Raw genomic sequence first — 113,987 nt, forward strand, 5'->3', positions numbered from 1 at the left:
TCGTGGGCTTCCGACTCCACGTACGTCCGTAAGCCCCCGTACTTCGAGGGCATGGCCGCCTCACCCTCCGATGTCTCCGACATCTCGGGTGCGCGCGTGCTGGCCAAGCTCGGCGACTCCGTCACGACCGACCACATCTCGCCCGCCAGCTCGATCAAACCCGACTCCCCCGCCGGTAAGTACCTGGCCGAGCACGGTGTCGAGCGGCGTGACTTCAACAGCTACGGCTCGCGGCGCGGCAACCACGAGGTGATGATCCGCGGCACCTTCGCCAACATCCGGCTCCGCAACCAGCTGGTGCCCGGCGTCGAGGGCGGCTTCACGATCAACCACCTGACCGGCGACCAGACCACCATCTACGACGCGTCGGTGGCCTACCAGGAAGCCGGGGTGCCGCTGGTCATCCTGGCCGGCAAGGAGTACGGCTCCGGCTCGTCCCGCGACTGGGCGGCCAAGGGCACCATGCTCCTCGGGGTGCGCGCGGTGATCGCCGAGTCGTACGAGCGCATCCACCGCTCCAACCTGATCGGCATGGGCGTCCTGCCGCTGCAGTTCCCGCCCAAGACCAGCGCCGAGACGCTCGGCTTGACCGGCACCGAGACCTTCACCATCACCGGCGTGACGGCCCTCAACGACGGCGACATCCCGTCCACGGTCACCGTCCGCACCGACACGGGCGTGGAGTTCGACGCCGACGTCCGCATCGACACTCCGGGCGAGGCCGACTACTACCGCCACGGCGGCATCCTCCAGTACGTCCTCCGCAAGATGCTCACCAGCTGAGCGCGGCCCCGACGGCCCGTCGCCCCTCGCGGGACGGCGGGCCGTCGCCGTTCCCGGCCCGAATCACATCTCCTCGCCCGCCTCACATCTCCCGGCGCGCCACCGTCGGGCTCGCTCGGCTTCGACTCCCCGGTCTGCGCCTTCGCCTCCCGCCCGCCTTCGCCTCCCGGCGGCCTAACGTCCCGCGGCGCGCCTTACATCTCGACGCGCCTTACGTCTCTCCACGGTCTTGCTTCTCCCGGCGCGCCTTTCGTCTGCCGCAGCCCGGGTCTCACGACGCCATGATCGAGCTCACGATGGCTACGATCACGATGTTGACGTGCGCCCAGCCCGCCCGCGACCGGCTACCGAACATCCGCGGCAGGCCATGACCGGTGTAACCCAGCGGCGACACCGTGCCGACGCCGAACACATAGCCGTCCACTCGATCGGGCGGCTCCGGCCCCCGCCGCGAGTTCATGACCTCCTCGATGGCGCCGCTCGCTGCCGCAGCGCGTCCAGCCGGATCAGACAGTCGGCCTCGATCAGAAACAGCATGACCGGTCGAATCCGTTCAGCGGACCTCCACCGTGACCGGCCCGGACCGCAGGACGCCGTCGTTGACCGGGACGCAGCGGATGCCACCCCGCCCGCGGAGCTCGCGCCACGCACCGGGCGCGATGGTCACGTCCATCCAGGCGCAGGGGTTGGCGCGCCGGCGGACCTCCAGGCACACCGGGCCATCGCCCGAGTCCAGGCACAGTGTGCGACCGACCAGGTCGTCCACGGCGATGCCGCTGGTCAGGATGTTGCGGCGAACGTGGGTGAGGTCGATGCCGGGCGGCAGGGATTCGCGGGCGATCAGGGTGACGCTCGCGTCGCGGTGGGCCGGCCGGTTGAAGTAGCGGTCACCGACGATGCCCAGGCCGGCCCGGACGTGGATCTCGGTGACGACCTCGCCGGGCGGGGCGGGTGCGGGGCCGTCGATGGGCCGGCCCTCGAAGCGGTGCGCCGGCGACGCGAGCAACTGCACGATCTCAGCGGCCATGGTCACGCCCCAGCGACACGGTCATGGCCACACCTCGACGGCCGCCGGCGAGCGACAGGTCATGGCCGCGCCTCGGCGCCGCAGCGGAGCGACGGCGAGCGACACGGTCATGCCCGCACCTCGGCGCCGAAGCGGAGCGACGGCGGCCGACACGGTCATGCCCGCACCTCGGCGGAGGAACGGAGCGACGGCGAGCGACACGGTCATGCCCGCACCTCGGCGGAGGAACGGAGCGACGGCGAGCGGCACGGTCACGGCCGCGCCTCGGCGGCGGAACGGAGGCGGGCGAACTCGGTCGCCAGGTCGTCGATCTGGTAGTGGGCGTTCAGGCCACTCGGGTTGGGCAGGATCCACAGCCGGGTGTCGCCGAACGTCTCGGCCTGCGGGCCGACCGCCGCGCCCCGGCGGGCGAAGGCTGTGCGGTAGGCGGTCACCCCGAGCACCGCCAGATATCGGGGGCGCCACCGCGCGACCAGCCCCGACAGGATCTCGCCGCCCGCGACGAGTTCGGCCGGCGCGAGTTCGTCGGCCCGGGCGGTGGCCCGCGCGACCACGTTGGTGATGCCCAGCCCGAGCGCCGGCAGTTCCCCCTGTTCGGACGGATGCAGGAGCCGGCCGGTGAAGCCGGACCGGTGCAGCGCCGGCCAGAACCGGTTGCCCGGCCGGGCGAAGTGGTGCCCGGTGGCGGCCGAGTAGAGGCTGGGGTTGATGCCCGAGAACAGCACGCGCAGGCCGGGGCCGGCCAGATCGGGGATGGTCCGGCCGGCCGCGGCGGCCAGGTCGGCGCGGGTGGGTTTCACAGGCCGCGGAGGGCGCCGCCGTCGACCGGCACGGTGATGCCGGTCAGGTAGCTCGCCGCCGGGGACAGGCAGAACGCCGCCACCCGGCCGAACTCGGCCGGCTCGCCGAGGCGCCGGAGCGGGACCTCGGCGACCGCGTCGGCGGACGCCCGCTCGGCGTCGCCGGTCGCCTCGAATCGCTGGCGGTTGCGGTCGGTGAGGATGGAGCCGGGCAGCAGGCCGACGAAGCGGACGTCGCTGGGCCCGTACTCGTCGGACAGGTCTTTGGCGACGCCGGCGAGACCGGGCCGGAAGCCGTTGGAGATGCCCAGCCCGCGCACCGGCTCGCGGGTCGAGCGGGACAGCACCAGGCCGACCGCACCGCCGCCGCGCGTGGCCAGCGCGGCGGCGAAGACCCGGGCGGCGCGGACCGTCCCGAGGAAGACGGTCTCGAACGCCGCCCGCCAGTCCGCGTCGTCGATCGAGGCGGCCGAGCCGAGCCGGGGGCCGCCGACCGAGATCAGCGCCCCGTCGAAGCGCCCGAACTGTTCCGTCGCCGCGCCGACCAGCAACTCCGGCGTGGCGGGAGCGGCCAGGTCGGCGGCGACACCGTGGGCGAGCGGCCCGAGCCGGGTGACAGCGGCCGAGACCTGCTCGGCCGAACGGGACGAGACGACCACCCGCGCGCCGTCGGCGACCAGCGCCTCGGCCGTGGCATACCCCAGGCCCTTGGACGCCCCGGTGAGGACGAAGACGCGGTCACGCAGCCCGAGATCCATGCTCCCAGCCTAGGCTGTGGTTCGCAGTCCGGCCGGGGCCGCGGCGTGGCCCAGAGCGCCCCCCGGGTTCGGGCCGTTATCGGCGCAGGATCCGGACCCGGCCGGCGACCTGGATGATCACGCTGCCGTCGCCGCGGCGCAGGGCCGGCAGCCGGCGCGGGCGCGGCGGGGCGCTCCCGTCGTACACATAGGCCGCCTCCCGTGCCGCCAGTTCCTCGGCCGCGTCCGGTCGCAGGGTGAGCGACCGCGCGAGGTCCCAGCCGTCCCGGAACGACCCCTGCGTCGGCCGCCCGGACGCCCACGCCGCGAAGGCCCGGTGCCACCGGAGGCCGTGCGACGCCGCCAGCGCCGGCCACGATTTCGCGACCTCACCGGCACGCTTGCGGAGCAGCGCGACTCGCGCGGTCTCGATCAGACGAGGATCAAAGCCATCGGGTACGGGCGCACCAGAGGTGAGCGTGGCAACAAGCTGAGCTTGGCGTTCGGCCAGGCCCGGTGCCGCCCCACCGGGTTGTCCCGGGTGGTCACCCTCCCCCTCCAGTGGTAGCCCCGAGCGGTGTCCGGGATCCGGATGCCGCTCCCGGCTACCACTGTCACCGCCGCCGCTCACGTGACGGCCGGGCAGCCGGTCGCGGTCGGCTGAGGCGACGCGACGGCCGTGCTCGCGGTCGGTGGCGGTCATGTGACGGCCGGGTAGCCGGACGCCTTGGCGATGGCGTCGAGTTCCTGGCGCAGGGCGTCGGCCGGCGGGTACTGGCCGTCGCGTTCGAGCATCAGGGCCGGCGGCCGGTGCCGGGCGCACAGCTCGGCCACCAGGTCGAACACCACCGGCGGGACCGCGTCGGTGTGCGTGTCGTGGTAGACGCCGTCGTGTTCGGCGCCGCCGGCCACGTGCACGTAGGCGACGCGCTCCAGCGGGATCCGGTCGAACAGCGCGGCCGGCTCGGTGCCCCGGTTGATCGCGTTGGCGTAGACGTTGGCCACGTCCAGCAGGAGCAGGGCGCCGGTCCGCTCCAGGATCTCGGTGAGGAAGTCGCCCTCGTCGAGGTGGTTGTCCGGCCAGTCGAAGATCGCGGCGATCGGTTCCAGCGCGATCGGCACGCTCAGCTCGGCCTGGGTGCGCTTCACGTTGGCGACGACCGCGTCCACCGACTCGCGGCTGCGCGGGATCGGCAGCAGGTGGCCGGCCTCGACACCGCCGGCCCGGACGAACGCGATGTGCTCGCTGACCAGGGGCGCGCCCAGCCGTTCGGCGACCTGGGCGAGGTGGGTGACCCGGGCCGGCTCGACCGGTTCGGCGCCGCCGAGCGACAGCCGTACGCCGTGCGGCACGACCGCCACCCCGTGGGCCAGCAGCTCGCCCAGCCCGGCCGGCAGGTCGTCGTGGTCGTGCACGGACTCGGCCACGACCTCGGCGAACCGCAGACCGGGCAGCCCGGCGACGAAGCCGGCGATCTCCGGCCGCCAGCCGATGCCCACCCCGTACTCACCGATCGTGCTCATCCGCCGCACCTTCCGCCGCCGTGACCACCGCCGAGGATGCGCACGCCGCCGACCCCGCACCCGCTGGCTGTGCTCATCCGCCGCACCCGCCGCCACCGCAACCACCGCCGCCGCCCCCGCACGAGCTGCCGCCGCTGCACGAGCTGCCACTGGAGCAGGAGGAACCGCCTCCCGACGCGTCGGTGCCGATGTTGCGCCGGATCTCCGCGTCGGCCGCGAACGCCGGGTCCATCGCGTAGAGCGACGCCGCGCCGAACAGCCCGACGCCCATGGCCGCGGTCGACGCGCCGTAGGTGGTCAGCGACGGCGACATCCGCGGCGCCAGGTGCTGGTTGTCCTTGCGCAACTGGCGCAGTGCCTTGCCGGTGGCGTAGGTGGCGCCGCGGTTGGCCCGGACCAGCGCCAGGATGGCCGCGATCACGGCGACCACCAAGAGCAGGGTGAGGTTGCCGACCGCCTTGCCGTTCTGCACGCCGGCGATCATGCGGGCCACGCCGAGCAGCACCACCGCGACCGGCAGGCACGCCCACAGCCGGGCCATCGACCGCTGGCTCGCCGTGGTGGCGTAGCCGGTCCGTTCCACGCTCTCGCGGAGCTGGTCGAGGGCCGACCGGACGTGCTGGTCCTGGTTGAGGTCACGGGTGCGGACGCCACGCCCGGCCGCGTTGTAGACGGCCACGTCGAGCGGGGTCAGACCGGCCGGCATCGACCCGGCGACCTGCAGGAAGCCGCCCGCCCCGCTGGTCAGCACACCGGCCGCGCGGAGTCCGGTGAGGGAGGCGTAGACGGCCAGGTTGTCGCGGCCGTTGAGGTAGGCGACCTGCTGCGGCGCCAGGGTCAGGCGGGTGTCGCCGGACGGCCCGGCGAAGAGGATGCGCCGGGCGACCCAGGCGATCAGCGCCGCGGCGATGACGGCCACCACGTAGTAGCCGACGAAGGTGGGTCCGGGGATACCCCAGGTGTCCGTGGGTGCTGCGTAGTACTGCATCTGAAACCCCCCTCTCAGTTGCCTGCTGGCCTCATTGTGCAGTAGCTCGCAAATGGCCGGTGAGCAGGGCGGATGTCAGCCGACACAGCCACCGCCGCAGCCGCCGCCCCCGCAGGAGCCGCCACCGCCGCACGAACCGCTGCTGCCGCCGCCGCTGAGCGGGCCCGCCCGCACCGACCCGCTGGATCTCGGCCTCGGCCGCGGGCAGCAGCGCCCACCTCCGGGCCAGGGTCCGCTGCTCGTTCGTGGTTCCGTACCCGGAGCGCTCGACCTCCCCGCCCCATTGTGCGGTTCAGAGTCACGGGAGGGGTCCACCGTACGGTGTGCCTGGTCAGCGCTTGCGGACGGCTTCCTCGACCAGATCGAGCACCCGGCTCAGCTCGCCCGGCGGCCGGCCGGTGGCCAGGTGCAGGACCATGCCGTCGTACGCCAGCTCCAGGAACTGGGTCAGCACCTCGAGCGGGACGTCGTCGCGGAGCACGCCGGCCTCCCGCTGCCGGGCCAGGCGCTCGCGGGTGGCCTCGGCGATCGCGGCCGACCGCTCGGCCCAGCGTTTGGCGAACGCCGGGTCGGTCCGCAGCCGCCGGGACACCTCGAGCTGACTGCCTAGCCACCCGGCGGTGTCGCCACTACCCGCCCGTTCGAGCAGATCGCGCATCACCTGGACCAGGCCGTCGGCCGCGACGGTCTGGGCCATGGCCACCGCGTCGTCCTCGGCGACGGCCAGGAACAGCGAGTCCTTGTCGCGGAAGTGGTGGAAGATCGCGCCGCGGGACAGGCCGGTGGCGTCCTCCAGGCGGCGGACTGTGGCACCCTCGTACCCGAAGCGCGCGAAACAGCCACGCGCCGCGGCGAGGATCTCGTGGCGGCGGGCGTCGAGCTGATCCTGGCTCACCCTGGGCACGGCGTCGATCGTGTCACGCGCGTCCGGCCCGTTGCAATCCGTACGTACGGCTTGCCGGTGACCGTGTCGCGCCCGGGCCGGCTGCCCGGATGGTGCGAATTCCACCATCTGGACCCTGGTTTGTTAACACACTCGGGCTGTCGGCCGCAGTACTCACTCACGTAAAGTGCGCGGGTGCCCCTCGTCTTCCTGGCTCTGGACGACACCCTGCTCGACCGCAGCGGTGCCTTCCGGTTGTGGGCGAAGGGATTCCTGGACGAGATCGGCGCACCGGCCGACGAGCTCGACTGGCTACTCTCCGTCGACGCCGATGGTCTGACTTCTCGCTGGGACGTGGCCGACGCCATCCGCGACCGGTATGAGCTCGACGTCCCGTCGATCGACCTGCTCGAGGAGCTGCACGAGGGCCCGCTGGCCTACGAGAAGCTCGACCCGCTGGTCGCCTGCGCGCTGCAGATCTCCGGCGACGCGGGCTGGGTGCCGGTGGTCGTCACCAACGGGCCGGCCGAGGCGCAGGAGAGCCGGATCCGGCGTACCGGGCTGGACCGCTACGTCGCCGGATGGGTGATCTCCGAGCAGGCCGGGGTGAGCAAGCCCAACCCGCGGATCTTCGCGATGGCGGCTCAGCGGGTCCGCATGCGACTGGGCGGCGCCTGGGTGGTCGGCGACAGCCCCGAGGCCGACATCGGCGGGGCGGCGGCGATGGGCCTGCCCAGTGTCTGGCTGCACCGCGGCCGCGAGTGGGTGGACAACCGTTACGCCCCCACCCGCGTGGTCGGCAACATCATCCAGGGCCTGTCCGCCGTCATGGCCACCAGATAACAGTTTCGATCTCATACATTCTTTCGGTGTACGGGCCGGAGCCCAGCAGGTCCCGCAGGTCCCGCTCGAAGGCGGGCAGATCGTCGCCGAACAGGTGCGGTGCCGCCCAGGACAGTGAGAACACCGCCGACACCACCTCGTCGACCGACCTCGACACCTCCTCGCCCCACGGCAGCACGATGCGCTCCGGGCCGTGGTAGCCGGCCGCACGCATCACGTCCTCCTCGCCGCTCTTCGAGGCGCCGGGCTGGATCGTGTCGCCGGCGTACCCCTCGACGAGATCTTCGACGCGGTCCCACGGAACGTCACTCTCGTGGCCGCGATGCGTCTGCGCGGCGACGTGCACCCAGCGGCCGCCCGGCTCGATCATGTCGCGCACCCGCGCGGCCACCAGCGGCTGATCCATCCAGTGGAACGACTGCGCGAACGTCACGCACCGGAACGTGCCCAGCCCGGCCGGCAGATCCTCGGCGTTCACCCGGTGCCAGCTGATCCGCGGGTGGTTGGCCGCGGCCACCTCGATCATGCCCGGGTCGGCGTCCACCCCCACCGCCTCGGCGAAGTGCGGCGCCAGCAGGGTGGTCAGCTTGCCCGGCCCGCACCCGACGTCGAGCAGCCGCCCGGTCCCGTCCAGCCCGAGCGCGTCCCGGATCGCCTCGCCCAGAAAGGCCGGATAGTCCCGCCGTCCCCGCACGTAGTGCTCGGCGGCACCCTGGTACAGCGTCATGCCGGTGATTCTCCCGGATGAAGGCGTGTTTCCTGACCCGGCCACGAGCGAGGCGTGGCCGGGTCCGGAAACACGCCATACTCTCTGGTCATGGATGACAAAACTGTGCTCGGCCGGATCCATGAGCTGGTCGACGAGGAGCACAAGCTGCGCCAGGCGGTGGGTCGCGGCGAGATCGGCACCGACGAGGAACACACCCGGCTCAAGGAGCTCGAGGAGGGCCTCGACCAGTGCTGGGACCTGCTGCGCCGGCGCCGGGCCGCCCGCGAGGTGGGAAACGACCCGAACGCCGAGCAGGCGCACAGTGTGTCGGAGGTGGAGGGCTACCTCCAGTGACGTGGTCGCGGCCGGGGCCACCTCGGACTGGGTGGCCGCGGCCGCACACGCTTCCGGCGGGTCACCGCAACCCCGCCTCGTAGAGCAGGCGTTCGATCAAGCCTTCGGTGTCGGTCGCCACGCCGCGGCTGGTGAACCAGGCCGCCACGTTCTTCACGTCCCGGGCGATGAAGTCGGCGCCCTGCGGGTTGGCGACCACGTCGATGATCTGCGGCAGGTCGATCAGCACCAGCCGCCCGTCGTGGACCAGGGTGTTGTACGGCGACAGGTCACCGTGCGCCACCTGCACCCGGGCCAGCACCGACAGCGCCTCCACCATCTGCAGCCACAGATCCTCGAGCTCGGCCTTATCCGCGCGGACCTGTGCCAGGCGCGGAGCCGCCTCGCCGGTGTCCCAGTCGCCGATGAACTCCAGCAGCAGCTCGGTGCCGATCAGCTGGACCGGGTACGGCACCCGGATCAGCCCGCTCTCCTGGCCCACCTCCCACAGGTGGGACAGCGCCCCGAACTCGGCGGCGGCCCACTGCCCGGCGATCAGCTCCTTGCCGAACGACGACCGGTTCGACATGGCCCGGTTCTCGCGCGAGCGGCGCATCCGCCGCCCTTCGAGGTAGCCGGCGTCGCGGTGGAAGAGCCGGTGCTCGCCGTCCCGGTAGCGCTTGGCCGCCAGCACGCTGACCCTGTCGGTGCCCGGAATGTAGCGCCGGACCAGGTAGACGTCGGCTTCCTTGCCGGTCTTGAGAATGCCGAGTTCGGCGTCGACGGCGGCGTGCTCGGTGCGTACCCAGTCGGGCCGTGGCTCCGGACCGTGCAACGCGCCGTCCCAGGTCGACCAGCGGTCGCCCTCGTCGGGCCGGTCAGGATCTTCTTTGAGCTGCGGTTCGCCCGCGCTCCACTTCAGGAATTGCGACTCGTTGTCGTCGTCGAACTTACGCTTGCCATGGCGCATGGTGTGCTCGCGCACTTCAGGGTCTCCTCGGAGAAAGAGTTCAGGGGAATCAGGGCACGGCAAAGGACAAAGACGGCCATGTCTTCCACACCCCCTCTTTCTCACGGTCGGACTTCCCGCAGCAGCCACCCTGCCCGGGCCCGGCCGGGCGGCGCAACTGATTTAAGGCGCGTCTCACGACCCGGTCAGGCCGCAGCCCTTGGCCTGGGTCGGGAAAGCGCGCGCCTTCCCTGCGGTCAGGGCAACCGCAGGTAGAGCCGCCGGCCGGCGGGCCGGTAGCCGACGCGTTCGTACACCCGCCACGACTCCTCGCCCGAAGCCTCCAGCCAGGCGACCCCTACATCCGCGGCGAACAGGCGGGCGGTGACGGCAGCGGTGATCGCACCGGCGAGACCACGGCGACGGTACGGCCGCCGGACGGCGATACCGGTCACCTCGCTGACCGCGTCCCGCGGCGGGACCGCCTGCCCACCACCGACGCAGGCGCCCCGCCCCTGGCCGTCCGGCCCGGGCGCCACGTCGCCGGCGCTGACGGCCAGGACCGCGACCCCGCCCTCGGCTTGCCGGCGCCGGAGCCGGTCGACGTCGGCCGGGCTCGCCACCGGCTCCCCGCCGAAGGCTTCGTTCTGCGCGCTGATCAGGGCGGCCACGTCCTCGTCGGAGACCGGTTGGCGCAGCTCGAACCCGTCCGGCACGTCCGGTGTGGTCAGCGTCCGAGCCGAACAGACCAGGTATTCGTGCCGGGCCTCGACCTCGAACCCGGCCGCCGTCAGCAGGGCTTCCAGCTCTGGCGCGCAGGTGGTGACGTACTCCAGGCGCGGACGGCGACCGGCGTCCCGGAACGCCGCCACCATCCTGGTGACGTCGGCGCCGGTGACGGCCGCGCCGGGCCGCGGGGTGGCGTAGTTGGCGTGCGGGCTGTCGGTGCCCGGATCGAGTCCGAGGACGAAGGGCCCGATCTCGGTGGCCGCCGGACGGGCGGACAGGCTGGCGACGACCGACTGCTGAATACGAGAGTCCATGAGCACGATGACCTCTGGGCATGCTGGAAACGGCCGGGACGAAGACACGTCGGGCCACCGCGGAACTGGTCGAACCTCAGGCGGCCGCTGGGCGCACCGAGATCACAGGCGTCATTCCCTCATGCACAGAACCCACGCTGACCGCGCGGGACTTCGAGGACCTTGACACGGTCGCACCGCTGGTCAACCAGCGGGGTTTGTCGCGTAGCGACGAAGGGTGACCACGCACGCCGGTGGAGCGAAGCGACCCTCGGCGTGAGCGACGGTCCGCACCCACCACCCAGCCACGACATCAGGCCCTTGACCTTGAATCCATGCGACCCGGCCCATCACCGGCCGTCCCCGGTGCCGACGCCGGCCCGCGACCCGGGCAACCAGCCCGACCCGCAACCCGAGCAACGAGCCCGACCCGCAACCCGAGCAACCAGCCCGACCCACAACCCGAGCAACCAGCCTCGTCCGCACCCGAACAGCCAGCCCGCCCGCAACCCGAGCAACCAGCCCGACCCGCAACCCGGGCAACCAGCCCGACCCGCGACCCGATCAGCCGGCCCGCCCGCACCCGGGCAACCAGCCCGACCCGCAGCCCGGGCAACCGGCCCGGCCGGTGACGGGAGGCGGCGGTCGGCCGAGGGCCGGATCGGGAGCGGTCAAACAGGCCCGTCAGGCCGACCGGCGCAGGATGTCCAGGACGAACCAGTCGTCGTCGTGGTGGACCAGGTGCTCGAGGCCGGGACGGGCCAGCAGCGACGCGTGCACGTTGAAGCCGTCGTAGCCGCCCACGCCGTCGCGATCGCGGAAGTGGACGGCCGCGATGTCGCCGCCGGGCTCGAGCCGGGTCAGCAGGCCGTCGAGCAGGGCCGTGAGGTCGTCGGCCGAGAGGTAGTAGAGCAGGTCGCCGAGGACGATCAGGTCGAAGGTGGCGGCCGGCAGGTCGGCCGGCAGCAGGGCCTTTTCGACGACCACGTGCGGAAGACTCTCGACCGCGGCGGCGGCCTGGGTGACCGCCGCGTCGACGCAGTCGACCGCGAGCAGGGCGGAACAGCGCGGGGCGAGCAGCCGGGTCAGCTCACCGACGGCACAACCCGGCTCGTACGCCCGGCGGTAGTGCTCGCGCGGCAGCGAGGCGGCGGTGATCGCGTACTTGCGGCGATCGCTCCACTTCGTCACGTTGTCCCACGGGTCGTCCTTGGCCAGGTAGAGGTTGACGAAGTGCTCTTGGCTGAACGACGACTCCGGCGCGGCGGCGTCGCCCTGAACTCTGGTCACGGCGCAATCTTGTCAGGCACCGTGATGATCACCGGCTCGACGTCCTCGGTGCGGGACGGGCTGCCGGCCACCGCGAACTGGGTGCGGTAGAGCTCGGCGTAGAGCCCGCCGGCGGCGACCAGCTCGTCGTGGCGGCCACGCTCGACGATCCGCCCGTCGTCCATCACCAGGATGAGGTCGGCGTCCCGGACGGTGCTCAACCGGTGGGCGATGACCAACGCCGTGCGGCCGGCGAGGGCGACCGACAACGCCCGTTGCACAGCGGCCTCGGACTCGCTGTCGAGGTGGGCCGTGGCCTCGTCCAGAATCACGATCGACGGGTGTTTGAGCAGCAGCCGGGCGATCGCGATGCGCTGTTTCTCGCCGCCGGAGAAGCGGTAGCCCCGCTCCCCCACGACCGTGTCGAGTCCGTCGGGCAGGCGGCGGACGAGCTCTTCGACCTGGGCGCCACGCAGCGCCGCCCACATGTCGTCCTCGGTCGCGCCGGGTGCGGCGTACGACAGATTCTCTTTGATCGTCTCGTGGAAGAGGTGTGAATCCTGGGTGACCACGCCGATCGCGTCGCGCAGGGAGGCGAGCGTCGCGTCGCGCACGTCGACCCCGCCGACCAGCACCGCGCCGCCGGTCACGTCGTAGACCCGGGACGCCAGCATGGACGTGGTCGACTTGCCCGCGCCGGACGGGCCGACCAGCGCGACCATCTGCCCGGGTTCGACGGTGAAGTCGACGCCCCGCAGCACCGGCGCGTTCTCGCGGCGGTCGAGGGTGGCCACGTCCTCCAGGGTCGCCAGCGAGACCTCGTCGGCCGCCGGGTAGCGGAAGTGCACGTCGCGGAACTCGAGGCGGCCCTCGCCGACCGGCACCGCATCGGCCTTCTCAGCGATGCCGGGCGCCAGGTCGAGCACCTCGAAGACCCGGTCGAAGGAGACCAGCGCGCTCATCACGTCGACCCGCACGTTGCTCAGCGCGGTCAGCGGGCCGTAGAGCCGGGTCAGCAGCAACGCCAGCGTGACCACGGTGCCGGCGGTGACGCTGCCGGTGACCGCGAGCCAGCCGCCCAGACCGTAGGTCAGCGCCTGGGCCAGCGAGGCCACCAGCAGCATCGCGACGAAGAAGGTCCGCGAGAACATCGCCTGCTGGACCCCGATGTCGCGGACCCGGGCCGCACGCTCGCCGAACCGGCGCGCCTCGGTCTCGGGCCGGCCGAACAGCTTGACCAGCAGCGCGCCGGACACGTTGAACCGCTCGGTCATCGTCGCGTTCATCTTGGCGTCCAGGTTGTACGACTCCCGGGTGATCTCGGCCAGCCGCTTGCCGACCCGGCGCGCCGGGATGATGAACAGCGGCAGCATGGCCACCGACAGCAGGGTGATCGGCCAGGACAGGCTGATCATCACGGCGGCGGTGAGGACCAGCTGGATGACGTTGCTGACCACACCGGACAGGGTCGAGGTGAACGCCCGCTGGGCGCCGGTGACGTCGTTGTTGAGCCGGCTGACCAGGGCGCCGGTCTGGGTGCGGGTGAAGAACTGCAGCGGCATGCGCTGGACGTGGTCGTAGACCCGGGTACGCAGGTCGAGGATGATGCCCTCGCCGATGCGGGCCGAGTACCACCGCTGGGCCAGGGACAGGAAGGCGTCGACCACGGCCAGGCCGGCGATGAACAGGGCCAGCCGGATGACCGTGCCGGCCGCGTCCGGGCCGCCGCCACCGGTGATGGCGTTGACGACGTGGCCGGCGAGCACCGGGGTGGCGACCCCGATGCCCGCGCCGAGCACGACGGTGAACAGGAAGACGCTGATGTCGGCGCGGTACGGCCGCGCGAACGTCACGATGCGGCGGAACGTGCCGGCGCTGAGCTGGTGCTTCTTGACACCGTCGGCGTTCTGCATCGAGCGCAGCATCATCCAGCTGCTCATCGGGCTCGTCATCGGTCACCTCCCGGGGGTCAGATCCGAGTCTGCCCGCCGGGTACGACAACTTTGCGTCCGATGCGGCTATTCCAGCAGATCGGCCAGCCGCCGGGTCTGCGCTTCCCGCTCCGCGCGATCCTGCTCCGCGTACGACCGCGGCCCGGCGCCCGAGATCAGTGCCTTGATCTCGGCCACCGCCCCGCGATCGGCCGACACGATCGCCGCCGCCAGGTCGGTCACCGCCGTGTCCAGGTCGGCCCGGGGCACGACCGCCGTGGCCAGCCCGATCCGGTCGGCCTCGTCGGCGGTGATCCGCCGGCCGGTGACGCAGATCTCCAGCGCGCGGGACGGGCCGACGAGCTCGGTGAGGCGTTTGGTGCCGCCCAGATCGGGAACCAGTCCCAGGCTCACCTCGGCCATGCAGAATCGAGCATCGTCGGCCAGCACCCGCATGTCGCAGTTGAGCGCGAGTTGAAATCCCGCGCCGATGGCGTGGCCTTGCACGGCTGCGATCGTCACCACGGACGGTTCACGCAACCACGTGAACGCTGCTTGGAACCCGGCAATCCGATCCGCGCACTCGTCCGCCGGTAAGCGCGCCAGATCGGCGAACGAAGAATCGCCCTGGCTACGCGCGACCGACAGATCGAGGCCGGCGGAAAATGCGCGTCCCGCGGCCCGCACAATGACGACTCGCACGTCTCCCGGCAATTTCCGGGAAATGTTGCCGAGCTCCGCCCACAGGGCCGGTGTCTGCGCATTGAGCACGTCGGGCCGCGACAGGGTCACGGTCGCTATCGGCCCGTCCTGCACATAGCTGACGCCGGCGTCGTTGCTGCTGGTCGTCACGCCTTCTTGCGGCGACGCGCGCCGCCACGCTGGCGCAGCTGAACACCCGACTCGGTGAGCACCCGATGCACGAATCCGTACGACCGTCCGGTCGATGCGGCCAGTGCGCGAATGCTCTCGCCGGATGTGTAACGCTTGACCAGGTCCTTGGCGAGCGTCTGACGCTCGCTTCCGACGATTCGACGACCCTTCTCAGTACTGGTGGCTGCGCCCGTCGCTGGCATCTTGAATCCTCACGTCCCTGACTGCGGTTTCATACCGGTCTCACCTATTAGAACGCCTCGGACGATCATGCGCTAGGCATCTCGCCCTCCCCAACGTGCCCAATTATCACTGTCAGGAACTTGACGACGAGCACGCGCATCAATGTCAGACAGTTACCTCAGAGGCGCTTGACCACGGGAATACACAACGGTCCCGACTCCGCAGCGTGATCATGCTCGACCCGCAAGACCCACGATCACCAGCGCAAACATCGACCAAGACCCACTTCGAAAAACGTTACCGTCCGTCGATGTCTTGCTCACCGAGCGCCGTGATCGACTGACCGTTCGGGCAGCGGGCCGATGATGTTAACGCTCACCACGATGACCGATGTCATGTCGGTTCTGACTGCTGACGGTCAGAAGTCGCACACCCTGTGCGACGCCCGGTTGACAAATCGACGCACGCAATGATGTGGATCAAATAGGACAGATCACGCCAACTCGACCAGCTCGAGCAGGTCGTCGCTCCACGCGTCCTCGTCGCCGTCCGGCAACAGGATCGCCCGATCGGGCTTCAACGCCTGCACAGCGCCCGGGTCGTGGGTCACCAGGACGATGGCGCCGGGGTAGTTGGCGATGGCGTCCAGCACCTGTTCCCGGCTGACCGGGTCCAAGTTGTTCGTCGGTTCGTCCAGCAGCAGCACGTTGGCGCCGGAACAGACCAGCGTGGCCAGGGCCAGCCGGGTCTTCTCGCCGCCGGAGAGCACCCCGGCCGGCTTTTCCACGTCGTCGCCGGAGAAGAGGAACGCGCCCAGGATCTTGCGCAGCTCGGTGTCGGTCTGCTCGGACGCGGCGCTGCGCATGTGGTCGAGCACGGACCGGTCGACATCCAGCGTCTCGTGCTCCTGCGCGTAGTAGCCCATCCGCAGGCCGTGGCCCGGGCGCACCTCACCGGTGTCGCTGTCCAGCAGACCGCCGAGAATGCGCAGCAGGGTGGTCTTGCCGGCACCGTTCAGGCCCAGGATGGCCACCCGGGAACCCCGGTCGACGGCCACGTTCACGTCGGTGAAGATCTCCAGCGAGCCGTACGACTTGGACAGCCCGGAGGCGGTCAATGGCGTCTTGCCACAGGGCGCCGGCTGCGGGAACCGGACCTTGGCCACCCGGTCGGAGGCGCGCACCTCTTCCAGGCCGCTGAGCAACCGCTCGGCCCGGCGGGCCATGTTCTGCGCGGCCACCGTCTTGGTCGCCTTGGCCCGCATCTTGTCGGCCTGCGCCATCAGCGCGCCGGCCTTCTTCTCGGCGTTCGCGCGCTCGCGGCGGCGCCGGCGCTCATCGGTCTCGCGCTGGTCCAGATACGTCTTCCAGCCGACGTTGTAGATGTCGACGATCGAGCGGTTGGCATCCAGATACCACACCTTGTTGACCGCCGCCTCCAGCAGCGACACGTCGTGGCTGATCACCACCAGCCCGCCCTTGTGCGCCGCCATGTAGCCGCGCAGCCAGGTGATCGAGTCGGCGTCGAGGTGGTTGGTCGGCTCGTCCAGCAGCAGGATGCCCTTGCCGTTCTGGCCCGAGTTCTGGAACAGGATGCGAGCGAGCTCGATGCGCCGCCGCTGACCACCGGACAGGGTGCCGATGGTCTGGGCCAGGGCCCGGTCGGGCAGGCCGAGGTTGGAACAGATCCGGGCCGCCTCGGCCTCGGCGGCGTACCCGCCCAGGCTGGCGAACTGGTCTTCCAGACTGCCGTAACGCCGGATCAGCTTCTCGTCGTCGCTCTCCTCGAGCTGCACTTCGAGCTTCTGCATCTCGGCCAGCAGGACATCGAGACCGCGGGCGGAGAGTACGCGGTCGCGGGCGGTCACGTTCAGATCGCCGGTACGTGGGTCCTGTGGCAGGTAACCGACCTCGCTGGTGCGGGTCACCTCGCCGGCGAAGGGCTGCCCCTCGCCGGCCAGCACCTTGAGCGTCGTGGTCTTGCCGGCGCCGTTGCGGCCGACCAGGCCGATCCGGTCGCCCGGCTGCACGCGCAGGGTCGTCGGGTTGATCAGGATGCGGGCGCCCGCGCGGAGTTCCAGCCCGGTGGCGGTGATCATGGTTGCAGACTCTCGCTCTCAGAGGTCGAAGGCTGAATCAGAAGGCTCCCTGAACCAGAAGGCACAGAGCGGTCAGCCTTGACAGAGCTTCACGGCCGATAGTCTACCGGGCACCCGGTAGCACCTCCCAACCGATTAGTCGGGAAGATCATCGGGTACACCGCAGCCACCTGCGGCAGCGCGAGTGAGGGTGAGATGGAGCTCAACGAGAACGCCCGGATCGACACCAGCCAGATCGACGACCAGCGCGGCTCCGGCGGTGGCGGCGGCGGTGGTATCGGCGGCCTGCCCATCGGGGGCGGCGGCATCACCGGCATCATCATCAGCCTGGTACTCGCCGTGGTCGGCGGCTACTTCGGCATCAACCAGATCAGCGGCGGGGGGAGCGAGCCGCAGACCGGCGACAACACCAGCCTGTCCCAGGAGTGTTCGCAGTCCGACGCCTCCAAGCAGCTCGACTGCCGCAACGTGCTCTACGTCAACTCGATCCAGGACTACTGGAAAGACGCGATGCCGCAGAACTTCGGCGACCCGTACCAGCCGGCCAAGACGGTGCTCTTCAGCCGCCAGGTGAACACCGCCTGCGGCGCCGCCGACTCCGGGGTCGGGCCGTTCTACTGCCCCGGCGACGACCGGGTGTACATCGACCTCACCTTCTACCAGCAGCTGGCCGACCAGCTCGGCGCGCCCGGCGAGTTCGCCCAGCCGTACGTGCTGGCCCACGAGTACGGACACCACATCCAGGACCTCACCGGCACCGAGGCCACCATGCGCCGCCAGCAGCAACGCGACCCCGGCCAGCAGAACGCGCTCAGCGTCAAGCTCGAGCTGCAGGCCGACTGCTACGCCGGGGTGTGGGCCAAGAACGCCACCGGCACCGACGACGGCAGCGGCCAGAAGATCTTCACCAGCATCACCGACCAGGACATCCAGGAAGGCCTGGACACCGCCAAACAGATCGGTGACGACACCCTCCAGCAGCGCGGCGGCGGCCAGGTCAACCCGGCCGAGTTCACCCACGGCACGTCGGCGCAGCGCCAGCAGTGGTTCCGCACCGGCTTCGAGTCCGGCTCCCCCAAGTCCTGCGACACCTTCAAGCAGGGTGCTGTCTCCTAAGGGTCCTTCACCAGCACGCGTACGGCCCGGGCCGCGGCGATCGCCTCCACCAGGACGGCGTGCCGCGGCTCGGGCACGTCCAGGAACCGGTCGGCCCGCAGGCCGGCCAGCGGCTCGAGGGTGCGCGCGGCGAGGATCGCGTCCACCGCCGACCGGTCGCCGCCGGTGACAAGTGCGGCGAAGTCGCGTACCCGGGGAAGAAGAACGCGCTCCGCGATGCCGGTGCCGTCCGCGGTGGCCGCCCTGGCCTGATTGGCCCGGCGGCGCGCGAAGCGTTGCTGCGACCACCCACCCGCCGCCGTCCGCCCCTGCACGTAGTGCGTGTCGACCTTGGAGACGGCGAGCTCGGCGCCCTCGGCGACACCCACCGCGATCGCGCCCTTGCGCGCCAGGAGCAGGCCCAGCGTGCGCGGGGCGGTCGCCGTCGCGGCCAGAGCATCCAGATCGGGTACGCCGGCAGCGCCCGGTGGCGGCTCGAAGACGGCGACAGCCCCGTCCGCCGCGGTCACGGTCAGCCCGTCCGCGGTGTACGGCCCGTGCCGCGTCGCGAAGTTCGCCAGCCAGCGCGACAACCGCTCCGGCGCGACATCAACGAAACGCCCGCCACCCGCCGCCGGTCGTGCACCCATGCCCGCCACATTACGGTGAGCGGCATGAGTGATCTCGCTGACCAGGTGGTGGCCCGGGTGGTGCCGATGTTCACGGCCGAGGCGGATCCGGCGCGGGCCGAGGGGCAGCGGGCGTACATGCGGGACCAGTTCCCGTACCTCGGCCTGACCCTCCCCCAGGTCCGCAAGATGTCGAAGACCCTGATGAAGTCGGTCCCGCCGGCCGGCCCGGACGACCTGCGCGAGATCGCGCTGCGATGCTGGGAGATGCCCGCGCGCGAATACCAGTACTTCGCCTGCGAGATCCTGCGGGCCGACGCGCTGGGCCCGTCGTTCCTGGTCACCTTGCGCACGCTGATCACGACCAAGTCGTGGTGGGACACGGTCGATCCGCTGGCCACGCGGATCGTCGGCGACCTGGTCCGGGCCCATCGGTCACTCGCGGCGACGATGGACGAGTGGTCGGGCGACGACAACGTCTGGCTGGCGCGTACGGCGGTCCTGCACCAACTGCACTGGGGCGTCGAGACGGACACGCGCCGGCTGTTCTCGTACTGCACCGCGCAGGCCGGCCACCGTGACTTCTTCATCCGCAAGGCCATCGGCTGGGCCCTGAGGCATTACGCCCGCACCGACCCGTCGGCGGTGCGGGCGTACGTCGACGCCCATCGCGACGCCCTGTCCCCGCTGTCCGTCCGCGAGGCGACCAAGCATCTCTAGCGATTACAGCACCATCGCCACGGCGAGGGCGGCGACGACCGTGCTCGACGTCAGGGCGGTGACGAGCCGGCCGCGGGTGCCCGTCAGCAGCCGGCCGATCAGCGACCCACCGCCGGCGATCAGCAGCTGCCAGCTGGCCGAGGCCAGGAACGCCCCGGCCACGAACCACAGGCCGCCGCCCGCGCCACCCAGCACCAGCGCCGCGAAATAGACCACCGTGGCCGGGTTCAACAAGGTCAGACCCAGGATGCCCAGGTACGCCCTCAGCACGCCGGTGGGCCGTCCGCGCTCCGCCGGCGGTGTCGCCCGCCTCCGGATCGCACCGACCGCAGTGGCGGCGGCGAACACCAGCAGAGCCGTCGCACCCACCCACCTCAGCGGGGTGGCGATCGGCGCGACGAGGCCGGCGACGGCCGCGCCGCCGGCGACCGCGAGCATGGCGTAGAGACCGTCGGCGGTGGCCGCGCCCAGCCCGGCGGCCGCTCCGACCCGCAACGACTCCCGGGCACTGAGCGTCGCGATCAACGCCCCGATGGCTCCGACGGGCACAGCGATCCCGTAGCCGGCGACGACGCCGGCCAGAAACGCCCCGCTCATGACCGCTGGCTGAGAACCGCCGATCCGCCGGCGGGCGTCTGCTGTCGCGCGGCGACGAGGCCGGCGCGTACAGAGACCCGGGTCATGAGATAAGCGGTCACGGCCACATGATGCGGAACCGGCGCGCCTCCCCGCCACCGATTTCCGTCAGAACCGCTGCCCCAGCCAGTGATCTCTGTACTCCTCCCGCCGGTTCCAGTTGACGGCGCGCAGACACTGCTCCGCGATGTCCTCGGACAGGTGGGAGAGAATGCGGCGAACCGCGTCCGTATTCCGTTCAAGATCGCTGGCTCGCAGCCGGTTGAAGATATCGGGCAGATCGCCCGGAAGGATTGCCGTTCCGTAGTCGCTGAGTCTGCTGATCAACAGATCCCGTTGCCGTGGCAGGTCGGTCATCGCGAGCGCCAGCTGGAATTGGTCCGAACGCGTCGCCATGGACCGTTCGTCCTCATCCACCGGCGAGAGCATGAGATCGAGGAAAAGGGACGTTTCGGAGAAGGGCTCCGTCTCGTCGGCGTCGTACAGATCCGCATGCCCGGCGGCTCGCCAGTACGGCATCAGGTCGTAGAGGCTCTCGCGTACCTCGTGGGCGGTCTGCACGAACGCGGACAGCCGCAACGAGCGTCCGAGCCGGCTGTCCGGGACGATGGCCAGGTCCGGGGCTATGCGGTAGGCGTCCGGGTCACGTGGCGCCGGGCGGACGTCCGGCGGCCACGGCAGCGACCGGTAGACCCAGACGTCCGACCCGTCCTCGAGCCGCACCTCGAGCCGGGTCGGATCGGCGTCCAGCCGCCACGCCACCCGGAGCGACAGGGCCAGCCGCTTGCGGTCCTCGTCGTCGAGCTGGCTCTGCCACAGCAGCGCCTGCTTGCGCCAGTTGCCGACGACCGGCTCACCCACCAGCTCGACCGCGTCGACCGGCTCCGGGCTGAGGATCACCACGAAGCACGCCAGGTTGGCCGAGAAGGCGGAGTGCCTGCGGGCGAAGGGCAGGCGGCGCGGTTCGTAGTCTCCCCGGCTCCAGGTCGGGTGGGCGTACCCGGCCTCGGGCAGCAGTTCCAGGGCCAGCTCGCGGGCGATCCGCCGCTGCTCCGCGTCCAGTTTGGACAACAAGCCACGGCAGAACTCCCAGAGCGGCGCCCGGCGGGTCACCGTCACGAACGAGGTTGCCGCATGGAGATCGCCGGCGTCGTAGGCGCCTCGCCGCCGACGCTGGTAGACACGCTCCTCGGCCAGGTCCGCGAACGTGGTCACGATGTGCCGGGCGGCCAGGAAGTCGCCGAAGGTGGCGTGCAGGAACTCGAAGCTGCGCTCCGCGCCGAAGGTGCCGCGCGCGGTCCGGGACTCGTGGATGAAGAAGAAGCGGCCCACCATGATCTGGCTCGCGCTGAGCGCGCGGTGGGCCGACTCGGACCGGACCAGGCCCAGATCGGCGGCCGACAGCAACAGCGGAATGTCGGCGTTCAGTTCGTCGTCCAGGATCACGTCACCACCGCGGTTCAGGATCGCGACGGCCACCGCACCGAGCCGCCGCCACTCCGCGTCGATCTCGGCCGCGCGCTCCTCGGGGCTCCAGTCCCGGGCCTGCTTGTCGATCTCGCGCTCGACGAAATCGGCGAACAGGCGCTCGTACAGGTCGACCTGCCGGATGTCGCTGCCCGCGGGCTGGAGCGCGTTGGCGCCCGCGTCGTAGAGCGCCAGGAGCAGCAACAGCAGCGGCTGACGGGCCAGCTCGCCCTGCGCCAGAGCCGCGTCGGCGCTCAGCGGAAGCAGACCCCGCCTCGCGAGGCCGGCCGCGTTGTGCCCGTTCCACACGTCCAGCCATGCGCGGACCTGGCCGTCGTCGAACGGCTCCAACCGGAGCACCACCGAGCCGGGTGGGAACCTCGTCCGGTCGGCGACCACCGTACGGCTGGTGACCAGCACCGCCACCGGCCGGTCGAGCTCCCGCTCACGCTGCTGGAACTGCCGGATCTGATCGAGGTAGTCGGCCCGGTTGAGACCCGACACCTGGAGCAGTTCGTCGAACCCGTCCAGCACGACGACGGGCAGCGCGGGCCCGGCCCGGCGAACCAGATCGGGCCACGACACGTGCTCGCCCAGCGTCTGGAGGAGAGCCTGTTCGACCTGCGACTGAATCGTGGCGTCGGCGCGGACGTTGCGCAGCTCGACCCGGATCACCAGGAAGTCGGAGGGCAGCCGCGCGGCGAACACCTTGGTCATCGCCGACTTGCCCGAACCGGGGTGACCGAGGACCGTCAGCGGGCTGCGTACGGCTTCCGGGCTGCTCAGGTACGCGAGCAGATAGCCCTGTACGTCGGCCAGGCCGCGAGCCGTCTCCCACCACGACTCGGTGGCCGGAAGATCAGTCGGACCGGCGACCGCGACACGGCCGTGCGGATTGACGTACGCCTCGTCGAGCGACGGCAACGCCACGTGCGCGGGCGCGTCGGCCGACTCCAGGATCGGCCCGGTGACCGCCGCCCGGTACCGCTTGCCCAGTCCGGACAGGACCGCGTCGACGGCGGCGTGCAGGTCGTGGAGTTGGGTGGACAGGTCCCCGAACCCGGTCTTCAACAACGCGCGGGTGGCCTGCGCCTCGACCATGCCGGCCCACGCACCGAACTCCGGCGCCCGCGCGATCAGGGATCGGTACGCCTCGGTGTAACGCTGGACGGCCAACCGGTCCAGGCCGTCCCCGAGGGTGATCTGCACGGCTCTGTTCTCGAAGGGCTCGAGCCCGGCGAAGAAACCGCCCAGAGCGCCGGCCATCGTGGCGAAATAGGCCGCCAGCTCGTCGAGCGTCGCCTCGAAGGGACGATGCGGCGCGGGCATCGGAGGCGGCTCGTCGATCAGGGTACGGAGGACGTCGGCGTACCGCTGGGCGACCGCGGTCGACGTGGCCAGCGCGACCTGTTCGGCCGCGGAGATCTGGGCGACCGCGCGGGCCAACGGCGACCCGTCGGTCAGCACCACGTCGAGCGCCTCGTAGAAGGACGTCACCACGACGACGGCGTGCGCCGCGGCCAGCCGCTCGGTGCGGTCGAAGCGGCTGACCCCGGTGATCCGCTCGCGCAGCCCGTCCACGGCCGCGTTGCCCCAGTTGATGACCTCGGCCCGCAACGCGAAGAAGTCGTTGGCCCCGAGGGTGGCCAGCGTCACCGCTGCGGCACCGGCCCCGGTCACCGCGCCGACGATCTTGACCAGCGGATTGTCCGGCACACCGAGGAGTCGTGCTGCGTCCCGGTAGCTCAGAGGGCGCGTACCCATCCCAGTGACCGTAGTGCAGTGCGGGCTAGAGTTCGGGCGTGCCTGTCGTTTCGGAACTGATTCTTCTGCGGCACGGGCAGAGTGCCGCCAACGTGGCCTTCCCCGCCGCCGACGCCGAGGGGCTGATCGACAGCGGCCTCAGTGGTCGCGACCGGGATGTCGAGCTCACCGAACTGGGGGTGACGCAGGCCCGGGCCGTCGGCGCGTGGCTGGCCCGGTTGCCGGCCGACCGCGTGCCCGAGGTGCCGATCACGTCGCCCTACCTCCGCGCGCGAGAGACCTGGCGGATCGCCGCCGAGGCGTCCGGCCTGAGCTTCCCGCCCGCCACGACCGACGAGCGCCTGGTCGACCGCCTGCTCGGCGACCTCGAGATGATGACCCGCGCGGCGGTCGCCCGCGACTACCCCGACGAGGCCCGCTACCACGGGGTGACCGACTACCGCTGGCGGCCGCCCAACGGCGAGTCGTTCGGCGACATTCGCATCCGGCTCAAGGCGTTCCTCGACGACATCAACACCGACCACGCCGGCCACCGCGTCGTCGTCACCGCCCACGACGCGGTGGTCCTGATGATGCGCGCGGTCGTCGAGGACCTCGACTGGGACGGGGTCGACCGCGTCTCGGCCGGCAACACCGTCCGCAACGCCTCGATCACGGTGTTCGACGGCCGCTCGGGTGCTCTGCTCCTCGACCGCTACAACACGGTCGACCACCTGACCGACCCGGCGCCGCCGGCCGCGCCCGCCCCCGACCAGGCCACGCCGCCCGCCTGACCGGGTCATTCGACAGGAAGCGAGCGACGATGCCGATCGACCTGCTCCCACACACCCGGCACGTCCGCTACGCCGAGCGGCTGGTCACCTGGCCGAGGGCGTGACGACAAACGGCAAAGCCGCTCAGACGTTGAAGCCGAGCGCGCGGAGCTGGTCGCGGCCCTCGTCGGTGATCTTGTCGGGGCCCCACGGCGGCAGCCAGACCCAGTTGATGCGGAAGTCCTTGACCAGGCCGCCGCCGGGGCCGGTGGTCAGGGCGGCGCGGGTCTGGTCCTCGATGACGTCGGTCAGCGGGCACGCGGCCGAGGTCAGCGTCATGTCCAGGGTCGCGACGTTCTCGTCGTCGACGTGCGTGCCGTAGACGAGGCCGAGGTCGACGACGTTGATCCCGAGCTCGGGGTCGACGACGTCCTTCATCGCCTCTTCGATGTCCGCGATGGAAGCCTTCGAGAGTTCGGCGGGAGCCGTCGAGACGGCAGTCTCCGCGGCGGGAACCTCTTCCGAAGACGAAGGAGAAGAAGAAGGGGCAGTCATACCGTTACCTCCACACCGGCACGTGCCGCGGCGTCCTTGAACGCCATCCACGGCAGCAGCGCACATTTGACCCGGGCCGGATAACGCGCCACCCCGGCGAACGCGATCCCGTCACCCAGCACCTCTTCGTCCGGCACGATCTGGCCGCGACCCTGCATCAGCTCGACGAAGGCGTCGTGGATCCGCGCCGCCTCCTCGGTCGATTTTCCGCGCAGCAGCTCGTAGAGCACCGACGCGGACGCCTGGCTGATCGAGCAGCCCATCCCGTCGTACGAGATGTCGGCGAAATCGTCGGTCACCCGAATGGTGATCTCGTCGCCGCACGTCGGGTTCACGTGGTGCGCCTCGCCGGAGTACGGCTCGCGCAGGCCACGCCCGTGCGGGTGCTTGTAGTGGTCCAGGATGATCTCCTGGTAAAGCGCGTCGGTCATGCGCTGCTCCCGTCGTTGTCGGGGACGCAGGTCTTTGGGCGGGCGCTCTTTCCCGGCCGAAAACCGGTGGCGCCGACAACGGCTTCCCGGGGAGCAGCGCCCGCCGAGCGAAGCGAGGCCATCAACTCGAGAACACCTTCTTCACCTGCTCCACCCCTGAGGCCAAGGCGTCGATCTCGGCGGTGGTGTTGTAAAGGTAGAACGACGCACGGGTCATCGACGAGACGCCGAAACGCGCGCACACCGGACGAGCGCAATGATGCCCCACGCGGACCTCGACGCCCAGGCCGTCGAGGATCTGCCCGACGTCGTGCGGGTGTACGCCGGCCACGTCGAAGGAGACCGTGCCGCCACGGCCGTCGGGGGTGCCCGGGCCGAAGACCCGGACGCCGTCGATGCCCGCGAGCGTCTTCAGCGCGTAGCCGGTGAGCTCCATCTCGTGCTCGTGGATCGCGGTCATGCCGATCCCGGAGAGATAGTCCACCGCGGCGCCCAGGCCGATCGCCTCGGCGATGGGCGGCGTGCCGGCCTCGAACCGGGCCGGCGGCGCCGCGTAGGTGGTGTGTTCCATGGTGACTGTCTCGATCATCGAGCCGCCGCCGAGGAACGGCGGCATCTCGGCCAGCAGGGTGCCGCGCCCCCAGAGGACGCCGATGCCGGTCGGGCCGAGCATCTTGTGGCCGGTGAAGGCGATCAGGTCGGCGCCGAGTTCAACGACATTCAGCGGCAGATGGGGTACGGACTGAGAACAGTCCAGCAGCACCACCGCGCCGACCTCGTGGGCACGGGCGACGATCCGTGAGACGTCGTTGATCGTGCCCAGGATGTTCGACATGTGCACCAGGGACACGATCTTGGTCTGCTCGGTGATCAACGCGGAGATGCCCGACTCGTCGAGCAGCCCGTCGTCGGTGATACCGAACCATCGCAGCCGTGCGCCCGTACGCTCGCACAGCAGCTGCCAAGGCACGATGTTCGAGTGATGCTCCATCTCGGAGATCACCACTTCGTCACCGGCGACGAGGGACGCGCCGAGGGAGTGGGCGGCCAGGTTGATCGCCTCGGACGAGTTCTTGGTGAACACGACCTCGTCGGCCGAGCGGGCGCCGATGAACGCCGCCACCTTGGCCCGGGCGTCCTCGTACGCGGTGGTCGACTCGGTGCCGAGTGTGTGCACCGAGCGCGACACGTTGGCGTTGGACCGTTCCCAGTAGGAACGCATGACGTCGAGCACCTGCACCGGCTTGTGCGAGGTGTTGGCGCTGTCCAGGTAGACGAGCGGATGCCCGTTGATCTCCCGGCCCAGGATCGGGAAGTCCTCCCGGACCTTGGCGACGTCGAAGGTGCTCATGCTGTGGCGCCCGCCTTCTCGACGAACTCGGCGTAACCGGAGGCCTCGAGCTCCTCGGCCAGCTCGGGGCCACCCTCCTTGACGATCTTGCCGGCCACGAAGACGTGGACGAAGTCCGGCTTGATGTAGCGCAGGATCCGCGTGTAGTGGGTGATCAGCAGCAGGCCGGTCTCGCCGGTCGCGCGGACCCGGTTGACGCCCTCCGACACGATCTTGAGCGCGTCGATGTCGAGGCCCGAGTCGGTCTCGTCGAGGATCGCCACCTTGGGCTTGAGCAGCTCGAGCTGCATGATCTCGTGGCGCTTCTTCTCGCCGCCGGAGAAGCCCTCGTTGACGTTGCGCTGGGCGAACGCCGGGTCCATGTGCAGCTTCTCCATGGCGCCGCGCAGTTCGCCGGCCCAGGTGCGGAGCTTGGGCGCCTCGCCGTCGATGGCGGTCTTGGCGGTACGCAGGAAGTTGGCCACCGACACGCCGGGAACCTCGACGGGGTACTGCATGGCCAGGAAGAGACCGGCCCGGGCCCGCTCGTCGACGGTCAGCGCCAGCACGTCGTCGCCGTCCAGCGTCACCGTGCCGCCGGTGATCTGGTACTTGGGGTGGCCCGCGATGGAGTAGGCCAGCGTGGACTTGCCGGATCCGTTGGGACCCATGATGGCGTGCGTCTCACCGGACTTCACGGTCAGGTCGACCCCCGCGAGGATCGGCTTCAGGTCGCCTTCCGGCAGCTTGACCGAGACCTGCAGGTCGCGGATCTCCAGGGTGCTCACGGGTTAACTCCATTGCTCGGTGTCGTCGATACGTAGATGTCGCCGTCGCGGATCTCGACGGGGAAGGTCGCCACCGGCTCGGTGGCGGGCAGGCCGGTGGGCTCGCCGGTCCGCACGTCGAAGCGCGAGCCGTGCAGCCAGCACTCGAGCGTGCAGCCGTCGACCTCACCCTCGGAGAGCTGGATCGAGGCGTGGCTGCACTCGTCGCGGACGGCGTAGAACTTGTCGTCGTCGGCGTGCACGACCGCGACCTCGACGCCGTCGACCTCGGTGGCGAGCACGGAACCCTTCGCCACCACGTCCACCGGACCCACGAACTGGAAGGTCATGCCCCCGCCTTCGCGAGACGGCTCTCGATGGCGTCACCGAGCCGCGACCGCAGTTCCTCGGACGGGATCTTGTTGATCAGCTCGGCGAAGAAGCCGCGGACGACCAGCTTGCGGGCCTCGCCCTCGGGGATACCGCGGGCCATCAGGTAGAACAGCTGCTCGTCGTCGAAGCGGCCGGTCGCGCTCGCGTGCCCGGCGCCGGCGACCTCGCCGGTCTCGATCTCCAGGTTGGGTACGGAGTGAGCCACCGCCCCGTCGGTCAGGACGAGGTTCCGGTTGATCTCGTACGTGTCCGTGCCCGTGGCCGTCTTGCGGATCAGCACGTCGCCGACCCAGACCGTCTGTGCCGACTCGCCCTGCAGGGCGCCGCGGTAACCCACGTAGCTGCGGCAGTCCGGAACGGCGTGGTCGACCAGCTGGCGGTGTTCCAGGTGCTGACCGGCGTCGGCGAAGTAGAGGCCCCACAGCTCGGCGTCGCCGCCGCGCCCGGCGTACTCGACGCTGGTGAACTGCCGGACCACGTCACCACCGAGCGAGACCTGCACGTGCTGGACCCGCGCGTCCTTGCCGACCCGGAACTTGACGTGCTGGGCCTGCACCGCGCCCGCGTTCCACTCGGCCAGCGTGACGAAGGTCAGGTGGGCGCTGTCGCCCAGGACGACCTCGATGTTGTCGGCGAGGATCGCGTCGCCCGTCTGCTCGAGGATGAGCGTGACGTTCGCGAAGTTCCCGACCTTGACGTACGTGCGGGCGCCGGCCGCCGCGCCACCGGTGCCCACGCGGCGCAGCAGCACCGGGGCGTCGGGCGTGGTCTCGGCGTCCACGTTGATCAGCGTGACGCCGGTGGCCGAACCGTAGGCCAGCGCGCTGATCCGGTCGAACGGCGTGAGGATGTCCTCGGCCGACTCGACCTCCTTGACCGAGACGCCGGGCGGCAGCGTGTCGTGCTGCCACTCCGGCGCGACGCCGGTCAGCGCGGTCGCGGTGATCAGGTCACCGAGCCGCTTGATCGGAGTGAAGCGCCACTCCTCCTCGAGCCCGCCGACCTTGGGAAAGTCGGTCACGGCGAAGGACCGGAGCACCTGCGATTTGGTGCTCGGCGGCGGCGCGGTTGTCTCGGTGGACACGGTTAGCCCACTGCCCCTTCCATCTGGAGTTCGATCAGGCGGTTCAGCTCCAACGCGTACTCCATGGGGAGTTCCTTCGCGATGGGCTCGATAAAGCCACGGACGATCATCGCCATCGCCTCGTCCTCGGTCAGGCCCCGGCTCATCAGGTAGAAGAGCTGGTCCTCGCTGACCTTGGAGACGGTCGCCTCGTGGCCCATGTTCACGTCGTCCTCGCGGATGTCCACGTACGGGTACGTGTCCGATCGCGAGATCGTGTCGACCAGCAGCGCGTCGCACTTGACCGTGCTCTTGCTGTGGTGCGACCCGTCCAGCACCTGCACCAGACCGCGGTACGAGGTGCGGCCACCGCCCCGGGCGATCGACTTCGAGATGATCGTCGACGACGTGTGGGGCGCGGCGTGCACCATCTTGGCGCCGGCGTCCTGGTGCTGGCCCTCGCCGGCCATCGCGACCGAGAGCACCTCACCCTTGGCGTGTGCGCCGGTCATGTAGACGGCGGGGTACTTCATCGTCACCTTGGAGCCGATGTTGCCGTCGACCCACTCCATGGTCGCGCCCTCCTCGCAGGTGGCGCGCTTGGTGACCAGGTTGTAGACGTTGTTGGACCAGTTCTGGATGGTCGTGTACCGGCAGCGGGCGTTCTTCTTGACGATGATCTCGACGACCGCGGAGTGCAGCGAGTCGGACGAGTAGATCGGCGCGGTGCAGCCCTCGACGTAGTGCACGTAGGCGCCCTCGTCGACGATGATCAGCGTCCGCTCGAACTGGCCCATGTTCTCCGTGTTGATCCGGAAGTAGGCCTGCAGCGGGATGTCGACGTGCACGCCCTTCGGCACGTAGATGAACGAGCCGCCGGACCAGACGGAGGTGTTCAGAGCGGCGAACTTGTTGTCGCCGACCGGGATCACCGTGCCGAAGTACTCCTTGAAGATGTCCTCGTGCTCCCGCAGGGCCGTGTCGGTGTCGAGGAACAGGACGCCCTGCTCCTCGAGGTCCTCACGGATCTTGTGGTAGACGACCTCGGACTCGTACTGCGCCGCCACCCCGGACACGAGGCGCTGCTTCTCCGCCTCGGGGATGCCCAGCTTGTCGTACGTGCTCTTGATGTCGGCGGGCAGGTCGTCCCAGCTGGCGGCCTGCTTCTCGGTGGAGCGCACGAAGTACTTGATGTTCTGGAAGTCGATGCCGGTGAGGTCGGCGCCCCAGTTGGGCATCGGCTTGCGGTCGAACAGGCGCAGGCCCTTGAGCCGCAGGTCGAGCATCCACTGCGGTTCGTTCTTGAGCCCGGAGATGTTGCGCACCACGGCCTCGGACAGACCCCGCTGCGCCGTGGCGCCCGCGGTGTCGGCGTCGGCCCAGCCGTATTCGTACTTGCCCAGGGCGGCGAGGTGCTCTTCCTGAGTGACGATCTGGTCGGTCATCTATCCGTCCTAACCGTGGTTGGTACTTGCTCACGCGAAGGGCCCGGGATGTGCGTGGTGCACACTCCGTCACCGTGCGCGATGGTGGCGAGACGCTGCACGTGGGAGCCGACGAGCCGCTGGATGACCGCGGTCTCGGCGTCGCACAGCTGGGGAAACTCGGCGGCCACGTGCGCCACCGGGCAGTGGTGCTGGCACAGCTGGCCGCCGGTCGCGATCGTGGTCGCGTTGGCAGCGTAGCCCTCCGCGGTCAGCGCCTCGGCGAGCGCCTCGGCCCGCGCGATGGGATCGTCCCCGGCCTCGGCGAGAGCCGTCCGGCAGCGGTCCTCGAGCGCGGCGACCTGGGTGGCGGCGAAGGCGGTGACCGCTTCCGGTCCGCATTGGTCGGCGATCCAGCGCAGGGCGGCCGTGGCCAGACCGTCGTAGAAGTGCGGGAACGCCTCGCGGGCGGCGGCGGTGAGCACGAACGTCTTGGCCGGGCGGCCCCGGCCCCGGGGGGCCAGGCTGCGGCTCTCGCGGGCCTCGACCAGCTGGTCGGCCAGCATCGCGTCGAGGTGTTTGCGGATCGCCGCCGAGCTCAGCCCGAGCTGGGCGCCGAGCTCGGCCGCGGTGGCCGCGCCCCGCTCCAGCAGCAGCTGGGCGACCCGGTCACGGGTGCGTCCGTCCGGCGCGGCGGCGCTCGCCACCGCGTTGCTCCGGATCAGCACCTCGTTTTTCACTACGCCAACGTTACGTATTTCGGCGGGCCGCCGCAAACCGCGTCGCCGGTGATCCAGAACACCCGCGTACGATCCGGCTGGTGACCGTTCGTCTCCCCTTGCGTCCCCTGGCACTCGCGTCGCTGATCCTGAACGCGCAGCTGGTGGTGACCGGCGGCGCCGTCCGGCTGACCGGGTCCGGTCTCGGCTGCCCCACCTGGCCCAAGTGCACCGACGGGTCCTACACGACGACGTCCGCGATGGGGGTGCACGGCGCGATCGAGTTCGGCAACCGGCTGCTCGGCGTGCTGATCGGGCTGGTCGCCCTGGCCACGTTCATCGCTGCCCTGCTGGAGAAGCCGCGCCGCCGCGCGCAGGCTCGGCTGAGTTTCGTGCTCGGGCTCGGCGTGGTGGCTCAGGGGGTGGTCGGCGGCATCACGGTGCTGACCGGGCTCAACCCGTGGATCGTGGGCGCGCACTTCGTGATCTCGATGGCGATGACGGCCGGGGCGTACGTGTTGTGGAAGCGCACCACCGAGCCGGACGCCGCCCGCGTGCCGGTCGTGCCCGCTCCGCTGCTCACCCTGGCCCGGGTTCTGGCCGTGGTGAGCGCGGCGGTGATCCTGGCCGGCGTGGTCGTCACCGGCAGTGGCCCGCACGCCGGCGACGCCGAGACCCCGCGCAACGGCTTCGACCCGACGAACATCTCGCAGGCCCACGCCGATCTGGTCTTCCTGCTGATCGGCCTGTCGGTGGCCCTGTGGTTCGCCCTGCGCGCGGCCGACGCACCGGCGACCGCGGCCCGGGCGGCCGGCGTGCTCGTCCTGGTCGAGCTGGGCCAGGGGCTGATCGGCTTCGTGCAGTACTTCACGCACCTGCCGGTGCTGCTGGTCGGCGCGCACATGTTCGGCGCGGTGCTGGTGTGGCTGGCCACGCTGGCCGTGGTCCGCTCGCTCAGCGCGAGCCCGGCCCCGGCGCCGGCCGCGCCGGCCGCCGAGCCGGTCCGGGCCACCAGCGCGGCCTAGGCACGGCCGAACCCGGCCAGCCCGCCGTGCTGGCGCAGCTGGGTGACGTCCGGGTAATCGACCGGCCGCCCGGGCAGCGCCGCCGGGGAGCCGACCCGGAACGCGTCCATCACCAGGGCGAACAGCCGGTCGAAGACCATCGCGCCGAGCTCGTCGCCGGGGGCCGGGATCAGGCGTGAAATCGCCGCCACGGCCAGGATCAGGTCGCCGGGAGCGACGTCCGGCCGTACCGTGCCCTGCTCCTGACAGCGACGCAACAGCCGGCCGACCACGACGAGCAGCTCGTCGCGGTCCTCGATCACGGCCGGGGTGTCCTTGAGCGTCTCGAACGCGTGGGCCGACACCGCGGTCATGACGATGACCAGGTAGCGGTCGCGAAAGGTACGCAACAGATCGCGCAGGGCGACCGTCGGGTCCGGTTCGTCCCGTTCCAGCCCCCGGGCGACCTCGGCCATCTCGTGCAGGCTGTCCCGGCTGACCGCCTTGATCAGCTCGGCCCGGTCGGGGAAGCGCCGGTACAGCGTGCCGATGCCCACCCCGGCGGCCCGGGCGATCTCGTCCATCGGCACGTCGACGCCCATCCGCAGGAACATCGTGCGCGCGGCGTCGATGATCTGCTCCCGGTTGCGCCGGGCGTCGGCGCGGAGCGAGGCCGACGTCGGTTGTTCCACGGGCCGGAGTATGGCATGACCGACTTCCGTCGTGTGTGGACGAATGTCCTCCGGTTGGCTACCCTCGACCGCAAGCGGAAGAAATTCATCCGGATAATCCATGGGGTGATCATCGTGACGGAAACCGAGTCCTTCCCGGTCGCGCGGCGCTGCCCGTTCGCCGAACCCGCCGAGTACAGCGAGCTCCGCGAGCAGGCGCCGATCAGCAAGGTCGCGCTCCAGGGCGGGGACGAGGCCTGGTGGGTGACCCGGCACGCCGAGGGCCGGGCGGTGCTCGTCGACGGCCGGTTCTCCTCCGACCGCCGCCGGGCCGGCTTTCCGTTCCCCGGCATCGACCGGTCGATCCGTGAGCGTTTCCGGGACCAGGCGCCGTCCATGATCGGCATGGACGGCGCCGAGCACGCGGCCGAGCGCCGCGCCCTGATCAGCGAGTTCACGGTCAAGCGGCTGGCCGCTCTGCAACCCCGCATCCAGCAGATCGTCGACGGCTTCCTCGACGACATGCTGGCCGCCCCGGAACGACCGGTCGACCTGGTCCAGGCGCTCTCCCTGCCGGTGCCGTCGCTGGTGATCTGCGAGATGCTCGGCGTGCCGTACGACGACCACGACTTCTTCCAGAGCCGCACCTCGAAGATCGTCCAGCGCAGTACCCCGCCCGAGGAACGCGCCCAGGCCCAGGCCGAGCTGCGCGGCTACCTGGGCGAGCTGATCGCGCGGAAGGAGGCCGAGCCCGGCGACGACCTGTTCAGCCGCCAGATCGCGCTGCGCCGGCAGGACGGCCCGCTCGACCGCCCGAGCCTCGTCAGCATGGCGTTCCTGCTGCTGGCGGCCGGCCACGAGACGACCGCGAACATGATCTCGCTGGGCGTCGTGGCGATGCTCGACAATCCCGATCAGCTGGCCCGGATCAAGGCCGACCCGGGGCTGACCCCGCTGGCCGTCGAGGAACTGCTGCGCTACTTCAGCATCGTCGAGACGGCGACCTCCCGGGTGGCGACCGAGGATGTCGAGATCGGCGGCGTACGCATCCGGGCCGACGAGGGTGTCATCGTCTCCGGGCTGTCGGCCAACTGGGACCCGGAGGTCTTCCCGGCCCCGGGCGAGCTCGACATCGACCGCCGTGCCCGCAACCACATAGCCTTCGGGTACGGGCCACATCAGTGCCTCGGCCAGAACCTGGCCCGTCTCGAGCTGCAGATCGTGTTCGACACGCTGTTCCGGCGGATCCCGGGACTCCGGCTGGCCGAACCGGCCGACCAGGTCCGGTACAAGACCGACGCGTCGATCTACGGCGTGCACGAGCTGCCGGTCATCTGGTGAGAGGAGCCACCATGCGGATAAAGGCGGACACCGATGTCTGCGTAGGCGCCGGTCAGTGCGTGCTGACCGACCCGGCGGTCTTCGACCAGGACGACGACGGCATCGTCACCCTGCTCACCGACCGGCCCGAGGGCGAGGCGGCCGAGCACGCCCGGGACGCGGTCCTGATCTGCCCGTCCCAGGCGTTGTCGATCATCGAGGAGTGAGCTTCAGACGGGCGACGATGGCGTCGGCCATCCGCTCGGCCGAGCCGTCGGCGTGGGTCCAGAACAGCGACGGCTCGGTCAGCTCGACCTCGACCAGCAGCGGCGCGCCGTCCGGCCCCGGGATCAGATCGACCCGGGCGTAGAGCAGGCCGGCCGGCAGCGCCGCCACCACCCGCTCCCCCACGGCCAGTTCGGCCTCGCCGGGCGTACGCGGGCTGATCTCCTCGTTGTACTCGGCCTGCTTGTCGCCCCGGTCGGGTCCGCTGAGCAGCGGGCCCTTGCGGATGGCGTGGCTGAAGCCGAGGGCGCCGCCGTCCGGGCCCGGGGTGTAGAGCAGGGCCGTCTCGCCGACCCCGTCCACCGCGGCCAGGAAGGGCTGGACCATCGCCGTACGCCCGGCCTCGTGCAGCCGCGCGACATGCTCGACGGCCAGCCCGGCCTCGGCCGGGAACGAGTATCGCCCGGTGTCCCGGCTGCCGGCGCTGATCGTGGGCTTGACCACCCACTCGCCGGTGGATACCGGCGTCCAGCTCTCCCCGGGCTCGACGAACGTCGTGGGCGTCACCGGCACCCCGGCCGCGGCGAGCTCGCGCAGGTAGTGCTTGTCGGTGTTCCACTCGACCACGCCGGCCGGGTTGGCCAGGGCGGGCACGGTGTGCGCCCAGGCCACGAACTCCTCCCGGCGGGCCGGGTAGTCCCAGGTGCTGCGCAGGACGGCCAGGTCGTACGCGGCCCAGTCGGTGGCCGGGTCGTCCCAGAGCGGGGACTCCACGGTCACCCCGCGGGCGCGGAGCGCGTCCCGCAGCGGGAATTCGTCTTCGTACAGGTCGGGAAAGATCGCACAGGTGACGAGAGCGACCCGGGACCCGTCCCGGGCCGCTCCGTGAATGTCTTCTCGGGTCATGCCTGGTATCAGATCAGCGAGCCATGCTCCGCCGCGACATCGAACGCCACAGGTCGTTGCTGGGGCGCATCTGCTCCATCAGCTCGCGCTCCCACTCGTTCTCCACCTCGACGCCCGCCGCGTCACACGCCTTGCGAGCCACGTCGGTGCTGCCGGCGAACTGGTCGGACCACTCGCCGTCGTCGCCGACCAGGACGATGCGCGCGCCCTTCTTGCCGACGTACTCGATGACCGCCTTCGCCCCACCGTGCTCGCCGGCGAACGACTTGATGCCGGCGGTCAGACTCGTATCGGAACCTTCTGCCATGAACCGAAGAGTAGGCAGACTTCTGACCGGGGCAAGCAGACATGCCCGGTAATTGTGATGCCAATTACCTGCGGGTTTGAACGTTCAGCGCATTGTTTCATACCGATTTTGTCCGAATTGCACCCCGACACAGTTCCACCGAAGGACGTACCCGCATTGTCGGGCAAATCAGACATCACACCAGGGCGTCGACGGCGACCGCGATGAACAGAATGGTCAGGTAAGTGGTGGACCAGTGGAACAGGCGCATGGGGCGTAGCGGCTGCCCGGCCCGCGAGCGGCGCACCAGGAGCACCGCCTCGGCGAGGAACAGCCCGCCGGTGACCAGAGCCGCGGCGCCGTAGATCGGGCCCAGTCCGATCGCCGCGCCCAACGGCCAGGCGGCCACCGAGGCGGCCACGGTCAGCACCGTGAACAGCAGGATCTCGCGGTTGACGCGGGCCGCCGACCGGACCACGGGCAGCATCGGAATGCCCGCCCGGGCATAGTCGTCCTTGTACTTGATGGCCAACGCGTAGAAATGCGGCATCTGCCAGAAGAAGACAACTGCGAACAGGGCCCAGCCCATCGGGGCGACACCGCCGGTCACCGCGGCCCAGCCGATGATCACCGGTGCGGCGCCGCAGACACCGCCCCAGAAGGTGTTCTGCGAGGTCCGGCGCTTGAGCCACAGCGTGTAGACAACGTCGTAGTAGAAGATGGCCGCGGCCGTCAGCACCGTCGCCAGCCAGTTGGTGAACACCGCCATCAGGGCGACCGAGATCACCGCGAGGGTGAACCCGAAAATCAGCACCGCCCGCGGTGTCACGCTGTGGGCCGGCAGCGGGCGCCGCTTGGTCCGGCGCATCAGCTGGTCGATGTCCCGGTCGATGTAGCAGTTGAGGGCGCTGGCCGCACCGGCGGCCAAGGCCCCGCCGACCAGCACGATCGCCATCACGCCAAGGTCGGGCAGCCCACCGGCGGCGAGCATCATGGCCGGGATGGTGGTGATCAGCAGCAGTTCGACGATGCGCGGCTTGGTCAGAGCCACGTACGCACCGATGACGGCCCGGAAGTCGCGCTTGGCCGCCGCCCCCTCCCCGACGTCGGCCGAGCCGGCTCTCAAGCCGGTCGGCCGCCCCTGGACGGGACGCTCGGTGATCATGCTCACGGACAGCCACCTTCCGGCATCGGCACAAGAGATTCACGGCCGTGGCCGGGGTCGATCCGGCGGCACGCTCGGACAGACTACGCGCAGCCTGGAGCGCTCCTCCGACGACCCGTCGTAGATGCAAGGCATCACATGTTTGAACCCCTCTGTCCGCTCTCAGCGTATGGGCCTGTGGCGTTCCCCGGGCGGGGGTTTACCGGTAATGGATAGGGTCAACTTCATAGAGTTCTGATAAGAGATGCATCCGCTCACCATGTTCAGGAGCACACCGACGTGGCTGCCAAGTCCCCAGAGCTGAATTGGTCCGACCTCGACAAGCGCGCGGTGGACACCGTGCGGGTCCTGGCCATGGACGCCGTCGAGAAGTCCGGCAACGGCCACCCCGGCACCGCCATGAGCCTTGCCCCGGTCGCCTACCTGCTGTTCAACCGCGTCCTGCGGCACGATCCGAGTGACCCGACGTGGGCCGGCCGCGACCGGTTCGTGCTCTCCTGTGGTCACTCCAGCCTCACCCTCTACATTCAGCTCTACCTCTCCGGCTACGGCCTCGAACTTGACGACCTGGCCGCGCTGCGGCAGTGGGACTCGCTGACCCCGGGCCACCCGGAGTACGGGCACACCCCCGGCGTCGAGGTCACCACCGGCCCGCTCGGTCAGGGCATCGGCAACGCGGTCGGGATGGCGATGGCCACCCGGCGCGAGCGCGGCCTGTACGACCCCACCGGCGAGCCCGGCGAGTCGCCGTTCGACCACAACATCTTCGCGATCTGCTCGGACGGCGACATCGAGGAGGGCGTGAGCCACGAGGCCAGCGCCATCGCCGCGGTGCAGAAGCTGGGCAACCTCACGGTGATCTACGACGACAACGAGATCTCCATCGAGGACGACACCCGGATCGCCAAGAACGAGGACGTGGCGGCCCGCTACGAGGCGTACGGCTGGCACGTCCAGACCGTCGACTGGCGCACCGGCGACCCCGGCAAGGGCGACTACCACGAGGACGTCGAGGCGCTCTGGGCGGCGATCCAGGCGGCCAAGGCGGTTACCGACCGGCCGTCGTTCATCGCGCTGCGCACCATCATCGGCTGGCCCGCGCCGAACAAGCAGAACACCGGCAAGATCCACGGCTCGGCCCTGGGCGCCGACGAGGTGGCCGCGACCAAGCGGGTGCTGGGCTTCGACCCGGAAAAGACGTTCGCCGTGGCCGCCGAGGTCATCGAGCACGCCCGCCAGGTCAAGACCCGTGGCCAGGAGGCGCACGCCGAGTGGCAGAAGGCGTTCGACAGCTGGTCCTCGGCCAACGACGACGCGAGCAAGCTGTTCGCCCGGCTCGACGCGCGCAAGCTGCCCGAGGGCTGGGAGAAGTCGCTTCCCGAGTTCCCGGCCGACGAGAAGGGCCTGGCCACCCGGGCCGCGTCCGGCAAGGTGCTGGAGGCGCTGGCCCCGGTGCTGCCCGAGCTGTGGGGCGGTTCGGCCGACCTGGCCGAGTCCAACAACACCACGATGAAGGGCGAGCCGTCGTTCATCCCGGCCGAGTACGCGACCAAGGCCTTCCCGGGTAATGAATACGGCCGCACGCTGCACTTCGGCATCCGCGAGCACGGCATGGGCGCGGTGCTGAACGGCATCGCGGTGCACGGCGGCACCCGCCCGTACGGCGGCACCTTCCTGGTCTTCAGTGACTACATGCGCGGCGCCGTCCGGCTGTCGGCGCTGATGAAGGTCGGCGTCGTGTACGTGTGGACGCACGACTCGATCGGCCTCGGCGAGGACGGCCCGACCCACCAGCCGATCGAGCACCTGACCGCGCTGCGCGCCATCCACGGGCTCGACGTGGTCCGCCCGGCCGACGCCAACGAGACCGCCTGGGCCTGGCGCGGTGCGCTGGAGCACAACGACCGGCCGACCGCGCTGGCGCTGAGCCGGCAAAACCTGCCGACCGTCGACCGTTCGAAGTACGCCAGCGCCGAGGGCACCCTCAAGGGCGGGTACGTCCTGTCCGAGGCGTCCGGCGGCTCGCCCCAGGTGATCCTGATCGCCACCGGCTCCGAGGTCGCCATCGCGCTGACCGCGCAGGAACGCCTGGAGGCGGCCGGCACACCCACCCGGGTCGTGTCGATGCCCTGCCAGGAGTGGTTCTTCGAGCAGGACACGGCCTACCAGCAGCAGGTCCTGCCCCGCGGCGTCAAGGCTCGCGTAACCGTGGAGGCCGGGATCCGGATGAGCTGGGACCGCATCCTGGGCGAAGCCGGCGAGGCGGTCAGCATCGAGCACTACGGCGCCAGCGCGCCCGCCAAGATCCTGTTCGAGCAGTTCGGTTTCACCGCGGACAACGTGGTGGCCAAGGCCAACGCCGCCCTCGCCAAGGTCGGCGAGATCACCGGTCACACGACCGGTAACTGAGGAGTCGCGAGATGACCGACAGACTGGCTGAGCTCTCCGCCGCGGGTGTCGCGGTGTGGCTCGACGATCTCTCCCGGGTACGCCTGCAGTCCGGCTCGCTGGACAAGATGCGGACCGAGCAGCACGTGGTCGGTGTGACCACGAACCCGACGATCTTCGCCAAGGCGCTGTCCGACGCCGACGCGTACGACGAGCAGCTGCGTGATCTGCGCAAGCAGAAGGTCACCGTCGAGGAGGCGGTGCGGCTGCTGACCTCGTACGACGTGCGCTGGGCGTGCGACGTCATGCGGCCGGCGTACGACGCCTCGGACGGCGTCGACGGCCGGGTCTCGATCGAGGTCGACCCGCGCTCGGCCCACGACACGGAAAAGACCAACGCCGAGGCCAAGACGCTGTGGTGGCTGGTCGACCGGCCCAACCTGTACATCAAGATCCCGGCCACCCAGGCCGGTCTGCCCGCGATCACGGCCACCCTGGCCCAGGGCATCAGCGTCAACGTCACGCTGATCTTCTCGATCGAGCGCTACAGGCTGGTCATGGACGCGTTCCTGGCCGGCATCGAGCAGGCCAAGGCCAACGGCCACGACCTGAGCAAGATCGGCTCGGTGGCGTCGTTCTTCGTGTCCCGGGTGGACACCGAGATCGACAAGCGTCTCGACAAGATCGGCAGCGACGAGGCCAAGGCGCTGCGGGGCAAGGCCGCGGTGGCCAACGCCCAGCTCGCCTACCAGGCGTACGCCGAGGTCTTCGGCAGCGACCGCTGGCAGGCCCTGGCCGACGCCGGCGCCAAGCCGCAACGCCCGCTGTGGGCGTCCACCGGCACCAAGAACCCGGATTACAAGGACACCATCTACGTCGAGGAGCTCGTCGCCCCCGGCGTGGTCAACACCATGCCCGAGTCGGTCATCAAGGCCTACGAGGACCACGGCGAGACTCGCGGCGACACCGTCACCGGCGTGTACGCCCAGGCCCAGAAGGTGATGGACGACGTGGCCGCGGCCGGCGTCGACATGACCGACGTCTTCCTCACGCTCGAGAACGAGGGCGTGGAGAAGTTCGAGGCGAGCTGGGCCGAGCTGGCCGAGAACATGAAGAAGTCGCTCGAGAGCGCCTGACGTTCGACGGAAGCCGCCGCGGGTACCTGACCCGCGGCGGCTTCCCCCCGCGTAACCCAGCGACTTTTGGCAGGATGATCCCGTGGGCAATCCGCTGCGTACCGCACAGGACCGTCGGCTTCCCCGGATCCCGGAGCCCTGCGCTCTGGTGATCTTCGGAGTCACCGGTGACCTTTCCCGTAAGAAGCTCATCCCGGCCGTCTACGACCTCGCCAACCGCGGCCTCCTGCCGCCCGGCTTCGTGGTCCTGGGCTTCGCCCGGCGCGACTGGGGTGAGGGCGAGTTCGAATCCCTGGCCTACGAGGCGGCCAAGAAGGGCGCCCGGACCACCTGGCGCGAGGACGTCTGGACGCGCCTGGCCAGCCAGTTCCAGTTCGTACCGGGCTCGTTCGACGACGACGCGGCCTTCGACCACCTCGCGGCCACCCTGGACGACCTGCGCGAACGCAACGGCATCCCGGGCAACGCCGCCTTCTACTTCTCCATCCCGCCGGCCGCGTTCCCGCTGGTGCTCAACCAGCTCAACCGCACCGGGATGGCCGACAACGCGAAGTCCGGCGGCTGGCGCCGGGTCGTCGTCGAGAAGCCGTTCGGCAACGACCTGCAGAGCGCGCTCTCGCTGAACCAGCTGGTCGACGAGGTCTTCACCCCCGAGGACGTCTACCGCATCGACCACTACCTGGGCAAAGAGACAGTCCAGAACATCATGGCCCTGCGCTTCGCCAACAGCCTGTTCGAGCCGGTGTGGAACTCCAAGTACGTCGACTCGGTGCAGATCACGATGGCCGAGGACGTCGGCATCGGCACGCGGGCCGCCTTCTACGACGCCTCCGGGGCCGCCCGTGACGTGCTGCAAAATCACCTGCTGCAGCTGCTCGCGCTGGTCGGCATGGAAGAACCGACGAGCTTCGACCCCAATGAGGTACGCGCGGAAAAGCTCAAGGTCCTCAAGGCGATCAGCCTGCCCGAGGACATCGAGCAGGGCTCGGTGCGCGGGCAATACCTCCAGGGCTGGGTGGCCGGCGAGCGCGCGGTCGGCTACCTGGAGGAAAAGAACATCCCGGCCGACTCGACCACGGAGACCTACGTGGCGGTGCGGCTGGGCATCCAGAACCGGCGGTGGGCGGGCGTCCCGTTCTACGTACGCGTGGGCAAGCGCATGCCGCGCCGGGTGACCGAGATCGCGATCCTCTTCAAGCGCGCCCCGCACCTGCCCTTCGACCCGGCCGACGTCGAGATGCTGGGCCACAACCAGCTGGTCGTGCGGGTGCAGCCGGACGAGGGAGTGGTGCTCAAGTTCGGCTCCAAGGTGCCGGGCACCACGATGGAGGTCCGCGACATCGCGATGGACTTCCAGTACGGCGCGGCGTTCACCGAGTCGAGCCCGGAGGCGTACGAACGCCTGGTCCTCGACGTGCTGGTCGGCGACCGGACCCTGTTCCCGGACGCGGCCGAGGTCGAGCAGTCCTGGCGGGTCATCGACCCGCTCGAGGAGGGGTGGGCGACCACCAAGCCGGAACCGTACCGGGCCGGCGAGTGGGGACCGCGTGCGGCGGACGAGTTGCTGGCCCGCGAGGGTCGTTCTTGGAGGCGGGCATGATCGGGCTGTGGGACACCACCGGTAACGAGGTCGTCAAGGCGCTCGCGGCCGAACGCCGCAGCGCGGGCGGTGTCGCGTCCGGCCTGGCGCTGACGCTGATCGCGGTGGTCGAGGAGAAGCAGGTACGCGAGGCCGAGGCGGCCGCCACCATCGCCGCCGCCGCGCACCCCTGCCGCCTGCTCATCGTCGTCCGCTCCGACCTGGAGGGCCGCAGCCGCCTGGACGCCGAGATCGTCGTCGGTGGCCGGCTCGGCCCGGCCGAGGCGGTCGTGATGCGCATGTACGGCCGGCTCGCGCTGCACGCCGAGTCGGTGGTCATGCCGCTGCTGGCCCCGGACGTGCCGGTGGTGACCTGGTGGCACGAGACGCCGCCGGAACTCATCGCCAACGACTTCCTCGGGGTGGTGGCCGACCGCCGGATCACCGACGCCGCGCTGGCCACCGACCCGGTCGCGGCCCTGCGCCAGCGGGCGGTCGACTACGCGCCGGGCGACACCGACCTGACCTGGACCAGGATCACGCTCTGGCGGACCCTGGTGGCGGGCGCGTTCGACACCACCGAGGAGCGGGTCACCGGCGCGACCATCGTGGCGCCACCCAGCGACCCGACGGCCGCGCTGATGAAGGGCTGGCTCCAGTCCCGCCTCGGCATCGAGCCGGTGTGGGAGCCGACCGACCGCGCGCCGCGCATGCACTCGGTGCAGCTGGAGTGCGCCAACGGCGACAAGGTGTCGGTCACCCGTGAGGAGGGGACGGCGCTGTTCAGCCGGACCGGCCAGGAGGACCGCTACATGCCGCTGCCGAAGCGGCCGGTCGGTGACGAGCTCGCCGAGGAGCTACGCCGGCTCGACCCGGACCAGATCTACGGCGAGGCGCTGGGGGCGATGGCCGGGCTGACCGGGCTCGACCACAAGCAGCCGTCGCGCGTACACGTCTGGAAGGACCCGGCCCTGGCCGCACGGGCCGGCGACACCACCGGCGCGATGGCCGGGCCGGGCGGCACCGCGGCATGAGCGAAACCGTGGTGGTGGTCGTACCCGACGCCGACATCCTGGCGTCGGCCGTGGCGGCCCGGCTGGTCGTGAAGATCATCGACGCGCAGGCCGAGCGCGGCTGGGCGAGCGTGGTGCTCACCGGCGGCCGCATCGCCAAGAAGGTCCTGCAGTCGGTCAAGGAGCTGCCGGCCTCGGACGCGATCGACTGGTCGCACGTCGACCTGTGGTGGGGTGACGAGCGGTTCCTGCCGTCCGGCGACCCCGACCGCAACGAGACGCAGGCCCGGGCGGCGCTGCTCGACGCGTTGCCGCTGGAACCGGCCCGGATTCACGCGATGCCGCCGTCGGACGGTCCCGACGGCGACGACGCGGAGGCGGCCGCCGACCGGTACGCGCGGGAGCTGGCCGCCGCGGCCAAGCCCGGGAGTTCCGAGCTGCCGCACATCGACGTGCTGATGCTCGGCGTCGGCGAGGACGGTCACGTGGCGTCGATCTTCCCCGAGCACCCGGTGGGGTACGAGACGGGTACGACGGCGGCCGTACACAACAGCCCCAAGCCCCCGCCCACCCGCATCACCCTCACCATGCCCACGATCAACACGGCCGAGGAGGTCTGGCTGATCGCCTCCGGACCGGACAAGGCCGCACCGGTCGGCATGGCCGTCGAGGGCGCCGGCCCCCGGCAGGTGCCGGCGGCGGGTGTGTCGGGCACCGAACGGACCCTGTGGCTGCTCGACCGGGCCGCCGCCGCGAACGTCCCGGCCACGGCCCGCAGCCTGCGGTGACATCGTGAGCGACTCCGGTGCCGCGGCGCCGGAGTCGTTTCTCATTTCGGAGAAGTGCCGGGCCGCCGCGTCCTGATCGTGCTCCGAGCGCAGGATGAGGTCCAGGCCCGAGGCGTGCGGCGAGGCCGAGGACATGCCCTGGCCGTAGATCGGGTGGCCCGGCGAGGCCATCGTGCCGTTGGGGCGAAAGTGAGTGGATGATCTCCACTCGGCCGGAAGCGGGCTCCTAGCCCAGCAGCGCCGGAATCCGCTCGAACAGCTGCTGGGTGTACGTGATCATCTCGTGCAGCATCCAGTTGCCCGAGAACAGAATGGCCACGCCCACGCCGATCGCCTTGGGCACGAACGACAGCGTCGCTTCCTGGATCTGCGTCACCGACTGGAACAGCGAGATCGCGAACCCGATGAGCAGCGCGGTCAGCAGGATCGGCGCGCACATCTTGGCGGCGACGGTCATCGCGTGCAGGCCCAGCTCAACGATCTGCGTGTCGGTCATGCCGATCAGTTCGCCGGACTTGAGGATTCCGGGAGTGCGAACCGGGGGCGTGCCGGTTGCCGGTCAGTTGCCGGCCCGCGAGCTGATCTGCTGCACGCCCCAGCTGTTGCCGTCCGGATCGCTGAAGAACACGAACCCCACGTTGTCCAGCTCGTCCGGGACCGGGCCCGGGTTCGTGCCGAGCACCTGCACGTCGGTGACGTCGACCCCGCGTTCGACCAGTTCGGCGTGCGCCTGCCGGATGTCCGGCACGACCAGCTGCAGGCCCTTGAGCGACCCCGGTGGCATCTCCGGCACCGCGCCCCGGCCGATCACCACCGAGCACCCCGAGCCGGGCGGTGTCAGCTGCACGATCCGCTGCCCCTCGCCGAACGACACGTCGTGATCGAGGTGGAAGCCGAGCTTCCCGGCGTAGAACTCCTTGGCCCGGTCGATATCCGTCACGGGCACCACAACAACCTCGAGCGTCCACTTCACGGGGTCATCGTGCCAGGTGAAGCCCGGTCAGGGGGTCGGGGGCGGCGAATCCGCGGGAGCGGCCCGTGGACCGGCCGGGGTGGCCGCGGGGTCTCCGGGGCGCGGGGTGCGGCCGGGTGCCGCCGGCCCCTCCCCCTTGGGCGCGCGGGGGCTCCGGCCGGGCGCCGGGCTGTCCGCGCCCGGGCGCGCCGAGGGCTTCGCCGGGGCCGGGGGTGGGGCCGTGGGTAAGGGCGCGATCGAGGCGGGGCCGGTCGGCGGGACCGCGGGTTGCGACGGTGGCCGGTCCGGCTGCCGGATCAGGAGTACGGCGAAAAGCACCGCCATCGCCGCGGCGCCCGCCACCGCCGGGATGGCCCAGGCCCGTACCCGCTTCACGCCCCGCGGAACCTCGGCCGGCCGCAACCGGTCGGCCGTGATCTGACCGGCCCGCGCGCCGAGCGCCTGCCGCAGCCGCACCTCCAGGTCGTCGCTCATCGCCGTCCCTCCAGCGCCCCACGCAGAATGGTCAGCGCCCGGCTGGCCGTCGATTTCACCGTGCCCCGGGACACCCGCAGGGCGTCCGCGATCTCCTGTTCGGACAGCTCGGACCAGTAGCGCAGCACCACCACCTGCCGCTGCCGGGTGGTCAGCCGCCCGAGCGCCGCCAGCACCTCGCGATCGGCCTGGCCCAGCAGCGCCAGGTCCTCGGCCGCGGGTTCCACGCCGGCCCGGGGCAGCACGTAGGCCCGGGCCACCTTCCGCCGCCGCAACGCCGACCGGGCGCCGTTGAGCACGGCCGTGGTCAGGTAGGCGTTCGGATCGTCGAGGTCCCGCAGTTCCGCCCCGTGCCGCCGCCACAGCTTCGTGAACGCCTCCTGTACGAGGTCTTCGGCCGTGCTCAGGTCGTCGACCATGAGCACGGCCAGGCGCACCAGGGCGAGCCGCCGGGTGCGATACAGCTCGTCGATCCCGCCCGCGCCCACGGCGACCGGCGGCCCGGCGGCCGGCCAGCGCTCGTCGGCGACGCGACGCCCCGGCCCGGCCGCGGCGCCCCCGCCGGTCAGCGACCTGAACATGCGCAGCAACCGCCCGCCCCACCAGGGGACGGGCGGCACCGAGGAAAGCAGAGTCATCGCGTCCAGACCGGCGACGTTATCCGACCAGCGCCAGGTCAGCGCTTGTGCGACGGCCGCGGCGTCGCCTCGTGTTTCGGGCTGACCGGTGCCGGCCGGGCCCCCGGGGAAACGGCCGGTCCGGCACCGGGGGACGCCGCCGGACGGGCCGGACGGGCACCCGGGGACGCCGCCGGGGCGGCGCCGGGCGAGGCAGCCGGTCGGGCGCCGGGAGACGTCGCCGGACGAGGCGCCGGGGCCGCGGCCGGCCGGCCCTTCCGGTCATGGGGTGCCGGGCGCGCCGCCGGTGACTCGGCCGGTGCCGCGGCGGGAGAGGCGGCCGCCGGCGATGCGGCCGGGTGAGCCGGCGATTGGGCGGGAACCGGTCGCGGCGCGTCGTCGGCGTTCGCCGCGAGCGCGACCGCGGTCGCGCCGCCCAGCCCGGCCACCACAGCCGCCGAAACCAGCACCACCGTACGCATGCGTCCCATCAAGCCACTCCAAGCGATAGAGGAAAGTTCCTTACGCCTGGACGGACGCTTCACCGGAAAATCGGTTGGCTCCCAGACTGTGATCCACACCACCCTGAGAGCGCTCTCTAAACTAGCCACGTGCAGCCGATGATCCGCTCCTACCGCCCGTCCGACCTCGACGCCGTCTACGACATCTGCGTCCGCACCGCGAACAGCGGCGGCGACGCACGTGGCACCACGATCGACGACCGTCTGGTCGGTGACATCTTTGCGGCGCCGTACGTGACGTTCGAACCGGAGCACGCCCACATCCTGGACGACGGGGAGGGCAACGCGGTCGGCTACGTCCTCGGCACCGCCGACACGCCGGCGTTCGTCCGCCGGTTCCGCGAGGAGTGGGTGCCACTGATCAGGACGCGCTATCCGGCCCCGAACGACCCGCCGGTCAACCGCAGCGACTTCTGGCTGGTCCTGGCCCTCGACCCGGAGCGCATGCTCACGCCCGAGCTCGCCGGCTACCCCGCCCATCTGCACATCGACCTGCTGCCGGAGTGGCAGGGGCGGGGTTTCGGACGCGGCCTGATGGAGGCGTTCCTGCGCGGGCTGCGGGACGCCGGCGTGGAACGGGTCCACCTCGGCATGGCGCACGACAACAAGGGTGCCCGTGCCTTTTACGACCGGCTCGGCTTCACCGAGATGCCGGTCGCCGACACGGGCGCCCTGTTCCTCGTACGCGGAACCGAGATCTGAAGCCCGCCCCCGGGCGAAGCGGACACCCGGCAGACGGCACGCGGAAGGCACGGCACGCGGAAAGCGGTCCCGCATGGCACGCGGAAGGCACGGCACGCGGAAAGCGGTCCCGCATGGCACGCGGAAAGCATGGCACGCGGAAAACGCGGCACGCGGAAAGCGATCCCGCATGGCACGCGGAAGGCGCGGCACGGACCACGCGGAAGGCGGTCCGCGCGGCGCGCGAAAGCGGAACGGTCCGCGCGACAGGCGGACCGCGGAAACGGTCTAGAACTCGCCCCGGCGCTGACGCACCTTGGCCAGCGCCTCGGCCAGGATCGCCTCACCGTCGGCGTCCGAGCGGCGCTCCTTCACATACGCCAGGTGGGACTTGTACGGTTCGTTGCGCATGCGCCCGGGCGGGTTCTGGCGGTCGAGGCCGGCCGGCTGTCCACAGCGCGGGCAGTCCCACACCTCGGGTTCCACGGCCTCGGCCGCGAACTTGATGATCGAGTCGTGCCCGGCGGCGCAGAAGTAGGTCACGTCCCGGCGCGGGGCTGGCTCACTGCGCTCGTCGGGGCGCATCGGGCTGGACCCGACGCGGCTGCCACGGATGGCGCTGCCACTGGACACGGAAGAACTCCTGTCAGGAGCTGGAAAGGGCGCGAAACGAACCGCGCGACCCGGTGTGACCGGACCGCGCGGCAGAGTCTACGACTCCGAGACCTTGATATGAAGGACTGGACTCAGCCCGCCTGGTGGACCTTGAGCCACAGGCCGAGGCCGACGATGCAGGCAAACCAGATGACGCCGACCAGCACCGTGTAGCGGTCCAGGTTTTTCTCGGCTACCGAGGAACCGGCCAGGCTCGAGGTGACACCGCCGCCGAACATGCTGGACATGCCGCCGCCCTTGCCACGGTGCAACAGGATCAGCAGGGTCAGCAGGACGCTCGTCAGGACGAGCAACCCGATCATCGTGTACGCGAACCAGGTTGGCATGGCCGGGGTCAGTCCTCTCAAAGGGCACGACAGCGCCACAACAATAGCGGAACGCCCGGCCGCCACGGTGGGCGGCCGGGTGTACTCAGCGAGCCACGTGCTCCTTGAAGCGGCAGATCGACGCGAACTCCTCCGCGTCCAGGCTGGCGCCACCGACGAGAGCACCGTCGACGTCCGGCTTGGCCATGATCGCGGCGATGTTCTGCGCCTTGACCGAGCCGCCGTACTGGATGCGGACCGCGTCGCCGATCTCCGCGCCGTGCGCCTCGGTGATGCGGCCCCGGATGGCGCCACACACCTCCTGCGCGTCCTCGGGGGTCGCCGTCTTGCCGGTGCCGATCGCCCACACCGGCTCGTACGCGATCACGGTCTGTTTGATCTGCTCGGCCTTGAGCCCGTCGAGGCCGGCGTCGACCTGGCCGAGCACGTGCGCGACCTGGTCGCCGGCCTCGCGGATGTCCAGGCCCTCGCCGACACAGAAGATCGGCGTGAGCCCGGCCGCGAAGGCCGCCTTGATCTTGGCGTTGACCAGGGCGTCGTCCTCGTTGTGGTACTGCCGGCGCTCGCTGTGCCCGACCACCACGTACGTGCAGCCGAGCTTGGCCAGCATCGCGCCCGAGATGTCCCCGGTGTACGCGCCCTTGGCGTGCGGCGACAGGTCCTGCGCGCCGTACACGATCTGGACCTTGTCCCCGTCCACCGAGGTCTGCACGCTGCGCAAGTCGGTGAACGGCGGCAGCACCGCGACCTCGACCTCGGCCAGCTGCTCCTCGTTCAGGCTGAACGCGAGCTTCTGGACCAGGGCGATGGCCTCGAAGTGGTTGAGGTTCATCTTCCAGTTACCGGCCATGATCGGCCGGCGGGTCTCAGCCATTTCAGTTCTCCAGAGCGGCGACGCCGGGGAGGGTCTTGCCCTCGAGGTACTCCAGCGACGCGCCGCCGCCGGTCGAGATGTGCCCGAAGCCGGACTCGTCGATGCCGAGGGTGCGGACGGCCGCGGCCGAGTCGCCGCCACCGACCACCGAGAAGCCGTCGATCTTGGTGATCGCCTCGGCCACGCCCCGGGTGCCGGCCGCGAACGGCGCCAGCTCGAACACACCCATCGGCCCGTTCCAGAACACCGTCTTCGCGCCACCGATCGCCGCGGCGAACGCGGCCACCGACGCCGGACCGATGTCGAGACCCAGGCGATCGGCGGGAATCTCGGAAATGTCGACCACGTCGTACGACGCGTCGGCGCTGAATTCCGTGGCGGCGACGACATCAGTGGGAAGCACGATGCGGCCGTCGGCCTGAGCCAGCAGATCACGGCAGGTGTCGATCATCTCGGCCTCGAGCAGCGACTTGCCGACCTCGTGGCCCTGGGCCTTGAGGAACGTGAAGCACATGCCGCCGCCCACGAGCAGCTTGTCCACCTTGGGCAGCAGCGCCTGGATCACGGCCAGCTTGTCGGACACCTTCGAACCACCGAGCACCACCACGTACGGTTGCTCCGGGCTCTCGGTGACCTTCTTCAGCACCTCGAGCTCACGCAGGACCAGGCCACCGGCGTAGTGCGGCAGGAGCGCCGGCACGTCGTACACGGAGGCGTGCTTGCGGTGAACCGCCCCGAACGCGTCATCGACGTAGGCGTCACCGAGCACCGCCAGCTGGCCCGCGAAGGAGATCCGCGTCCCGGCGTCCTTGCTGGTCTCCCCCTCGTTGAAACGGAGGTTCTCGAGGAGGAGCACCTGGCCGTCCCGCAGGGCGACGGCAGCGGCCCCGGCGGACTCGCCGACGGTGTCCTCGGCGAAGACCACCGGGCTGCCGAGCAACTCGCCCATCCGGGTCGCCACCGGGGCGAGCGAGAACTTGGGGTCCGGCGCGCCCTTCGGACGGCCCAGGTGCGAGAAGACGATCACGCGAGCGCCGGCGTCACGCAGAGCGACGATGGTCGGCAGTACCGCGCGGATACGGCCGTCGTCGGTGATGACACCGGCCTCTTTCTTGTCGAACGGGACGTTCAGGTCGGCGCGCACGAGCACACGCCGACCCGAGACACCCTCGCCGAGCAGGTCGTCGAGAGTCTTCAAGGTCAGCCGACCAGCTTCACCAGGTCGACCAGGCGGTTCGAGTAGCCCCACTCGTTGTCGTACCAGCCGACGACCTTGACCTGGTTGCCGATGACCTTGGTCAGGCCGGCGTCGAAGATGCAGGAGGCCGGGTCGGTGACGATGTCCGAGGAGACGATGTCGTCCTCGGTGTAGGTCAGGATGCCCTTGAGCGCACCCTCGGAGGCGGCCTTGATGGCGGCGTTGACCTCGTCGACCGAGGTCTCCTTCTTGGCCTGGAAGGTCAGGTCGGTGGCCGAGCCGGTCGGGATCGGCACGCGCATCGCGAAGCCGTCGAGCTTGCCCTTGAGCTCGGGCAGCACCAGGCTGACGGCCTTGGCCGCACCGGTCGAGGTCGGCACCACGTTGAGGGCGGCGGCGCGGGCGCGACGCAGGTCCTTGTGCGGGCCGTCCTGCAGGTTCTGGTCCTGGGTGTAGGCGTGGATCGTGGTCATCAGGCCGCGCTCGATGCCGATCGTGTCGTTCAGCACCTTGGCCATCGGCGCCAGGCAGTTGGTGGTGCAGGAGGCGTTCGAGATCACGGTGTGCTTGGCCGGGTCGTACAGGTTGTCGTTGACGCCGATGACGACCGTGATGTCCTCGTTCTTGGCCGGAGCCGAGATGATGACCTTCTTGGCGCCGTTGTCGGCGTGCACCTTGGCCTTGGTGGCGTCGGTGAAGAAGCCGGTCGACTCGATGACCACGTCCGCGCCCAGGTCGCCCCACTTGAGGTTGGCCGGGTCACGGTCGGCGAACGCCTTGAACGTCTTGCCACCCACGGTGATCTCGTCCGCGGTCGCCTTGACCTCCTGCGGGAGGCGGCCCAGGATCGAGTCGTACTTGAGCAGGTGCGCCAAGGTCGCGTTGTCGGTCAGGTCGTTCACGCCGACAATCTCGATGTCCGCGCCGGACGCCTGCACGGCCCGGAAGAAGTTCCGACCGATACGGCCGAAGCCGTTGATGCCAACCCGGATGGTCACAGGGTCTCCTCGTGCTAGGCCGACCTGTTCTTTTCTGGGCCGGCGAGTCTGGGTGAGGCCGTCGCAGCCGCATCCATGCAGCGCGGTCGGGCCAATCATGAAGCGGCTCCGTCGCCGTCAACCCGCACCCTATCCGAGGTGCCGCTCCAGCTTGCTGCCGGGGCGCGACCTGATCGTTACTTAAAACCTATTAGGGGTACGCGCACAGTAGGTGCTCGTTATCGACCACGGCGTGGCTGCCACGCAAGCTCCGTGCTGCGCTGCGGCTGGTTCGCCGCAACCCGGACGTGGGCGCCCCCTCAGCCCATCCCTCACGCCCCATACGGCCGCGACCAAGCCGGCATTTCGGAGGAGCTAAGCGTCGCCGGTGTCGTGGACCAGCCCGGCGGCGGTCAGGGCGACGACCAGCAAGCTCAGCAGGCCATCATCTCGGGCGTCACGGCCGCTTCGGTGTCCGGGATGCCCAGGTCGCGGGCACGCTTGTCGGCCAGGGCCAGGAGGCGGCGGATGCGGCCGGCGATGGCGTCCTTGGTCAGCGGCGGGTCGGCCAGGGCGCCCAGCTCCTCCAGGGACGCCTGGCGGTGTTCCAGGCGCAGGCGGCCGGCGCTGGTCAGATGATTCGGCGCCTCTTCCGAGAGGATCTCCAGCGCGCGCGTCACCCGTGCGGCGGCGGCCACGGCGGCTCGGGCCGAGCGGCGCAGGTTGGCGTCGTCGAAGTTGGCCAGGCGGTTGGCCGTGGCGCGGACCTCACGGCGTACCCGGCGCTCCTCCCAGGCCAGCACCGAGCCGTGCGCGCCGATCCGGGTGAGCAGCGCGGCGATCGCGTCACCGTCCTTGATCACCACGCGGTCGACGCCGCGTACCTCGCGCTCCTTGGCGGTGATGCCGAGGCGGCGGGCGGCGCCACGCAGGGCGAGAGCCGCTTCCGGGCCCGGGCAGGTGATCTCCAGGGCGGACGACCGGCCCGGCTCGGTGAGCGAGCCGTGGGCCATGAAGGCGCCCCGCCAGGCCGCGACCGCGCAGCACACGTTGGCCGAGACGACGTGCGGCGGCAGGCCACGGACCGGGCGGCCGCGGACGTCGAGCAGGCCGGTCTGGCGGGCCAGGGCCTCGCCGTCCTTGACGATCCGGACGATGTAGTGGCTGCCCTTGCGCAGGCCGCCGGAGGCGAGCACGTGCACCTCGGACTGGTAGCCGTACACGTCGGCGATCTCTCGGCGGAGCCGTCGCGCGACCGCGCCGGTGTCCAGCTCGGCCTCGACCACGACCCGGCCGGAGACGATGTGCAGGCCGCCGGCGAAGCGCAGCAGCGCCGCCATCTCGGCCCGGCGACAGCAAGGCTTGGGTACGTCGACCCGGCTCAGCTCGTCCTTGACCGCCGCTGTCATCGCCATCGTCTTCGTCACCTCGTGTGCCGGATCTTCAACAGTGTGTGCCGTGTTGTGCCTGCTGCTTAACGAGCGGCACCCAGGACAGGCACCAGTGCAACACCCAACGACTCAGGATCATGCCTGGCGCTGCCGTCCGCAACGGCCAGTGGTGCCAGAACCAGCCTGGCACCGAGCGCCTCGGCGGCATGATGCACCGGTTCGGGCTCGCCCACCCATTTCGCGTCGGCCAGAACCACGTCGGTTCGCAGCGAGGGAAGGTACCAGTGCAGGGCCCGCAGGTGATCGGCGACCGACATGCCGAACGTCTCGTTGTCCGCCGCCAGGTTGAGCGTGACCAGCCGGCGGGCCGGGCTGGCGACGATCGCCTCGGCCAGCTCGGGCACCAGCAGGTGCGGAAGGACACTCGTGTACCAGCTGCCCGGGCCGAAGATCAGCCAGTCCGCCTGGGCGATCGCGGCCAGCGCGTCCGGGCAGGCCGGCGGGGACGCGGGCACCAGGCGTACCGCCTCGACGTGACCGGTGGTGATCGCCACCTGGTGCTGACCGCGGACGGTGACCGTCTCTTTCGGCCGTTCCGGATCCCCGCCGCGCACGTCGGCCTCGATGCCGACCGCGTGCGACGCCATCGGCAGGACCCGGCCGTGCGCGCCGACCATCCGCTCGGCGTGCTGCAGGGCCACCACCGGGTCGCCGAGCAGTTCCATCAGGCCGAGCAGCAGCAGGTTGCCGACGGCGTGGCCGCTGAGCGGGTCGGGTTCACCGTCGCCGACCGCGGCGAACCGGTGTTGCAGCAGCTGGGCGGTGCGCTGGGCGGTGGCGTCGTCGTCGGCCAGGGCGGCGAGCGCCTGCCGCAGGTCACCGGGCGGCAGTTGCGCGTCCCGTTCGGCGCGGAGCCGCCCGCTGGAGCCGCCGTCGTCGGCCACCGTGACTACGGCGGTGATGTCCAGGTCGAGCCGGGACAGCCGTAACGCGCGCAGCGAGGCGCTCAGTCCGTGCCCACCACCGAAAGCGACGACCCGCGCCCGCTTTCCCGTCACTCGCGCCCCAGATCGCGGTGCGAGGCGTGGGCGGAGAGTCTGATGTCTCGCAACTTGCTGGTCAACTCCTCGGCGATCGCGACGCTGCGATGCTTGCCACCGGTGCAGCCGATGGCCACGGTCAGGTAACGCTTGCCCTCACGCTCGAACCCCGGGGCGGTGGTCGCGATGAGCGAGGCGTACGTGGACACGAAGTCCTCGGCACCCTCCTGGCCCAGCACGTACCCGCTGACCCCTTCCTCGAGTCCGGTGTGGTCGCGTAGCTCAGGTACCCAGAACGGGTTGGGCAGGAACCGCGCGTCCATCACGTAGTCGGCGTCCGGCGGCAGACCGTACTTGAAGCCGAACGACAGCACGGTGATCCGCAGCTTGCGGGCATCTTCCCCGCCGAACAGCTCCTCAACCCGGCGACGCAGCTGGTTCACGTTGAGGTGGCTGGTGTCGATGATCACATCGGCCTGTTCGCGGGCCTCCTCGAGCAGCTTTCGCTCGGCGGCGATGCCGTCGGCCAGCCGCCCGTCACCCTGCAGCGGATGCGACCGGCGCACCGACTCGAACCGCCGGATCAGCACCTCGTCGTCGGCGTCCACGAACACCACCCGCGGCGAGAAGCCCCGCTCCTCGAGAGCCCGGACCGCGCCGGCCAGGTCGGTGGAGAAGGCCCGGCTGCGCACGTCGAGCACCATCGCCGTCCGCCGGGCGGCGCCGCCCGCCTTGAACGCCAGCTGAGCCATGTCGAGCATCAGCGCCTGCGGCAGATTGTCGACGACGTAGTAGCCGACGTTCTCCAGCGCCCGCGCCACCGTGCTGCGGCCGCCGCCGGAGAGCCCGGTGACAACCACCAGGTCGGTCTCCTCCTCGGTCAGCGTCTCGTCCGCCATATCCGCCACCAACGCCTCCCTCGTCCCATCCCGCCCCCGGCGGGCGACACTGCATCCTAGGCCGACCGCGCTGTCCACATCCCAGGGACGCCCGATCCACCACCCGATGGATCAGCCGCCGCCACCCAGTGTTCACCCCTCAGGTCCGGCCGGCGGGCCGAGCGCCGAGCATCACGTAGGTACCGAGCCCCACCACAGCGAGGACCCCCGCCACGGCGGCTGCGGTGGCGCTACCGTCCGGTTGCCCCGCCCAGGTGAGCACCCGGATCAGGACCGGTTCGGGCATCGCCGGCATCACCGCGGAGACAGCGGCGACGGCGAGCGGCGCGGCCCAGGCGAACTGCCGCCCGAACAGCGCCGCGGCAACCGCGGCCACACCGGCGAACGCCGCAGCATCCCGCCACACGACACCGATGGGGACGGGCGCATCGTGCCCGGCCGTGCCCGCCGCGGCGGCCGAATCGTGGCCGGCCACGGCGAAGAGGATGGTTGTCAGGACGGACACCAGCCCCGATACAGCCACCACCATCGCGACAACGTGTCCGAGCCGCCGCGGCACCCATCGGATCGCGGCGGTCCGGTCCAGGGCGCCGTCGTGGCCGCCCAGCCCGTGGCCCAGGACCGCCACGCCCAGCCCGACGGCCAGAACCACCGCCGCCACGGCCCGCCGCGGGTCGGCGTGGCCGGTGCCGGCCCAGGTGATGCCAAGCGTCCCGGGAAGGATGACAACGAGCGCGGCCGGGACACCGCGCGACCGCAGGTACAGCGCCAACGCTCTCATCGGCTGCTCCCGGCGGCCGCCGCGGCTTGGTCCCCACAGGTGAGACCGGCCGCCCGCACGGCCGCGACGCGTCGCTCCTGCTCGTTCGCGGGAAGTTCGCTCAGCTGCTGCCATGCCGTGGTGCGTGCCTTCTCCTCGGCGGGTACCGCAGCGACGAGCCCAGGGGCCGGATAGGTGCCATACAGCCACGCGGCGACGACGACGCGGGCCCGGCGCACGGCCAGATAGGTGCCGTCCTCCTGGGATCGGGCGCACTGCCGGGTTCCGCCGCCGAGCAGGATCCGGACGGTCAACTCGTCGGGTGTTCGCGTACCCCAGCCTCCGGAAGCTTGGTGATTGTCGCTGTCGAACCACACCTGCGAGGCGGGTTGGGGATAGCCCCGATCAGCGGTCACCTCATGCACCGAGGTGGGCGAGTCTGGCAGGGTGGCGAGCCGCCGCAGCGCCTGCCGGGCCGGCCCGACCAGACCGGACAAGTCGCCGGCGTGGATGCGGATCACGCAGACCCGTGGTCCGCCGTCGTGGGTGCACACCTCGGTGAGAGCACGTGGGTCGGCCACCGCGGCGGGAACGACCAGCATCGGCGCCGCAACCGCCAGGCCGAGCAGGGGCGGGATCAGCGCCAGCGGCCGGGTGAGCCGGCCGGTGGCGAGGGCGAGTATCAGCCCACCGCACGCGAGCCCACCGAACCAGACCGCCTGGCCGATGCTGACCGGGGAGGCGACGGTGTCGTACTCGGTGAACTGACCGGCGAAGACCGGAAGGAAGAGATTGTCGTCGCCTGATTTCGCCGCCTCGAAGGCGGTGCTGAGCCCCAGAGCGCTGCCCACTCCGGCCACCGCCGGGGTGAAGACGAACGGGCAGACCCGGCCGATCCCGAAGCCGAGCCAGCCTGCGGCGACGACGGCCGTCGCACCGGTGGCGGCCACCGCCAGCCCCGCCTTTGCCGACCACCCGATGTCGCTCGCCATGCCCGGCGCCCCGGCGACCAGGATCAACAGGTCGCCAAGAGCCAGGCAGAGGGCCGTGGTCAGGGCGAGCGGCAGCTGACGGCGCCAGCCCGAGACCGACGTCGTCTGCAGGAGCTCGTCCATCCGGAAGCGCCGCTCCCGGCGGCCCTGCCATGCACCGGCCGTGACGGCGAGCGGGCCCAGGACCAACAGCATGGTCCGTCCGAACGTCGCCAGTTGCACCCACTGGCCGGCCCACACCGGTGCCCCGTCGCCGACGGACGTGACGAGGACCAGCCCCGCCAACCCCGGCACGGCGATGAGCAGACCGGTGGCCAGCGCCCCGCCCCGACGAAGCTCGATGCTCGCGATGCTCCCGCTCATCGGACCGTCACCGCATCGCCGCGGTGCCGCGCGACCAATGCGGAGAAGCCGCGCTCCATCGGGCTGTCCCCCGGGTCATCGGGACGACCGGCCGCGGCGACGGCGGCGGGCGTTCCCTGGAAGACGCTCGTGCCCGCGTCGATGACGAGCACGTTGGAGCAGGCCGCCGCCACATCCTCGACGAGGTGGGTGGAGACGACCACACAGGACCGCTCCCCCAACTCCCGCAGCAGAGCCCGGAAGTCGAGACGCTGCTGTGGGTCGAGGCCCACGGTCGGCTCGTCTAGCAGCAGCAGGTCGGGTTCATTGACGATGGCCTGCGCGATGCCGGCCCGGCGCAGCATGCCGCCGGACAGCGCCTTCATCCGCGACCTCGCCCGCTCGGCCAGGCCGACCCGCTCGATCGCGGAGCGCACGGCCCGCCGCCGCCCGGCCCGAGGGACGCCCTTCAGCCAGGCCATGTATTCGACGAACTCGTCCACCGTGAACCGCGGGTAGTAACCGAAGTCCTGAGGTAGATAGCCGAGGGCGGCCCGCACCGTCCGCAGTTGTCGGGCCGCCGGCCACGCGCTCGCGCGCCCTGTGCCGGTGGAGTGACCGAGCAGAGTGAGGGTGCCGCCGGCCGGGCGCAGCACGGTGGCGAGCGCGCGGATCAGGGTCGTCTTTCCGGCGCCGTTGGGGCCGAGCAGGCCGTGCACTCCGGCGCCCAGGTGCAGGTCGATGCCGCGTACCGCAAGGTGTCCGCCGGTACGCAGCCGCAAGGCGGCCGCGGTCACCGCAGGATTGTCTGCTGTCTTCAAGGTGCCCTCCATTCGTTGACGCCGATCCTGCTTCCGGCGGCGTGGCGGGCGAATCAACCGTGCTGATGAGTCCGGCGGCGTCGGCTCAGCCAAAAGAATGAGGACGACCATGGAGTACGCCCGTAGCGTTGCCCGGCGTGACGAACCTTTGGCAAGGCACCCGGCGGCCGCGGAGCATCGTGGCCGCCGCGGCGGCCGTTCTTGTCATCCTCGAGGCGATGGCGGGCCCCACCATGCTCGCAAAGGCCGGCCTGGCCGCGGCCGGCCTACTGGCGCTGTATGCCGTGGTGGGCACCGATGCCCGGCCGATCGCCGTGGCGACCGCCGCGGGTGTGTCACTGCTGGTGTCGGCGGCATTCGCGTCGGTCCCCGCGCTGCGGCCCGAGGTCACCACCGGGGTCGGCGAGTTCCTTCTGCTGTCCGCCGCGCTCGTCCGCATGATCGTGCGTGGTCCGCTTCGGCGGGCGGCGCTTTCCGCCGCCACGGTCGCCGTCGCGTTGGTCGCCTCGCCGGTCCGCCTGCTGGGGCATCCGCGCGACGACCGCGCGATCGCACAGGACGCCGGCTTGACCCGTCCCGACCTGGCCACCTTCATCCTCTGCTGGATCCTGTTGATCTCGCTACTCGGCCTGTATCTGAGTGCACTGGAACGCCGCCGGGCCGACGCCGACCGGTTGGTGCGGCAGGCCGAACGCCTGGCCCAGGCCCGAGACCTGCACGACTTCGTCGCTCATCACGTCACCGCGATCGTGGCCCAGACCAAGGCCATCCGGTACGTCGGGGGAACCGATGCGCGCCCGAGCCCGGCGGACATGGACGCGATGCTGGCCGGCATCGAACGCTCCGGGGTTCAGGCGCTGACTTCGATGCGTACGCTCGTCGGCTCCCTGCGTGATGACACCGGCCCGGCTGTGCTTCGGCACCGTACCCTCGATGATCTGTTGGCCGCGGTGGTCGAGCAGTTCCCGCGCACGGGCCCGGCACCTACTGTGCACATCGACGAGGCGTTGGCTGGACGGCCGCTGCCCGCCGACAGTCTCGACGCGATCCACCACACCGTCCTCGAGGCTCTGACCAATGTGCTGCGCCACACGACGGGTGTAAGCCGCATCGACATTCGGATCCGCCCGGCAGAGGATCGGCCTGACCTGTCCGAGGTGTCGGTGCGCAACGACGGCGAGCCGGCGCCGAGCACGTTCCCCGCCGGCGGCTTCGGCCTTACCGGCCTGGCCGAACGCGTGCAGGCCCTCGGCGGTTCCCTTTCCGCGGGTCCGGTCCCTCCCTCCGACGCACCGACTACCGCCGACCCGGCCTCTGTTCAGCCGGCCGGTGGCACGTCCGAGACTGCAGTCGGCCGCGGCTGGCAGGTCACCGCTCTGGTGCCGCTCGTGAGCGAGTCGCCGGTACGGCTGGGAGCGTCGTCGACATGACCATTCGGGTCCTACTGGCGGATGACCAGCAGATGGTGCGGAACGCGTTCCGCATGATCCTCGACGCGCAGCCGGACATCGAGGTGGTGGCCGGAGTGGCGGATGGTGAGACCGCCGTGAGTGAAGCCCGCCGCCTGCGGCCCGACGTCTGCCTGCTGGACATCCGGATGCCCCGGGTCGACGGGCTGGAGGCCACCCGGTTGCTGGCCGGGCAGGCCGTTCGCGATCCGCTCAATGTTCTGATCGTGACGACCTTCGACCTGGACGAGTACGTCCATCGGGCGCTCCGCAACGGCGCCTGCGGCTTTCTGCTGAAGGACGCGTCTCCCGCGCTGCTCGTCGAGGCGGTTCGCGCCGCAGCCGCCGGCAACACGCTCATCTCGCCCGCGGTGACCGTTCGTCTGCTCGCCCACCTCGCACCGCACCGCACCGCCGATCCGGCCGAGCCGGAACCGCCGCCGACCGAACCGCTCACCGAACGAGAGCTCGACATCGTCCGGCTCGTCGCTCATGGACAGACCAACGACGAGATCGCCAAGACCCTGTTCGTCACGCTCGCCACGGTCAAGACCCATCTGGCCAACATTCAGCGCAAGCTGTCCGCCCGCAACCGCGTCGAGATCGCTGCTTGGGCGTGGCGCACCGGTATCGGCGCCGCCGAACTTCCGGCCGATCGATGACGGGACGACCGACGCAACCGCCACAGGTCGGCCGCGGCCGCCTACGGCCGGTCGTCGCCCGAGCCGCCACCGTCAGCATTCCCCGCTGCCTCGGGCCAGACACCACCACCGCCAGAACCGCGACCGTCGACCGCGCTGCCCATGCCAGGACTCCGCAGGGCGGCGACGCCGACGCCGCCGTCCGAGCCGTCGGTGGCGGCCTGGTCATCGCGGTCGGGGTGGGCGTTCTTGTTCTGATCGTCGGCGCGCCAGGTCGCGTCCGTACTTTTCTCGGTTGCGGTGCGGCGGGCGGTGCGGGTGACGCGGCTCCGGTTGGCGCCGGCCTTCGTTTTGCCCGCTCCTCCGGCCGGGGTCGGATCGTCGGCGTAGTCGGGGGCCGGCTTTTCGTCGGTGTCCGGGCTGAGGGCGGCGAGCACGGCCTCGGCGGTGCGCTTGCCGATGCCCTGGACCTCGGTCACCTCCTCCACGGTGGCCTGGCCAAGCCGCTTGAGCGACCCGAAATGGCGGAGCAACGCCTTCCGTCGGGTCTCCCCCAAGCCGGGGATGCTGTCCAGCGCGGACGCCGTCATCCGCTTGGACCGCCGCTGCCGGTGGAAGGTGATCGCGAACCGGTGCGCCTCGTCGCGTACCCGCTGGAGCAGGTAGAGCGCCTCGGACGTCCGCGGCAGGATCACCGGGAAGTCGTCGCCCGGCAGCCACACCTCCTCGAGGCGCTTGGCCAGCCCGCACAGTGCGACGTCGGTGATGCCGAGGTCGGAGAGCACCGCGGCGACGGCGTTGACCTGCGGCTGGCCGCCGTCGACGACGACCAGCTGGGGCGGGTAGGCGAACCGCCGCGGCTTCCCGGTCAGCGGATCGATGCCGGGCAGGTCATTGGTGGCCAGGCCGTCCGAGCCGGTAGCGGAGCTCCCGGCCGCGACCGAGACCCCGGCCGGACCAGAACCCTCAGCCGAACCGGAGCCCGCAACCGAGACCCCGGCCGGACCGGAGTCCTCGGCGGCAACCTCGTCCTCTTCGGACTCGGGGGTGTCGCGGGGCGCGTCCGCCTCCAGGTGCGCCTTGTAGCGGGCGAACCGCCGGCGCATCACCTCGCTCATCGCGGCCAGGTCGTCCGTACCGCTGCCGTCGGGGTTTCCGCGAACCGCGAACCGGCGGTACTCGCTCTTGCGGGGCAGGCCGTCCTCGAAGACGACCATGCTGGCCACGACGTCGGTGCCCTGGATCTGCGACACGTCGAAGCACTCGATGCGCAGGGGGGCGGACTCCATCCCGAGCGCCTCGGCGATCTCATCGAGTGCCTTGCTGCGGGTGGTCAGGTCGCCGGCGCGGCGCAGCTTGTGCCGGGCCAGCGACTCGCCGGCGTTGCGGGCCACGGTCTCCATCAGCGACCGCTTGTCACCGCGCTGCGGCACCCGCAGAGTCGCCTTGGCGCCGCGCTTCTCCGACAGCCAGTCGTCGAGGGCAGCGGAGTCGGACGGCAGCTCCGGGACCAGGATCTCCCGTGGCACGTCGCCGCCCTGCTCGGCCCCGTACATCTGGGAGCAGAAGTGATGGACCAGGTCGCCGGTGGTCAGGTCCTCGACCTTTTCCACCACCCAGCCGCGCTGGCCGCGCACGCGGCCGTCGCGGACGTGGAAGACCTGGACCGCCGCCTCGAGCGGATCCTCGGCGAACGCGACCACGTCGGCGTCGGTGCCGTCGCCGAACACCACGGTCTGCTTCTCCATGGCCCGGCGCAGCGCCGCGATGTCGTCGCGCAGCCGGGCCGCCCGCTCGAACTCCATCTCTTCCGAGGCGGCGAGCATGTCACGCTCGAGCCGCTTGACGAAGGTGTCGGTCTTGCCGCCCATGAAGTCGCAGAAGTCGAGGACGATCTGCCGGTGCTCCTCGGCGCTGACCGTGCCGACACAGGGCGCCGAGCATTTGCCGATGTAGCCCAGCAGACACGGACGGCCGATCTGCCCCGATCTTTTGAAAACCCCGGCTGAGCAGGTACGAGCGGGAAAGACACGAAGCAGCAGATCGAGCGTCTCGCGGATCGCCCAGGCATGCGAGTAGGGACCGAAGTATCGGACTCCCTTGCGCTTGGCGCCGCGCATCACCTGCAGCCGCGGATATTCCTCGTTCAACGTCACGGCCAGGAACGGGTACGACTTGTCGTCCCGGTATTTCACGTTGAACCGCGGGTCGAACTCCTTGATCCAGGTGTATTCCAGCTGGAGCGCCTCGACCTCACTGCCGACCGTGACCCAGTCCACAGAGCCCGCGGTCGTCACCATCTGCTGCGTACGGGCGTGCAGCGACCAGGTGTCGGCGAAGTAGGAGTTCAGCCGGCTGCGCAGGCTTTTCGCCTTGCCGACGTAGATGACCCGGCCCTGAGGATCACGGAAGCGGTAGACCCCCGGGGCGTCGGGAATGGTCCCGGGGGCGGGTCGATAGCTGGACGGGTCAGGCACGGGTCCCACAGTAGTGCCGACCCCTGACAGAATGGCCCGACCGGAGGTCCGTTGCCGCCGCCACGGCGTCGGGCCTCCGGCCGTTTCTCACCAGGTCTCGGTGGTCCGGCTCAGGCTGCGACGATGTTGTCGCCGTCCACCTTGACCTTGGTCTCCGGCAGCGGCTTGCGCGCCGGGCCACTCTGCGGCGAGCCGTCGGCGATCGAGAACTCGCTCTTGTGACACGGGCAGAAGATCACACCGCCGTCGACCTTGCTCACGTCGCAGCCCTGATGCGTGCACACCTTGCTGAACGCCTTGAACGTGCCCGACTCGGGCTGCGTGATCACATAGTTGCCCTTGATGATGCCGCCGCCCTGCGGCACGTCGGCGGTCGCGGCCAGCACACCCGCGGCCGCACCGCCGGTGTTGCCGCCGGGCGAGTCGCCGCTCGAGTCGTTGCCCGGGCTCTTGCTGCCGGCGGGAATCGGATCGTTGGTGAAGCCCTGGTCGCTCTGGCCACCCGAACTGGTGCCGCAGGCCGCCAGCAGGCAGGCGGCACCGACGGCGCCGGCCCCCGCGAAGACCGCCCGCCGGGGCGCGCCCGGGCGCCCGTGTGCGCAGGTGGTCTCAGCCTCGGGCTTCGTCTGCACGTCAGTCATCTGTCGGAACCCTCCCAGTACCGTCTGTCCGCGTACGACGGTCACGCGGCGTCGCCATTAAATACGATCCAGCCCGTCGAGTGGTTCATAACTTGAAGCTGCAATTATTCGCCATCACTTCGGCAATTTGCCCCATTTTCCCGATCCGGCGTCAGTATTTGCAGGGATTTCCCAGGTTAGGCCCCAACGATCCGCCCCGTTCGACACCCCCCACCCCGCTCACCACACATAGAAGTCACCCAATCACCTTAAGTAACCACCCGCCGTCCCGCCCCACCACCAAACCCCCAGTGGTAGCCAGGAGCGACGGTACGAGCTCGGACACTGCCCCGGGGCCACCGGTGGGGCGGATGAGGAACGGGCCCACGCACATCGGCGCGGGCCCGTGGGTGAAGCGGGGTGGTCAGTCAGGACGAGGTCTTGGCGCGGGAGCGGGGCGGTGCCTTCTTTGCCGGAGCCTTGGCCGGTGTCGCCTTCGCCGTGGTGGCCCGCCCGGCGTTCGACGACTTGGCCGCGACGGTCGACTTGGTCACCCGGGCCGGCGCGGCCTTCGCCGGAGCCGAAGCCGAGCCCGACGCCGAGCGTGAGCCCGACGCGGAGGCTGACGTCGAGGTGGTGGAGCGGTTGCTGTTGGCCTTGGTGGCACGGGCGATCGCCTTCGGGGCCCCGGCCGGCTCGCCGGAGAGGCCGAGCACCGGACGCAGGAAGGCGCCGGTGTGGCTCTCGGGCACTTCGGCCAGTTCCTCCGGGGTGCCCGCGGCCAGCACCAGGCCACCCTTGTTGCCGCCCTCGGGACCCATGTCGATCAGCCAGTCCGCGGTCTTGATGACGTCCAGGTTGTGCTCGATGACGATGACCGTGTTGCCCTTGTCGACCAGGCCGTTGAGCACCATGAGGAGCTTGCGGATGTCTTCGAAGTGCAGGCCGGTGGTCGGCTCGTCGAGGACGTAGACAGTGCGGCCGGTCGACCGCTTCTGCAACTCGGAGGCCAGCTTGACGCGCTGCGCCTCGCCGCCGGAGAGGGTGGGGGCGGGCTGGCCCAGGCGGACGTAGCCCAGGCCGACGTCGACCAGTGTCTTGAGGTGCCGGTGGATCGAGGTGATCGGCTCGAAGAAGGTCGCGGCCTCCTCGATCGGCATCTCGAGCACCTCGGAGATGGTCTTGCCCTTGTAGTGCACCTCGAGCGTCTCGCGGTTGTAGCGGGCGCCCTTGCACACCTCGCACGGGACGTAGACATCCGGGAGGAAGTTCATCTCGATCTTGATGGTGCCGTCGCCGGCGCAGTTCTCGCAGCGGCCACCCTTGACGTTGAACGAGAACCGGCCCGGCCCGTAGCCGCGCACCTTGGCCTCGACAGTCTCGGCGAACAGTTTGCGGATGTTGTCGAAGACGCCGGTGTAGGTGGCCGGGTTGGAGCGGGGCGTGCGCCCGATCGGAGACTGGTCGACGCCGACGACCTTGTCGACGTGTTCCATGCCGCTGATCCGGGTGTGCCGGCCGGGGACCATGCGGGCGCCGTTGATGGTGTTGGCCAGGACCGTGTAGAGGATGTCGTTGACCAGCGTCGACTTGCCCGAGCCGCTGACCCCGGTGACCGCGATGAACTGGCCCAGCGGGAAGCCGACGGACAGGTTGCGCAGGTTGTGCTCGCGGGCACCCTGCACGACCAGCTCACGCCCGGCCACCTGCGGGCGCCGGTGCCCGGGCAGCGGGATGCTCTTGCGGCCGGACAGGTAGGCGCCGGTCGGCGACTGCTTGTTGGCCAGCAGGCCCTTCACCGAGCCGCTGTGCACGATCTTGCCGCCGTGCTCGCCGGCGCCGGGCCCGATGTCGACGATCCAGTCGGCCGTGCGGATGGTGTCCTCGTCGTGTTCGACCACGATCAGCGTGTTGCCGAGGTTCTTGAGCCGGACCAGCGTCTCGATCAGCCGGTGGTTGTCGCGCTGGTGCAGACCGATCGATGGCTCGTCGAGCACGTAGAGCACGCCGACCAGGCCGGAGCCGATCTGGGTGGCGAGCCGGATGCGCTGCGCCTCACCGCCGGACAGGGTGCCGGCGCCACGGTCGAGCGACAGGTAGTCGAGGCCGACGTCGACCAGGAACCGCAGCCGCGCGTTGATCTCCTTGAGCACCCGCTCGGCGATCATCTTCTGCCGGTCGTCGAGCTCGATGGTCGACAGCAGCTCGGCGCAGTCGCCGATGGACAGGTTGCAGACCTCGGCGATGCTCCGGCCGGCGATGGTCACCGCCAGCACCTCGGGCTTGAGCCGGGAGCCGCCGCAGGTCGGGCAGGGCACGTCACGCATGTAGCCCTCGTACTTGTCGCGCGACCAGTCGCTCTCGGTGTCGTTGTGCCGGCGCTCGATCCACTGGATCACGCCCTCGAAGCCGGTGTAGTAGGACCGCTCACGGCCGTACTTGTTGCGGTACCGGACGTGGACCTGGTCCTCCGAGCCGTGCAGGATCGTCTTTTGCACCCTCGACGGCAGCTGCCGCCACGGGGTGTCGACGCTGAACTTCTCGGCCTTGCCGAGGGCCTCGAGCAGGCGCAGGAAGTATTCCAGGGTCGAGCCGCCGGACCACGGCTGGATGGCACCCTCGCGGATGCTCTTCTCCTCGTCCGGGATGATCAGCTCGGGGTCGACCTCTTTCTTGGTGCCCAGGCCGGTGCACTCGGGGCAGGCGCCGTAGGGGGCGTTGAAGGAGAAGACCCGGGGCTCGATGTCCTCGATCGCCAGGGGGTGGTCGTTGGGGCAGGCCAGGTGCTCGGAGAAGCGCCGCTCGCGGGCCGGGTCGTCCTCGGGCAGGTCGACGAAGTCGAGTAGGACGATGCCGCCGGCCAGGCCCAGGGCGGACTCGACCGAGTCGGTCAGCCGCTGCTTGCTGGCCGCCTTGACGCTGAGCCGGTCGACCACCACCTCGATGGTGTGCTTTTCCTGCTTCTTGAGCTTCGGCGGCTCGGTCAGCGGGTGCACCACGCCGTCGACGCGCGCTCGCGCGTACCCCTTGGCCTGCAGCTCCTGGAAAAGGTCGACGTATTCACCCTTGCGGCCGCGGACCACCGGCGCGAGCACCATGAACCGGGTGCCCTCCTCCATGGCGAGGACCCGGTCGACGATCTGCTGCGGGGTCTGCTTGCTGATCCGCTCGCCGCACACCGGGCAGTGCGGGATGCCGGTGCGCGCGAAGAGGAGCCGCAGGTAGTCGTACACCTCGGTGATCGTGCCGACGGTCGACCGGGGGTTGCGCGAGGTGGATTTCTGGTCGATCGAGACGGCCGGGGACAGGCCCTCGATGAAGTCGACATCGGGCTTGTCCATCTGCCCGAGGAACTGCCGGGCGTACGACGACAGTGACTCGACATAACGCCTCTGGCCCTCGGCGAAGATGGTGTCGAACGCGAGGCTCGACTTGCCGGAACCGGACAGCCCGGTGAACACGATCATCGCGTCGCGGGGCAGGTCGAGGTTGACGTCGCGCAGGTTGTGCTCCCGCGCGCCGCGGACGATCAGTCGGTCGGCCATCAGGCAGGCGCTCCGTACATGTGTATGAGAGTCAGCAGAATCGCGGCCACTCTAGCCACGGGGTATGACAAGAACGGGCCGACGGGGTACAGCGTCGTGCACTTGACGCACATTCCCGCAGATCCGGCGGAGCAATCGTCACCCGCGAGGGGGAACCGGAAGATCCCGTACGTCCCACAGCAGCACCCCGCCGGCCTGCTGCGGGCCGCGGCCGAGCAGTTGGGTCAGGGTGACACCCAAAGCATCCACGTTCCGGCTCCCGGGCACCAGCACGACCACCCCGGCCCGCCAGAACGTGAGGTCGGCCACCGCGTCGGCCCGTTCCCGCGGAGTCACCGACGGGATCTGCCCGTACTCGCGCACCTTCCAGAGCAGCACGGACGTCGGCCGGTGGGGCGCGTTCCACGACCCGGTCAGGTCGGACGGCGCGTTCCGCGGTCCCATGAAGTAGCCGCGCGGCACCCGGAACTCGAGGTTGCTGAGGGCGGCCCAGCGCATCGCCTCGCGTCCGGTGGTGACCTCGGGCAGCGGCACCGGCACCACGGTGCGGTCGCCGGTGACGTACGGCCGCCACATCTCGGCGGCGATGAACCGCGGCAGCGGGGTGGCCGGGATGGTCGGCAGCGGTTTGGGCAGCACCGGCACCAGGGCCACAACCAGCCCGGCCAGGAACCAGAGGCGGGCACGGCCGGTCAGGCGCACCCCCCGGTCGACGGTCAGGGCGAGCAGCACGCCGACGAGGGTGGCGGTGACCATGGCGAACCGGGTCACGCTGACCAGGTTGATCACCGGCAGGTGGCTGAACAGCCCGAACGGCAGCGGGACGGTGGTGGTGATGCCCGAGGCGCGCAGGTGCGGGCCCATGGAGACGAGCAGCATGAGCAGGGCGGCGATGGCGACCGAGCGGGCGGCGACCGAGCGGCGCCAGGCCATCCGTACGCCGATCACCAGCAGGACCAGCAGCGGCAGGCCGAAGAACGTGTTCTCCTCGGTCTCGCTGACGCTCAGCACGCCGGCGATGTAGGAGTTGCCGGCCAGCGACTGCCGGGCGTACGCGCCCAGCGACAGCAGGTCGGTCACGTACTCGTCGGGTGTGAAGGGCTGGCCCTCGTAGTGGCCCGGCCCGGAGAACTGCCACCACAGCGGGTAGATCAGGAGCACGCCCGCGGTGACGGCGGCGACACCGATGCCCGCGGCGACCCGCCCGGCCACCTCCCTGGCCTCGGGCCACGCCATCAGGGCGTACGCGATCACGAAGACGCCCAGCGTGAGCGCCGTGAAGAGCAGGACCTCCTCGTTGACGAAGACCTGCAGCACGATCAGCAGCCCGAGCAGGACCCCGCCGCGCACCACCCGCCCCGGCTCGCGCAGCCGCAGCACCTGCCAGACGATGAACGGCACCACGAACTGGCTGACGAAGTTGATGTGCCCGTTGGCGTGCGACACCATCGCCGGGCAGAAGCCGCACCACAGCGCGCCCAGCCAGGCCGCGACCGGGCTGGTCACCAGCCGCCGGAGCACCCAGTACCAGGCGGCGGCGGTGCCGGCCAGGCCCAGCGTCAGCAGCAGCACCAGGGACACGCCGGCGCCGAGGAAGTGGGTGACCGGCGCCACCGGCACGCTCAGCGCGAGGATCGACGTGTTGGCCATCATGTTCACGCCGTCGGGCACGTTCAGCCGGTCGGTGAAGAACGGGTTCTCACCGTGGAACAGCACCCGCTCGCCGTGCGCCATCACGAACAGGAAGAAGCCGTGGTCGTCGTCGTTGTGCGACAGCACCCGGCCGGCCGGGTCGGCCCAGAGCCGAATCATGACCAGGACGGCCAGTACCGGGAAACTCAGCCAGGCCCACCACTCGCGGAATTTACCTTCGGCCTGCACCGGGGCAGTTTAGAGGCGAGGCTTGCGCCGCCCGGAAGCGGCCAGCCGAGCGCTCTCCACCGCCACCTCTTTGTGCAGTTTGCGCCAGCTGTCGAGCCGGCGCCGGGTCAGCGTGCCGGCGGCGATCGCGTCCCGCACCGCGCAGCCCGGTTCGGCCTCGTGCCGGCAGTCACCGAACCGGCAGAACACCGCCAGTCCGGCGATGTCGGCGAACGCGTGGTCCAGCCCGGCCGCGGTGTCGAGCAGGCCGACGCCGCGGATGCCCGGCGTGTCCAGCACCGCTCCCCCGCCCGGCACCGGCACCAGGTTGCGGTAGGCGGTGGTGTGCCGCCCCTTGCCGTCAACGCGCCGGATCGCCTGCACCGGCATCACGTCCGCGCCGGCCAGCGCGTTGACGATCGTCGACTTGCCGGCCCCGGACCGGCCCAGCAGGGCCAGGGTCCGGCCCGGCGGGACGAGGGCTCTGAGTTTGGCCAGACCCTTCCGCTTGGTCACGCTCACGGCCTGCACGGGTACGCCCGGAGCGAGCTGCCGCATCTGCCGCGCGATGGCCTCGGGGTCGCGGGCGGTGTCGGCCTTCGACAGCACCAGCACCGGTTCGGCGCCCGACTCCCAGGCCAGCGCCAGCAGCCGTTCGACGCGGGCGCTGTCGGGCGCCGGGTCGATCGGCTCGACCACCGCGACGGTGTCCATGTTCGCCGCCAGCACCTGCCCGCTGGCGTCCTTGTCGGCGGTCCGCCGGATCAGGGTGGTGCGGCGTGGGAGCACACCTTCCACAGTGGTACGCCGATCGGGCCAGCGCCGCAGCACCACCCAGTCGCCCGCGCAGGGCAGCCGGGCCGGGTCACCGGCGGCGGCCAGCAGCAGCCCACCGGCCAGTGAGGCACGGATCACACCGTCGGTGCCGAGGGTGGTGCAGACGCCGCGGTCGGCCCGCAGCACCCGGGCGGGCGTGCAGTCGGCGGCCGGCCGGTACGCGGATGCGAAGTTGTCGTCCCAGCCGAGCTGGAACAGGTCTTGTTTCATGTGAGCCCTTAGATCGTGTGGGTGACCCCCCAACGCCTATTTCCAGATTCGCCACCGGTGCCGGCGCCCCGGGAATGAAGCTGAAACAGGCGGCGTCGCTCCGGCCGGAGTCCTGGCACAGACGGTACGTTCGCCATCACCGGCGGGGAAAGTGAATTCCGGCGGCCCCGGCCAGCTAGGGTTTCGGCGTGACCATCGATCCGCTCGTCCTGATGACCGATGTCGAGGCCGCCACCGGGCGCCTCCTGCGCACCGCCGAGGGCCTCGACCCGGTGACCGTGACCCAGCCGTCGGCGCTGCCCGGCTGGACCGTGGGACACGTGCTCACCCACGTGGCGCGCAACGCCGACGCCTACACCAACCTGCTGACCTGGGCCCGGACCGGGGTCGAGACGCCGTCGTACGCGTCCCCGGCGGCCCGCACCGAGGGCATCGAGGCCGGCGCCGACCGGCCGCTGCGCGAGCAGATCGTCGACATCCGCGACGCCCACGAGCGCTTCTCCGACGCGGCCGCCGCGATGACCGCCGAGGCGTGGACCTTCTTCCTGGAGCCCACCGGCCAGTCGGCGGCGGCCGTGCCGTGGGCCCGGCTGCGCGAGGTCGAGGTGCACCACGTCGACCTGGACGCCGGTTACGGGCCCGGCGACTGGACCGACGGCTTCGCGCTGCGGCTGCTGCGCGAGATCGTGACCGGGTTCGCCGACGACGGGTTCGCGCTGGTGCTCCGCCCGTACGGGATCGATCATCCGCTCCTGATCGGCGACAACCCGGACGCGCCGGTCGTGGGCGGGCCCACCCGCTCGATCGCGGCCTGGCTCTCCGGCCGCGGCGACGGCGCCGACCTGACCGTCTCGCCCGACGGCGAGCTTCCCGTGGTTCCGAGGTGGAAATGATGAGCGACTACACCGGCGACGTCACGCCCGGCGGGCCGCCCGCCGTCCGCGAGCTGCCCGGCCTGACCGTCACCAAGCTGTCCGTCGGCCCGATGGACAACAATGCCTACCTGCTGCGCTGCCGGGCCGACGGCAGCCAGGTGCTGATCGACGCGGCCAACGAGGCCGACCGTCTGCTCGACCTGATCGGCCCGGCCGGCCTCACGGCGGTGATCACCACCCACCGGCACGGCGACCACACCGGCGCCCTGACCGAGGTGGTCCGGGCGACCGGCGCCGAGTCGCTGGCCCACGCCGACGACGCCACCGAGATCCCGGTGGTGACCCGCACCCTGGCCGACGGCGACACGGTGCCGGTGGGCGACCGCACCCTCGAGGTGATCCACATCGTGGGCCACACCCCCGGCTCGATCACCCTGGCCTACCGCGATCCGGCCGGCTCGGCCCACCTGTGGACCGGCGATTCCCTCTTCCCCGGTGGGGTCGGCAACACCCGCGGCAACAAGAAGAACTTCGCCTCGCTGATCGGCGACGTCGAGTCGAAACTGTTCGGCCGCTTCGGCGACGACACCTGGTTCTACCCCGGCCACGGCAAGGACTCGACGCTGGGGGCCGAGCGCCCGTCACTGCCGGAATGGCACGCCCGCGGCTGGTAGCCCACGGCCACAGGTCAACTCGATCCACTGATCCGGCCGCCGTCTCCGCCGGAAAGCCGTTGACCGCGGCCAAATGACCACCAACTGAGCGGCCAGATGACCACGGATGTCGCGGCCAGATGACCACTGACCATGGCTCCTCGACGACCCGGCCACACGTCACTCAGCACACGACGATCCGGCGACCTTCGTCGGCAGCTCACCTGGACCGACGAGCGTGCGGCCCTCCACCATTACCGCACGAAGTACGGTGTCGAGGTCGACGCCGTCCTCGAGACGCCGGACGGACGGGTCGTCGGCGTGGTCGGAGATCCTGCGTGCCGGTGCGCCGTCAGCCCGGTGACCGGCCGAAGCCGGAGAGGAGCCCGGTGTAGGGCTTCGCGGGCGGTGCGGCGTACTCGCCCCGGGGCGACGTGACGGCACCCAGGCGGATCAGGGCCTCGGTCGTCGTGACGGCCGCGGCCACGCCGTCGATGACCGGGACCCCGAGCTCAGCCGACGCCGCCGCGCACAACGACGCCATGCCCGCGCAGCCCAGGACGATCACGTCGGAGCCGTCGCGCTCCAGGGCCGTACGCGACAGGTCCACCACCTGTTTCAGCACGGCCGGATCGGATTCCAGGTCGAGGACCGGGATGTCGCAGGCGTACACGCCGCGGCAGACGCCCGGGGCCACGTAGCGTGCGGCCAGCTCCCAGGCCCGGCCCCTGGTCCGGTCCAGGGTGGTGACGACGCTGAAGCCGCGACCGACGAACGACGCCGCGTGCATCGCCGCCTCGGCTATGCCGACCACGGGACCGTGCGCCACCTCCCGGGCGGCGTCCAGGCCGGGGTCGCCGAAGCAGGCCAGCACGTACCCGTCGGATGGTGTGGAAACCGCGGCGAGCACACCGGGGACGGCGAGCGCCTCGTCGTAGTGGCTCTCGATCGACGCCGGGCCCATCGTGGACGTGACCGCCTCGATCGTCGTGCCCGGGCCGGCCACCGCCCGGGCACTCCGCTCGATCAGCGCCGTCATCGACGCGGTCGTGTTGGGGTTGACCACCCGGATCAGCACCGGGACAGGTCCCGGACCCGGAAGACCGGCACCAGCAGCCAGTAGGTGGCGAAGCCGAGGCCGCAGCCGATGAACCAGCTGTACTGGGCGACCTCGTGCATGCCGGGGCCGCCGGTCCACAGCACCGGGATCACCGCGATGACCGCGCCGACTGCGGTGGCGATGACCGCGGCGGGGTTGTAGCCGTTGCGGTACCAGTAGCGGCCGGCCGGACTCATCGTGAACATCTCGTCGACCTCGACCCGCTGCTTGCGTACCAGGTAGTAGTCGGCGATCAGCACGCCGAACAGCGGGCCGATGAAGGCGCCCAGCGTCTCCAGGGTGTAGTGGATGACCTCGGGATTGTTGTAAAGGTTCCACGGCGTGATCAGCACCGAGCCGACCGCGGCGATCATGCCGCCGGCCCGCCAGCTGATCCGTTGCGGGCTGACGTTGGAGAAGTCGAAGGCCGGGGAGATGAAGTTCGCGACGATGTTGATGCCGATCGTGGCGATGGTGAAGGTCAGGGCGCCGAGCACGATCGCGAAGGTGGAGTCGATCCGGGACACGGTCGCCACCGGGTCGGTGATCAGCTCGCCGAAGACCGGCACGGTCAGCGACGCGGTGACGACCACGAGCAGGCTGAAGACCAGGAAGTTGACCGGCAGCCCGAGCAGGTTGCCGCGCTTGACCGCGGCGAAGCTCTTGCCGTACCGGGAGAAGTCCCCGAAGTTCAACATCGGACCGGAGAAGTACGAGACGACCAGCGCGATCGCCCCGAGCATGATCGGCAGCGCGTCCCAGCCGTGATACTTCACCTCGCCCAGGGTCAGGTCGACCTCGGAGAAGCCGGCGCGGACCAGCAGGTAGCCACAGAGCAGGAACATCACCACGTAGACGGCCGGGCCGCAGAAGTCGATGAACCGGCGGATCGTCTCCATGCCGGTCCAGAAGACCGCGGCCTGCAGGACCCAGAGCAGCGCGTACGAGCACCAGCCGAGCAGTGGCAGCCCGAGGAACCCGTACTGACTGACGTCGGCGTAGGGCATCAGCCCCGGGAACAGTTTCAGGATCACCACGTCGAGCGCGGCCGACGCCAGGTAGGTCTGGATGCCGTACCAGGCGACCGCGATCAGCCCGCGGATGACGGCCGGCACGTTGGCGCCGAGCACCCCGAACGCCGAGCGGTTGATCACCGGGTAGGGCACGCCGGTGACCTGGCTGGGCCGGGCGACCAGGTTGCAGAAGAAGTAGACGATTCCGATGCCGGCGACCAGCGACACCAGGACCTGCCAGCTCGACAGGCCGAGGGCGAAGAGGCTGCCCGCGGTCACGTACCCGCCGACGCTGTGCACGTCGGACATCCAGAACGCGAAGATGTTGTACGAGCCCCACGACTGTTTGCGCAGCGGGGCGAGGTCCTCGTTGGCGAGCCGGGGGTCGTACTCCGGCTTGATTGCTCCGCTGCCGACCGGATGACCGGCGGCCTCGATGATGTCGGCCATGCGGTCAAACTAAGAACACAGTGTTACAAGACTATGACTGGAACGGTATATCTTCCCGGTTCGACAGCTCCGCCATGAACGACTGCAGCCGCCGGTGATGGACGCCGCAGACAGCCAGCAGCCGGTCCACGTCCCGGTCGACGAACGCCGCCAGCATCTCCGCGTGATCGTCGTGCAGCGACTCCCGCTCGGCGCTGTCCAGATGCGACATCGGCTGCAGCGGCTCGGTCATGTTCCACGCCGTGTCCAGCATGTGCAGCAGGCGGCGCATCCGGCACGGGCGGATCAGCGCCAGATGGAAGCGGCGGCTCTCCCGGTGGTGGGCGCGGGCGTCCCCCAGGGTCACGGCGGCGTCGAGCGCGGCGTGCGCCTCCCGCGCCGAGTCGTCGTCACCCGGCCCCGCCAGCGCCACCGCCGCCCGCAACGCCGCCGTCTCCAGAGCCTCCCGCACCAGGTAGAACTCGCCGAACTCGGGCGCGGTCATCATCGCGACCCGGTACCCGCCGTTCGGCCGGTGATCGACCAGCCCTTCACCGATCAAGGTCATCAAGGCTTCGCGTACGGGGATCCGGCTGACCCCGAACGCGGCCGCGACCTGATCCACCGGGATCGGCGAGCCCGGCGGCACCTCACCATCCAGAATCGCCGCCCGCAGGTCATCGAGAATCTCGCTCTGCGGCCGCCCGACGGGCTTGTCCGCGAGCCGCGAGACCAGAATCGACCGCCGTCGCGGACCAGGCATGCCCCACCCTAAGCCGCCCGTGTTACGGACACCGCCCTCCTCGACGCGGGCGCCACCCCTCCCCTCGGCCGCATCCTCCCCCTCGGCCGCATCCTCCCCCTCGGCCGCGCCCTCCCCCTCGGCCGCGCCCTCCCCCTCGGCCGCATCCTTCGCTTCGGCCGCATCCTTCGCTTCTGCCGTCAGCGGAAGCTCTGGGGCGGCACCGGACGGGCTGACTAGATTCGATCGCATGGACGTGCGCTGGCAACCCCGACCCGACCGGCCCACCGACCCCTGGTCCACGCCCGCGCCGCCCGGTCCGGCCGGTGCACAGGTGCCCGGCTGGCTCGAGGAACGCCTCTTCGACCAGCGGATCGTGATGGTCCGCGGCATGATCACGGCCGGCGACGCCACCGGCATCGCGGCCGCGCTGCTCACCCTCGAGGCATCCGGTCCGGCCCCCATCCAGCTGCACGTGGCCTGCCCCGGCGGCGAGCTCGGCGCCGCGCACGCGATCACCGACGTGATCGACTCGATGACCGCGCCGGTGCACGCGGTGGTCACCAGCGAGGCCGGCGGCGCGGTGCTGGCCGTACTGGCCGCGGCGCAGCAGCGTTCGGCCTACCGGCATGCCCGTTTCCGCCTCACCGAGCCTCGCGCCGCCGGCGTGACCGGAACCGCCGACGAGGTGGCGTCGGCCGCCGGCCAGCACCTGCGCGAACTCGAGGAGATGGTGCTCCGCCTGGTCGACGTGACCGGCCAGACCCGCAGCCGCATCGAGGACGACCTGACCACCGGCCGCATCATGAACGCCGCCGAGGCCCGCGACTACGGCCTCATCGACACAGTGGTCGGCGACGCCCCCCGCCCCACCACCTGAATCGCCCCCCGCCGCGACGGCATCCGACCGGCCGAAACGATAGAACCGGCCGAAACGACAAAAGGCCCACCTGACGGATCAGGCGGGCCTTTCGGGAAGCGACTTACTTGTCGGCGACCTTGACGCCCATGGAGCGGGCGGTGCCGGAGACGACCTGGACCGCGGCCTCCATGTCGTTGGCGTTGAGGTCGGGCAGCTTGCGCTCGGCGATCGAACGCACCTGCTCCTGGCTCAGCGTGCCAACGGTCTGGGTCAGCGGGTTGGACGCGCCCGACTGGATCCCCAGCGCCTTGCGGATCAGGAAGCTGGTCGGCGGCGTCTTGTAGGTCAGCTGGTGCGAGCGGTCCTCGAAGACCGAGACGATGACCGGGATGATCTCGCCGCGGTTCTTCGCGGTGGCCTCGTCGTACTCCACCTTGACGGCACGCATGTTGGCGCCGGTCGGGCCGAGCATTTTACCGAGGTCGACCATCGCGGCGTTACCCGCCTCAAGCGCGAGGGTCACCTCATGGGTCTTCTTCTTGGGCGGCATTGCTTACAGGCTCCTTCTGGTGTGCTGCACGGGCCGAAAGTAGGAGCCACGCGGAGCATCTGAACGCACAACAACCCCGAGACCTTACAGCGACGCCGGGAAGCGGGTCAAAACAGCAGGGATCTCGGGTTCCACCGACAAGTGTAGCCGCACCCGGCCGGCCGGCTGCGACCAGGTCAGTATCGGTCGCAGTAGCACGATTTCATCAGCGAACGGACCGAATCCACGTACGCCGGGTTGGGCAGCTCGCCGCTCTCGTGCGCGGCGTCGACCCCGCCCGGGCCGACGTGGTAGCCGGAGATGACCATGTTGAGCAGGCACATGCTGCCGTGGCTCCTGCACTTGGCCGGGCTGAGGTCGTACGAGCCCTTGAAGTACTGGTCGCCGAACGCCTTGGTCAGCCAGGCCAGATAGTTGGCGCCGGCCTGCGCGTTCTGCCGGTAGTCGGTGGCGTCGTAGTGCTCGCCGAAACGGAAGTTGATCTGGTCGACCGTGTCGGGCATCACCTGCATCAGGCCGCGGCCGCCGTCGCAGTTGACGATGTTCGACTGCCAGCCGCTCTCCTGCCAGGAGATGGCCTTGACCAGGTCGGTGGAGACCTTCAGCCTCGGCGCCGACTTCTTCCAGTACGTACGCCCGGCCGCCGTGGTCAGCGCCGCTTTGGCCTGCTTCTTGGACACCAGCTTGCCCTCGCGGGTCGCGCACTCGGGCAGCGTGAAGTTGTTCGGGTCCTCGGTCGGCTTCGGCTTCGCCTTCGTGGACGGCGTCGCCTTCTTCTTCTCCACCGGCGGGGGCTCCTCCGGCGTTCCGGGCTCGACGACCTCGATGGACGTGATCGGCTCCGGGCTCGCCGCCACCGGTTTCTGCTCGTCCGCGGACCCCCGGGCGAGGCCACAGCCCGCCAGCACGACCAGCCCGGCGACCAGCGCCGCGGCTCTCCCCCGCCTCATCCCAGAAAGCTAACAGCGGGCAAGCGCGCCACGCCGTCCCGAAAAACGGACAAATTACTCAGCTGTGAGCTTGCGTACGCGATACACCCCCGGGGCAATGTCCGCAACCACCGCCCGCGACAATGGTGAACATGCAAACCCGCTCGGACCTCCGCAACGTCGCCATCATCGCGCACGTCGACCACGGCAAGACCACGCTGGTCGACGCCATGCTCCGCCAGGGCAGCCAGTCCCACGCGCGCGGCGAGATGACCGACCGCGTCATGGACTCCATGGACCTCGAGCGGGAAAAGGGCATCACCATCCTGGCCAAGAACACGGCCATCAGCTATCAGCCGGCCGACGGCGCGCCCGTCACCATCAACATCATCGACACACCGGGCCACGCCGACTTCGGCGGTGAGGTCGAGCGCGGCCTGACCATGGTCGACGGCGTCGCGCTGCTGGTCGACGCGTCCGAGGGCCCGCTGCCGCAGACCCGCTTCGTGCTGCGCAAGGCCCTCGCCGCCAAGCTGCCGATCATCCTGATCATCAACAAGGTCGACCGGCCCGACGCGCGGATCAAAGAGGTCGTCGACGAGACGTACGAACTCTTCCTCGACCTCGACGCCGACGAGCACCAGATCGAGTTCCCGATCGTGTATGCCTGCGCCCGCGACGGCATCGCCTCGCTGACCCAGCCCAAGGACGGCACCGTCCCCGAGGACTCCACCGATCTCGAGGTGCTGTTCAACACCATCCTCGAAACCATCCCCGCGCCGACCTACACCGAGGGCGCCCCGCTGCAGGCGCACGTGGTCAACCTCGACGCGTCCAACTTCCTCGGCCGGCTCGCGCTCTGCCGCGTCCACGAGGGCACCATCCGCAAGGGCCAGACCGTGGCCTGGTGCAAGACCGACGGCACGATCAGCAACGTACGCATCTCCGAGCTCCTGATCACCGAGGGTCTCGAACGCAAGCCGGCCGAGAGCGCCGGCCCCGGCGACATCATGGCCGTCGCCGGCATCCCCGAGATCATGATCGGTGAGACGCTGGCCGACGCGGACAACCCCGTGCCGCTGCCCCTGATCACCGTGGACGAGCCGGCCATCTCGATGGTCCTCGGCACCAACACCTCGCCGATGGTCGGCAAGCAGAAGGGCAGCAAGGTCACCGCCCGCATGGTCAAGGACCGCCTCGACCGCGAGCTGATCGGCAACGTCTCGCTGCGCGTCCTGCCGACCGAACGGCCCGACGCCTGGGAGGTGCAGGGCCGCGGCGAACTCGCCCTGGCCATCCTGGTCGAGCAGATGCGCCGCGAGTCGTACGAGTTGACCGTCGGCAAGCCGCAGGTCGTCACCCGGGTCATCGACGGCAAGGTCCACGAGCCGGTCGAGCGCCTGACCATCGACGCCCCCGACGAATACATGGGCGCCATCACCAGCCTGCTGTCCACCCGCAAGGGCCGGATGGAAGAGCTGATCAACCACGGCACCGGCTGGCTGCGCATGGAGTGGCTGGTCCCGGCGCGCGGCCTGATCGGCTTCCGCACCGAGTTCCTCACCGACACCCGCGGCACCGGCATCATGCACCACATCTTCGAGGACTACGAGCCGTGGTTCGGCGAGCTGCGCACCCGCGGCAACGGCTCGCTCGTCGCCGACCGGTCCGGCCCGGTGACCGCGTTCGCGATGACCAACCTGCAGGAGCGCGGCTCGCTCTTCGTCGACCCCGGCACCGAGGTGTACGAGGGCATGATCGTCGGCGAGAACTCCCGCTCCGACGACATGGACGTCAACATCACCAAGGAGAAGAAGCTCACCAACATGCGGCAGTCCACCTCCGACGAGACGGAGAAGCTGATCCCGCCGCGCAAGCTGTCCCTGGAGCAGGCCCTCGAGTTCTGCCGCGAGGACGAGTGCGTCGAGGTGACCCCCGCAGCCGTACGCATCCGCAAGGTGATCCTCGACCAGCAGACCCGCGGTCGCGCCGCCGCCCGGGCCAAGCACCAGAAGTAAAGGAACCGTCAGACCCGATCCACGACTCACGCCGCGTCTTACAGCGCCGGGTGTCACCGGCGCCACGTTCCTCCGCGCCGCGGATTCCGGCCGGGAGGCGCTGCGCTTGCGCGCACCTCCCGGCGTCGGCTTCTGATCAGGGCGACGCCCTCGGTGCCGCCCGGGCGCCGCATCGTGACCGGGCTGCGAGATGGTGCACAACTTTGTCAGCTGGACTGCAGCCCGCAACTCTCAAGACGCGGCTTGCGACTGACGCGGGTCGCGGCCGGCAAGGCTACGGCTCACCCGGCAACGCCGTCCCACCACCCGCATTTCGCGGGCGCGGCTGCGGCCCACGTCACCGATCAGCCCACACGGCCCCGTCTCAGCCCACACGGCCCCGTCTCAGCCCACACGGCCCCGTCTCAGCCCACACGGCCCCGTCTCAGCCCACACGGCCCCGTCTCAGCCCAGGCGGGCGCCGACGAGTTCCTTCTTCTTGTCGCGGGAGGATTTCGCCAGGCTGGCCACGGTGGCGACGCCGAGGGTGCCGATGATCACGACCAGGGAGAGCCAGATCGGGATCTCCGGGGCCCAGTGGAAGCCCTCGCCGTGGTTGATGAAGCCGATCGAGTTGGTGTGCAGCGCCTCGAGGAAGAGCTTCACGCCGATGAAGGCGAGCACCACGGCCAGCCCGATGTTCAGGTAGACGAGACGCTCGAGCAGCCCGCCGAGCAGGAAGAACAGCTGCCGCAGGCCCATCAGCGCGAAGACGTTGGCGGTGAAGACGAGGTACGGCTCCTTGGTGATGCCGAAGATCGCCGGGATGGAGTCGAGCGCGAAGATCAGGTCGGTGGTGCCGAGCGCGATCATCACGATCAGCATCGGGGTGAACAGCCGCTTGCCGGTGACCGCGACCGTGGTGGTGAGCCGGCCGTCACCGAACGACGAGGACAGCGGGAGCGCCCTCTTCGCCCACCGGATCAGGATGTTCTCCTTGAACTCCTCCTCGTCGTCACCCTGCCGCAGCAGCGTGATCGCGGTGTACACGAGGAACGCCCCAAAAATGTAGAACACCCAGGAGAACTGCGCGATCAGGGCGGCGCCGGCGGCGATGAACAGGCCGCGCATGACCAGCGCCAGCACGATGCCGATGAGCAGCACCTTCTGCTGGAATACCCGCGGCACCGCGAACCGGGCCATGATGATCATGAAGACGAAGAGGTTGTCGACCGACAGGCTGTATTCCGTCAGCCAGCCCGTATAGAACTCCCCCGCCGCCGTACCCCCGGCGAAGAACCACACCCCGCCGCCGAAAAGCAGAGCCAACGCGACGTAGAAGCCAACCCAGGTGCCGGCCTCGCGCATACTGGGCTCGTGCGGTCGCCGACCGATGATGAACAGGTCGACGGCGAGCATCACAATCAGGGCAGCAAGGGTGGCGATCCACACCCAGGGGGAAACATTCATCAGTCGGGGAACCTCCGGCAGACACGGGTCATCGCCGGACGGGGGATCCAGCGACGTGCGGCTGTCGAAGGTCTCTTCCGCCGCGACCAGGCCAGCCCCGATCGCGACCGCCGGCCCCGGGCTGCTGCCCCCGGAGAGACAGAACCGTGTTGACGAGACCGGCGCGGCAGGAATACTCCCCTTGCAACCTCGCCATTGTGTCGCATCCTGCTGCGTTTCTACACATCTCCTCCGCAAGAAGTGCGCGACATCTCCCCGCCACCTGCCCAGATCGTCCCACCACACCCCATCTAGTGCATCCTAGGAGGCTAGTTCATTCATGCCTCACTCTCGGCATCCGCCCCGGGCGCGGGCGTCGATCGGCCGCCCGATCGACACCCCTCGACCGCCCCCGCACCACGAGCAACGGCTGGTCAGGGCGCTTCGGGATCGCCAAAATCCAGATCAAGAGCTTGATGTCGTAGCTGGGTGGTGGGTTCAGACCGCTGCTCATTGGCGGACCCTTGATGTTGTCCGGCCCGTGAGGGTCGGATGGCATCTGGGCTGTTGAGTCATCGCCCACCGTTTGCTGCCCCCTTTTTGGGTTGAGGGCTTGCGGGAGTGTTAGCGAGGCTTGGCGGTCCGGGGCATCCCGACTGGCGACAGGGCTACTGCGCCGTTGAGCGCCCGTCAATGAGCGTCCGGCAGTGATGCCCCGGGACCTGGGTGCTTGTCCAGCTGATGAGAGCAGCGAGGTCAAGCAGCTTTGAGTGTGCACCACGAGCCAGGACCGGCGCGAACGTTCGCCGGTGTCGACTGGGCTGAGAATTACCACGTCGTGTGTGTGATCGACGGTGAGGGTGAGGTCGTCGAGCGGGTCACTGCCGAGCATGACAAGGCCGGTATCGGCCGGTTGATCGCGGTGCTGGCCGATCGTCAGGTGACGGGGATCGGGATCGAACGCGGAGACGGACCGCTGGTCACGGCGTTGCTGACAGCCGGACTCCCGCCGAGGTCGCTTCGCTCCACCTGCGTAATTGGTCGCGCCGACCAGACAGCGGCGCCACGCCGTGCCCCAAACATGGCCTGGCCGGCAGTACGGGCGCGATGCCCGCGCGCCGAGCGTGATGTGGCAGGCTGCGATCATGGTTCTCGAAGTCGCGCTCATCGACGTGATCCCCGGCCACGAAGAAGCTTTCGCCGACGCCTACCGGCAGGCCCGCCCTATCGTCGCCAGCTCGGAAGGCTGCCGCTCGGTCCGGATGACCCACGGCATCGAGTCACCTTCCCGGTTTGTCCTGCTCATCGAGTGGGACAGTGTCGAGGCCCACGAGCAGGGCTTCCGCGCCACCGAGAAGTTCCAGCAGTGGCGCGCCCTGATCGGCCCCCACTTCGCCGGCCCCCCGGTGGTCGAGCACTTCAGCGACGTCACCGCCTGATCCCGCCCGAGCCGCCGAAGCCGCCAAGCAGCCGAGCCGCAAGCCAGCCGAGCCCACGAGCCCGCGAGCCAGTCGAACCGCGAGTCAGCCGAACCAGCGAGCCAGCCGAACCGCGAGCCAGCCGAACCAGCCGAACCGCAAGCCAGCCGAACCGCGAGCCGGCGAAGACGCGGACCCGGGGACGCCACCGACTCAACGGACGCGGCGACGCCACCGAAGCTCCACGCCAGCCAACCGGCTAGCCGGTCGAGCCCGCGAGTCAGCCGGGCCGCGAGCCCGGCCGAGCCATGGACCCCAGCGGCGTCACCGAGGCGAACCGGGCTCGGTGACGCCGGCCAGGCGGCGGGAGTGCCGGTTCAGTCCCGGAGGGGCTGGGGGGTCACGATCACCTGGTCGGGGCGGATGCGCCAGGCGTTCGCGGCGAGGGACTTGATTCGGTCCAGGGCGGCTCGGTCGAGGGGAGCGCCCAGGTAGTAGGCGTTCATCGTCCAGTCGCGGATGCCACCGGCCCGGGGTTTGAAGTTGCTCGCGCCCCAGGTGATGCCGGATTGGCCGATCAGCACGTTGCCGCCTTCCTTTTCGTCGGCGCGGAGGCGGGCCCGTACGGTGACGGTGAACCTCATCCCGCGGACGGTGGTCACCTGGGCGTCCTGGATGCCGGGCACCTCACGCAGCCGGGCGGCGATGGTGCGCAGCTCGGCCCTCGAGTCGACGTAGGACGGGATCACCCAGGGACCGGTGATGCCGGCCTCTTCCAGCTGCGGATCGAGGCTGAACCGGGAATCCTCGCCCGTGGTGTTGCCGGCGGCGTAGCCGGCGCCGCCGACGGCGTCGTCGAATACGTGGCCGACGACGCCGGCGGGGGATCGGCCCGGGTCGGGTGTCCAGGTGATTACCGGGATCTCGACCAGCAGCGGCGCCAGCTCCGGATCACGCTCGGCGACCGCGGTGATCGACGGTGGCGCCGGTGCGGGGTCGCGGCCGCCGGCCACCACCACGGTCCCGATGATCACGCAGGCGGCCAGCGCCCCGGCGCCTACCGCCGCCGGTAGGGCACGTCGCCGGCGGGCGCCCCGGACCACCGCCTCGAAGTCGGCCGGCTTCGTCCGGGTGACCGCCCCATCGGCGGCCGCGCGCAACAGTTCGTCCAGCTCAGGCACGGCGCCCCTCCCCCAGCAAACGGTCATCGCCCAGCAATTGGTCCAGCCCGAGCCCGGCGCACTCGCCGGAAAGAAACCCGAGCCCGGCGCACTCCTCGGAAAGAAACCCGAGCCCGACGCTCTCCTCGGAAGGAAGCCCGAGCCTGACGCTCTCCTCGGAAAGGAGCCCGGGCTCGGCCCGCTCCCCAGAAAGACGCCTGAGCCCGGCACGCCCCCCGGAAAGACGCCGAAGTTGGGCGCGCCCCCCGGAAAGACGCCGAAGTTGGGCGCGCCCCCCGGAAAGACGCCGAAGTTGGGCGCGCTCCCCAGAAAGACGCCGAAGTTGGGCGCGCTCGCCCAGCAGCAAGCCGTCACACAGCACTTCACGCATGGCGCGCCTCCAGGACCAGGTCGTCGGCGGACAGTAGGTCGCGCAGGGCGGCCCGCCCGCGGGACAGGCGGGCCTTGATCGTTCCGGCGGGCACGCCCACCTCGGCCGCGACCTGGTCGACGGAGAGGTCGCAGAGGTGGTGGAGCACGATCGCCCGGCGCTGTGCCTCGGGCAGCTGGGCCAGCGCCGCCACGATCAGGGGTGTGTCCACGCCGGGGCCGGGATCGTCGCGTGCGGGGCCGGCCCGGCGCCACGCGGCCAGGGCGGAGCGGGCGGCGCGCCAGCGGCTCACGGCCAGCCGGCGGGCCACCGTCCGGATCCAGGCGTCGGGGGCGTCGCCAGGGGCGAAGGACCGGCGCCGGTTCCAGCCCCGGATGAACGCCTCCTGCACGACGTCCTGTGCCTCGCCGAGGTCGCCCGTCATCAGGTACACCTGACCCACCACCCGGCCGTAGGCCGCGGCGTACCAGGCGCGGTATTCGTCGTCTGTCACGTCTCACACACGCAGCCGGGCGGGTTACCGGTTGCGTGTCATTTCACGCCGGCGACGTCCATCCCGCGGAGTTCCTTCTTGAGCTCCTTGACCTCGTCGCGGATCCGGGCCGCCAGCTCGAACTGGAGCTCGCGCGCGGCCCCCAGCATCTGGTCGTTCAGGTCCTGGATGAGCTGGGCCAGGTCGGCGCGGGCCATGCCCTCGCGGGCCGGCGTGGCGGCCGAGCGCGGCGGCTTGGAGCGGGTCTCGGGGACCGGCGCCTTGCCGCGCGACATCTGCCGGCCGCCGCCGCCCACGATCGGGCCGGCCCCGACGGCGGCGTCGGTGTCCTCGGCCTCTTTGTAGATGTCGTCGAGGATGTCGTGGATCCGTTTGCGCAGCGCGGTCGGCTTGATGCCGTTGGCCTCGTTGTGGGCGATCTGCTTGGCCCGGCGGCGGTCGGTCTCCTCGATGGCGTCGCGCATCGACGGCGTCATCTTGTCGGCGTACATGTGGACCTCGCCGGAGACGTTGCGGGCGGCGCGGCCGATGGTCTGGATCAGCGACCGGCCGGAGCGCAGGAAGCCCTCCTTGTCGGCGTCGAGGATGGCGACCAGCGACACCTCGGGCAGGTCGAGGCCCTCGCGCAGCAGGTTGATGCCGACCAGCACGTCGTAGTCGCCCTTGCGCAGCTCTTTCAGCAGCTCGACCCGGCGCAGGGTGTCCACCTCGGAGTGCAGGTAGCGGACCCGGATGCCGTTCTCGAGCAGGTAGTCGGTGAGGTCCTCGGCCATCTTCTTGGTCAGGGTGGTGACCAGGACCCGCTCGTTCTTGTCGGTCCGCAGTTTGATCTCGTGCATCAGGTCGTCGATCTGGCCCTTGGTCGGTTTGACCACGACCTCGGGGTCGACCAGGCCGGTCGGGCGGATCACCTGCTCGACGAACTCGCCCTGGGCCTCCCTCATCTCCCACGGCCCGGGGGTCGCGGACAGGAAGACCATCTGGCCGACCCGCTCGAGGAACTCGTCGAACCGCAGCGGCCGGTTGTCGGCCGCGCTGGGCAGCCGGAAGCCGTGCTCGATGAGGATCCGCTTGCGCGAGGCGTCGCCTTCGTACATGCCGCCGATCTGCGGGATCGTCACGTGCGACTCGTCGATGACGGTGATGTAGTCGTCGGGGAAGTAGTCGAGCAGGGTGTACGACGGTTCGCCGTGCGTCCGCCCGTCCATGTGCATCGAGTAGTTCTCGATGCCGTTGCAGAAGCCGACCTGCCGCATCATCTCGATGTCGTACGTCGTCCGCATCCGCAGCCGTTGCGCCTCGAGCAGCTTGCCCTGTCGTTCGAACTCGGCCAGCCGGTCGGCCAGCTCGGCCTCGATGCCCCGGATGGCGCGTTCCATCCGCTCGGGACCGGCCACGTAGTGCGTCGCCGGGAAGATGATCAGCTCGTCGACCTCGCGGACCACCTCACCGGTCAGCGGGTGCAGGTAATAGAGCTTCTCGACCTCGTCGCCGAACAGCTCGATGCGGACGGCCAGTTCCTCGTACGCCGGGATGATCTCGAGCGTGTCCCCCCGCACCCGGAAGGTGCCCCGCTGGAAGGCCATGTCGTTGCGTGAGTATTGGATGTCGACCAGGCGGCGCAGCAGCTTGTCACGGTCGACCTCCTGCCCCACCTTGACGACCACCGACCGGTCGATGTATTCCTGCGGCGTACCCAGGCCGTAGATCGCCGAGACGGTCGCCACCACGATCGTGTCGCGCCGGGTTAGCAGCGACATCGTGGCCGAGTGCCGCAGCCGCTCGACCTCCTCGTTGACCGACGAGTCCTTCTCGATGTAGGTGTCGGTCTGGGCGATGTAGGCCTCGGGCTGGTAGTAGTCGTAGTAGCTGACGAAGTATTCGACCGCGTTGTTGGGCAGCAGCTCGCGGAACTCCTTGGCCAGCTGGGCGCAGAGGGTCTTGTTGGGCGCGAGGACCAGCGCCGGCCGCTGCAACTTTTCGATCAGCCAGGCCGTGGTGGCCGATTTGCCCGTGCCGGTGGCACCCAGCAGAACCGTGTTGCGGTCGCCCCGGCGCACCCGTCGATCGAGCTCGGCGATGGCCGTGGGCTGGTCGCCGGCCGGCTGGAATTCGCTGACCACCTCGAAGCGGCCGTCCAGGCGTGGGATCTCGAGCACCATGCTGACCAGGCTACGTCGGGGGTACGACAAGTTCGGCCCGGCTCCGGTTCGCAAGGGATGCCAATTCAGCTCCGTGCCGGACGCAACCCGCCGTACCGGTCCTACCCTGGGGCGGTAGGCCGCTCGCGGCGGCCGCCAGGCGGGGCTTCCGGACCACCACTCGGTCCCTCCCCGCCGGCATCGGGATCGCAGCACCCGGCCTGGCCGGCGAGCGCGAACCGGGGGTCCGGACGGACCGGCCGCCGCGACGGCCCTTATTTGTGTCGCAAACCACAGTCGCAGACCGCGCACGCAGCGTCACCTGCGGCGCTAACAACCTCGCAACATGTTGTCCACCTGCGGGTACTTGAAGGTTGAGCCTGCAACTTATTAATGTGCGTCGATATTGACCTCCTCACCTCAGGGAGAACCATGGGTACGCACAGGTACGCCGGGCCGGTCTGGTCGCTCTTCCGCATCGTCGTCGGACTGCTGTTCACGCTCAACGGCGCCGGGACGGTGTTCGGCGTCTTCGGCGCCGCCGGCAAGCACGCCGCGCCGCTGGGCCAGTGGCCGGGCTGGTGGGCCGGCCTCATCCAGGTCGTGTGTGGACTGCTCGTGCTGGCCGGCCTGCTCACCACGCCCGCCGCGATCGTGGCGTCCGGCTCGATGGCGTACGCGTACTTCACCGTGCACCAGCCCCAGGCCCTGCTCCCGAGCCAGAACGGCGGCGCCTCGGCCGCGCTCTACTGCTGGGCCTTCCTGGCCATCGCGGTGCTGGGCGCCGGCCCGTGGTCACTGGACGCCGCGCTCCGCCGCCGCCCGATGACCGAACCCCTCGTCGCCACCAATTGATGTACGTCTATTGCTACCTCCCGTTCGCCTCCGTCAGTATCTGTTGGAGGCGGCGGGAGGAAGCACATGACCGAACATCTCCACTCGAGGCGCTCGTTTCTCAGGACGTCCGGGCTCGCGGTCGGCGCCGTGGTCGCGCGGCAGAATGCGGCACCGCCGGCCACCGAGACCCTGGCCGAGTACGCCAGTCACACCACGGACGGCCGCAGCGTCACGGTGACCAGCACCTCCGGGCAGCGGCTCCGGATCACCGCGTACGGCGGCCACATCGTCCGGGTGCGCTACGCCCGATCGGGCGAGACGTTCTTCGCCGACGACCGCTACGAGATGGTCGACCCGGCCAGCCACAGCGGGATGGGCGGCAGGCTCGGCGTCACTGACGACGGCACCGGCCTGACCGTCACGACCGCGCCGGCCGACGGCCTCCGCGTCGTCGTGCGGAAGAACCCGCTGCGCGTCGCCTACTACCGCAAGGACGACGGCACGCTGCTCGCCGGCGAGGACGCGACGCACAGCATGAGCTGGGGCGGCGACAACAACAGCGTGGTCCGGCAGACCTTCGCCCCGGCGGCGGCCGGTGAGCGGTTCGTCAAGGCCGGGCACGGCTTCTACGGCCGGGCGCCGCGGATCGACCGGACCGGCGAGATCGTCGCCCACAACTACGGCTCGGTGAACGACCGCAGCCAGCAGTCACCGGCCATCGTGCAGCTCTACCTGTCCTCCCGGGGCTACGCGATCTTCGTCAACACCAGCTTCGACACCACGTTCAACTTCGGCAACGGCGGCGTGTACGAATTCTGGGCCGACGAGCACAACACCCCCGGCGTACGCCCGCAGATGGACTACTTCGTCCTCCAGGGCCCGCGATTCGCCAAGCTCCTGGACCGGTACACCCAGCTCACCGGCCGGCCCCGCCTGCCGCGCCTGGGCATCTTCGGTCTGCAGATGTCGGACAAGAACTTTCCCACCGTCAGCGACCAGAACTGGTGGGTCACCAAGATCACCGACCACCGCGGCCGGGGCTTCCCCCTCGACCTACAGGTTCACGACAACCGCTGGCGCGCCGGCAGCGGCGACTGGAGCGGCTCGTGGTTCGAGTTCGACGCCGGCCGCTGGCCCGACCCGGCCGGGTTCAAACGCTGGGCCGACGAGCAGGGCGTCATCACCTCGCTCGACTACAACCGGAACAACTCGAACCTGATGGCCGGCTGGGTCGCCGGCCCGCCACCCGGCTACAGCTTCCAGGCGTCCGACATCGCCGGCGTCTCGGAGAACCAATCGGTGCCGGACTGGTCCGACCCGGCCGCCCGGGCCTGGGTCTGGAAGGTGTTCTGGGACAAGGCGCTGAACCCGGCCCTCGCTTTCCCGGGCGACGCGCTGTGGCTCGACGAGCCCGACGAGCTCGGGCCGATCCCGTACGCCGCCCTGACCGCCAACGGCATGCGCTGGTCGGAGCTGCGCAACGCCTACTTCCTGTACTTCCTGAAGGCGACCGGCCAGGAGGGCTGGGACCGCGGCATCGGGCCCGGACGACGACCGTGGATCTTCAGCCGGGGCGCGACGGCCGGGCAGCAGCGCTACGGACACTTCTGGAGTGGTGACACCCAGTCCACCTACGACGAGATGAGGCAGCAGATCCGCGGCATGCTCAACGCCGGGCTGGGCGGCTTCCCGTACGGCAATGTCGACGGCGGCGGCCACCAGGGCAACCCCATCCCGGCCGACATGTACCGCAACTGGGTCGCCGCCTGGGGCGCCCTCTCCCCCATCTGGCGGCCGCACGGTTACGGCGACGCGCTCGTCCTCGGCCGCAAGGCCTCCCGCTGGCCGGCCGACCAGGACCCGAGCGAGAGCGACGAGTTCCTGCGCTACGGCCGCCTGCGCTACACGCTGATGCCGTACGTCTACACGATCGCCCACACCGCCCACGCGACCGGCCTGCCGATGGCCCGCGCGATGATCATCGAGCACCAGGACAACCCGCTGGCCTACGCGCACGACCAGCAGTACATGTGGGGCCCGTCGATCCTGGTCATGCCGCTGACCACCGGCACCGACGGCGCGACCCAGCCGGTCTGGCTGCCGGCCGGCGAGACCTGGTACGACTTCTGGTCCGACGCGAAGAGCGCCGGGTCGGACACGGCCGACAAGGCGTACGTCACCCGCACCGGCGAGATCATCATGTACGTGCGAGCCGGCGCGATCCTGCCCCGGTACCGGTACGCCCAGAGCACCGCGTACCTCGACAAGACCCACCTCGAGCTGGACGTCTACACGGGCGCGGACGGCTCCTTCGCGCTCTACGAGGACGACGGCGTGTCGGAGAAGCCGGCGAACAGCGTCACTGGCCTGTCGTTCGGCAACGCGGCCCTGGCGGTGACCATCGGCCACCCGGCGGGCACCTACCACGGCGCCCCGGCCCAGCGCCGCTACGTCGTCCGCCTGCACGGCCTGTCCGCACCGGTCGGCATGCGGGTCGACGGTGGCCCGGCGCTGGAGGCTTTCGCTGGGGAGATCGCCGCCACGCTCAACGGCAGCGGCCAGGCCTGGGACGCCGCCCGCAAGATCCTGACCGTGGTCACCCCACCGATCCCGGTCGGCGGCGGCGGTGGCGTCGCGGCCACGATCCGCCCCAGCGGGCAGCCGTTCCCGGCGGTGACCGGCCCGAACGTCTTCTCGGCCGAGGACGCCACCCGCGGCGGCGCCGTCGTCGGGACGCGGCACCCGGGCTACACCGGCAACGGCTACGCCGACTTCGTCAACGCGAGCGGCGACTTCGTCGAATGGACGGTCACCGTCGCCACGGCCGGTTCACACACCCTGACCTTCCGGTACGCCAACGGCGGCAGCACCGACCGGCCGCTGGCGATCGCCGTCAACGACAGCACGGTCGCCGCCGCGCAGTCCTTCCCGCCCACCGGCGCGTGGCCGGCCTGGCGAACCAGCACCCTGACCACCACCCTGCCCGCGGGCACGGTCCGGATCCGGGCCACCGCCACCGGCGCCAGTGGCGGCAACCTCGACTGCTTGTCAGTCCAGCGAGCGGGAGGCTAACGCGTCGATGTACGCGGCGACGGCCTCGTCGGCGTTGCTGCCGATCACCTCGTGGGCGGCGGCGTGGATCTCGGGGAGGCCGTTGGCCATCGCCACCGCGCGATCGGCGACGGCGAACATCGGCAGGTCGTTGGGACTGTCGCCGAAGCAGGTCAGGGACGTCGCGCCGACCTCCTCGCGGACCTCGGCCAGCGCCGCCGCCTTGGTCGCGCGCTCCGAGGTCAGTTCCAGCCACCACGTGCCGGGCACGTAGACGTCCTCGCTGTAGACCGAGTGACAGATCGCCCGGTGCGCCTCGAGGGCAGCGCGCAGCGGCTCCAGTGCGACGGGATCGCCGAGGACCGCGACGCTGATCACCGTGGCCGGGTCGATCTCCGACCAGGAGGTCAACGGCAGCAGGCGCGGGTCACCCCGCCGGGAGGCGAGGAACGGGCCCATCGCGGGCGTGGCCAGGTCGGCCAGCCAGCAGAGACGGTCGCGACCCTCGCGCAGGACGAACAGGACCGGCTGGAGGCGCGGGTGGGCCGCGCTGTGTGCGAGCACGGTCTCGACGACCGTCGCGTCGAGCAGGCGGGGCGGGCGGGCCTCGCCGGTACGCGGATCGACGATCATCGCCCCGCCGTAGGTGATCACAGGCAGGGTGAGCCGCAGGTCGGCGGTCACCCCGCCGGCGGAGGCGAAGGACCGCGCCGTCGCGTACGTGAAGAGTCCGCCCTCGGCCAGGTAAGCGTTGATCGTCGTCACCGTGCGGGGGCCCAGCGTGCCGTCGGGGCGCAGCAGCGTGCCGTCCAGGTCGGAGACCAGCAGTTCGGTCACGCCCGGCCCGCCGCCAGCGGGAGCAGGCGCTCGCGCCACAGGGTGTCCACGGCCGCGTTGAGCTCGTCGCGGGTGCCGTCGTTGGGGATGAGGATGTCGGCCACGGCCGCGCGGGCCTCGTCGGTGGCCTGGGCGGCGATGCGGGAACGGGCCTGATCGGCCGGCATGTCGCGGGTCTCGGCGAGGCGGCGGATGCGGGTGTCCTCGGCCGCGGTCACCACCACGATCAGGTCGTAGGACGCCGCCTGACCGGTCTCGACCAGCAGCGGGACGTCGTTGACGACGATCGCCCCGGGGGGCGCGGCGGTGGCCAGTTCGCGGGCTCGGGCGCGTACCCGAGGATGAATGATCTTTTCCAGCCGGGCGCGGGCCTCGTCGTCGCCGAAGACCTTGGCGCCCAGCGCGGGGCGGTTCAGCTCGCCGTCGGGCCCGAGCACGTCGGCGCCGAACGCGGCGACCACCTCGGCCTGGCCCTCGGTGCCGGCCGCGACCACCTCGCGGGCGAGCTTGTCGGAGTCGATGACGACGGCGCCGAGGGCCGCCAGCCGGGCCGACACCGCGCTCTTGCCCGCACCGATCCCGCCGGTCAGCCCCACCTTCAGCACCGGCCCAGTATCCCGGAGACAGGGAAGCCCGCCCACGACCGGGGTCGCGGAAAGGCGAAAGCCCACAACCCGGCGTCGCGGACATGGAAAGCGCTAGCCCGCCCACGACCGGGGTCGCGGAAAGGCGAAAGCCCACAACCCGGGGTCATGGACGCGGAAAGGCGAGAGCCCGCCCACGACCGGGGTCGCGGACGGGCTCTGCTGTTGAAGGACTAGCTCACTTGCCGCCGGCGAGCTTCTCGCGCAGCGCCGCCAGAGCCTCGTCGGTCGCCAGGGTGCCGGCCGGCTCCTCGGACGAACGCGCCGGGGCCGGCGAGCTCGACGTGGTGGAACCGCCGCCGCCACCGGTGGACGCGCCACCGGCCACGGGCGGAGCCGGGTTGAGAGCGGCCTCGGCGTCGGCCTCGCGGGACGCCTGCACCTGCTTGGTGTGGGCCTCCCAGCGCTCGCGAGCGTCGGCGTACTGCTTCTCCCAGGCCTCGCGCTGCTTGTCGAAGCCCTCGAGCCACTCGCCCGTCTCGGGGTCGAAGCCCTCCGGGTAGATGTAGTTGCCCTCGTTGTCGTACGTGGCCGCCATGCCGTAGAGGGTGGGGTCGAAGTGCTCCTCGCCCTCCACGAAGTTCTCGTTCGCCTGCTTGAGCGAGAGCGAGATCCGGCGACGCTCCAGGTCGATGTCGATGACCTTGACCATGACGTCGGAGCCCACCTGCACGACCTGCTCGGGCAGCTCGACGTGCCGCTCGGCCAGCTCGGAGATGTGCACCAGGCCCTCGATGCCGTCGTCGACGCGGACGAACGCACCGAACGGAACCAGCTTGGTGACCTTGCCCGGCACGATCTGGTTGATCGCGTGGGTCCGGGCGAACTGGCGCCACGGGTCTTCCTGGGTCGCCTTCAGCGACAGGGAGACGCGCTCGCGGTCGAGGTCGACGTCGAGCACCTCGACCTCGACCTCCTGGCCGACCTCGACAACCTCGGACGGGTGGTCGATGTGCTTCCAGGAGAGCTCCGAGACGTGCACGAGGCCGTCCACACCGCCGAGGTCGACGAAGGCGCCGAAGTTGACGATCGAGGACACGACGCCCTTGCGGACCTGGCCCTTCTGGAGCTTGTTGAGGAACTCGGTGCGGACCTCGGACTGGGTCTGCTCGAGCCAGGCGCGGCGGGACAGGACCACGTTGTTGCGGTTCTTGTCCAGCTCGATGATCTTGGCCTCGAGCTCACGACCCACGTAGGGCTGGAGGTCGCGGACACGACGCATCTCGACCAGGGAGGCGGGCAGGAAGCCCCGCAGGCCGATGTCGAGGATGAGGCCGCCCTTGACGACCTCGATGACGGAGCCGCGCACGACGCCGTCGTCCTCCTTGATCTTCTCGATGGTCCCCCAGGCGCGCTCGTACTGAGCGCGCTTCTTCGAGAGGATCAGACGACCTTCCTTGTCCTCCTTGGTGAGGACAAGGGCTTCGATGTGGTCACCGACCGACACCACTTCCGCGGGGTCCACGTCATGCTTGATCGACAACTCACGAGAGGGGATCACGCCCTCGGTCTTGTAGCCGATGTCGAGCAGGACCTCGTCCCGGTCGACCTTGACGACGGTGCCTTCGACAATATCGCCGTCGTTGAAGTACTTGATGGTCTCGTCGATGGCCGCGAGGAAAGCTTCCTCCGAGCCGAGATCGTCGACGGTGACCTTGTTGGCGCTCGAGGTGGCCTCGATGCTGCTCGTCATGTGGACTGTTGCTCCGAACGGATGGTGTCGTGGTGTCTCCCGCGCCCCGCGGAACTGCCGGCGGGCACAGCACGACGAACATCCGAAGTGATCATGACGGTGGGTCTGATCAAGGCGACGCTGAACGGGCTGAAACCGACGACTTGCGGAACCTGCTCCCTGCCGAGGCACACGATCCGCGAGCGCATCGACTAGCTTACCGTGCGCATTACCACAGGTTGCAAGCCCTCCCGAGGAGCCGGGCAGAATCTTCGCCAGGACGCGAGTTTTGCCCCGGTTTGGGGCGATCGCCGCGTGCCCTAGCCTAACGCAGTGATCGATAAAGTGACCCGCCGACCCGTCTCCGACGCCGAGAGCCGGGTGGCCAGCCGCGGTTGGTGGGACTCCGACGCCGACGACTATCAGGACGAGCACGGCGCCTTCCTCGGCGACGTCGACCTGGTCTGGTGCCCGGAAGGGCTGCGCGAGGCCGACGCCCGGCTGCTCGGCGACGTCCGCGGGCGCCGGGTGCTGGAGCTCGGCTGCGGCGCGGCCTCCGGCGCCCGCTGGCTCCACGGCGCCGGGGCCGAGGTGGTCGCCATGGATCTCTCGGCGGGCATGTTGCGGCAGGCGCGTGAGACGTCAGACCGTTCCGGGGTACGCGTCCCGCTGGTGCAAGCCGACGCGCTGGCCCTGCCCTTCGCCCCGGACAGCTTCGACATCGTGTTCACCGCCTTCGGCGCGGTCCCGTTCGTGGCCGACTCGGGCGCGGTGATGCGCGAGGTGGCACGCGTCCTGCGCCCCGGTGGCCCCTGGGTCTTCTCGATCACCCACCCGATGCGCTGGGTGTTCCTCGACGAGCCGGACGAGCGGGGGCTGCTCGCCGTCAACTCGTACTTCGACCGGCGGCCGTACGTCGAGGAGGACGAGACGGGTACGCCCACCTACGTCGAGCAGCACCGGACCCTCGGCGACCGGATCCGCGAGCTGGTGGCGGCCGGGTTCCGGATCCGGGACCTGGTCGAACCCGAGTGGCCGGAGGGACACGAGGGGATCTGGGGCCAGTGGAGCCCGCTGCGGGGCCGGCTCTTCCCGGGCACCGCGATCTTCGTGTGTGACCTGCCCCGAGCGGACCCTACGGAAGATGCCACTGCTGGCTCGGCCGGCCCACACAGTCCTTGACGATCAGCGCCGTGTCGTTTTCGGCCAGCACGTCCAGGCACCGGCCGGACACCGGATTGCGCAGCGTGCCGTCGGACCGGGCCCGCCAGATCTGCGACCCGGCGGACCCGCAGGTGCGGAGCACGACCCGGCTGCCGTCGGCGGTCGCGTTACCCTCGACGGTCATGCACTTGCCCTGCACCTCGAGCCGGTCGTCGGTGCGGACGGTCCACTGCTGAGCCTCGGTGCCGTTGCACGGGACCAGCTGGAGCCGGTTGCCGTCCTCCGGTACCGCCGAGTTGTTGTCGGCGCACCAGCCCGAGCCGTCCGTGATCTTCCCGGTGCGCGGACCGGCGGCCGCGGTGCGGGTGCTCTTCGGGGAGGCGGGCGGGCGGGGCTTCCTGGTCTTGGGCGACGGGCTCGGCGACGTCGTGCGCGGGGCCGGAGGGCCGGCCGGCCCCGAGCTTCCGGCCGGGCCGGACGGCAGGCCGGGAATCGGCGACACCGACGGCCGTGAGAGGTCGGCCGGCGCCGCCACGGAGGGCTGGATCAACGCCGCCCCGGTGGCCGGGGCGTTCGGCTCGCGGTCCCGCTGCAGCAGAATGGCTCCGCCGACCAGCAGGGCCAGCACCCCGAGCAGGGCCGCCGCCACGACGCCGGTGCGGCGGGGGCCACCGCGCCCGCCCGGCCGCCCGCCCGCTGCGACGGGCGCGCCAACTCGATCACCGCCGCCCGCCCGACCACCGGCGCCCGCCCGACCACCAGCGCCCGCCCGACCACCGGCGCCCGCTCGATCACCAGCGCCGGCCGCCGCTGGATTCACGGTTGCGTTGTCCGCGGGGAACGCGACCGGCGTCGCCGCCAGCGGACCAGCGGCCGGCGACGGGACAGCGGCCGATGATTCAACCGAGGGCGGGACCGCGGCCGGCGACACGACCGGCGACGACACGACCGGCGGCGGGGCGGCGGGCGCGCCGGACAAGCCGCGCCGGCAGCGCTCGATGATCTCGTCGACGCCGGGCCGGCTCGCCGGATCGCGCTGCGTGCACGCCTTGATCAGCGCGGCCAGGTGCGGTTCCACCCCGGCACAGTCGATCTCCTCGAAGTACATCCGCTTGAAGACCGACTCCACGGTTCCCGAACCGTACGGCCGGCGCCCGGTGGCCGCGTACGCCATCGTCGCCCCGAGACCGAACACGTCGACGGCCGCCGTCAGCTCGGCGTCGTCGAACAGCTCCGGGGCGGTGTAGTGCGGCGTACCCACCGTCATCCCGGTCTCGGTCAACCGGTCCTGAGCCGGTCCTCGCGCGATCCCGAAGTCGATCAGCCGCGGCCCGGTCGGCGACAACACGATGTTCCGCGGCTTCACGTCCCGATGGAAGATGCCGTACCCGTGGATGTCTCCCAGACCCTCGGCCAGAGCCGCCATCAGCCGCAGGCACTCGTCGGGCGCGAGAGCGCCGTCCCGCTCGACCACCGTGGCCACCGTCGGACCGGGGATGTACTCGGTGACCATCCAGAACGGCGAAGCGGTCAACCGGCTGTCGATCAGCGCCGTGGAGTAGGCGCTGCGCACCTGGCCCAGAATGTCCGCCTCGCGCTGGAAACGCTGCACGGTGTCCGGGTCCAGCTCGCGCAGCGAACTCAGCACCTTGACCGCCACCGGCCGGCCTCCGGGCGTCCGGCCCAGATAGACCGTGCCCATGCCGCCGCTGCCCAGCCGCCCCTCGATCTCGTAGCGCCCCACCTCGACGGGGTCCCCCGCACGGAGTGGTTCCACGGCCCGACCTCCGCATCATTTCGTGGCCCCGGCACCCATGCCGGCAACGCCTGACTCCTCACAACGCACGACCACCCGCACTGGTTCAGCCCGAACCCGCCGATTCCGCGCATGACCCACCCGGCCGCGGGTAGCCGCAGGTCATGGGCATTCGCAAAGGTGACAAGGTCGAGTGGCGGAGCCACGGTCAGACGGTTGAGGGCACGGTCGAGGAGAAGATCACCTCGCGCACCGAGGCGGCCGGGCGGACGGTGAACGCGTCGAAGGACGAGCCGCAATACAAGGTCAGGAGCGACAAGACCGGCAAGGAGGCGGTCCACAAGCCGGAGTCGCGGTCATGACCACGACGAACACCGGCTTCGACGAGGCCGACGAGGCGCACGTGCGCGAGGTCGTCGGCCACGTCCACCGGCACCTGAGGCAGCGACCCGAGGGCGGCGTCGCTGACACCCCGTGGCGGTGGTCGCTGATGAACTGGGGCCACGACCCACTGAAGTAGTTACACGGTGACGCCGACCACGTCGGTGATCGCGATCAGGCCGGCCATCAGCGTGATCGCGGCCGGGACCAGGCGGTAGTAGACCCAGGTGCCGCGGCGGTCGCTGTCGACCAGGCCGGCCTCGCGCAGCACCTTGAGGTGGTGCGAGATGGTCGGGCCGGTCAGTGCGAACGAGCCGGTGAGATCACAGACGCAGACCTCACCGCCGCCGGCCGACGCGATCATCGACAGAAGCCGAAGCCGGACCGGGTCGCCGAGAGCCTTGAACATCGGAGCGAAGGCGGTCGCCTGCTCCGCGTCGAGCGCACTCCGCGTGATCGGTTGCCACGCGGGTGCGTCGGTGCGTGACGGTGTGTCCATGGAAGAGCCGGGCATGAAGCACAGCTAAGCAAAGCCCCGCAACCCTCCTATTTGCGCAGGTCGCGCCCTCCTGGTTCGACGACCGTCAAAGACGCCGACCCGGTTCACAACGACTGCACAAATATGACTCTCAGTGGTCGGCGCCGTTCCAGTCCTGCCCCGCGCCGACCGACACCTCGAGCGGCACGGACAGCGGATAGGCCTCGCCCATCTGGCGGCGGACCAGCTCCTCGAGCGGCTCCCGCTCCCCCGGGGCCACGTCGAACACCAGCTCGTCGTGGACCTGAAGCAGCATCCGCGAGCGCAGCCCGGAGGACCGCAACGCCTCGTCGACCTTGAGCATGGCGACCTTGATGATGTCGGCCGCCGAGCCCTGGATCGGGGCGTTCAGCGCCATCCGCTCGGCCATCTCCCGCCGCTGGCGGTTGTCGCTGGTCAGGTCGGGCAGATAGCGCCGGCGGCCGAGAATGGTGGCGGTGTACCCGTCCTGGACGGCCCGCTTCACCACGGCCTGCAGGTAGTCGCGGACGCCGCCGAACCGGGTGAAGTACTCCTCCATCAGGCCGCGCGCCTCCTCGGTGGAGATGCTCAGCTGGTTGGAGAGGCCGAACGCGCTCAGCCCGTACGCCAAGCCGTAGTTCATGGCCTTGATCTTGCGGCGCTGATCGGGCACGACCTCCTCGACCGGGACGTGGAACACCGAAGACGCGGTGGCCGCGTGGAAGTCGAAGGCCGAGTTGAACGCCTCGATCAGCGCCTCGTCGCCGGACAGATGGGCCATGATCCGCATCTCGATCTGGCTGTAGTCGGCGGTCATCAGCTGGTCGAAGCCCGGACCGACGACGAACGCGCGGCGGATCCGCCGGCCCTCCTCGGTGCGGATCGGGATGTTCTGCAGGTTGGGGTCGGTCGACGAGAGCCGGCCGGTGGCGGCCACCGTCTGGTTGAACGTGGTGTGGATGCGCCCGTCGTCCGAGACCGACTTGAGCAGGCCGTCCACCGTGGACTTGAGCTTGGCCACGTCACGGTGCCGGAGCAGGTGGGACAGCAGCGGGTCGCCGGTCTGCGCGAACAGGCTCTGCAGCGCGTCGGCGTCGGTGGTGTAGCCCGACTTGATCCGCTTGGTCTTGGGCAGGTCGCGCTCGGTGAACAGGATCTCCTGCAGCTGCTTGGGCGAGCCCAGGTTGAACTCGCGGCCGACCTCGGCGTGCGCCGCCTGCTGGGCCGCCTTCACCTCGCCGGCGAAATGCGCCTCGAGCTCGGAGAGGTAGTCGGTGTCGGCCGCGATGCCGACGTGCTCCATCTCGCCCAGCACCACCGACAGCGGCTGCTCGACCTCCATCAGCAGGCGCTGGGAGGCGCCGTCGTCACGGGACAGCTCCTCGGTCAGGGTGTCGGCCAGGTCGAGGGTGGCGCGGGCGCGGAGCATCACGTTCTGCTCGGCCGCCTGGTCCTGTTCGCCGCCGGTCAGGTCGAGGGTCAGCTGGCCGTCGTCGGGCGCGTCGACCCGCAGCTCGCGCTTGAGGTAGCGCAGGGCGAGATCGGTCAGGTCGTACGAGCGCTGGTCGGGTTTGGCCAGATAGGCGGCCAGGGCGGTGTCGACGCGTACGCCCGCCAGCGCCCAGCCGTGCGCCCGGAACGCCAGTGTGGCCGGCTTGGCGTCGTGGATGACCTTGGGCCGCTCGGGGTCGGCCAGCCATGCCGCCACCGCCTGCTCGTCGGACTCGTCCAGCGCGGCCGGGTCGAACCACGCCGCCGGGCCGTCGCCGGTAGCCACCGCGATGCTGGTCAGCTCGCCCGTACCCCGCCCGAACTGGCCGTTGACCGCGACCCCGACCGGCGCCTCACCCGCGTGCTCACCCAGCCAGGCCGCGACCTGGCCGGCCGTCAAGACGCTGCCGGACAGGTCGAAGCCGGACTCCGCCTCGGGCTCGACCGCGTCGAGATAGGAGTAGAGCCGCTCGCGCAGCACCCGGAACTCGAGCGCGTCGAAGACCTGGTGCACCGCCTCGCGGTCCCACCCGTGCCACTTGACGTCCTGTGGGCCCAGCGGCAGCTCGAGGTCGCAGACCAGCTGGTTGAGCTCGTAGTTGCGCATCACGTCGGCCAGGTGGGCGCGCAGGCTCTCGCCGGCTTTGCCCTTCACCTTGTCGGCGTTGGCGATGATGCCGTCCAGGCCGCCGTACTCGTTGATCCACTTGGCCGCGGTCTTGTCGCCGACGCCCGGGACGCCGGGCAGGTTGTCGCTGGTCTCGCCGACCAGGGCGGCCTTGTCGCGGTAGCGCTCGGGGCGGACGAAGTATTTCTTCTCGATCGCGTCGGGGGTCATCCGCCAGACCTCGGACACGCCACGCACCGGGTAGAGGATCGTCGTGTGCTCGCCGGCCAGCTGGAACGCGTCGCGGTCGCCGGTCGAGATGACCACCTCCATGCCGGCCTCACGGCCCTGCGTGGCGAGGGTGCCGATCACGTCGTCGGCCTCGTAGCCCGGCTTTTCCACCACCGGGATCCGCAGCGCCTCCAGGACCTCTTTGATCAGGCTGACCTGGCCCTGGAACGGCTGGGGCGTCTCGGACCGCCCGGCCTTGTAGTCGGCGTACTTGTCGGTGCGGAAGGAGTGGCGGGAGACGTCGAACGCGACCACGATGTGCGTCGGCTGCTCGTCGCGCAACATGTTGATCAACATCGAGGTGAAGCCGAACACCGCGTTGGTCGGCTGCCCGGTCTGGGTGGAGAAGTTTTCCACCGGGAGCGCGAAGAACGCGCGGTAGGCCAGCGAGTGGCCGTCCAGCAGGAGCAAGCGGTCTTTGGCTTCAGCACTCACGGGTGACGACTCTAGTCGGGGGGTGTGACACAAAGAGCGGGGGCGGCCACGCGAAACGCGGCCACCCCCGGCGCCTGGCGCGAATTCGCTCCCAGGGCTTAAGCCCGAAATGCGAATTCGAGACCCGGCGTTGTACGTCAGACGTCAGGCGACGCCCAGGTACGCCTCCTTGATCGAGGCGTCGTGCAGCAGTTCCTGGCCGGTGCCCTCCTTGACGATCCGGCCGGTCTCCAGCACGTACGCCCGGTGCGCCCGGGACAGCGCCTGCTGGGCGTTCTGCTCCACCAGCAGCACCGTGGTGCCCTGCTGGTTGATCTCCGTGATGATGTCGAAGATCTGCTGGATGATCATCGGGGCCAGGCCCATCGACGGCTCGTCCAGCAGGAGCAGCCGCGGCCGGCTCATCAGCGCCCGGCCGACCGCGAGCATCTGCTGCTCGCCGCCGGACAGGGTGCCGCCGTGCTGCTTGCGCCGCTCGGCCAGCCGCGGGAAGAGGGTCAGCACACGGTCCAGGTCCTTGGCCACCTCGGCGGTGTCCCGCCGGGTGAAGGCGCCCATGTCCAGGTTCTCCAGGACCGTCATGCCCGGGAAGATGCCCCGGCCCTCGGGCGACTGGCAGATGCCCAGCGGCACCCGCAGGTCGGCCCGCATGTTGCTGATGTCCTTGCCGTCGAACCGGATCTTGCCGGACGACAACGGGTTCAGGCCGGAGATGGCCCGCATCGTGGTCGTCTTCCCGGCACCGTTGGCGCCGATCAGAGCGACGACCTCGCCCTCCTCGACCCGGATGGTCATGCCGTGCAGGGCCTCGATGCGGCCGTACTTGACGACGATCTCGTCGAGCTCAAGAAGCATCTGCGGTCTCCCCCAGGTAAGCGGCGATGACCTTGGGGTTGTCCCGGACCTCGGCCGGGGTGCCCTCCGCGATCTTCTTGCCGAACTCCAGCACCACGATCCGGTCGGTCACACCCATGACCAGCCGCATGTCGTGCTCGATCAGCAGCACCGTGTATCCCATGTCGCGGATCTTGCGGATGAGCTGGAGCAGATCCTCCTTCTCGGCCGGGTTGAAGCCGGCCGCCGGCTCGTCCAGGCAGAGGAGTTTCGGCTCGGTGGCCAGGGCCCGCGCGATCTCGAGGCGGCGCTGGTCGCCGTACGGCAGGTTGCGCGCCTCCTCGTTGGCCCGGTGGGCGATGCCGACGAAGCGCAACAGCTCCATCGACTTCCGCTCGCCGGCCCGCTCCTCCAGGGTGTGCCGGGACAGCCCGAACGTCTTCGCACCCCACCGGCGCACCTGCTGGGTGAACCGGATGAAGCCGTTGTCCGAGTCGACCCGGGGCAGCTCCTCGGGCTTGACCCGCACCCGGTAGAGCCGGAAGAGCGCGCCGACCACGCTCGTCTTGTGCCGGGAGTCGGTACCGACCATGACGTTCTCGAGCGCCGTCATCTCCGGGAAGAGCCGGATGTTCTGGAACGTGCGAGCCACGCCGATCCGGTTGATCTCGTGCGGGCGGCGGCCGGTGATCCGCTGATCGTCGAACGTCACCTTGCCCGAGGTCGGCTTGTAGACGCCGGTCATGACGTTGAAGCAGGTCGTCTTGCCGGCACCGTTGGGGCCGATCAGACCCAGGATCTCGCCGCGGTGGATGCTGAAGCTGACGTCGTTGAGGGCCACGACACCGCCGAACTTCAGCGTCACGTGGTCGACGTCGAGCAGCACGGTACGAATGTCGTTGTCAGACACCGGCGGGCACCTCCTCCTGTCGATCCTTGAGCTCACGGGCTCGCCGGCGACTCGGGATCAGACCCTGCGGGCGCAGGAGCATGACCAGCACCAGAGCCAGGCCGAAGACCAGGAACCGCCACTCGGCGAAGTCCCGGAACCGCTCCGGCAGGTAAGCCAGCAGGAAAGCGCCCACCGCGACACCGCCCATGTTGCCCGCACCGCCGACCACAACCATGGCGACGAACAGGATGGACAGCTGCGCGTTGAACTGGTTGGGCTCGATGAACCCGACCCGGCTGGCGAACAGCAGGCCGGACAGGCCACCGAGGGCCGCACCGATCGCGAACGCCCACAGCTTGAACTTGAACGGGTACACGCCCATCACCGCGGCCGCGTCCTCGTCCTCACGGACCGCCAGCCACGCCCGGCCGACCCGGCTGTTCTCCAGCCGGCGGACCAGGAACACGATCAGCAGCACCACGCTCAGCGCCAGCCAATACCACGGTTTCGCGTCGATCAGACCGAAGATGTCGTTCTCGGCCGACGGCGCGCCCTGTGGACCGGGGATGCCCGCCACACCGGGCGGGCCACCCGACCACGCGGTCGAGTTGCGCACCACGATGCGAATGATCTCGCCGAAGCCGAGCGTCACGATGGCCAGGTAGTCACCGCGCAGCCGCAGCGTCGGCCAGCCCAGGATCACACCCGACGTCATCGCCAGCACCAGCGCGATGATGATGCAGACAGCCCAGGCCATCGCCCACTCGGCCGGAAGGTCGAAACGTTCCTGGATGGCCTTGACGACCGGCGACTGCCGGGAACCGAACAGCGCGACACTGTACGCGCCGACGGCGTAGAAGCCGACATACCCGAGGTCGAGCAGGCCGGCCAGGCCGATGACCACGTTCAGGCCCAGGGCGATCAGTACGTAGATCGCACAGGTGAAGAGCACACCGGCCCAGTTGTTGCCGTTGGCGATGTAGTCGGTGCGGAGCCAGGTCAGGCCGGGGATGCCGAGCAGCGGAAGGTAATAGAGGAAAACGATGCCGGCCAGGTAGCCGATCCACCGCTGCCACTTGGGCAGCGCCCGCCAGCGGTCGCCGATGCTGACCCGCTTGGCCTTCGCCGTTGTCGCGTCTGTCATGCCCGGGCCCTCCCCAGCGACTCGCCCAGCAGACCGGTCGGGCGGAACAGCAGAACCACGACGAGGACGATGAACGCGAACACGTCCTCCCAGTTGGACGCGGTCAGCGTGGCGGCGTACACCTCGATGACGCCCAGCACCAGACCGCCGAGCAGCGCACCGCGCAGGTTGCCGATGCCACCGAGAACCGCCGCGGTGAACGCCTTCAGGCCCAGGATGAAGCCGACGTTGAACCGCGTGTTGCCGTACCGGACGGAGTAGAGCAGCGCGGCGGCCCCCGCCAGAAGACCACCGAGCAGGAAGATCAGCATGATCACCCGGTCCTTGTTGACGCCCATCAGCGCCGCGGTGTCCGGGTTCTGTGCCACCGCGCGCACACCACGGCCGTACCGGGTGCGGTTGATGAACACGTCAAGGCCGACCATCATCAGAATCGCGGCCACGATCGTCAGCAGCTGGGTGTTCGTGACACCGGTGCTGCCGACGCTGAAGACGACCTTCTGCGGGACGATCGTCGGCATTCCCTTGACCAGCCGGCCCTGCCAGACACCGAAGGCCTCGGAGAGGACCAGGGACAGGCCGATCGCGGTGATGAGGAACGCGAGGGGTGGTGCGTTCATCGTGCGCAGCCGCTTGTACGCGATGCGTTCGACCGCCACGGCGGTCGCGCCCGAGGCCAGGGCCCCGGCGACCAGACCGGCCGCCAGGAAGACCAGCATCATGCCGATCCCGGGGTTGTTGGTCGCGCCCAGCAGGGTCCAGGTGCCCAGGACGGCGAAGGTGCCGACCATGAAGACCTCGGAGTGGGCGAAGTTGATCAGCTTCAGAACGCCGTAGACCAGCGTGTAGCCGAGCGCGACGAGGGCATAGATGGAGCCCTTCGCCAAGCCGTCCACCGTGTGCTGACCCAGGTGCCCGAAGAGTTCGTCGAAATTCACGGAAACTCCCTATTGCACCAGATGCGGCCGAGGGTGAAGGACACCCCCGGCCGCATTTCCGTACCTGTGGATCAGCTGGTGAGCTTGATCTCCTGCTCGGGCTCGATCTTGCCGCCGGTGATCTTGTAGGACCAGATGGCGACCTTGGACTTGTCCACGTCACCGTTCTGGTCGAACTTGATGTACTTCGAAACGCCCTGCTTGTCGTACGAGTCGACCCAGGCCAGCAGGTCGGCACGGGTCTTCTTGCCGGCCTTGAAGCCGTCCAGCAGAACGGTCGCGCCGTCGAAGCCCTCAGCACCGTACGAACCCGGAGCCTGGCCGTACTCGGTCTGGAAGTCCTTCGCGAACGTGCCGCCGGCCTTGTCCGCCGGGAGGCAGGGGCAGGTGACGATGGCGTCGTTGGCGGCGTCGCCGGCGCCCTTCGGGAAGTTCGGGTCGTAGAGACCGTCGAAGCCGATGAACTTCGCCGTGATGCCGGCCGCACGGGCCTGCTTCAGGAACGGAGCCGCCTCGTTGGTGTAACCGCCCCATGCGATCGTGTCCGCCTGCGCGGCCTTGATCTTCGAGATCGTGGCGTCGAAGTTGGTCTGGTCCTTCTGCGCCTTGTCCGAAGCGACGGCCAGCGGGCCGAGGCCCTTCTTGACGCCGTCGATGATGCCGACGCCGTAGGTCGAGCCGTCGTCGATCAGGAAGACCTTCTGACCCTTGCTGACGGTCTTGATGTATTGCACGGCGGCCGCGGACTGCGTGCCGTCGTTGCCCACCACGCGGTGGAACGACTTGTTGCCGGCCGCGGTGAGCTCCGTGGCGGTGGCCGACGGGCTGACCATGACCAGGCCGGCGGCCTCGTAGATCGGCATCGTGGCCTTGGACTCACCGGAGAAGTGACCACCGATGACCGCCACGAAGGACTGGTCCTGGGCGACCTGGTTGGCGATCGGGGTCGCCTGCTCGGGGGCACCCTGGGTGTCGAACTCCTGCATGGTGATCTTGCAGTTGGGGTTCGCGGTGTTGAACTGCTTCACCGCGAGCTTCGCCCCGTTGAGCGACGGGATGACCAGGCCCGAGTCCGGGCCGGTGAAGGCGCCGAAGATCGCGATCTTGCCACCACAGTCAGCGGCGGAGGTCTCACCGCCGCCACCGCCCGAATCCTGACATCCGGCCGCCGCGAGCATCGCGGCGGCGAGCCCCACGGCACCAAGGGCCCGTACAAAATTACGCCTCAAGGCTTATGACCTTTCATCTGATGCAGGTGGCGGTGGTTCCGCGTCTCCTCGACCCAGAACCGCTTTCCTGCGCACTGCTCGTGATGGCGCAGCCTACTGGCGTAGGAATTGCCGAAGTAAGCCCTGGCGAGCACGCTTGCCAAACCGTTACAGAGTGCTGCGCGAACGACCCTCCCCGGATTGGCCGAGTGGCCATCATTTGGGGTACCTGCCCCGTTACCCGAGCGAGTCGATCAGGTAAATTCGGACATCCGCGACGGTTGCTCTCTGTGACCAGCCCCGGGGCGAGTCGCTAGGCGGGCGTTTCGGCCGTGTAGATCCGGCCCTCGCGGCCGTCGTCGGTGACCAGCAGCAGGCCGCCGTCACCGGCCGCGGTCAAGGCCACGGCGTGGTCGGCGCCGGCCGGCACCCCCGGCAACGACGCCGGCCGCCACGTCCCGCCGCGGTCGCTGGAGACCCAGCCCGCGTACCCCTCCGGCGTCACGGTGACCGCGAGCAGCCGCCCGTGCGACGCGACCAGCGACCGCACCGACGTCCCACCGCCCGGCCGGACCGTTCCGAAAGCGCCGGCCGGGCGCCAGGCGTCGCCGTCCAGCCGCCACGCGCCGAAAGTCTTACCCCGGACACCCACGGCGACGGGTACGCCGTCCAGCACGGTCACGCGCTGCAACTCGTCGTAGTCCTTGGTGGCACCGACACTCGGCACCCGGGTCCACGTGCGGCCGTCGTCCGACCGCCAGCCCAGCGGATCCCGGTCGATCCGGCCCTTCGGGATCACTCCGCCGACCATCACCCAGCCCGGTGGCGCCGCCGCCGCGTCGAAACCGAACGTCTCACCCACCTGATCCGAGGCCAGCCCCGGAGCCCGCTCGACAATGTCGAACCCGGCGCCGTCGGGCGACACCCAGGCCGCCGTCCCCGACATCCGGTTCCCGGTGATCAGGAAACCGCTCGGCCCGGCCGCCAGCCGGCTCACGGTCATCGCCTGCGGGCCGCCGAACAGCTCGAACGGTGCCTTGACCTCATGCAGCACGCCGTCGGTGCCCTGCTGCCACGAACTCGTCCGCGGGTTGCCGTGAGCGCCCCCGGACTTGGCCCCGAGCGCGACAATCCGGCCGTTCGCGCAGGCCACGGAATACATGACATTGCGTTCGCCGTAATACGTCACGGGCGCGAACGTCATCGGGGACCACATGGCGCCGTCGCGGCTGGTCCAGCCGGCCGGCCGCGTACCCCCCGTCTTGTCCCGGAGCGCGCCCACCACGAAGAACGCGCCGCCGCAGGTGGCCGACTCCCGCAGCATGATCGCGTCGGGCGCAGACAGCGTGGCCGGCCGCCAGGCGATCGCGACCGGCGCGACCGGCGCCGGCGGATCCTCGTCGTCGCAGCCACCGGCGACCGCGGCGGTCAGCACCACCGCGGCCAGCATCCAGGCGGCCGCCGGCCTCACTGCGGCGGTTCCGCCTCGGCCTGCTGCTCGGCCAGGATCCGCTCGGCCACCTCACGCATGGTCATCCGGTGGTCCATCGCGGTCCGCTGGATCCACTTGAACGCCTGCGGCTCGGTCATCTGATATTTGGTCATCAGCTCGCCCTTGGCCCGCTCGACCGACTTGCGGGTCTCCAGGCGGTCGGTCAGGCCGGCCACCTCGGACTCCAGGGCGGAGATCTCCGACCAGCGGGAGAGCGCGATCTCGATCGCCGGCACCAGGTCGGACTTCTGGAACGGCTTGACCAGGTACGCCATCGCGCCGGCGGCACGCGCCCGCTCGACCAGATCACGCTGGGAGAACGCGGTCAGAATGACCACCGGCGCGATCTTGGCACCGGCGATCCGCTCGGCCGCCGCCAGCCCGTCCATGATCGGCATCTTGATGTCGAGGATGACCAGGTCGGGGGCGAGATCCTCGGCCAGGCGCACCGCGGTCTCGCCGTCGCCCGCCTCACCGACGACGTCGTAGCCCTCCTCGACGAGCATCTCGGCCAGGTCCAGCCGGATCAGCGCCTCATCCTCGGCGATGAGAACCCGCCTGCGCTCAGCGCTCGCCTCCGTGTCGGCCACGTACCCCTACCCCTCAAACGTGCTCGGTCCCGCGACACCCGGGTATCTGGGTGTCACCCCCATCAGCGTAGTGGGTAGTGTGTGTCAGGCTCGTGACGGCTTCGCCGTACGGGCTAGTACGTCGTGCTGTATCTCTGCGTCCCCGTATCCCAACCGGCAGAGGAAATGGTCTCAAACACCATCCAGTGTGGGTTCGAATCCCACCGGGGACACTTTCGCTTTCTCTGAAATGTCCGCTTGAGGCGCTTGTTCCTGATGTCATGGGTTCATGTTCGCTACCGGACCCCTCTCCGCCGTGCGGCACGCCATGTGGGGCAGCCTGATGCTGGCGGGAATCGCGTGGCTGGCCATCGGGTGGAGCGTGCTACGGCTCGAACCGGCCGACATCGTCACCGCGGCCGGGCTGGTCGTGCTGTTCGGGGCACTCACCGAGACGCTGCGGGCCTGCGCCGGCGCCCGCACCTGGTGGATGAACGCCGCCATGAGCCTGCTCTTCACGGTCACCGGTGTGCTGCTGCTCACCGCACAGACCTCCTCGTACACAGCACCGGCGGCGCTCGTCGGCTGGTACCTCATGGTGCGCGGGGCCGTCGACGTGGCCGTCGCCATGATGACCCGCGAAACCGACAAGGTTTGGGGCCTGATCATGGTCGTCGGCGTGCTGGAGGCGCTGCTCGGCTTCGTGTCGGCCGCCCCGCTGACCCGGACCGCCGACCTCGTCGTCTCGGTGGTCGGCGGGCTCGGGCTGCTGCGGGGAGTCGCCGACCTGGTCACCGGGCTTCGCCTCCGCGAGGTACGCGCGGCCCGCGCCACCGTCCTCGACCTGCCCCCGGAACGGGCCGAAGGCCTGACCGGCTACACGGCCGGAATGGTCGACTTCGACGCCGCCCCGCCGCGGGCGTCGGCCACCGCCCGGCACCGGGCCGCGTCCCGGGCGGCCTCGCCGCTGCTTCCGGCGGCCCCGCCCGACGCGATGTGGCCGCACGGGCCCAGTGAGCACGGGCTAGGCGGCGCGGGGGGCGGGCCGGCCGCGACGGCCGAGGCGGGCATCACCGCGGCGGGGGGCATGGCGGCCGCGGGCTACGTGGCCGCGAGCGGCGACATGCCCGAGGCCGGGCCCATGATCGTCCCCTCCCCCGAGGCCTCGCCGGCCTCCCCGTCCGCAGCCTCCCACTCCCCGGCGTCGCATGTGCCGGCCGCCGCCACCACCTGGAACGCCGCCACCGGCCCGGACGCGGTGGGGGCCACGGCCGCCGCCACCACCGGCTCGGGGGATGAGTTCCACCAGGAGGTCCTGCGGACAACCGCCGACCTCGACGCGATGCTGGCCCTGGCCGGAGTCACCGGCGCCGCCGTCGGCCATCAGTACGAACACGAGGACCTCCCCGAAGTCCCCGACACCCCCGAGGGCGTCGACTCCCCCGCCGAGTCGACCGGCAAGCCCCACCCCGCCGCCTGACCCCGGCACCCGTGTCTCCCAGCACTCCCCCGGCCCACCTACGTCTCGCTCACTCAAGCTGCCGCCCCTCGCGCGCGACAGTCGGCTGAGCTGAGCGGCCAGGCCGGCCCCGCGTCCCTCACCCCAAGCGCGGCCCCTCCCGCCCAGAAGTGGTAGCCCTGGGCGGCATTCGCCCCGCCGAAGGCGCACTGGGCTACCACTGCCAAGCCGAGTGGTCGGAACGGGCGGTGCCTGCGGCACCGACGCCGCACTGAGCTACCACCACGAGAGCCAGTGGTAGGGGGAGGGCGGCTCAGGGGGACTTGGCGCCGATGCGGCGAAGGAGGCCCTCCTGGACGGCGGTGGCTATGTGGGTGCCGGACTCGGTGAACATGCGGCCACTGGCCAGGCCGCGGGCACCGCTCGCGGAAGGGCTGGTGCAGTCGTAGAGGAACCACTCGTCGGCGCGGAACGGGCGGTGGAACCACAGGGCGTGGTCGAGGCTGGCGCCGATCACGCCGCCGGGGCCCCAGACCTCGCCGTGGGTCGATAGGACCGCGTCGAGCAGGGAGAGGTCGGAGGCGTAGGTCAGGGCGCACGCGTGGATCAGCGGGTCGTCGGGGAGCGTGCCGTTGATACGCATCCAGACGCGCTGCTCCGCGTTGGGCTCGCGGTCGCCCGGCGGGACCCAGCCGGGGACGCCGACGTAGCGCAGGTCGATGGCCTGGGGGGCGGCGTTGAAGGCGGCCTCGCGTTCGGGGTAGCGCTGCACCCAATCGTGCATGGTGGCCACGTCGGCGGGGGCGGGGATGCCCGCGGGCGGGGTGGACGGGTGGTCCAGGCCCTCCTCGTGAACCTGGAACGACGCCGACATGAAGAAGATCGTGCGGCCGTGCTGCTGGGCCGTGGAACGGCGGACCGAGAAGCTGCGGCCGTCGCGGATGGTCTCGACGTGGAACTCGATCGGGACCGTCGGGTCGCCGGGGCGCACGAAATAGCCGTGCAGGCTGTGCACGAGACGGTCGGATGGCACCGTGCGGCCCGCGGCGACCAGGGCCTGACCGGCGACCTGGCCACCGAAGACGCGCTGGGCGCCGGTCTGCGGGCTCTCCCCGGAGAACGTGGCCGCGTCGATCTGCTTCAGGTCGAGCAACTGGAGAAGCTGATCGACGGCGGCTTGACCTTGAAGATTGTCCACGACGAACCCCGAGTTTCGCTTGAGCGCTGGGTGAGCACCTGGCCCCGTCGTGAACGATCTTCACCGAGGAGGCATGATCACACCGTAGCGGGGTCGGCCAGGGAGCCGAGCTGGTGCACCCGGAGCGTGTTGGTGGAGCCCGGGGCGTTCGGCGGGGAGCCGGCCACGACGACCACGTAGTCGCCCGGCTTGGCCAGGCCGAGGCCCAGCATCTTGGCGTCGACCTGGCGGAACATGTCGTCGGTGTGCTGGACGAAGTCGGTCAGGAAGGTCTCGACGCCCCAGGACAGGGCGAGTTGGTCGCGGACCTCGGCGATCGGGGTGAACGCGTACAGCGGGAGCTCGCAGTGCAGGCGGGACAGGCGGCGCACGGTGTCGCCGGTCTGCGAGAAGGCGACCAGGGCCTTGGCGCCGATGTTGCGGGCGATCTGCGAGGCGGCGACGGTCAGGGCACCACCATGGGTACGCGGGTCGTGCTGCAGCCGCGGCACCCCGATCGGGCCGTTCTCGGTGGTGGTCACGATGCGGGCCATGGTGCTGACCGTGAGGACCGGGTATTTGCCGACCGACGTCTCGCCCGAGAGCATCACGGCGTCGGTGCCGTCGAGCACGGCGTTGGCCACGTCGGAGGCCTCGGCGCGGGTCGGGCGGCTGTTCTCGATCATCGAGTCGAGCATCTGGGTGGCCACGATGACCGGCTTGGCGTTTTCGCGGCAGAGCTGCACGGCCCGCTTCTGCACCAGTGGCACCTCGTCGAGCGGCAGCTCCACGCCGAGGTCGCCACGGGCCACCATGACGCCGTCGAAGGCCAGCACGATCGCCTCGAGGTGGTCGACCGCCTCGGGCTTCTCGACCTTGGCGATGACCGGGCGGGTGACGCCTTCCTCGGCCATGATCTGGTGGACCAGTTTGATGTCGTCGGGCGAGCGGACGAAGGACAGCGCGATCACATCGGCGCCCATGCGCAGCGCGAAGCGCAGGTCTTCCTCGTCCTTGTCGCTCATGGCGGGCACGCTGACCGCGACGTTGGGCAGCGAGACACCCTTGTTGTTGGAGACCGGGCCGCCCTCGACGACCAGGCAGGTGATGTCGTTGCCCTCGACGGCGGTGACCTCGACGGCGACCTTGCCGTCGTCGATCAGCAGGCGGTCGCCGACCTTCACCTCGTGCGGAAGCTTGGTGTAGGTGCACGACACCCGGTCGGGGGTGCCCATGATGTCGTCGCCGGTGATGGTGACGACGTCGCCGGTACGCCACTCGTGCGGGCCGGCGGCGAAGCGGCCGAGCCGGATCTTCGGACCCTGCAGGTCGGCCAGGACCGCGACGGCGCGGCCGGACTCGGCGGCGGCCTCGCGGACGAGGTCGTACACCTGCTTGTGGTCATCGTGGCTGCCGTGGCTGAAGTTCAGCCGGGCCACGTCCATGCCGGCCTCGACGAGCCCACGGATGCGCTCGGGGGACGCGGTGGCCGGACCCATGGTGCAGACGATCTTTACGCGGCGTGACACAGCCATCAGGCTATTTCTCCTCCGGGTCGGCTCGCGGGCCGACCCCCGGTCCCAGGGGTGCTCAAACGGCTAAGAGCTTAGCTCCCCCGAAGGCTTGTCACCGGCACAGCCTCGGTGAGGTCCATTCTTCGGCCTGAGCTGCGGGTCCGGTCACGTCGCAGAGCCGTCGCACAGCGTCATCGGGGTCGAGGTGGAACAGCGCGACGGTCCAGTCCCCGGAGGCCGACGCGAGGGTCCGGCCGTCGGGCGAGAACTGGAGGTCCTGGATCGTGTTGCCCTGGGCCCGCGGCGCCGCGACCGGGTCGCCGGTGGCGACGTCCCACAACCGGATCGGGTCACCCTCGTCGTTGCTGGAGGTGGCCAGCAGCCGGCCGTCCGGGGACCAGGCGACCTGGGCGGCCTCGTAGTCGTGATGGCCGATGGTTCCGGCCGGCACGAGGCCGTCGGTGCGGAACAGGGCGGCGTGACCGCTGTCGGTGGCCACCGCGTAGGTGCGGCCGTCGGGGCTGACGGCACCATCGTCGGCGCCGTCGGCGAAGGGCAGCGAACGGCTCGCCAGCAGCCTCATCCCGTCGACCTGCCATTGAAAGACGGCACCGGTCTGGTTCGGGACGTCCGACCGGGCGGTCGCGCTGGAGCCGGCCGTGCCGAGCAGCTGCCGGCCGTCCGGGGTGAAGGCCAGGTGCAACACCAGATGGCCGGGGGCGTCGACACCGGCCACGCGGGTGCCGGTGAGAAGATCCCAGACGAGCACCTTGGGTTCGCGGCGGCGCTCCCGGACGTAGTAGTCGTTCTTGTCGCGGTCCGGGCCGTCACCGTCGATCGCCACGGCCAGCAGGGTGCCGTCCGGGGAGATGGCCGGGTCGGCGGCGATCCGGTGCGTACCGGCCCGGAAGGTGTGGCGCAGCCGGCCGTCCGCACCGAGAACCAGGACACGGCCGTCGGACGTGGTGGCGGCGATCGTGTCGCGCGCTCCCCAGGCCAGGCCGATCGGTCCCTCGGTGGCGCCGGGAAGCGGGATGGTGGCCGCGACATTGCTGGTGGCGGTGTCCCAAATCCGGATCCGGGGGTCGTTGGATCCGGTGGCGAGGAGCCGGCCGCCGGGCTGGTACGCGAGGTAGCCGACCAGCTGCGGATGGTCGAGCCGGTCGACGCCGAGCCGGAACAGCATGGTCGCCCCGCTACCGGCCACGGCGAGCAGGTGTGCGTCGGCGGAGAGCGCCATCGACGCCGCGACGCCGCGGTACTGGCTGAACGAGGGGCGCGGCCCGCCGCCGTCGGCCTTGAGCCGCTGGATCTCGTTCTGCTCGCCGGCCTGCACCAGCACGGTGCTGTCGGGGGTGACGGCGAGCTGGCCGCCGCCGAGCGGGGCGTCCGGGTCGCTGAGCACTCCCAGCCGACGTCCGGTGCCCGCGTCGTAGGAGGTCAGCTGGGAGGCATCCCGCGCGAAGGTGAGCAGCCTGCCGTCGGCCGTGAAAGCGACGTCGTAGTAGGTCCGGTCGGTCAGCGCGAGCAGCGACCGGCCGTCCGACCGGCGGACCAGCTCGGCTCGCCCCAGGCTGGTCACCGCGACGCGGCCGCCGTCGGCACTCACCGCCACGGCCAGCGCACCGCGAACGAGGGGCATCCGCAGGGTGCCGGTCTGGCGGCCGGTGGCCGGGTCCCAGGTGCCGAGGTCCTGACCCGGGTGGTCGCCGTCCGTGCGGATCGCGAGCAGCCCGCCGTCGCCGGGCAGCCAGGCGATCGCACCGAAGGCGGTCAGCGTGCGCAGGGGGCGCCCGGTGGCGCCGTCCCACAACGACACCGCGGCCGGCAGAGAGAGCGACGAGGAGGCGAGGTAGCGGCCGTCGGGCGAGAACTCCAGCCCGACCAGGGTCACCTCGTCGCCGGGCTGACGGAAGTCGGCGCCGATCTGTCGGAACGTCCGGGCGTCCCACAGCTGGAGCCGGCCGTCGTAGAAGCCGACCGCGACCCGGCTGCCGTCCGGGCTGACCGCGACCCGGTACGCGCCCACGTCGCTGCCGAGCCGGCCCAGGGTCACGGTCTGCTGGGCGGAGATCAGGGCGGTACGGGCCTCGGTGGTGTGTGCCGCGTCCCAGGCGTCGATCGCCTTCGTCCGCGCCTCGTGGTCGTTGAGCGAGGTGGCCGTCCGGGACTCGGCCGCCAGCTGCCGGGACCGGGCAACGTCGCGGGCGTTGAGGGCGACCACGCCACCGGCGACCGCCAGGACGAGCAGGACGGCCAGCGCGGCCACCACGCCGCGGAGCCGGCCCGCCGAGCGCCGGGCCACCGACCGTCCGGCCGCCAGGAAGCGTTGCTGCGCCTCGGGTAAGTCGCTGCGCCCGGCCGCCCACTCGCGCGCGGCGTCGAGGCGGGCGCCACGGTAGACCGCGTCCGGGTCCTCGCCGGCGGCCAGCCAGTCCTCGGTGGCCAGGGCGAGCCGCTGGCGCAGCAGGATGGCCTGGCGTTCCTCGACCAGCCAGCCGGCCAGCCGGGGCCAGCCGGTGAGCAGCGCCTCGTGGCTGACCTCGACGGTGTCCTCCCCCGCGGTGACCAGGCGCGCCTCGATCATCGGCCGGAGCACGCCGAGGTCGGCCTCGGCGCGCGTCGCCCGGTGCCGGACCGGGAGGTCGTCGACGATGGTCACCAGGCCGAGCACGGCCCGGCGCAGGGCCGTGCGGCCGGCGTCGTCCAGGCCGAGGTAGATGCGCTCGGCCGACTCGGCCACGGCCCGCCGGATGCCGCCGGTGGCGCGGTATCCGGCCACCGTCATGGTGTCGCCCTCGCGCCGGTCCCAGGTGGCCCGCAGCGCGTGGGCCAGCAACGGCAGCGCCCCGCCGCGGTCCACCGCGCCCAGGTCGGCCAGCAGCAGGTCCTCGAGGCCGGGTTCGAGCCGATAGCCGGCGATCGCGGCGGGCTCGCGGATGGCCCGGCGCAGTTCCGCCGGGCCGAGCGGGCCGACCACGACCTGGCCGGCGCTGAGCATGCCGGCCAGCGGCGGCAGCTCGGTGCACTGTGGATAGAAGTCGGCCCGGACCGAGATGATCAGCAGATCGGGCGCGAGGCCGGCCAGGGCGGCGGCGAAGGCGAGCCGTTCGGCCGGGTCGGCGCACTGGGTGAACAGTTCCTCGAACTGGTCGACCAGGACGAGCTTGCGCGCGGAGCCCAGGGCGGAGAGGCGGCCGGTCAGTTCGGCCAGCGGGGCCGCGCCCGGGGTCATGATCACCCAGGGCCGGTCGAGGTCGAGCGACGGCAGCACACCGGCCCGCAGCAGCGAGGACTTGCCCGCGCCGGAGACTCCGACGACAACCAGCGGCGGGCCGCCGGCGGCGTGTTCGCTGAGCCGGCCGAGCAGGTCGGCGACCAGGGTCTCGCGGCCGCGGAAGTAGCGGGCGTCGATCGCGTCGAAGCTGGCCATCCCGGGGTACGGGGCGGGGCCGCCGGGGTCCTGGCCCGGTGCGAGTTCCCTGGGCGCGGCGGGCGGCCGGCGGCGTACCTCCTGCATGATCTGGTGGGCCGCGACCAGGCTCTGCCGCAGCAGCTCGGTCTGCTGGCGCTGTTCGACGCCGATCCGGGCCAGCGCCTCGGCCGCGTCGGTGGCCAGCACCCGCAGGTGGCCGACGTCGTCGCCGAGCGAGCCGAACGCGGCGACCAGTTCGCTGCGCATGCCGTCATCGGCCGCCCGCAGCGCCACCTCGACCGCGTCGACCGCGCGCAGCACCGACGCGATCTCGTCGCGCAGCCCGGTCTCGCCCGCGTCCAGCCGGGTCAGCAGGTCGGTGGCGAGGGCGTCGCGCAGTTCCTCGGTGGACGCTCCCTCGCGCAGCCGCCCGGCCGTGCCGGACAGCGCGTCGGCCAGATAGTTGCTGCCCATCCCGCCGAGCTGCTGCAGGGCCGCGCTCATCTCATTGGAGGCGCCCAGCACGGCGCCCGCGACCGGGGCCACCGCGGCCGCGGCCAGGAAGGCCACGATGCCGTACGGAGACGCCCGGCGCAGCCCGGCCCCGGCCGACCGCACCCAGGCGCGCACCCCTTCGCGGGCACGCGCAACGGGAACCGTGTGATCGATCAAGTTCCACCCCACAGGCGACGCGACCCCTCGGACGCGCCGCCTATGGTGTCATCGCACGGCGGTGAGCGGCAACGATCCAGGATGGACGGGTGCGGGCAGTTCTCCGTACGCGCCGAGGTGGTTATGGATCGCGGCGGCGGCGGCCCGGCCCTCGGCGATCGCCCAGACGATCAGCGAGGCGCCCCGGTGCATGTCGCCGGCCACGAACACACCGTCCACATCGGTCTGCCAGTCGGGGCGGGCGTCGACGTTGCCGCGGGGCGCGCGGGTGACACCGAACTGGGTCAGGAGCGGCTGCTGTTCCGTACCCTCGAAGCCGATCGCCAGCAGGACCAGATCGGCGCGCAACTCGCGTTCCGAACCCGGGGTGATCGTCACCTTGCGCTTGCCGTCGACGCGCTCGACGACCACGTCGGCCACCCGGATCGCC

General features: G+C 70.4%; 106 protein-coding genes, 1 tRNA gene and 3 pseudogenes (2 of these 110 only partly in view). 30 read left to right on the plus strand and 80 right to left on the minus strand.

Translation table 11 applies throughout. The annotated features are described in order from the left end of the window. On the plus strand, positions 1-783 hold the 3' end of the coding sequence (acnA, locus tag ACGFIO_RS19570) for an aconitate hydratase AcnA (RefSeq protein WP_392827676.1). 1,989 nt of this gene lie to the left of the window's left edge; only the last 783 of its 2,772 coding nucleotides appear in the window; its start codon lies off the left edge, out of view; the stop codon is at positions 781-783. Positions 784-1,054: 271 nt separating this feature from the next. On the opposite strand, the gene ACGFIO_RS19575 is transcribed toward acnA, so the two are convergent. The 9 genes from ACGFIO_RS19575 to ACGFIO_RS19615 all read right to left on the minus strand — a co-directional run bounded on the left by ACGFIO_RS19575 (position 1,055) and on the right by ACGFIO_RS19615 (position 6,763). Then, positions 1,055-1,243: a hypothetical protein gene (locus ACGFIO_RS19575; RefSeq protein ID WP_392827677.1), complete on the minus strand. Its 189-nt coding sequence runs from the start codon at positions 1,241-1,243 to the stop codon at positions 1,055-1,057. Positions 1,244-1,336: 93 nt separating this feature from the next. After that, positions 1,337-1,810, minus strand: a complete 474-nt coding sequence (locus ACGFIO_RS19580; RefSeq protein WP_392827678.1) for a molybdenum cofactor biosysynthesis protein — start codon at positions 1,808-1,810, stop codon at positions 1,337-1,339. A 21-nt stretch (positions 1,811-1,831) separates the two neighbouring features. Then, entirely contained in the window at positions 1,832-2,017 is a 186-nt protein-coding gene (locus ACGFIO_RS19585; protein ID WP_392827679.1) for a hypothetical protein, read from the minus strand. Positions 2,018-2,061: 44 nt separating this feature from the next. Further along, positions 2,062-2,610, minus strand: a complete 549-nt coding sequence (mug, locus tag ACGFIO_RS19590; RefSeq protein WP_392827680.1) for a G/U mismatch-specific DNA glycosylase — start codon at positions 2,608-2,610, stop codon at positions 2,062-2,064. Continuing rightward, the gene (locus ACGFIO_RS19595; protein ID WP_392827681.1) at positions 2,607-3,368 is read right to left on the minus strand and encodes an SDR family oxidoreductase; all 762 of its coding nucleotides are present in this window, start codon (positions 3,366-3,368) and stop codon (positions 2,607-2,609) included. The genes mug and ACGFIO_RS19595 overlap by 4 nt, the downstream gene beginning before the upstream one ends. Before the next feature lie 76 nt (positions 3,369-3,444). Further along, a complete protein-coding gene (locus ACGFIO_RS19600) occupies positions 3,445-3,909 on the minus strand; it encodes a hypothetical protein (RefSeq protein ID WP_392827816.1) in 465 nt (154 codons plus the stop codon). A gap of 137 nt (positions 3,910-4,046) precedes the next feature. Further along, entirely contained in the window at positions 4,047-4,871 is an 825-nt protein-coding gene (locus ACGFIO_RS19605) for a DUF692 domain-containing protein (RefSeq protein WP_392827682.1), read from the minus strand. A 73-nt stretch (positions 4,872-4,944) separates the two neighbouring features. Then, positions 4,945-5,859 carry a TIGR04222 domain-containing membrane protein gene (locus ACGFIO_RS19610; protein ID WP_392827683.1) on the minus strand — a complete coding sequence of 305 codons (915 nt, stop codon included), beginning with the start codon at positions 5,857-5,859 and terminating at the stop codon, positions 4,945-4,947. A 331-nt stretch (positions 5,860-6,190) separates the two neighbouring features. After that, positions 6,191-6,763 (minus strand): TetR/AcrR family transcriptional regulator, encoded by a 573-nt coding sequence (locus ACGFIO_RS19615; protein WP_392827684.1) that lies wholly within the window; start codon positions 6,761-6,763, stop codon positions 6,191-6,193. 174 nt (positions 6,764-6,937) lie between these two features. Between ACGFIO_RS19615 and ACGFIO_RS19620 the strand changes: the two genes are divergently transcribed. Next, complete coding sequence (locus ACGFIO_RS19620) at positions 6,938-7,585, plus strand: HAD family hydrolase (RefSeq protein ID WP_392827685.1); 648 nt, start codon at positions 6,938-6,940, stop codon at positions 7,583-7,585. Here ACGFIO_RS19620 and ACGFIO_RS19625 read toward each other — a convergent pair. Beyond that, positions 7,569-8,312, minus strand: coding sequence for a class I SAM-dependent methyltransferase (locus tag ACGFIO_RS19625; protein ID WP_392827686.1), 744 nt, complete (start codon positions 8,310-8,312; stop codon positions 7,569-7,571). The two genes, ACGFIO_RS19620 and ACGFIO_RS19625, sit on opposite strands and share 17 nt — an antisense overlap. A gap of 90 nt (positions 8,313-8,402) precedes the next feature. Between ACGFIO_RS19625 and ACGFIO_RS19630 the strand changes: the two genes are divergently transcribed. Next, entirely contained in the window at positions 8,403-8,648 is a 246-nt protein-coding gene (locus ACGFIO_RS19630; RefSeq protein WP_392827687.1) for a DUF2630 family protein, read from the plus strand. 61 nt (positions 8,649-8,709) lie between these two features. On the opposite strand, the gene ACGFIO_RS19635 is transcribed toward ACGFIO_RS19630, so the two are convergent. The 7 genes from ACGFIO_RS19635 to ACGFIO_RS19665 all read right to left on the minus strand — a co-directional run bounded on the left by ACGFIO_RS19635 (position 8,710) and on the right by ACGFIO_RS19665 (position 16,952). Next, positions 8,710-9,612 carry a serine protein kinase RIO gene (locus ACGFIO_RS19635; RefSeq protein ID WP_392827688.1) on the minus strand — a complete coding sequence of 301 codons (903 nt, stop codon included), beginning with the start codon at positions 9,610-9,612 and terminating at the stop codon, positions 8,710-8,712. A gap of 221 nt (positions 9,613-9,833) precedes the next feature. Then, positions 9,834-10,619 carry a GNAT family N-acetyltransferase gene (locus ACGFIO_RS19640; protein ID WP_392827689.1) on the minus strand — a complete coding sequence of 262 codons (786 nt, stop codon included), beginning with the start codon at positions 10,617-10,619 and terminating at the stop codon, positions 9,834-9,836. 663 nt (positions 10,620-11,282) lie between these two features. After that, positions 11,283-11,888, minus strand: coding sequence for an SAM-dependent methyltransferase (locus tag ACGFIO_RS19645; protein WP_392827690.1), 606 nt, complete (start codon positions 11,886-11,888; stop codon positions 11,283-11,285). Next, on the minus strand, positions 11,885-13,819 hold the full coding sequence (locus ACGFIO_RS19650; protein WP_392827691.1) for an ABC transporter ATP-binding protein: 1,935 nt from the start codon (positions 13,817-13,819) through the stop codon (positions 11,885-11,887). Before ACGFIO_RS19650 ends, ACGFIO_RS19645 begins: the two co-directional genes overlap by 4 nt. A gap of 66 nt (positions 13,820-13,885) precedes the next feature. Continuing rightward, positions 13,886-14,650 carry an enoyl-CoA hydratase/isomerase family protein gene (locus ACGFIO_RS19655; RefSeq protein WP_392827692.1) on the minus strand — a complete coding sequence of 255 codons (765 nt, stop codon included), beginning with the start codon at positions 14,648-14,650 and terminating at the stop codon, positions 13,886-13,888. Continuing rightward, positions 14,647-14,874: a helix-turn-helix domain-containing protein gene (locus tag ACGFIO_RS19660; RefSeq protein WP_392827693.1), complete on the minus strand. Its 228-nt coding sequence runs from the start codon at positions 14,872-14,874 to the stop codon at positions 14,647-14,649. Before ACGFIO_RS19660 ends, ACGFIO_RS19655 begins: the two co-directional genes overlap by 4 nt. A 473-nt stretch (positions 14,875-15,347) precedes the next feature. Continuing rightward, positions 15,348-16,952 carry an ABC-F family ATP-binding cassette domain-containing protein gene (locus ACGFIO_RS19665; protein ID WP_392827694.1) on the minus strand — a complete coding sequence of 535 codons (1,605 nt, stop codon included), beginning with the start codon at positions 16,950-16,952 and terminating at the stop codon, positions 15,348-15,350. Positions 16,953-17,147: 195 nt separating this feature from the next. Between ACGFIO_RS19665 and ACGFIO_RS19670 the strand changes: the two genes are divergently transcribed. Then, the gene (locus tag ACGFIO_RS19670) at positions 17,148-18,068 is read left to right on the plus strand and encodes a neutral zinc metallopeptidase (RefSeq protein ID WP_392827695.1); all 921 of its coding nucleotides are present in this window, start codon (positions 17,148-17,150) and stop codon (positions 18,066-18,068) included. Here ACGFIO_RS19670 and ACGFIO_RS19675 read toward each other — a convergent pair. After that, positions 18,065-18,697 (minus strand): acVLRF1 family peptidyl-tRNA hydrolase, encoded by a 633-nt coding sequence (locus tag ACGFIO_RS19675; protein ID WP_392827696.1) that lies wholly within the window; start codon positions 18,695-18,697, stop codon positions 18,065-18,067. The genes ACGFIO_RS19670 and ACGFIO_RS19675 overlap by 4 nt on opposite strands. 24 nt (positions 18,698-18,721) lie before the next feature. Here ACGFIO_RS19675 and ACGFIO_RS19680 point away from each other — a divergent pair, with 24 nt between their 5' ends. After that, entirely contained in the window at positions 18,722-19,396 is a 675-nt protein-coding gene (locus tag ACGFIO_RS19680) for a DNA alkylation repair protein (protein WP_392827697.1), read from the plus strand. 3 nt (positions 19,397-19,399) lie between these two features. Here the strand turns inward: ACGFIO_RS19680 and ACGFIO_RS19685 are convergent, their stop codons facing one another. Together ACGFIO_RS19685 and ACGFIO_RS19690 are read right to left on the minus strand one after the other, a co-directional pair. Continuing rightward, the gene (locus tag ACGFIO_RS19685; RefSeq protein WP_392827698.1) at positions 19,400-19,993 is read right to left on the minus strand and encodes a LysE family transporter; all 594 of its coding nucleotides are present in this window, start codon (positions 19,991-19,993) and stop codon (positions 19,400-19,402) included. 147 nt (positions 19,994-20,140) lie between these two features. Continuing rightward, entirely contained in the window at positions 20,141-23,263 is a 3,123-nt protein-coding gene (locus ACGFIO_RS19690; RefSeq protein ID WP_392827699.1) for an NACHT domain-containing protein, read from the minus strand. 38 nt (positions 23,264-23,301) lie between these two features. Here ACGFIO_RS19690 and ACGFIO_RS19695 point away from each other — a divergent pair, with 38 nt between their 5' ends. Next, the gene (locus ACGFIO_RS19695; RefSeq protein WP_392827700.1) at positions 23,302-24,036 is read left to right on the plus strand and encodes a histidine phosphatase family protein; all 735 of its coding nucleotides are present in this window, start codon (positions 23,302-23,304) and stop codon (positions 24,034-24,036) included. Positions 24,037-24,159: 123 nt separating this feature from the next. On the opposite strand, the gene ACGFIO_RS19700 is transcribed toward ACGFIO_RS19695, so the two are convergent. From ACGFIO_RS19700 to ACGFIO_RS19735, 8 genes are all read right to left on the minus strand, one after another. Beyond that, entirely contained in the window at positions 24,160-24,570 is a 411-nt protein-coding gene (locus ACGFIO_RS19700; RefSeq protein ID WP_392827701.1) for a metal-sulfur cluster assembly factor, read from the minus strand. Then, positions 24,567-25,001: a Fe-S cluster assembly sulfur transfer protein SufU gene (sufU, locus tag ACGFIO_RS19705; protein ID WP_392827702.1), complete on the minus strand. Its 435-nt coding sequence runs from the start codon at positions 24,999-25,001 to the stop codon at positions 24,567-24,569. Before sufU ends, ACGFIO_RS19700 begins: the two co-directional genes overlap by 4 nt. A gap of 121 nt (positions 25,002-25,122) precedes the next feature. Continuing rightward, positions 25,123-26,352, minus strand: a complete 1,230-nt coding sequence (locus ACGFIO_RS19710; protein ID WP_392827703.1) for a cysteine desulfurase — start codon at positions 26,350-26,352, stop codon at positions 25,123-25,125. Then, a complete protein-coding gene (gene sufC / locus ACGFIO_RS19715; protein ID WP_392827704.1) occupies positions 26,349-27,119 on the minus strand; it encodes a Fe-S cluster assembly ATPase SufC in 771 nt (256 codons plus the stop codon). Before sufC ends, ACGFIO_RS19710 begins: the two co-directional genes overlap by 4 nt. Then, positions 27,116-27,448 carry a non-heme iron oxygenase ferredoxin subunit gene (locus ACGFIO_RS19720; protein WP_392827705.1) on the minus strand — a complete coding sequence of 111 codons (333 nt, stop codon included), beginning with the start codon at positions 27,446-27,448 and terminating at the stop codon, positions 27,116-27,118. The genes sufC and ACGFIO_RS19720 overlap by 4 nt, the downstream gene beginning before the upstream one ends. After that, the gene (gene sufD / locus ACGFIO_RS19725) at positions 27,445-28,575 is read right to left on the minus strand and encodes a Fe-S cluster assembly protein SufD (protein ID WP_392827706.1); all 1,131 of its coding nucleotides are present in this window, start codon (positions 28,573-28,575) and stop codon (positions 27,445-27,447) included. The genes ACGFIO_RS19720 and sufD overlap by 4 nt, the downstream gene beginning before the upstream one ends. A 2-nt stretch (positions 28,576-28,577) precedes the next feature. Next, entirely contained in the window at positions 28,578-29,999 is a 1,422-nt protein-coding gene (sufB, locus tag ACGFIO_RS19730; protein WP_392827707.1) for a Fe-S cluster assembly protein SufB, read from the minus strand. Then, entirely contained in the window at positions 29,996-30,718 is a 723-nt protein-coding gene (locus ACGFIO_RS19735; RefSeq protein WP_392827708.1) for a helix-turn-helix transcriptional regulator, read from the minus strand. Before ACGFIO_RS19735 ends, sufB begins: the two co-directional genes overlap by 4 nt. A gap of 80 nt (positions 30,719-30,798) precedes the next feature. On the opposite strand from ACGFIO_RS19735, the gene ACGFIO_RS19740 reads away from it, so the two are divergent. Then, a complete protein-coding gene (locus tag ACGFIO_RS19740; RefSeq protein ID WP_392827709.1) occupies positions 30,799-31,722 on the plus strand; it encodes a heme A synthase in 924 nt (307 codons plus the stop codon). On the opposite strand, the gene ACGFIO_RS19745 is transcribed toward ACGFIO_RS19740, so the two are convergent. Continuing rightward, positions 31,719-32,393, minus strand: coding sequence for a TetR/AcrR family transcriptional regulator (locus ACGFIO_RS19745; RefSeq protein ID WP_392827710.1), 675 nt, complete (start codon positions 32,391-32,393; stop codon positions 31,719-31,721). The genes ACGFIO_RS19740 and ACGFIO_RS19745 overlap by 4 nt on opposite strands. 105 nt (positions 32,394-32,498) lie before the next feature. On the opposite strand from ACGFIO_RS19745, the gene ACGFIO_RS19750 reads away from it, so the two are divergent. Both ACGFIO_RS19750 and ACGFIO_RS19755 read left to right on the plus strand, forming a co-directional pair. Next, entirely contained in the window at positions 32,499-33,713 is a 1,215-nt protein-coding gene (locus ACGFIO_RS19750; RefSeq protein ID WP_392827711.1) for a cytochrome P450, read from the plus strand. 11 nt (positions 33,714-33,724) lie between these two features. Continuing rightward, positions 33,725-33,919, plus strand: a complete 195-nt coding sequence (locus ACGFIO_RS19755; protein ID WP_392827712.1) for a ferredoxin — start codon at positions 33,725-33,727, stop codon at positions 33,917-33,919. Here ACGFIO_RS19755 and ACGFIO_RS19760 read toward each other — a convergent pair. The 3 genes from ACGFIO_RS19760 to ACGFIO_RS19770 all read right to left on the minus strand — a co-directional run bounded on the left by ACGFIO_RS19760 (position 33,906) and on the right by ACGFIO_RS19770 (position 36,280). Further along, positions 33,906-34,823 (minus strand): RimK family alpha-L-glutamate ligase, encoded by a 918-nt coding sequence (locus ACGFIO_RS19760; protein WP_392827713.1) that lies wholly within the window; start codon positions 34,821-34,823, stop codon positions 33,906-33,908. The genes ACGFIO_RS19755 and ACGFIO_RS19760 overlap by 14 nt on opposite strands. Positions 34,824-34,836: 13 nt before the next feature. After that, positions 34,837-35,130: a hypothetical protein gene (locus ACGFIO_RS19765; protein ID WP_392827714.1), complete on the minus strand. Its 294-nt coding sequence runs from the start codon at positions 35,128-35,130 to the stop codon at positions 34,837-34,839. Positions 35,131-35,305: 175 nt separating this feature from the next. Next, entirely contained in the window at positions 35,306-36,280 is a 975-nt protein-coding gene (locus ACGFIO_RS19770; RefSeq protein ID WP_392827715.1) for a heme o synthase, read from the minus strand. A gap of 348 nt (positions 36,281-36,628) precedes the next feature. Between ACGFIO_RS19770 and tkt the strand changes: the two genes are divergently transcribed. From tkt to pgl, 5 genes are all read left to right on the plus strand, one after another. Beyond that, positions 36,629-38,683, plus strand: a complete 2,055-nt coding sequence (gene tkt, locus ACGFIO_RS19775) for a transketolase (RefSeq protein WP_392827817.1) — start codon at positions 36,629-36,631, stop codon at positions 38,681-38,683. Positions 38,684-38,694: 11 nt separating this feature from the next. After that, a complete protein-coding gene (gene tal, locus ACGFIO_RS19780; protein WP_392827716.1) occupies positions 38,695-39,798 on the plus strand; it encodes a transaldolase in 1,104 nt (367 codons plus the stop codon). Positions 39,799-39,880: 82 nt separating this feature from the next. Then, positions 39,881-41,398 (plus strand): glucose-6-phosphate dehydrogenase, encoded by a 1,518-nt coding sequence (gene zwf, locus ACGFIO_RS19785; protein WP_392827717.1) that lies wholly within the window; start codon positions 39,881-39,883, stop codon positions 41,396-41,398. Next, positions 41,395-42,411 (plus strand): glucose-6-phosphate dehydrogenase assembly protein OpcA, encoded by a 1,017-nt coding sequence (locus tag ACGFIO_RS19790; RefSeq protein WP_392827718.1) that lies wholly within the window; start codon positions 41,395-41,397, stop codon positions 42,409-42,411. The genes zwf and ACGFIO_RS19790 overlap by 4 nt, the downstream gene beginning before the upstream one ends. Then, a complete protein-coding gene (gene pgl, locus ACGFIO_RS19795) occupies positions 42,408-43,178 on the plus strand; it encodes a 6-phosphogluconolactonase (protein WP_392827719.1) in 771 nt (256 codons plus the stop codon). Before ACGFIO_RS19790 ends, pgl begins: the two co-directional genes overlap by 4 nt. 226 nt (positions 43,179-43,404) lie before the next feature. Here the strand turns inward: pgl and fliQ are convergent, their stop codons facing one another. From fliQ to ACGFIO_RS19820, 5 genes are all read right to left on the minus strand, one after another. Continuing rightward, entirely contained in the window at positions 43,405-43,674 is a 270-nt protein-coding gene (gene fliQ, locus ACGFIO_RS19800) for a flagellar biosynthesis protein FliQ (protein ID WP_392827720.1), read from the minus strand. A gap of 63 nt (positions 43,675-43,737) precedes the next feature. Beyond that, a complete protein-coding gene (locus tag ACGFIO_RS19805; RefSeq protein ID WP_392827721.1) occupies positions 43,738-44,151 on the minus strand; it encodes a VOC family protein in 414 nt (137 codons plus the stop codon). Between the two features lie 27 nt (positions 44,152-44,178). Further along, complete coding sequence (locus ACGFIO_RS19810; protein ID WP_392827722.1) at positions 44,179-44,625, minus strand: hypothetical protein; 447 nt, start codon at positions 44,623-44,625, stop codon at positions 44,179-44,181. Continuing rightward, positions 44,622-45,263, minus strand: a complete 642-nt coding sequence (locus ACGFIO_RS19815; RefSeq protein ID WP_392827723.1) for a SigE family RNA polymerase sigma factor — start codon at positions 45,261-45,263, stop codon at positions 44,622-44,624. The genes ACGFIO_RS19810 and ACGFIO_RS19815 overlap by 4 nt, the downstream gene beginning before the upstream one ends. 38 nt (positions 45,264-45,301) lie before the next feature. Beyond that, the gene (locus ACGFIO_RS19820; protein ID WP_392827724.1) at positions 45,302-45,733 is read right to left on the minus strand and encodes a hypothetical protein; all 432 of its coding nucleotides are present in this window, start codon (positions 45,731-45,733) and stop codon (positions 45,302-45,304) included. A 129-nt stretch (positions 45,734-45,862) separates the two neighbouring features. On the opposite strand from ACGFIO_RS19820, the gene ACGFIO_RS19825 reads away from it, so the two are divergent. Further along, complete coding sequence (locus ACGFIO_RS19825) at positions 45,863-46,465, plus strand: GNAT family N-acetyltransferase (RefSeq protein ID WP_392827818.1); 603 nt, start codon at positions 45,863-45,865, stop codon at positions 46,463-46,465. A 267-nt stretch (positions 46,466-46,732) separates the two neighbouring features. Here ACGFIO_RS19825 and ACGFIO_RS19830 read toward each other — a convergent pair whose 3' ends face one another. The 11 genes from ACGFIO_RS19830 to ACGFIO_RS19880 all read right to left on the minus strand — a co-directional run bounded on the left by ACGFIO_RS19830 (position 46,733) and on the right by ACGFIO_RS19880 (position 56,751). Then, a complete protein-coding gene (locus ACGFIO_RS19830) occupies positions 46,733-47,077 on the minus strand; it encodes an RNA polymerase-binding protein RbpA (protein ID WP_392827725.1) in 345 nt (114 codons plus the stop codon). 113 nt (positions 47,078-47,190) lie between these two features. Beyond that, positions 47,191-47,445, minus strand: a complete 255-nt coding sequence (gene secG / locus ACGFIO_RS19835) for a preprotein translocase subunit SecG (protein ID WP_392827726.1) — start codon at positions 47,443-47,445, stop codon at positions 47,191-47,193. 85 nt (positions 47,446-47,530) lie between these two features. Continuing rightward, positions 47,531-48,319: a triose-phosphate isomerase gene (gene tpiA, locus ACGFIO_RS19840; RefSeq protein WP_392827727.1), complete on the minus strand. Its 789-nt coding sequence runs from the start codon at positions 48,317-48,319 to the stop codon at positions 47,531-47,533. A gap of 1 nt (position 48,320) precedes the next feature. Then, the gene (locus ACGFIO_RS19845) at positions 48,321-49,523 is read right to left on the minus strand and encodes a phosphoglycerate kinase (RefSeq protein ID WP_392827819.1); all 1,203 of its coding nucleotides are present in this window, start codon (positions 49,521-49,523) and stop codon (positions 48,321-48,323) included. Beyond that, entirely contained in the window at positions 49,520-50,515 is a 996-nt protein-coding gene (gap, locus tag ACGFIO_RS19850; protein WP_392827728.1) for a type I glyceraldehyde-3-phosphate dehydrogenase, read from the minus strand. The genes ACGFIO_RS19845 and gap overlap by 4 nt, the downstream gene beginning before the upstream one ends. Before the next feature lie 413 nt (positions 50,516-50,928). Beyond that, the gene (whiA, locus tag ACGFIO_RS19855; protein ID WP_392827729.1) at positions 50,929-51,909 is read right to left on the minus strand and encodes a DNA-binding protein WhiA; all 981 of its coding nucleotides are present in this window, start codon (positions 51,907-51,909) and stop codon (positions 50,929-50,931) included. 59 nt (positions 51,910-51,968) lie between these two features. Next, positions 51,969-52,943, minus strand: a complete 975-nt coding sequence (gene yvcK, locus ACGFIO_RS19860) for a uridine diphosphate-N-acetylglucosamine-binding protein YvcK (protein WP_392827730.1) — start codon at positions 52,941-52,943, stop codon at positions 51,969-51,971. Continuing rightward, a complete protein-coding gene (gene rapZ, locus ACGFIO_RS19865; RefSeq protein ID WP_392827820.1) occupies positions 52,940-53,824 on the minus strand; it encodes an RNase adapter RapZ in 885 nt (294 codons plus the stop codon). The genes yvcK and rapZ overlap by 4 nt, the downstream gene beginning before the upstream one ends. 139 nt (positions 53,825-53,963) lie before the next feature. After that, positions 53,964-54,605, minus strand: a complete 642-nt coding sequence (locus ACGFIO_RS19870) for a hypothetical protein (RefSeq protein WP_392827731.1) — start codon at positions 54,603-54,605, stop codon at positions 53,964-53,966. After that, on the minus strand, positions 54,602-55,939 hold the full coding sequence (locus tag ACGFIO_RS19875; protein ID WP_392827732.1) for a hypothetical protein: 1,338 nt from the start codon (positions 55,937-55,939) through the stop codon (positions 54,602-54,604). The genes ACGFIO_RS19870 and ACGFIO_RS19875 overlap by 4 nt, the downstream gene beginning before the upstream one ends. Beyond that, entirely contained in the window at positions 55,936-56,751 is an 816-nt protein-coding gene (locus tag ACGFIO_RS19880) for an ATP-binding cassette domain-containing protein (RefSeq protein ID WP_392827733.1), read from the minus strand. Before ACGFIO_RS19880 ends, ACGFIO_RS19875 begins: the two co-directional genes overlap by 4 nt. A gap of 167 nt (positions 56,752-56,918) precedes the next feature. Here ACGFIO_RS19880 and ACGFIO_RS19885 point away from each other — a divergent pair, with 167 nt between their 5' ends. Further along, positions 56,919-58,169 (plus strand): sensor histidine kinase, encoded by a 1,251-nt coding sequence (locus tag ACGFIO_RS19885; protein WP_392827734.1) that lies wholly within the window; start codon positions 56,919-56,921, stop codon positions 58,167-58,169. After that, the gene (locus ACGFIO_RS19890; protein ID WP_392827735.1) at positions 58,166-58,849 is read left to right on the plus strand and encodes a response regulator; all 684 of its coding nucleotides are present in this window, start codon (positions 58,166-58,168) and stop codon (positions 58,847-58,849) included. Before ACGFIO_RS19885 ends, ACGFIO_RS19890 begins: the two co-directional genes overlap by 4 nt. 41 nt (positions 58,850-58,890) lie before the next feature. On the opposite strand, the gene uvrC is transcribed toward ACGFIO_RS19890, so the two are convergent. From uvrC to rsgA, 5 genes and pseudogenes are all read right to left on the minus strand, one after another. After that, positions 58,891-61,305, minus strand: a complete 2,415-nt coding sequence (gene uvrC / locus ACGFIO_RS19895) for an excinuclease ABC subunit UvrC (RefSeq protein ID WP_392827736.1) — start codon at positions 61,303-61,305, stop codon at positions 58,891-58,893. A 110-nt stretch (positions 61,306-61,415) separates the two neighbouring features. Next, positions 61,416-61,946, minus strand: a complete 531-nt coding sequence (locus ACGFIO_RS19900) for a Rieske (2Fe-2S) protein (protein WP_392827737.1) — start codon at positions 61,944-61,946, stop codon at positions 61,416-61,418. A 551-nt stretch (positions 61,947-62,497) separates the two neighbouring features. After that, positions 62,498-65,470: pseudogene (gene uvrA, locus ACGFIO_RS19905) on the minus strand (excinuclease ABC subunit UvrA); the annotation flags it as partial. A gap of 138 nt (positions 65,471-65,608) precedes the next feature. Next, positions 65,609-67,351: a hypothetical protein gene (locus tag ACGFIO_RS19910; RefSeq protein ID WP_392827738.1), complete on the minus strand. Its 1,743-nt coding sequence runs from the start codon at positions 67,349-67,351 to the stop codon at positions 65,609-65,611. 9 nt (positions 67,352-67,360) lie between these two features. Continuing rightward, a complete protein-coding gene (rsgA, locus tag ACGFIO_RS19915; RefSeq protein ID WP_392827739.1) occupies positions 67,361-68,377 on the minus strand; it encodes a ribosome small subunit-dependent GTPase A in 1,017 nt (338 codons plus the stop codon). A 188-nt stretch (positions 68,378-68,565) separates the two neighbouring features. Between rsgA and ACGFIO_RS19920 the strand changes: the two genes are divergently transcribed. Further along, positions 68,566-69,270 (plus strand): maleylpyruvate isomerase family mycothiol-dependent enzyme, encoded by a 705-nt coding sequence (locus ACGFIO_RS19920; RefSeq protein ID WP_392827740.1) that lies wholly within the window; start codon positions 68,566-68,568, stop codon positions 69,268-69,270. Continuing rightward, on the plus strand, positions 69,267-69,926 hold the full coding sequence (locus ACGFIO_RS19925; protein WP_392827821.1) for an MBL fold metallo-hydrolase: 660 nt from the start codon (positions 69,267-69,269) through the stop codon (positions 69,924-69,926). Before ACGFIO_RS19920 ends, ACGFIO_RS19925 begins: the two co-directional genes overlap by 4 nt. Before the next feature lie 331 nt (positions 69,927-70,257). Here ACGFIO_RS19925 and ACGFIO_RS19930 read toward each other — a convergent pair whose 3' ends face one another. Genes ACGFIO_RS19930 through ACGFIO_RS19940 form a run of 3 tightly spaced genes read right to left on the minus strand, consistent with a single transcriptional unit; the run spans position 70,258 to position 73,209 of the window. Further along, on the minus strand, positions 70,258-70,983 hold the full coding sequence (locus tag ACGFIO_RS19930; RefSeq protein ID WP_392827741.1) for an aspartate/glutamate racemase family protein: 726 nt from the start codon (positions 70,981-70,983) through the stop codon (positions 70,258-70,260). Next, on the minus strand, positions 70,977-72,467 hold the full coding sequence (locus ACGFIO_RS19935) for an NCS1 family nucleobase:cation symporter-1 (RefSeq protein WP_392827742.1): 1,491 nt from the start codon (positions 72,465-72,467) through the stop codon (positions 70,977-70,979). Before ACGFIO_RS19935 ends, ACGFIO_RS19930 begins: the two co-directional genes overlap by 7 nt. A 31-nt stretch (positions 72,468-72,498) precedes the next feature. Then, entirely contained in the window at positions 72,499-73,209 is a 711-nt protein-coding gene (locus ACGFIO_RS19940; RefSeq protein WP_392827743.1) for a GntR family transcriptional regulator, read from the minus strand. Positions 73,210-73,438: 229 nt separating this feature from the next. Between ACGFIO_RS19940 and ACGFIO_RS19945 the strand changes: the two genes are divergently transcribed. Continuing rightward, complete coding sequence (locus ACGFIO_RS19945; protein WP_392827744.1) at positions 73,439-74,068, plus strand: ATP-dependent Clp protease proteolytic subunit; 630 nt, start codon at positions 73,439-73,441, stop codon at positions 74,066-74,068. A gap of 103 nt (positions 74,069-74,171) precedes the next feature. Here ACGFIO_RS19945 and ACGFIO_RS19950 read toward each other — a convergent pair whose 3' ends face one another. Then, positions 74,172-74,600 (minus strand): uL11 family ribosomal protein, encoded by a 429-nt coding sequence (locus ACGFIO_RS19950; RefSeq protein ID WP_392827745.1) that lies wholly within the window; start codon positions 74,598-74,600, stop codon positions 74,172-74,174. Between the two features lie 176 nt (positions 74,601-74,776). Further along, positions 74,777-75,550: a lytic transglycosylase domain-containing protein gene (locus ACGFIO_RS19955; RefSeq protein WP_392827746.1), complete on the minus strand. Its 774-nt coding sequence runs from the start codon at positions 75,548-75,550 to the stop codon at positions 74,777-74,779. 131 nt (positions 75,551-75,681) lie between these two features. Here ACGFIO_RS19955 and typA point away from each other — a divergent pair, with 131 nt between their 5' ends. Next, on the plus strand, positions 75,682-77,547 hold the full coding sequence (gene typA, locus ACGFIO_RS19960) for a translational GTPase TypA (RefSeq protein WP_392827747.1): 1,866 nt from the start codon (positions 75,682-75,684) through the stop codon (positions 77,545-77,547). 444 nt (positions 77,548-77,991) lie between these two features. On the opposite strand, the gene ACGFIO_RS19965 is transcribed toward typA, so the two are convergent. Beyond that, the gene (locus tag ACGFIO_RS19965; protein ID WP_392827748.1) at positions 77,992-78,996 is read right to left on the minus strand and encodes a TerC family protein; all 1,005 of its coding nucleotides are present in this window, start codon (positions 78,994-78,996) and stop codon (positions 77,992-77,994) included. 751 nt (positions 78,997-79,747) lie between these two features. Here ACGFIO_RS19965 and ACGFIO_RS19970 point away from each other — a divergent pair. Both ACGFIO_RS19970 and ACGFIO_RS19975 read left to right on the plus strand, forming a co-directional pair. Then, positions 79,748-79,957, plus strand: a pseudogene (locus tag ACGFIO_RS19970) (transposase); the annotation flags it as partial. Positions 79,958-80,120: 163 nt separating this feature from the next. Continuing rightward, complete coding sequence (locus tag ACGFIO_RS19975) at positions 80,121-80,414, plus strand: antibiotic biosynthesis monooxygenase family protein (protein WP_392827749.1); 294 nt, start codon at positions 80,121-80,123, stop codon at positions 80,412-80,414. Positions 80,415-80,770: 356 nt separating this feature from the next. Here the strand turns inward: ACGFIO_RS19975 and ACGFIO_RS19980 are convergent, their stop codons facing one another. Genes ACGFIO_RS19980 through uvrB form a run of 4 tightly spaced genes read right to left on the minus strand, consistent with a single transcriptional unit; the run spans position 80,771 to position 84,599 of the window. Continuing rightward, positions 80,771-81,574 carry a hypothetical protein gene (locus ACGFIO_RS19980; protein WP_392827750.1) on the minus strand — a complete coding sequence of 268 codons (804 nt, stop codon included), beginning with the start codon at positions 81,572-81,574 and terminating at the stop codon, positions 80,771-80,773. Next, positions 81,567-81,944: a hypothetical protein gene (locus ACGFIO_RS19985; protein WP_392827751.1), complete on the minus strand. Its 378-nt coding sequence runs from the start codon at positions 81,942-81,944 to the stop codon at positions 81,567-81,569. Before ACGFIO_RS19985 ends, ACGFIO_RS19980 begins: the two co-directional genes overlap by 8 nt. Next, positions 81,937-82,437, minus strand: coding sequence for a SigE family RNA polymerase sigma factor (locus tag ACGFIO_RS19990; protein ID WP_392827752.1), 501 nt, complete (start codon positions 82,435-82,437; stop codon positions 81,937-81,939). Before ACGFIO_RS19990 ends, ACGFIO_RS19985 begins: the two co-directional genes overlap by 8 nt. 38 nt (positions 82,438-82,475) lie before the next feature. Then, on the minus strand, positions 82,476-84,599 hold the full coding sequence (gene uvrB, locus ACGFIO_RS19995; RefSeq protein WP_392827753.1) for an excinuclease ABC subunit UvrB: 2,124 nt from the start codon (positions 84,597-84,599) through the stop codon (positions 82,476-82,478). Positions 84,600-85,010: 411 nt separating this feature from the next. Here uvrB and ACGFIO_RS20000 point away from each other — a divergent pair, with 411 nt between their 5' ends. Next, positions 85,011-85,433: a DoxX family protein gene (locus ACGFIO_RS20000; RefSeq protein ID WP_392827754.1), complete on the plus strand. Its 423-nt coding sequence runs from the start codon at positions 85,011-85,013 to the stop codon at positions 85,431-85,433. 66 nt (positions 85,434-85,499) lie between these two features. Next, positions 85,500-88,487: a TIM-barrel domain-containing protein gene (locus ACGFIO_RS20005; RefSeq protein WP_392827755.1), complete on the plus strand. Its 2,988-nt coding sequence runs from the start codon at positions 85,500-85,502 to the stop codon at positions 88,485-88,487. On the opposite strand, the gene ACGFIO_RS20010 is transcribed toward ACGFIO_RS20005, so the two are convergent. From ACGFIO_RS20010 to rpsA, 3 genes and pseudogenes are all read right to left on the minus strand, one after another. Beyond that, complete coding sequence (locus tag ACGFIO_RS20010) at positions 88,464-89,303, minus strand: HAD family hydrolase (protein ID WP_392827756.1); 840 nt, start codon at positions 89,301-89,303, stop codon at positions 88,464-88,466. The genes ACGFIO_RS20005 and ACGFIO_RS20010 overlap by 24 nt on opposite strands. A gap of 17 nt (positions 89,304-89,320) precedes the next feature. Further along, a pseudogene (coaE, locus tag ACGFIO_RS20015) lies at positions 89,321-89,908 on the minus strand (dephospho-CoA kinase); the annotation flags it as partial. A 217-nt stretch (positions 89,909-90,125) separates the two neighbouring features. Then, positions 90,126-91,640 (minus strand): 30S ribosomal protein S1, encoded by a 1,515-nt coding sequence (gene rpsA / locus ACGFIO_RS20020; protein ID WP_392827757.1) that lies wholly within the window; start codon positions 91,638-91,640, stop codon positions 90,126-90,128. A 312-nt stretch (positions 91,641-91,952) separates the two neighbouring features. Between rpsA and ACGFIO_RS20025 the strand changes: the two genes are divergently transcribed. After that, positions 91,953-92,801, plus strand: coding sequence for a class I SAM-dependent methyltransferase (locus tag ACGFIO_RS20025; RefSeq protein ID WP_392827758.1), 849 nt, complete (start codon positions 91,953-91,955; stop codon positions 92,799-92,801). Here ACGFIO_RS20025 and ACGFIO_RS20030 read toward each other — a convergent pair. Next, positions 92,755-94,560 carry a protein kinase gene (locus ACGFIO_RS20030; RefSeq protein WP_392827759.1) on the minus strand — a complete coding sequence of 602 codons (1,806 nt, stop codon included), beginning with the start codon at positions 94,558-94,560 and terminating at the stop codon, positions 92,755-92,757. The genes ACGFIO_RS20025 and ACGFIO_RS20030 overlap by 47 nt on opposite strands. Before the next feature lie 143 nt (positions 94,561-94,703). Here ACGFIO_RS20030 and ACGFIO_RS20035 point away from each other — a divergent pair, with 143 nt between their 5' ends. After that, complete coding sequence (locus ACGFIO_RS20035; RefSeq protein WP_392827760.1) at positions 94,704-94,901, plus strand: DUF2945 domain-containing protein; 198 nt, start codon at positions 94,704-94,706, stop codon at positions 94,899-94,901. Further along, positions 94,898-95,059, plus strand: a complete 162-nt coding sequence (locus tag ACGFIO_RS20040) for a DUF3140 domain-containing protein (protein WP_392827761.1) — start codon at positions 94,898-94,900, stop codon at positions 95,057-95,059. The genes ACGFIO_RS20035 and ACGFIO_RS20040 overlap by 4 nt, the downstream gene beginning before the upstream one ends. Here ACGFIO_RS20040 and ACGFIO_RS20045 read toward each other — a convergent pair whose 3' ends face one another. The 9 genes from ACGFIO_RS20045 to ACGFIO_RS20085 form a co-directional block, all read right to left on the minus strand. Beyond that, a complete protein-coding gene (locus ACGFIO_RS20045) occupies positions 95,060-95,434 on the minus strand; it encodes an ArsR/SmtB family transcription factor (RefSeq protein ID WP_392827762.1) in 375 nt (124 codons plus the stop codon). 115 nt (positions 95,435-95,549) lie between these two features. Then, positions 95,550-98,243: a DNA polymerase I gene (polA, locus tag ACGFIO_RS20050; protein WP_392827763.1), complete on the minus strand. Its 2,694-nt coding sequence runs from the start codon at positions 98,241-98,243 to the stop codon at positions 95,550-95,552. Between the two features lie 144 nt (positions 98,244-98,387). Beyond that, the gene (locus ACGFIO_RS20055; protein ID WP_392827764.1) at positions 98,388-99,098 is read right to left on the minus strand and encodes an ABC transporter ATP-binding protein; all 711 of its coding nucleotides are present in this window, start codon (positions 99,096-99,098) and stop codon (positions 98,388-98,390) included. Then, positions 99,088-99,987 (minus strand): ABC transporter ATP-binding protein, encoded by a 900-nt coding sequence (locus ACGFIO_RS20060; protein WP_392827765.1) that lies wholly within the window; start codon positions 99,985-99,987, stop codon positions 99,088-99,090. Before ACGFIO_RS20060 ends, ACGFIO_RS20055 begins: the two co-directional genes overlap by 11 nt. Next, complete coding sequence (locus ACGFIO_RS20065) at positions 99,980-101,113, minus strand: branched-chain amino acid ABC transporter permease (RefSeq protein ID WP_392827766.1); 1,134 nt, start codon at positions 101,111-101,113, stop codon at positions 99,980-99,982. Before ACGFIO_RS20065 ends, ACGFIO_RS20060 begins: the two co-directional genes overlap by 8 nt. Further along, complete coding sequence (locus ACGFIO_RS20070) at positions 101,110-102,051, minus strand: branched-chain amino acid ABC transporter permease (RefSeq protein ID WP_392827767.1); 942 nt, start codon at positions 102,049-102,051, stop codon at positions 101,110-101,112. Before ACGFIO_RS20070 ends, ACGFIO_RS20065 begins: the two co-directional genes overlap by 4 nt. Positions 102,052-102,122: 71 nt before the next feature. Beyond that, the gene (locus tag ACGFIO_RS20075; RefSeq protein ID WP_392827768.1) at positions 102,123-103,280 is read right to left on the minus strand and encodes a branched-chain amino acid ABC transporter substrate-binding protein; all 1,158 of its coding nucleotides are present in this window, start codon (positions 103,278-103,280) and stop codon (positions 102,123-102,125) included. 292 nt (positions 103,281-103,572) lie between these two features. Then, positions 103,573-104,730: a hypothetical protein gene (locus ACGFIO_RS20080; RefSeq protein ID WP_392827769.1), complete on the minus strand. Its 1,158-nt coding sequence runs from the start codon at positions 104,728-104,730 to the stop codon at positions 103,573-103,575. After that, entirely contained in the window at positions 104,727-105,341 is a 615-nt protein-coding gene (locus tag ACGFIO_RS20085) for an ANTAR domain-containing response regulator (protein WP_392827770.1), read from the minus strand. The genes ACGFIO_RS20080 and ACGFIO_RS20085 overlap by 4 nt, the downstream gene beginning before the upstream one ends. 138 nt (positions 105,342-105,479) lie before the next feature. On the opposite strand from ACGFIO_RS20085, the gene ACGFIO_RS20090 reads away from it, so the two are divergent. Together ACGFIO_RS20090 and ACGFIO_RS20095 are read left to right on the plus strand one after the other, a co-directional pair. Beyond that, positions 105,480-105,553: transfer RNA gene (locus ACGFIO_RS20090), tRNA-Leu, on the plus strand. Positions 105,554-105,609: 56 nt separating this feature from the next. Continuing rightward, on the plus strand, positions 105,610-106,800 hold the full coding sequence (locus ACGFIO_RS20095) for an HdeD family acid-resistance protein (protein ID WP_392827771.1): 1,191 nt from the start codon (positions 105,610-105,612) through the stop codon (positions 106,798-106,800). Between the two features lie 292 nt (positions 106,801-107,092). On the opposite strand, the gene ACGFIO_RS20100 is transcribed toward ACGFIO_RS20095, so the two are convergent. The 4 genes from ACGFIO_RS20100 to ACGFIO_RS20115 form a co-directional block, all read right to left on the minus strand. Continuing rightward, on the minus strand, positions 107,093-107,977 hold the full coding sequence (locus tag ACGFIO_RS20100; protein ID WP_392827772.1) for an acyl-CoA thioesterase: 885 nt from the start codon (positions 107,975-107,977) through the stop codon (positions 107,093-107,095). Between the two features lie 77 nt (positions 107,978-108,054). Next, a complete protein-coding gene (gene pyk / locus ACGFIO_RS20105; protein WP_392827773.1) occupies positions 108,055-109,491 on the minus strand; it encodes a pyruvate kinase in 1,437 nt (478 codons plus the stop codon). Between the two features lie 91 nt (positions 109,492-109,582). Further along, positions 109,583-113,557 (minus strand): NACHT and WD repeat domain-containing protein, encoded by a 3,975-nt coding sequence (locus ACGFIO_RS20110; RefSeq protein WP_392827774.1) that lies wholly within the window; start codon positions 113,555-113,557, stop codon positions 109,583-109,585. Positions 113,558-113,605: 48 nt separating this feature from the next. Further along, positions 113,606-113,987, minus strand: the final stretch of a protein-coding gene (locus ACGFIO_RS20115; protein WP_392827775.1) for a glutamate synthase subunit beta. It continues 1,097 nt past the right edge of the window; the window shows 382 of its 1,479 coding nt (coding positions 1,098-1,479); the start codon falls outside the window, past its right edge; it ends in the stop codon at positions 113,606-113,608.

It is taken from the genome of Actinoplanes sp. NPDC049265 (assembly GCF_043197135.1).
Taxonomy (GTDB): domain Bacteria; phylum Actinomycetota; class Actinomycetes; order Mycobacteriales; family Micromonosporaceae; genus Actinoplanes.

Bases quoted from the DNA above. Each gene is read 5' to 3' on its own strand.
- ACGFIO_RS19760 (WP_392827713.1), bottom strand. From the start codon at position 34,823: ATGACCCGAGAAGACATTCACGGAGCGGCCCGGGACGGGTCCCGGGTC.
- ACGFIO_RS19870 (WP_392827731.1), bottom strand. From the start codon at position 54,605: ATGAGAGCGTTGGCGCTGTACCTGCGGTCGCGCGGTGTCCCGGCCGCG.
- secG (WP_392827726.1), bottom strand. From the start codon at position 47,445: ATGCCAACCTGGTTCGCGTACACGATGATCGGGTTGCTCGTCCTGACG.
- typA (WP_392827747.1), top strand. From the start codon at position 75,682: ATGCAAACCCGCTCGGACCTCCGCAACGTCGCCATCATCGCGCACGTC.
- ACGFIO_RS20040 (WP_392827761.1), top strand. From the start codon at position 94,898: ATGACCACGACGAACACCGGCTTCGACGAGGCCGACGAGGCGCACGTG.
- ACGFIO_RS19790 (WP_392827718.1), top strand. From the start codon at position 41,395: ATGATCGGGCTGTGGGACACCACCGGTAACGAGGTCGTCAAGGCGCTC.
- ACGFIO_RS19675 (WP_392827696.1), bottom strand. From the start codon at position 18,697: ATGGGTGCACGACCGGCGGCGGGTGGCGGGCGTTTCGTTGATGTCGCG.
- ACGFIO_RS19880 (WP_392827733.1), bottom strand. From the start codon at position 56,751: ATGGAGGGCACCTTGAAGACAGCAGACAATCCTGCGGTGACCGCGGCC.
- ACGFIO_RS19815 (WP_392827723.1), bottom strand. From the start codon at position 45,263: ATGACTCTGCTTTCCTCGGTGCCGCCCGTCCCCTGGTGGGGCGGGCGG.
- ACGFIO_RS19755 (WP_392827712.1), top strand. From the start codon at position 33,725: ATGCGGATAAAGGCGGACACCGATGTCTGCGTAGGCGCCGGTCAGTGC.
- whiA (WP_392827729.1), bottom strand. From the start codon at position 51,909: ATGGCGATGACAGCGGCGGTCAAGGACGAGCTGAGCCGGGTCGACGTA.
- pyk (WP_392827773.1), bottom strand. From the start codon at position 109,491: ATGGCTGTGTCACGCCGCGTAAAGATCGTCTGCACCATGGGTCCGGCC.
- ACGFIO_RS19820 (WP_392827724.1), bottom strand. From the start codon at position 45,733: ATGGGACGCATGCGTACGGTGGTGCTGGTTTCGGCGGCTGTGGTGGCC.
- ACGFIO_RS19955 (WP_392827746.1), bottom strand. From the start codon at position 75,550: ATGAGGCGGGGGAGAGCCGCGGCGCTGGTCGCCGGGCTGGTCGTGCTG.
- tpiA (WP_392827727.1), bottom strand. From the start codon at position 48,319: ATGGCTGAGACCCGCCGGCCGATCATGGCCGGTAACTGGAAGATGAAC.
- ACGFIO_RS20065 (WP_392827766.1), bottom strand. From the start codon at position 101,113: ATGACAGACGCGACAACGGCGAAGGCCAAGCGGGTCAGCATCGGCGAC.
- rsgA (WP_392827739.1), bottom strand. From the start codon at position 68,377: ATGAAACAAGACCTGTTCCAGCTCGGCTGGGACGACAACTTCGCATCC.
- ACGFIO_RS19690 (WP_392827699.1), bottom strand. From the start codon at position 23,263: ATGGGTACGCGCCCTCTGAGCTACCGGGACGCAGCACGACTCCTCGGT.
- ACGFIO_RS19900 (WP_392827737.1), bottom strand. From the start codon at position 61,946: ATGACTGACGTGCAGACGAAGCCCGAGGCTGAGACCACCTGCGCACAC.
- ACGFIO_RS19935 (WP_392827742.1), bottom strand. From the start codon at position 72,467: ATGGCCGACATCATCGAGGCCGCCGGTCATCCGGTCGGCAGCGGAGCA.
- ACGFIO_RS19660 (WP_392827693.1), bottom strand. From the start codon at position 14,874: ATGCCAGCGACGGGCGCAGCCACCAGTACTGAGAAGGGTCGTCGAATC.
- ACGFIO_RS19720 (WP_392827705.1), bottom strand. From the start codon at position 27,448: ATGACCTTCCAGTTCGTGGGTCCGGTGGACGTGGTGGCGAAGGGTTCC.
- ACGFIO_RS19670 (WP_392827695.1), top strand. From the start codon at position 17,148: ATGGAGCTCAACGAGAACGCCCGGATCGACACCAGCCAGATCGACGAC.
- ACGFIO_RS19700 (WP_392827701.1), bottom strand. From the start codon at position 24,570: ATGACTGCCCCTTCTTCTTCTCCTTCGTCTTCGGAAGAGGTTCCCGCC.
- rapZ (WP_392827820.1), bottom strand. From the start codon at position 53,824: ATGGCGGACGAGACGCTGACCGAGGAGGAGACCGACCTGGTGGTTGTC.
- ACGFIO_RS20055 (WP_392827764.1), bottom strand. From the start codon at position 99,098: ATGCTTCTTGAGCTCGACGAGATCGTCGTCAAGTACGGCCGCATCGAG.
- ACGFIO_RS20005 (WP_392827755.1), top strand. From the start codon at position 85,500: ATGACCGAACATCTCCACTCGAGGCGCTCGTTTCTCAGGACGTCCGGG.
- uvrB (WP_392827753.1), bottom strand. From the start codon at position 84,599: ATGGTGCTCGAGATCCCACGCCTGGACGGCCGCTTCGAGGTGGTCAGC.
- ACGFIO_RS19810 (WP_392827722.1), bottom strand. From the start codon at position 44,625: ATGAGCGACGACCTGGAGGTGCGGCTGCGGCAGGCGCTCGGCGCGCGG.
- ACGFIO_RS20045 (WP_392827762.1), bottom strand. From the start codon at position 95,434: ATGCCCGGCTCTTCCATGGACACACCGTCACGCACCGACGCACCCGCG.
- ACGFIO_RS19625 (WP_392827686.1), bottom strand. From the start codon at position 8,312: ATGACGCTGTACCAGGGTGCCGCCGAGCACTACGTGCGGGGACGGCGG.
- ACGFIO_RS19595 (WP_392827681.1), bottom strand. From the start codon at position 3,368: ATGGATCTCGGGCTGCGTGACCGCGTCTTCGTCCTCACCGGGGCGTCC.
- ACGFIO_RS19630 (WP_392827687.1), top strand. From the start codon at position 8,403: ATGGATGACAAAACTGTGCTCGGCCGGATCCATGAGCTGGTCGACGAG.
- rpsA (WP_392827757.1), bottom strand. From the start codon at position 91,640: ATGACGAGCAGCATCGAGGCCACCTCGAGCGCCAACAAGGTCACCGTC.
- sufU (WP_392827702.1), bottom strand. From the start codon at position 25,001: ATGACCGACGCGCTTTACCAGGAGATCATCCTGGACCACTACAAGCAC.
- ACGFIO_RS19665 (WP_392827694.1), bottom strand. From the start codon at position 16,952: ATGATCACCGCCACCGGGCTGGAACTCCGCGCGGGCGCCCGCATCCTG.
- ACGFIO_RS19965 (WP_392827748.1), bottom strand. From the start codon at position 78,996: ATGAATGTTTCCCCCTGGGTGTGGATCGCCACCCTTGCTGCCCTGATT.
- ACGFIO_RS19585 (WP_392827679.1), bottom strand. From the start codon at position 2,017: ATGACCGTGTCGCTCGCCGTCGCTCCGTTCCTCCGCCGAGGTGCGGGC.
- fliQ (WP_392827720.1), bottom strand. From the start codon at position 43,674: ATGACCGACACGCAGATCGTTGAGCTGGGCCTGCACGCGATGACCGTC.
- ACGFIO_RS19940 (WP_392827743.1), bottom strand. From the start codon at position 73,209: ATGCCTGGTCCGCGACGGCGGTCGATTCTGGTCTCGCGGCTCGCGGAC.
- ACGFIO_RS19890 (WP_392827735.1), top strand. From the start codon at position 58,166: ATGACCATTCGGGTCCTACTGGCGGATGACCAGCAGATGGTGCGGAAC.
- ACGFIO_RS20035 (WP_392827760.1), top strand. From the start codon at position 94,704: ATGGGCATTCGCAAAGGTGACAAGGTCGAGTGGCGGAGCCACGGTCAG.
- ACGFIO_RS19945 (WP_392827744.1), top strand. From the start codon at position 73,439: ATGGACGTGCGCTGGCAACCCCGACCCGACCGGCCCACCGACCCCTGG.
- ACGFIO_RS19825 (WP_392827818.1), top strand. From the start codon at position 45,863: ATGATCCGCTCCTACCGCCCGTCCGACCTCGACGCCGTCTACGACATC.
- ACGFIO_RS19950 (WP_392827745.1), bottom strand. From the start codon at position 74,600: ATGCCGCCCAAGAAGAAGACCCATGAGGTGACCCTCGCGCTTGAGGCG.
- ACGFIO_RS19685 (WP_392827698.1), bottom strand. From the start codon at position 19,993: ATGAGCGGGGCGTTTCTGGCCGGCGTCGTCGCCGGCTACGGGATCGCT.
- ACGFIO_RS19985 (WP_392827751.1), bottom strand. From the start codon at position 81,944: ATGCGTGAAGTGCTGTGTGACGGCTTGCTGCTGGGCGAGCGCGCCCAA.
- ACGFIO_RS20095 (WP_392827771.1), top strand. From the start codon at position 105,610: ATGTTCGCTACCGGACCCCTCTCCGCCGTGCGGCACGCCATGTGGGGC.
- ACGFIO_RS19640 (WP_392827689.1), bottom strand. From the start codon at position 10,619: ATGGACTCTCGTATTCAGCAGTCGGTCGTCGCCAGCCTGTCCGCCCGT.
- ACGFIO_RS19765 (WP_392827714.1), bottom strand. From the start codon at position 35,130: ATGGCAGAAGGTTCCGATACGAGTCTGACCGCCGGCATCAAGTCGTTC.
- ACGFIO_RS19710 (WP_392827703.1), bottom strand. From the start codon at position 26,352: ATGAGCACCTTCGACGTCGCCAAGGTCCGGGAGGACTTCCCGATCCTG.
- ACGFIO_RS19575 (WP_392827677.1), bottom strand. From the start codon at position 1,243: ATGAACTCGCGGCGGGGGCCGGAGCCGCCCGATCGAGTGGACGGCTAT.
- ACGFIO_RS19925 (WP_392827821.1), top strand. From the start codon at position 69,267: ATGATGAGCGACTACACCGGCGACGTCACGCCCGGCGGGCCGCCCGCC.
- tal (WP_392827716.1), top strand. From the start codon at position 38,695: ATGACCGACAGACTGGCTGAGCTCTCCGCCGCGGGTGTCGCGGTGTGG.
- ACGFIO_RS19580 (WP_392827678.1), bottom strand. From the start codon at position 1,810: ATGGCCGCTGAGATCGTGCAGTTGCTCGCGTCGCCGGCGCACCGCTTC.
- tkt (WP_392827817.1), top strand. From the start codon at position 36,629: ATGGACGCCGTCGAGAAGTCCGGCAACGGCCACCCCGGCACCGCCATG.
- ACGFIO_RS19875 (WP_392827732.1), bottom strand. From the start codon at position 55,939: ATGAGCGGGAGCATCGCGAGCATCGAGCTTCGTCGGGGCGGGGCGCTG.
- ACGFIO_RS19650 (WP_392827691.1), bottom strand. From the start codon at position 13,819: ATGACGAGCCCGATGAGCAGCTGGATGATGCTGCGCTCGATGCAGAAC.
- ACGFIO_RS19605 (WP_392827682.1), bottom strand. From the start codon at position 4,871: ATGAGCACGATCGGTGAGTACGGGGTGGGCATCGGCTGGCGGCCGGAG.
- ACGFIO_RS19610 (WP_392827683.1), bottom strand. From the start codon at position 5,859: ATGCAGTACTACGCAGCACCCACGGACACCTGGGGTATCCCCGGACCC.
- pgl (WP_392827719.1), top strand. From the start codon at position 42,408: ATGAGCGAAACCGTGGTGGTGGTCGTACCCGACGCCGACATCCTGGCG.
- sufB (WP_392827707.1), bottom strand. From the start codon at position 29,999: ATGACCGACCAGATCGTCACTCAGGAAGAGCACCTCGCCGCCCTGGGC.
- ACGFIO_RS19680 (WP_392827697.1), top strand. From the start codon at position 18,722: ATGAGTGATCTCGCTGACCAGGTGGTGGCCCGGGTGGTGCCGATGTTC.
- ACGFIO_RS20000 (WP_392827754.1), top strand. From the start codon at position 85,011: ATGGGTACGCACAGGTACGCCGGGCCGGTCTGGTCGCTCTTCCGCATC.
- ACGFIO_RS19975 (WP_392827749.1), top strand. From the start codon at position 80,121: ATGGTTCTCGAAGTCGCGCTCATCGACGTGATCCCCGGCCACGAAGAA.